At 46.1% G+C, this 93,379-nt stretch carries 69 protein-coding genes, 1 pseudogene and 1 riboswitch; of the genes and pseudogenes, 23 read left to right on the top strand and 47 right to left on the bottom strand.

The genetic code is table 11. The features are described from left to right. Window positions 1–238: 238 nt before the first annotated feature. Window positions 239–991, top strand: a complete 753-nt coding sequence (locus QUA13_RS04545; RefSeq protein WP_333186802.1) for a hypothetical protein — start codon at window positions 239–241, stop codon at window positions 989–991. Window positions 992–1,166: 175 nt separating this feature from the next. Here QUA13_RS04545 and glmU read toward each other — a convergent pair whose 3' ends face one another. Next, window positions 1,167–2,552, bottom strand: a complete 1,386-nt coding sequence (gene glmU, locus QUA13_RS04540) for a bifunctional UDP-N-acetylglucosamine diphosphorylase/glucosamine-1-phosphate N-acetyltransferase GlmU (RefSeq protein ID WP_333196974.1) — start codon at window positions 2,550–2,552, stop codon at window positions 1,167–1,169. 492 nt (window positions 2,553–3,044) lie between these two features. Between glmU and QUA13_RS04535 the strand changes: the two genes are divergently transcribed. Both QUA13_RS04535 and QUA13_RS04530 read left to right on the top strand, forming a co-directional pair. Next, entirely contained in the window at window positions 3,045–4,046 is a 1,002-nt protein-coding gene (locus tag QUA13_RS04535; RefSeq protein WP_333196968.1) for a hypothetical protein, read from the top strand. Window positions 4,047–4,072: 26 nt separating this feature from the next. Continuing rightward, on the top strand, window positions 4,073–4,906 hold the full coding sequence (locus tag QUA13_RS04530; RefSeq protein WP_333196967.1) for a sulfurtransferase: 834 nt from the start codon (window positions 4,073–4,075) through the stop codon (window positions 4,904–4,906). An 83-nt stretch (window positions 4,907–4,989) separates the two neighbouring features. Here QUA13_RS04530 and QUA13_RS04525 read toward each other — a convergent pair whose 3' ends face one another. From QUA13_RS04525 to rfaE2, 8 genes are all read right to left on the bottom strand, one after another. Next, window positions 4,990–6,462: an MBOAT family protein gene (locus tag QUA13_RS04525; protein WP_333196964.1), complete on the bottom strand. Its 1,473-nt coding sequence runs from the start codon at window positions 6,460–6,462 to the stop codon at window positions 4,990–4,992. A 740-nt stretch (window positions 6,463–7,202) separates the two neighbouring features. Next, window positions 7,203–7,361 (bottom strand): hypothetical protein, encoded by a 159-nt coding sequence (locus QUA13_RS04520; RefSeq protein WP_333196963.1) that lies wholly within the window; start codon window positions 7,359–7,361, stop codon window positions 7,203–7,205. Beyond that, window positions 7,355–8,893 carry an ATP-binding protein gene (locus QUA13_RS04515; RefSeq protein WP_333196962.1) on the bottom strand — a complete coding sequence of 513 codons (1,539 nt, stop codon included), beginning with the start codon at window positions 8,891–8,893 and terminating at the stop codon, window positions 7,355–7,357. Before QUA13_RS04515 ends, QUA13_RS04520 begins: the two co-directional genes overlap by 7 nt. Continuing rightward, a complete protein-coding gene (locus tag QUA13_RS04510) occupies window positions 8,890–9,909 on the bottom strand; it encodes an ATP-binding SpoIIE family protein phosphatase (protein WP_333196961.1) in 1,020 nt (339 codons plus the stop codon). The genes QUA13_RS04515 and QUA13_RS04510 overlap by 4 nt, the downstream gene beginning before the upstream one ends. 277 nt (window positions 9,910–10,186) lie before the next feature. Beyond that, entirely contained in the window at window positions 10,187–10,585 is a 399-nt protein-coding gene (locus tag QUA13_RS04505; protein ID WP_333196960.1) for an anti-sigma regulatory factor, read from the bottom strand. 171 nt (window positions 10,586–10,756) lie between these two features. After that, entirely contained in the window at window positions 10,757–11,125 is a 369-nt protein-coding gene (locus tag QUA13_RS04500) for an STAS domain-containing protein (protein WP_333186819.1), read from the bottom strand. Between the two features lie 55 nt (window positions 11,126–11,180). Next, on the bottom strand, window positions 11,181–12,050 hold the full coding sequence (locus tag QUA13_RS04495; RefSeq protein ID WP_333196959.1) for an STAS domain-containing protein: 870 nt from the start codon (window positions 12,048–12,050) through the stop codon (window positions 11,181–11,183). Window positions 12,051–12,166: 116 nt separating this feature from the next. After that, window positions 12,167–12,661 (bottom strand): D-glycero-beta-D-manno-heptose 1-phosphate adenylyltransferase, encoded by a 495-nt coding sequence (rfaE2, locus tag QUA13_RS04490; RefSeq protein WP_333196972.1) that lies wholly within the window; start codon window positions 12,659–12,661, stop codon window positions 12,167–12,169. 793 nt (window positions 12,662–13,454) lie between these two features. Here rfaE2 and hpsJ-B point away from each other — a divergent pair. Both hpsJ-B and QUA13_RS04480 read left to right on the top strand, forming a co-directional pair. Beyond that, window positions 13,455–14,285 carry a hormogonium polysaccharide biosynthesis protein HpsJ gene (gene hpsJ-B, locus QUA13_RS04485; protein ID WP_333196958.1) on the top strand — a complete coding sequence of 277 codons (831 nt, stop codon included), beginning with the start codon at window positions 13,455–13,457 and terminating at the stop codon, window positions 14,283–14,285. A gap of 86 nt (window positions 14,286–14,371) precedes the next feature. Then, entirely contained in the window at window positions 14,372–15,289 is a 918-nt protein-coding gene (locus QUA13_RS04480; RefSeq protein WP_333186829.1) for a glycosyltransferase family 2 protein, read from the top strand. 206 nt (window positions 15,290–15,495) lie between these two features. Here the strand turns inward: QUA13_RS04480 and glgB are convergent, their stop codons facing one another. The 4 genes and pseudogenes from glgB to QUA13_RS04460 all read right to left on the bottom strand — a co-directional run bounded on the left by glgB (window position 15,496) and on the right by QUA13_RS04460 (window position 19,153). Continuing rightward, window positions 15,496–17,787, bottom strand: coding sequence for a 1,4-alpha-glucan branching enzyme (gene glgB, locus QUA13_RS04475; protein ID WP_172185293.1), 2,292 nt, complete (start codon window positions 17,785–17,787; stop codon window positions 15,496–15,498). Between the two features lie 322 nt (window positions 17,788–18,109). Further along, window positions 18,110–18,274: a hypothetical protein gene (locus tag QUA13_RS04470; RefSeq protein WP_333196955.1), complete on the bottom strand. Its 165-nt coding sequence runs from the start codon at window positions 18,272–18,274 to the stop codon at window positions 18,110–18,112. Window positions 18,275–18,530: 256 nt separating this feature from the next. Continuing rightward, window positions 18,531–18,764, bottom strand: a pseudogene (locus QUA13_RS04465) (glutathione S-transferase N-terminal domain-containing protein); the annotation flags it as partial. Window positions 18,765–18,928: 164 nt separating this feature from the next. Further along, window positions 18,929–19,153, bottom strand: a complete 225-nt coding sequence (locus QUA13_RS04460) for a serine protease (protein ID WP_333196953.1) — start codon at window positions 19,151–19,153, stop codon at window positions 18,929–18,931. Between the two features lie 338 nt (window positions 19,154–19,491). On the opposite strand from QUA13_RS04460, the gene QUA13_RS04455 reads away from it, so the two are divergent. Continuing rightward, on the top strand, window positions 19,492–20,070 hold the full coding sequence (locus tag QUA13_RS04455) for a hypothetical protein (protein WP_333196951.1): 579 nt from the start codon (window positions 19,492–19,494) through the stop codon (window positions 20,068–20,070). A gap of 291 nt (window positions 20,071–20,361) precedes the next feature. Further along, the gene (locus tag QUA13_RS04450) at window positions 20,362–22,269 is read left to right on the top strand and encodes a penicillin-binding protein 2 (RefSeq protein WP_333196948.1); all 1,908 of its coding nucleotides are present in this window, start codon (window positions 20,362–20,364) and stop codon (window positions 22,267–22,269) included. A gap of 4 nt (window positions 22,270–22,273) precedes the next feature. Here the strand turns inward: QUA13_RS04450 and QUA13_RS04445 are convergent, their stop codons facing one another. From QUA13_RS04445 to hpsA, 8 genes are all read right to left on the bottom strand, one after another. Further along, complete coding sequence (locus QUA13_RS04445) at window positions 22,274–22,672, bottom strand: hypothetical protein (RefSeq protein ID WP_333196946.1); 399 nt, start codon at window positions 22,670–22,672, stop codon at window positions 22,274–22,276. Further along, window positions 22,647–23,267 (bottom strand): prepilin-type N-terminal cleavage/methylation domain-containing protein, encoded by a 621-nt coding sequence (locus QUA13_RS04440; protein ID WP_333196945.1) that lies wholly within the window; start codon window positions 23,265–23,267, stop codon window positions 22,647–22,649. Before QUA13_RS04440 ends, QUA13_RS04445 begins: the two co-directional genes overlap by 26 nt. 191 nt (window positions 23,268–23,458) lie before the next feature. Next, window positions 23,459–23,698 (bottom strand): hypothetical protein, encoded by a 240-nt coding sequence (locus QUA13_RS04435; RefSeq protein ID WP_333196943.1) that lies wholly within the window; start codon window positions 23,696–23,698, stop codon window positions 23,459–23,461. Continuing rightward, window positions 23,677–24,315 (bottom strand): Uma2 family endonuclease, encoded by a 639-nt coding sequence (locus tag QUA13_RS04430; RefSeq protein WP_333196941.1) that lies wholly within the window; start codon window positions 24,313–24,315, stop codon window positions 23,677–23,679. Before QUA13_RS04430 ends, QUA13_RS04435 begins: the two co-directional genes overlap by 22 nt. Window positions 24,316–24,429: 114 nt before the next feature. Beyond that, entirely contained in the window at window positions 24,430–25,038 is a 609-nt protein-coding gene (locus QUA13_RS04425) for a GspH/FimT family pseudopilin (protein WP_333196939.1), read from the bottom strand. Window positions 25,039–25,095: 57 nt separating this feature from the next. Beyond that, window positions 25,096–26,145 (bottom strand): hormogonium polysaccharide secretion pseudopilin HpsC, encoded by a 1,050-nt coding sequence (hpsC, locus tag QUA13_RS04420; RefSeq protein WP_333196936.1) that lies wholly within the window; start codon window positions 26,143–26,145, stop codon window positions 25,096–25,098. 64 nt (window positions 26,146–26,209) lie between these two features. Beyond that, window positions 26,210–26,824, bottom strand: a complete 615-nt coding sequence (locus QUA13_RS04415) for a prepilin-type N-terminal cleavage/methylation domain-containing protein (protein WP_333196934.1) — start codon at window positions 26,822–26,824, stop codon at window positions 26,210–26,212. 40 nt (window positions 26,825–26,864) lie between these two features. Beyond that, window positions 26,865–32,018: a hormogonium polysaccharide biosynthesis protein HpsA gene (gene hpsA, locus QUA13_RS04410; RefSeq protein ID WP_333196933.1), complete on the bottom strand. Its 5,154-nt coding sequence runs from the start codon at window positions 32,016–32,018 to the stop codon at window positions 26,865–26,867. Between hpsA and QUA13_RS04405 the strand changes: the two genes are divergently transcribed. From QUA13_RS04405 to QUA13_RS04390, 4 genes are all read left to right on the top strand, one after another. Then, window positions 31,996–32,517: a hypothetical protein gene (locus QUA13_RS04405; protein WP_333196930.1), complete on the top strand. Its 522-nt coding sequence runs from the start codon at window positions 31,996–31,998 to the stop codon at window positions 32,515–32,517. The two genes, hpsA and QUA13_RS04405, sit on opposite strands and share 23 nt — an antisense overlap. Continuing rightward, entirely contained in the window at window positions 32,450–33,367 is a 918-nt protein-coding gene (locus QUA13_RS04400; RefSeq protein ID WP_333196928.1) for a sulfotransferase domain-containing protein, read from the top strand. The genes QUA13_RS04405 and QUA13_RS04400 overlap by 68 nt, the downstream gene beginning before the upstream one ends. Before the next feature lie 564 nt (window positions 33,368–33,931). Next, window positions 33,932–34,804 carry a 3-deoxy-7-phosphoheptulonate synthase gene (gene aroF / locus QUA13_RS04395; RefSeq protein WP_333196969.1) on the top strand — a complete coding sequence of 291 codons (873 nt, stop codon included), beginning with the start codon at window positions 33,932–33,934 and terminating at the stop codon, window positions 34,802–34,804. Between the two features lie 133 nt (window positions 34,805–34,937). Next, the gene (locus QUA13_RS04390) at window positions 34,938–35,138 is read left to right on the top strand and encodes a heavy-metal-associated domain-containing protein (RefSeq protein ID WP_333196926.1); all 201 of its coding nucleotides are present in this window, start codon (window positions 34,938–34,940) and stop codon (window positions 35,136–35,138) included. A 2-nt stretch (window positions 35,139–35,140) separates the two neighbouring features. Here QUA13_RS04390 and QUA13_RS04385 read toward each other — a convergent pair whose 3' ends face one another. Further along, window positions 35,141–35,548: a metalloregulator ArsR/SmtB family transcription factor gene (locus QUA13_RS04385; protein ID WP_333196924.1), complete on the bottom strand. Its 408-nt coding sequence runs from the start codon at window positions 35,546–35,548 to the stop codon at window positions 35,141–35,143. A gap of 144 nt (window positions 35,549–35,692) precedes the next feature. Between QUA13_RS04385 and QUA13_RS04380 the strand changes: the two genes are divergently transcribed. After that, window positions 35,693–35,860, top strand: a complete 168-nt coding sequence (locus tag QUA13_RS04380) for a metallothionein (RefSeq protein WP_333196923.1) — start codon at window positions 35,693–35,695, stop codon at window positions 35,858–35,860. Between the two features lie 289 nt (window positions 35,861–36,149). Further along, complete coding sequence (locus QUA13_RS04375) at window positions 36,150–36,410, top strand: DUF7219 family protein (protein WP_333196921.1); 261 nt, start codon at window positions 36,150–36,152, stop codon at window positions 36,408–36,410. Window positions 36,411–36,519: 109 nt separating this feature from the next. Here the strand turns inward: QUA13_RS04375 and QUA13_RS04370 are convergent, their stop codons facing one another. Further along, window positions 36,520–37,569 (bottom strand): metal ABC transporter solute-binding protein, Zn/Mn family, encoded by a 1,050-nt coding sequence (locus QUA13_RS04370; RefSeq protein ID WP_333196917.1) that lies wholly within the window; start codon window positions 37,567–37,569, stop codon window positions 36,520–36,522. Between the two features lie 90 nt (window positions 37,570–37,659). On the opposite strand from QUA13_RS04370, the gene QUA13_RS04365 reads away from it, so the two are divergent. Then, on the top strand, window positions 37,660–38,379 hold the full coding sequence (locus QUA13_RS04365) for a metal ABC transporter ATP-binding protein (protein ID WP_333196915.1): 720 nt from the start codon (window positions 37,660–37,662) through the stop codon (window positions 38,377–38,379). 96 nt (window positions 38,380–38,475) lie between these two features. Beyond that, on the top strand, window positions 38,476–39,312 hold the full coding sequence (locus QUA13_RS04360) for a metal ABC transporter permease (RefSeq protein ID WP_333196914.1): 837 nt from the start codon (window positions 38,476–38,478) through the stop codon (window positions 39,310–39,312). A gap of 268 nt (window positions 39,313–39,580) precedes the next feature. Here the strand turns inward: QUA13_RS04360 and QUA13_RS04355 are convergent, their stop codons facing one another. From QUA13_RS04355 to QUA13_RS04340, 4 genes are all read right to left on the bottom strand, one after another. After that, entirely contained in the window at window positions 39,581–40,669 is a 1,089-nt protein-coding gene (locus tag QUA13_RS04355) for a WD40 repeat domain-containing protein (RefSeq protein ID WP_333196913.1), read from the bottom strand. A gap of 137 nt (window positions 40,670–40,806) precedes the next feature. Continuing rightward, window positions 40,807–41,778: a GTP-binding protein gene (locus QUA13_RS04350; protein WP_333196911.1), complete on the bottom strand. Its 972-nt coding sequence runs from the start codon at window positions 41,776–41,778 to the stop codon at window positions 40,807–40,809. 182 nt (window positions 41,779–41,960) lie between these two features. After that, entirely contained in the window at window positions 41,961–42,995 is a 1,035-nt protein-coding gene (cobW, locus tag QUA13_RS04345; RefSeq protein WP_333196908.1) for a cobalamin biosynthesis protein CobW, read from the bottom strand. Between the two features lie 189 nt (window positions 42,996–43,184). Then, the gene (locus QUA13_RS04340; protein WP_333186900.1) at window positions 43,185–43,595 is read right to left on the bottom strand and encodes a DUF1636 domain-containing protein; all 411 of its coding nucleotides are present in this window, start codon (window positions 43,593–43,595) and stop codon (window positions 43,185–43,187) included. A 22-nt stretch (window positions 43,596–43,617) separates the two neighbouring features. Then, window positions 43,618–43,764, bottom strand: a riboswitch (cobalamin riboswitch). A gap of 134 nt (window positions 43,765–43,898) precedes the next feature. Between QUA13_RS04340 and QUA13_RS04335 the strand changes: the two genes are divergently transcribed. Next, window positions 43,899–45,947 (top strand): protein kinase domain-containing protein, encoded by a 2,049-nt coding sequence (locus QUA13_RS04335; RefSeq protein WP_333196906.1) that lies wholly within the window; start codon window positions 43,899–43,901, stop codon window positions 45,945–45,947. Between the two features lie 70 nt (window positions 45,948–46,017). Then, on the top strand, window positions 46,018–47,292 hold the full coding sequence (locus QUA13_RS04330) for a serine/threonine-protein kinase (RefSeq protein ID WP_333196904.1): 1,275 nt from the start codon (window positions 46,018–46,020) through the stop codon (window positions 47,290–47,292). Here the strand turns inward: QUA13_RS04330 and QUA13_RS04325 are convergent. The 3 genes from QUA13_RS04325 to cynS form a co-directional block, all read right to left on the bottom strand. Continuing rightward, window positions 47,284–47,919 carry a type IV pilin-like G/H family protein gene (locus tag QUA13_RS04325; RefSeq protein WP_333196903.1) on the bottom strand — a complete coding sequence of 212 codons (636 nt, stop codon included), beginning with the start codon at window positions 47,917–47,919 and terminating at the stop codon, window positions 47,284–47,286. The two genes, QUA13_RS04330 and QUA13_RS04325, sit on opposite strands and share 9 nt — an antisense overlap. A 55-nt stretch (window positions 47,920–47,974) precedes the next feature. Further along, entirely contained in the window at window positions 47,975–49,357 is a 1,383-nt protein-coding gene (clpX, locus tag QUA13_RS04320) for an ATP-dependent protease ATP-binding subunit ClpX (protein ID WP_333186910.1), read from the bottom strand. Window positions 49,358–49,732: 375 nt separating this feature from the next. After that, complete coding sequence (gene cynS / locus QUA13_RS04315; RefSeq protein WP_172185231.1) at window positions 49,733–50,176, bottom strand: cyanase; 444 nt, start codon at window positions 50,174–50,176, stop codon at window positions 49,733–49,735. A gap of 442 nt (window positions 50,177–50,618) precedes the next feature. Between cynS and QUA13_RS04310 the strand changes: the two genes are divergently transcribed. The 4 genes from QUA13_RS04310 to QUA13_RS04295 all read left to right on the top strand — a co-directional run bounded on the left by QUA13_RS04310 (window position 50,619) and on the right by QUA13_RS04295 (window position 56,741). Further along, window positions 50,619–50,963, top strand: a complete 345-nt coding sequence (locus tag QUA13_RS04310) for a slr1659 superfamily regulator (RefSeq protein ID WP_333186913.1) — start codon at window positions 50,619–50,621, stop codon at window positions 50,961–50,963. Window positions 50,964–51,113: 150 nt separating this feature from the next. Continuing rightward, window positions 51,114–53,252: an ATP-binding protein gene (locus QUA13_RS04305; protein WP_333196902.1), complete on the top strand. Its 2,139-nt coding sequence runs from the start codon at window positions 51,114–51,116 to the stop codon at window positions 53,250–53,252. Between the two features lie 497 nt (window positions 53,253–53,749). Then, window positions 53,750–54,025 (top strand): hypothetical protein, encoded by a 276-nt coding sequence (locus QUA13_RS04300; RefSeq protein WP_333196900.1) that lies wholly within the window; start codon window positions 53,750–53,752, stop codon window positions 54,023–54,025. A 130-nt stretch (window positions 54,026–54,155) separates the two neighbouring features. Continuing rightward, complete coding sequence (locus QUA13_RS04295) at window positions 54,156–56,741, top strand: PAS domain S-box protein (protein WP_333196898.1); 2,586 nt, start codon at window positions 54,156–54,158, stop codon at window positions 56,739–56,741. 93 nt (window positions 56,742–56,834) lie between these two features. Here the strand turns inward: QUA13_RS04295 and QUA13_RS04290 are convergent, their stop codons facing one another. Beyond that, window positions 56,835–57,296, bottom strand: a complete 462-nt coding sequence (locus tag QUA13_RS04290; protein WP_333196896.1) for a VOC family protein — start codon at window positions 57,294–57,296, stop codon at window positions 56,835–56,837. Window positions 57,297–57,496: 200 nt separating this feature from the next. Between QUA13_RS04290 and QUA13_RS04285 the strand changes: the two genes are divergently transcribed. Continuing rightward, entirely contained in the window at window positions 57,497–57,724 is a 228-nt protein-coding gene (locus QUA13_RS04285) for a hypothetical protein (protein ID WP_333196894.1), read from the top strand. Window positions 57,725–57,778: 54 nt separating this feature from the next. On the opposite strand, the gene QUA13_RS04280 is transcribed toward QUA13_RS04285, so the two are convergent. The 11 genes from QUA13_RS04280 to QUA13_RS04230 all read right to left on the bottom strand — a co-directional run bounded on the left by QUA13_RS04280 (window position 57,779) and on the right by QUA13_RS04230 (window position 78,321). Next, window positions 57,779–58,264 (bottom strand): glutathione peroxidase, encoded by a 486-nt coding sequence (locus QUA13_RS04280; RefSeq protein ID WP_333196892.1) that lies wholly within the window; start codon window positions 58,262–58,264, stop codon window positions 57,779–57,781. Between the two features lie 290 nt (window positions 58,265–58,554). After that, window positions 58,555–59,451: a DUF2382 domain-containing protein gene (locus tag QUA13_RS04275; protein WP_333196891.1), complete on the bottom strand. Its 897-nt coding sequence runs from the start codon at window positions 59,449–59,451 to the stop codon at window positions 58,555–58,557. 213 nt (window positions 59,452–59,664) lie between these two features. After that, a complete protein-coding gene (locus QUA13_RS04270; protein WP_333196889.1) occupies window positions 59,665–60,519 on the bottom strand; it encodes a DUF2382 domain-containing protein in 855 nt (284 codons plus the stop codon). Between the two features lie 467 nt (window positions 60,520–60,986). After that, entirely contained in the window at window positions 60,987–61,502 is a 516-nt protein-coding gene (locus QUA13_RS04265; protein WP_333196887.1) for a DUF1499 domain-containing protein, read from the bottom strand. Between the two features lie 68 nt (window positions 61,503–61,570). Next, window positions 61,571–63,229, bottom strand: a complete 1,659-nt coding sequence (locus tag QUA13_RS04260; RefSeq protein ID WP_333196886.1) for an adenylate/guanylate cyclase domain-containing protein — start codon at window positions 63,227–63,229, stop codon at window positions 61,571–61,573. Further along, window positions 63,204–65,774 (bottom strand): response regulator, encoded by a 2,571-nt coding sequence (locus QUA13_RS04255; RefSeq protein WP_333196884.1) that lies wholly within the window; start codon window positions 65,772–65,774, stop codon window positions 63,204–63,206. Before QUA13_RS04255 ends, QUA13_RS04260 begins: the two co-directional genes overlap by 26 nt. Then, window positions 65,771–66,163 (bottom strand): response regulator, encoded by a 393-nt coding sequence (locus QUA13_RS04250; RefSeq protein WP_333196883.1) that lies wholly within the window; start codon window positions 66,161–66,163, stop codon window positions 65,771–65,773. The genes QUA13_RS04255 and QUA13_RS04250 overlap by 4 nt, the downstream gene beginning before the upstream one ends. A gap of 310 nt (window positions 66,164–66,473) precedes the next feature. Continuing rightward, on the bottom strand, window positions 66,474–67,898 hold the full coding sequence (locus QUA13_RS04245) for a response regulator (protein ID WP_333196880.1): 1,425 nt from the start codon (window positions 67,896–67,898) through the stop codon (window positions 66,474–66,476). Window positions 67,899–67,905: 7 nt separating this feature from the next. Continuing rightward, on the bottom strand, window positions 67,906–71,850 hold the full coding sequence (locus QUA13_RS04240; protein ID WP_445242678.1) for a PAS domain S-box protein: 3,945 nt from the start codon (window positions 71,848–71,850) through the stop codon (window positions 67,906–67,908). A gap of 692 nt (window positions 71,851–72,542) precedes the next feature. Then, the gene (locus tag QUA13_RS04235; RefSeq protein ID WP_445242677.1) at window positions 72,543–75,290 is read right to left on the bottom strand and encodes a family 10 glycosylhydrolase; all 2,748 of its coding nucleotides are present in this window, start codon (window positions 75,288–75,290) and stop codon (window positions 72,543–72,545) included. A 292-nt stretch (window positions 75,291–75,582) separates the two neighbouring features. Further along, the gene (locus QUA13_RS04230; RefSeq protein WP_333196874.1) at window positions 75,583–78,321 is read right to left on the bottom strand and encodes a DEAD/DEAH box helicase; all 2,739 of its coding nucleotides are present in this window, start codon (window positions 78,319–78,321) and stop codon (window positions 75,583–75,585) included. Window positions 78,322–78,571: 250 nt separating this feature from the next. Between QUA13_RS04230 and QUA13_RS04225 the strand changes: the two genes are divergently transcribed. Then, window positions 78,572–79,705, top strand: a complete 1,134-nt coding sequence (locus QUA13_RS04225; protein WP_333196872.1) for a succinylglutamate desuccinylase/aspartoacylase family protein — start codon at window positions 78,572–78,574, stop codon at window positions 79,703–79,705. A 69-nt stretch (window positions 79,706–79,774) separates the two neighbouring features. Here the strand turns inward: QUA13_RS04225 and QUA13_RS04220 are convergent, their stop codons facing one another. The 5 genes from QUA13_RS04220 to QUA13_RS04200 form a co-directional block, all read right to left on the bottom strand. Next, window positions 79,775–79,957 carry a hypothetical protein gene (locus QUA13_RS04220; protein ID WP_333196870.1) on the bottom strand — a complete coding sequence of 61 codons (183 nt, stop codon included), beginning with the start codon at window positions 79,955–79,957 and terminating at the stop codon, window positions 79,775–79,777. A 32-nt stretch (window positions 79,958–79,989) separates the two neighbouring features. After that, the gene (locus QUA13_RS04215; RefSeq protein WP_333196869.1) at window positions 79,990–81,348 is read right to left on the bottom strand and encodes a serine/threonine-protein kinase; all 1,359 of its coding nucleotides are present in this window, start codon (window positions 81,346–81,348) and stop codon (window positions 79,990–79,992) included. 214 nt (window positions 81,349–81,562) lie between these two features. Next, window positions 81,563–83,824, bottom strand: coding sequence for a phosphodiester glycosidase family protein (locus tag QUA13_RS04210; RefSeq protein WP_333196868.1), 2,262 nt, complete (start codon window positions 83,822–83,824; stop codon window positions 81,563–81,565). A gap of 115 nt (window positions 83,825–83,939) precedes the next feature. Continuing rightward, window positions 83,940–89,396 (bottom strand): AAA family ATPase, encoded by a 5,457-nt coding sequence (locus tag QUA13_RS04205; protein ID WP_333196867.1) that lies wholly within the window; start codon window positions 89,394–89,396, stop codon window positions 83,940–83,942. Window positions 89,397–89,717: 321 nt separating this feature from the next. After that, window positions 89,718–93,379: ATP-binding protein (locus QUA13_RS04200; RefSeq protein ID WP_333196865.1), on the bottom strand; the 3,662-nt coding region annotated here is incomplete at its 5' end.

The raw sequence follows: 93,379 nt of genomic DNA, 5'->3' as shown, positions 1-93,379 counted from the left end.
CTCTAGTTCCTCAACCGTTTCCTGGATTTGTACCTGAAGTTTGTTCGCCATATTGGATTTCCTCTACTTTTACCCTAGATTTTAGTGTACCTTCATAGTGAATTGGTATAATCTATTAGCAAAATAAAAGGAATCGTGGCAAAGGACGACTTCAAATAATATATAAGTTAACAATTCGGCGGCTCGGGGTCAGGAAGTCGATCTGTAGCATCATTTTGGGAATCCAAAGGTGAGATAAATGAAAATAATTAAGCAAACAGCAACTGAATTAAGAATTCAGACTCAAAGCATATTTGATTTTTGGCTCCCTAGTTGTTTATTAATGACATTGGGACTGATATCGCTGATTTTTGACTATCATGGAGCAACCCTGAGCTGCCAGCGATTGCAGGCCAAACAAGGAAATTGCCAGATTGTGCGATCGAATTTACTGGGGTCGAACATCAAAGAAATTCAGCTTACTTCTTTGCGGGGAGCTAAAGTTCAAAGATGTGGCTATAAAAGCAGAGTTGTACTTTTGACTTCTGTTGGCAATGTTCCTTTCACTGCTAACTCCACTAACTGGGGGAACCAAGACGCTGTTGCTTCTGACATCAATTTTTTTGTAAAAAATGCAAAGCATCGATTGCTGCGCTTAAGCCAAGACGATCGCTGGTTGGGATGGACAGGAGGCATATTTTTGCTCGCAGCACTCGCAGCGATCGTGTTGAGAAAGAATGAAACCTACAGCTTCGATGGAACTTTAAACACCTTGACTGTTAAACAGCGGGGTTTGTTGGCACGTAAAGTAATTCAATACTCTCTGTGCGAGATTTATGCCGTGGAAGTCGATCGAACAAAAGATCGGGATCATGACATTTGGTACGAAGTCAGACTGTTAGCTTGTGGAGGCTCTCGCATCTCCCTACCCCGCACGATGAACCCATACCAGCAAGCAAAAATCGCTAAAGCGATTAACAACTATCTGCACCAGCAAAATAACCAAAAATAGCCGAAGGCGATCGACCCGATTTCTCAAGGTTGCGGACTTACGCAGAAACCGGGTTTTTCACCAGAATCTCTGGTATAGCGCCATCGCTCCTGTTATAAAAACCCGGTTTCTTTGGTATCGACAGCGCAAGTCCCGATGCGGGTGGAAACTTATCATAGAAAAAGCGAACAATTGTTCACTTTTTTGGTTCTTTCAACTTCCAACCTGGTTTGACAACTTGCCGAGAACGGGCAATTACTAAACAGTCATTCGGCACATCTTCCGTCACCACAGAACCCGCCGCTACAGTAACATCTTGCCCCAAAGTTATCGGTGCAACAAGCACGCTGTTGGAACCTATTTTAGTTTGATTGCCTATTTGAGTTTTGTGCTTATTTTTTCCATCGTAATTTGCCGTAATTGTCCCAGCACCAATGTTGACTTTTTCTCCCAAAGTCGCGTCGCCTAAATAAGACAAGTGAGCGACATTACTTCGATCGCCGATTTGAGTATTTTTCAATTCTACAAAATTGCCGACGCGGCAGTTCGCCCCAATTTCTGCGTGTCCCCGCAAGTGTGCGTAAGGGCCAATTCGCGAATTTTCCGCCACAATACTGTCAGAAACCACCGAATAAAGCACAGTCACATTTTCCCCAATTTGACTGTTTTCGATCAAACTGCCGGGGCCGATGCGACTCCCAGAGGCGATGGAAGTTTTTCCCCGCAAGTGAGTTTGCGGTTCAATTACCACATCCGGCTGCAACTCTACAGTATCGTCGATCGTAATGCTGTTGGGATCGAGCAGCGTCACTCCCGCTGTCATCCACTTGTCCTTTACCCGCGTTTGCAAAATATCGCAAGCTGTGGCTAAATGTTTGCGATCGTTAATTCCCAATATTTCTTGATAATCTTCGACATCCACCGCCATCACCGGACTGAGGAAATTTATCGTATCAGTTAGGTAATATTCTTTTTGGTCATTGTCTGCCTTCAATTCTGGCAAAATTTTCTCTAGATCCGGCCAGTGAAAGCAGTAAACACCTGCATTAATTCGGTGGTTTTGCTTTTGAGCTTGTGTGCAGTCGCGGTCTTCGACAATTTGCTCGACTAAATTTTGACTGTCGGTAAATACTCGCCCGTACCCTTGAGGATTCGGCAAATTAGCTGTCAATAAAGTAGCAGAGTTTTGGTGCTGTTTGTGAACAGCAATCAATTGTTTGATCGTTTCTGCCCTCAGCAAAGGTACATCCCCATTTAAAACCAGCAAATCTCCTTGAAATCCCTCTAAGTGAGGCAGCAATTGTTGGATGGCGTGACCTGTTCCCAATTGTTCGGTTTGTTCGACAAATTCTAAGGGAGGAAGTTGAGGATTCTCCGGTATTTCTTTACCATCTATCAAAGCTTCTTTCACGAGTTCGGCTCGATAACCGACGATGACAATTCGCCGGGAAATTTGAATTTCTTGACAACTTTGGAGGACTCGCTCAACTAGCGTTCGACCGCCCAATTCGTGTAGAACTTTGGGCAAGTCAGATTTCATGCGCGTGCCGCGTCCAGCAGCTAAAATTGCTATTGCTACCATTGTGCGATCGACTTTTTTGCTATAAAAACTTGAATATTGACTAACTGATGATATCACTCGCTGTCCGTCGATGGCACTGCGATCGCACAATTTTTTAATCTCAAATCTCGAATCCGCGCGATCGAGGCTTTTTCTAGCCGGATGTCGGTTTTAGGGGCGATGCTTGCGGTTCGACTTAACGCCGTTGCGCTATCTGGAGTTGCGCCGCCGGTATCAATTACCAGGTTAAAGCAGCGGTATTTGGCGGCAGGGCGGGAGGACTGAAGCCCTCACTACAAACTTGAGTTCGTTTCCTAGTAAGGAATGTAAATCTTTTCCGAAGGGATGGGAGGGGGAGCGAAAGTGATAATTTCCATCTTTGGGCTGGGATTTGCCGCGATACATTATACTATTTGTTGAATTTCAGTTAGGGTGTTTTCAACTTTAAAAAAACTATTTCTGACTTTTTCATTCCTTCTGCCTTCTACCTTCTGCATTATCAGGTGTCCAGCTATGACAGAGCTTAATTTTCAGGAACTTGCCAAGCAGGGAAATCTCGCCACTGCGATCGCATCTTGGCTCAACAGCCAGTTGCAATCTGAAGGCATAACAGCCTCCGCGAATCTCGACGGCGACTGTTTGGATGTAATTCTTGAGGCCGAGCAGGTACCGATAGAAGATACGTTAGTTGATTTTGTCCGCACCGAGCTGACGAATTTGCAGCCGGATTCGATTCGCAAAGTGAAGGTTGAGGGCCGAGAAAGCGGTCAGATAGCTGCTGCTTGGAGTCAAGAGTTTAGTTTGGAAAACAGCAACTTTGAAGGACACAGCTTTGGGGAAGAATCGGCGCCAAATACTGGGGTTGCTAATATAGAGGATCGCATAGAGATGGAAAGCAATATTGAAGAGGAGAAACCGCCGGAACTTGCTGCATTTGAGAACCGGCTGCGATCGACTTTCATTGTAGTTGGGCTGGTGACGGGTATGTTGGCGATCGCCGTGGTGGCGTTTGTCGGTAAAATCTTGAACCAGCCTGCTGCAACTGCGGGGAATAATCTCGATGAAACAGCAGATTTAGCAACTGCACCAGATACTTTTCGAGAAGCCGTTAACAGCGCACTCCAAGCAGCAGAATTGGGGCGATCGGCAAAAACCAAAGAAGATTGGACGACAGTTACCGATCGCTGGCAAGAAGCGGTTTCATTAATGAGAAGAGTACCGGTGTCTAGCCCCAACCATCAACTAGCTCAAGCAAAAGTGATCGAGTATCAGAAATATCTGCTTTACGCTCAAGAAGCAGCAGTAAATCCCCCTCCGCCAACTCCAACTCCGGCACCAGCCGAAAAAGCACCTTCGGATAAAGCAACTCCTAAAAAATCAAATTCGCCAAAAGAAACTTCGGATAAAGCAACTCCTAAAAAATCAAATTCTGAAAAAAGAGCTTCCGAGAAAGCAACTTCTAAGAAATCTCCTCCCGATCAAGCAGAACCCGAGAAAAAAGCTCCTTCCCGATAGATGTTAAAACAGAGATTTGAAGAATTATGACTGACAACACTTTAATCGTTTCTCCGGAATGGTTAGCCACCAATACCGACAATCCGCAAGTTGTAATTATTGACTGTCGGTTTGCCCTCGCCGACCCAGAATTGGGACAAAAACAATATCAAGAAGGTCACCTTCCCGGAGCTTTCTATTTAGATTTAAACCGCGACCTCGCGAGTTCAGTTGGCAAACACGGCGGCAGACATCCGCTGCCAAATATTGAAAAATTAGCTGAGAAATTGAGCACGATCGGCATTAATTCAGCAGAAACTTTAGTCGTCGCTTATGACGATTCGCGGCTGGCTTTTGCGGCTCGTTTGTGGTGGCTGCTGCGATATATGGGACACAGCAAAGTAGCTTTGTTAGACGGCGGTTTCAGCGCCTGGAAAGCGGCGGGCTATCCGGTAACAAATATTTTGCCAGAACCCCGCGAGGGTAACTTTGTTGCCCACTTGCAGCAGGATTTGGCGGTAGATATTGAGGCGGTGAAAGAGCGCAAAGACTTGCCGGGAAAAGTTTTGGTTGATTCGCGAGAAAGCGAGAGATATGAAGGTTTGCGGGAGCCGATCGACCCCATTGCAGGTCACATTCCGGGTGCGGTTAACTATCCTTGGCAAGGGGTGACCGATGAAACTGGAAAAGTGCGATCGACCTCCGAACAAAAACATCGGTGGGCGGAATTAGAAAAAGCGGAAGAAATCATCGTTTATTGCGGTTCCGGGGTGACCGCTTGCGTTAATTTACTGTCTTTAGAAATCGCCGGAATTCCAGATGCTAAACTTTATGTCGGTAGCTGGAGCGACTGGTGTTCTTATATTAATTCTGAAAATTAGCATCTGTAGGGACACGGCAATGCCGTATCCCTACTTTTAATAATTGGTATAAGATTGATGATTATAGGAAATCAAAGAATACCCTAAAAATCAAAATAAATATAAGGCAAACCGCCTTCGGGAGCCAACACCCAAACCGCATACAAACAAAGCGGTACTAACACCAATTTCATCGGCCAATTTAACTCCAATTTCAAACCCCGGCTCAACGCATAATTCCCCAGCATCGCCACAGCCAAAGCCGCCAACATCCAAGTTAAATGCACTCTTTCCAAACCCAAAGCTTCCACATAAACTTTATCTGCAAACTGCACGTCAGCAGTGTGTCCCCACAAATGCGAAATCGCCCATCCAGAATCCTTTAAATCGGGAAGGCGGAAAAATATCCAACTACCAAAAACCATTGCCTGAGTCAACAGCCAACCGATCGCAATCCCGATCGGATTTTCCCACAAAAACTCAATCCGCAACCGCTTAAACAGCACATCAGTCAGCCGGTGAACCGCCAAAGCCAAACCGTGCAAACCTCCCCACACAATAAATCCCCAAGCCGCCCCGTGCCAAATTCCCGCAATTAACATGACGAGGGACAAATTCAGACAAGTGCGCCACAAACCGACTCGCGAACCCCCCAAAGGAAAATACAAATAATTGCGCAACCAATCGCCTAAAGTCATGTGCCAGCGCCGCCAAAAATCAGCTATGCTGGCACTAAAATAAGGGAAATCAAAATTGGGTGGCAAATACCAACCCAGCAGCAAAGCTGTACCGCGCGCCATGTCAACATAGCCGCTAAAATCGAGATAAAGTTGCAGCCCGTAAGCAAAAATCGCCAGCCACAAATCCTCGCTACCCGCCCGCTGCAAATTGGTAAAACTTAAATCGACATAAATTCCCAAGTTATCTGCGAAAAGACCTTTTTTTACTGCACCGAAGGCGATCGTCCAAAGTGCCTCAGAAAGGCGATCGGGCGTCGGAAATTTCTGGGTTTTCAGTTGATTTATCAAGTTGTGATACCGAGTAATCGGGCCGGAAATAAGTTTCGCAAAAAACAACTTGTAAGCAGCAAAGTGCAGCAGGGAAGTAGCAGCCGGTGCGCCTCGGTACACGTCAATCAAATAAGCAATGCACTCAAAACAAAAGAAACTCAATCCCAGGGGTGCGATGACGTGACTTTTTACCCAGTCAGCACCGTCGAGAGCAAAAGGCCAATTTAACAAAGTGCCGATCGAACTCAATAAAAAAGGCACATACTTAAAGCCCAGAAGCAGCAAAACATTCAGGCAAATTCCTATCCACAGCAGCCACAAACGGCGGCGGTTCCAAGATTCATTAGCAATGCGCCAATCCAGAGGTTCTCCAATCGCCATCGCCAAGCAGTAATTAAACAGAATGCCGGCTAACAGCAGAGGAATATACCAAATTTGCAGCGAAGCGTAAAAAATCAGACTACCGACCAGCATGATGAACAGCCGCCCCCACCGTACCGGAACCAACCAGTAAGCTGCAAATAAAACTAGCAGAAACAGGGCATATTGAAGGGAGATGAAAGTCATAGCATTTTAGATTTTAGATTTTAGATTTTAGATTTTAGATTTGGGAATGGCTTACTCTGTAAGGGTTTGGATCTTGCTTAGAGTTGCATTATTTTTTTAAACAGGTGTCATTTTTCACTAATAAATAAGCTCGGATATTCGATCGAGACATGGCCCCGTACCCAATGCGTGTCAACAATCGGGCTAAAACCCTCTGTATCTCTCATTTTTACCCCAGCCTGGATACCCCTCGCCTCCGCCTTAAAAACGGGGATTTTGAAAGTCCTTCCAGTTCAACCCTTAAGAAGGGGATCTCGGTACTCGCTCAACTAGCGATATTTATCCTGGATTTTAGCGGCTGACACAAAAAAAGGCACTGCCTAAGTCCCTACTATATTGTCGGCAACTGAGAACTGCTATATTTTACAGCACGAACGTTAAATGCTGTTGCAATTTAAATAAATATTGCCTGCTGTCAAACACTACCAATTTTTAAAAGTCTTGCTACAATGCTTTATCTTATACTAATTATTAATTTTCCCAGATACCCGTAAGGAATTAGGCTTAGCCTAAGTCCTTACAGAGGCTCGCATACATCATACAATATATATATGCAGCAGTAATTTTCAGAATTATTATAAATTAACTCCTGCATTCATGCGAGCGGATTTAATTGGAGCGATCGCCTGCGGGCGGGAGGTATTCGTTTTAGAAAGCACCGCAACTGTATCGGCAGACAAATTCTCCTATTCCCAAATTTCTCAAGGTTTTGAAGTCATTACGATAGCAGGTATTTGACAAGTAGCCCGATCGCATTTCAACTCTTCCAAAACCTCAAATCCAGTCACATCAGGCATCATAATGTCGATTAAAATTGCGATCGGTTCCTCAAAAAGCAACCGATCGCAATTTTTCAGCACCGTTGGCGGCCTCGATCGCTGTACAATGAATTTGTGACCGCAAGTTTTTCAGCAAATACCGAAATACTATCTTCATCCTCCACCATCAAAACTTTTGCTGCTGAATCCGGCGCTGGCGATCGAGAATCTGCAATCGCCACCGGTATTTCATCTCCCTTACCAGCCGACATTTCCCAAGAGTTTTCTTCATCTCCAGCATAGACGATCGGCAGTTTGACCAAAAAAGTCGAACCCACTCCCGGCGAACTGGTGATTTCAATACTTCCTCCCAGAAATTCTGCCAGTTTTTTGCACAGAGACAATCCCAATCCGGTGCCTTTGACGCGCTTCTGCAAGGGATTTTCGAGTTGGACAAATTCTTCAAAAATCCGCGTTCGATCGGCTGGGGAAATGCCGATCCCCGTATCTGTTACATAAAAAATAATTGTTCCCCCGTCTCCTATTTCTGCAGCAACTTGAACTTCGCCTGCTTCGGTAAATTTGAGGGCGTTAGAAATCAGATTGCGCAAAATCTGAGAAACTTTTCCCTCGTCTGTGGTGAGGGTTGGAAGTTCCAGAGGATCTTCAAAAATCAGAGCAACATCCGAGTTTTGGGGCAGCAGAGGGCGCATCATGCCCCGCAGCGCGCTGAACAAATCTTCGACTTCAAAATCAGCCACGCGAACAGTTAGTTTTCCGGCTTCCACTTTGGCTAAATCTAACGAGTCGTTGACAAGTTCTGCGAGAGACTGGGCGGATTTGTAAATGTAATTTACTTGCTTGTCCTGTTCGGCTGAAAGTTCTCCGTCGAGGCGATGTAACAATATTTCGGAAAGGCTCATAATTGCCGTTAGCGGAGTGCGAAACTCGTGGCTCATATCGGAGAGAAAGCTGGTTTTGAGTTCGCTGGCGCGCCGGAGAGATTCGGCTTTGTCGTTCAATTCGGCGTAAAGTGCGAGGACTCCGCGATTGGTATCTTCTAGTTGTTGATTTAATTGTACGAGTTCTTCTTGACGCTGGCGGAGTTCGTCTAAAGTTCGCAGTAATTCTTGATTTTGCTGCTGAATTTCGGCATAGGGATCTTCTGGGATTTGGCGCGCTAGTTTGTCAACTAATTGATTTAGTTCGATCGTACTCAGCGCAGGCATCTGTTTGGAAAACAGCTTAATTAATTGTACACACGTTCCGCGATCGGGCCCAGAGTCGATTTTCACTTCGTCCATCAACCGTTTCGCTGCTGCTAAACCGAGTCCCGCGCCGGTTTGCGATCGAAAATTGGGGCCCAACACAGTCGCTAAATCCGCAATTCCCGGCCCGGTGTCAGAAATCCGAGTCCGAAAAATTTGGGGCGATTCCCCTTCCACAATGAATTCTACTTTGCCGCCGCCTGCATATTTGAAAGCATTGCGGGCAATTTCGGAAACTGCTGTGGCGATGCGGGTTTGTACTTGGGAATCGAATCCCAGCCCTTTAGCAATTTGGCGAGCTCTTTGGCGTACTTGTACGATGTCTTGTTCAAAGCGGACTTCCGTCGTCAGGATTGGGTAACTCACGCTGCTTCTCTCACCTTGGCTACTATAACTGTCATGTCATCGCGAGTGCGTTTGAAGTCCCGGTAGAGCACGGCTGCGATTAAAGCAGGATGTCTGGAGGCTAAACCCGGGTAGCGGTTTAAATTCCACTGCGCTGCCAAACCGTCGGAGTGCATGATGAGTAGGGACTGCTGCGACCAAGGATAGACAAATTCTGCTACTTTTCGCATCATATGTCCAACTGTGCCGTTGTAGGAAACCATGCTTCGGGTTTGGTTATCTGTGACCACTACACCGCTGATGTTGCCAATTCCGGCAAAACAAATTGTTTCTTGGGTACGATCGATTTGGGCGATCGCCGCAGCCGCTCCTCTGGTATTTTTTAAAGCAGCGTGCGCCTTCTCTAAAATTGCTTTCGGCCCCATTTTAGCGTTTTCCTCAAATACCCGCACTGCCTCCTGAGACGCTTCCTGGGCCAAATCCCCGTAGCCGAGTCCGTCTGCAACTAAAATCAGGTTTTTGTCAAGGTGATTTTCCGCAGCCCAGGAATCCCCGCAAATTTCCTCTCCTGTTTTGGGCAAGTGGACGACCCCAAATTCCAAGTAATTGCTGTTTTGGGAGGCTTCCCGGCTATTTTGGGCCGGTTCCAGCCGCATTAATAAGGCTGTCCCCAGTTTCGGTACAGAATGAATATCAAAAAAAGTAGAGAGGCGTTTAATTGCCCCCAGTCCGGTTCCCGGGGTTCCCGCTGTAGAAAAACCGTCCCGGAGACACAGCGCGACATTTGCCATTCCCTGCCCCCGGTCTAGGGCTATTATTTCAATGCTACATCCTGCCGCTGTTTTTAATGTTCGCAGCAAAAGTTCTCCTTCGCGGCCGTGTTTGACCAGGTTTTTTGCTGCTTCGGTAATAACAATTGCCACTTTACCGCGATCGGTCTCGTTAAATTCTAGTTCGGCCGCGAGGGCGACTGCGATTCGCCGCGCTTCTCCAACTTGACTTTCTTCTGTTACGGGCAGGGCTATCGCATCTCTCATTATTTTGTAGTTCTCATCTTAAGCTGGCGCGCATTGAAAAACGAAAAATTCAGCAGTCATTAGTGACCTCACAAACCCGGTTTCTTCCTAGGTTTCTCCTCACCAAACGCAAAAATCGTAGAACAGGAACCTGATTTCTAGCCCCCCATGCGTCAGTATTCAGCAGTCATTAGCGACCTCACGAACCCAGTTTCTTCCTAGATTTCTCCTCACCAAACGCAAAACTTGTAGAAACCGGGCTTCTAGCCCAATCTCCCCCACTCTCCCCCAATCTTCCTCACCGCCAGCGGACGATCACAATTTTAGTCCCCTTACCCACTTTGGAAACAATCTCAAATTCGTGCATCAAGCGCTTAGAACCACTGAGCCCCAAACCCAAACCCTGATTAGAAGTATAACCGTCAGTCATTGCCAATTCTAGGTCTGGAATTCCCGGGCCCTTGTCTTCAAATGTCAGCCGCAGCCCTTTGCGGGTACCTAATTGGAGGATTTCGAGAGTGACTGTTCCCCCTTTACCGTAGTCTACAGTATTGCGGGCGAGTTCGCTGGCTGCGGTAACGATTTTTGTTTGGTCTACTAAACCGAATCCCATCGCTATCGCCCAAGCTCGCACTTGCTGTCGGACGTGGACTATATCGGATGACGATCGGATTTCTAGTGTCTCACGTTTTGACATGGCGGCTACTGTACCAAAATAGAAGTTCTCCACAAAACATAGGACTTACGCTCATCAACTTAGTTTCTCCTTAGAAATCTTAAGTTTGTCAACAATGTATCTACAAACAAACCAGATTTCATTACTGCATATGCCTAAGTCATGGGACAATTTATCGACTGCTTGCGCTTTCTAGTCAGGAGACAAAGCCAAGGATTTTCTCAACAAAATCATGCCCTTTTCAACGCTTAAAGCTGTGCGAACTCCTGTTAGGGAAAGCCCCAATTCAACAAGGGTTATCGCCACCGCTGGCTGCATTCCGACCACAACTGTTTCAGCATCTAAAATTCGCGACATACTAGCGATATTGTTGATGATGCGACCGATAAAAGAATCTACTATTTCTAGGGAAGAGATTTCTATTAAAACACCTTTAACTCCTGTTTTGACGATGCGGTTTGTCAGGTCGTCTTGCAAAGTCATTGCTAAGCGGTCGTGCATATCTACTTGAATTGTTACTAGCAGAAATTCTCCCATTTGTAAAATCGGTATCCGTTCCATAATTTACCTATATTTGAGCTTTGAATTAAAAATTTATGCCTCCAGACAATATTTTTTATCTTTCCTCTTGAATATTTTTTATAGTTAAACCTTGGCGCTGCAAAGCGACTTTAAAAGCATCGGCTAAAGTAGCTTTTGTCAGAATATCTTGCAAGTCAACTCCCAAATGAACTATGGTTTGAGCTATTTGCGGGCGAATGCCGCTGATGATGCACTCAGTACCCATTAAACGGGCGGCGGCGACAGTTTTTAATAAATGTTGAGCGACTAAAGTGTCAACAGTCGGCACGCCTGTAATGTCTAAAATCGCAAATTCCGAGCCGGTTTCCATGATTTCCTGCAACAGAGTTTCCATGACTATTTGAGTGCGGGCGCTGTCGAGAGTTCCGATCATGGGTAATGCGAGAATTCCTTGCCAAAGTTTGACTACGGGTGTTGACAATTCGAGCATTTCTTGCTGCTGGCGTTCGATGACTTCTTCGCGAGCTTTGAGAAAGATTTCTGTCACCCACAAGCCTAGCTGGTCTAATAAACTGGTGGAAAGCCAAAGTTGTTCGACAAGTGCGTCGCGGTTTTGTGTGAGTTCGTGACAAAGCCGATCGAACAATGGCTTTTTGAAGCATAAAATGAAACTTGCTATCTCTGAGGGAGTAAAGCCTCTCTGAACGCGCGATCGCGAAACTTCTGCTAGCAGCAGCCGCATATTTTCCCATTCGGGTGTCTGGATGTCGCTCAAGTTACCGTGCCCCACTGCAATGTGGAGCAATTGCAGGAACTCTTGACACTCGGAGCGCAATTCTTTGGCTCTCATCAAGTCGTCCCGCCGCAGGCCGGTATTTTGCAGTTCTTTTAGCCAGTCTGCTAGTAGCTCTGATTTGTGTCTTTCTAGGATTTCCGCGATCGTGTTATTGCTTGTGAGTTCCATTAAAATTATCTCCTGCTTAGCAATTGGGATGAAGTTGTACGAACGATCGCACTTTAGTATTTCTTGATGGGGCAATTTCTGAGTTTAGCTCATTGTTTGCTGTTTGCGATCGATGGTTAAGTACCTAATTGCAAAATGCGTTTGACGATCGCACTGGTAGAACTCGGAACTTCTATTTTGATTAAGGAAATCTTACCGCCTCCAGCGATAACAGCCGGTGCTTCCGGCAGAGTTTCGAGTTGATAGTCGCCTCCTTTAACGTATATATCCGGCTTCAGGATATTTATCAGTTTAGTTGCTGTAATCTCGGAAAAAATTACTACGGCATCTACTGGTTTGAGGGCGGCCAAAACTTCGGCTCGCTGATTTTCCGGTACGATCGGGCGAAGTGGCAATCCCTGCTCCTGCGGTTTGATAGCTTGCACGCTGGCGTCGCTATTCAAGCCCACCACGAGCGATCGCCCCAAATTTTTTGCCGCCTGCAAATAGCGGACGTGACCAGCGTGTAGGATATCGAAGCACCCGTTAGTAAACACCATCGGACGCCAGTTGTCCGGATCGGATGCGATCGATCTTTCAAGTTCTCTCAACCTGTAAACACCAGAAATCATTGCATTCATTACCAGCAAATTTGAACAGCCATCAATTATCATACCCAAAAATGTGCTATTTTCACTTTTCCTATTGAACAATTAATCACTAAAGCTGCCAAAAATTAGTAGTTGGCGATTAGTAATTTGCAATTAGTAATTAGTGACTCTTAAGCAAGAAGGAAGAAGTAAAAATTGCCTTCGGCTTCGCGAGTGGCTAAACAGAAGGAAAAAGGAAAAAACACGTACTCGTGTATCTGTGACAGGCGTATCGTGCTGCTGGTAATTGTAGGTTAAAAAGGTTGGGAAACAATTATTTATTCCACCCCTCTCTTATATCAATTAGTATAAGACAGGGGATTTAGTTCCACTGCCTCTCGCAGGCGATCGGGTAGTGGGAGCCCTAGGGGGTGAAACCCTACGAAACGCGCTCCTGCTGTGTCTATTATTTCTGACACCGCCGCGCGAGCGAAAGCTAGTTAAAAGCACCGAACCCAAGCGTGCAGAGCTCATCTTTACGCTGCATTCGTCAGACTATAAAAGAAGCCAGCAGTTGCTTGCAGCAGTTTCTGGGCGCTATCTTGACCAAGCTTTACAGCCACCTCAGAAGCGTGCCGCCTCCTGTGCCCAACTCTGCATACCTGTGCAGAAACTCGACCCTTTGCGGTCGCAACCGCAGCCTGTGAAAACCCAGAGGAAAGTCGAGGTGGGTACCCGAAGCACCTATTTTGGTGGAAAATAGCTTAACTCGTTCAACACAATCCACTCAACTACCCCCTTGAATCTAACGGTGTAGAATTATCTCACAGGAATTATGAAAGCAAGTAATAGCCGTCAATTTTCTTCAGTAGCTGCTCGAACTCTAAAAGTAGTCGGGATTATCTTGATTCTCTCTGCTTTGCTTGACTGCATTGTTCTATCGCTGCCGGGAGAAACTTCGGACCTTCTCAATCGAGCCTGGCAGTTGGCCGCAGCAACTCAGATAGTTGACAGGGGCATTATTCCTTTGATGGGTATCGCCCTGCTGATGACTGGCTTTTGGGTTGACAGCAGCAGTGGAGTCTCTATTGAGCGACGCAAGGTTTGGCTGGACTTGCGATTCTGGGCGCTGTTGATTTCCAGCTTGTTAGGTCTAGTTTACCTATTTCTGGTTCCCGTTCACCTCAACAATACTCGTTTGGAACTCAAAGATGCTCTGGTTCAAGTCGATCGAGAAGCGGGACAAGCGGAAGGTCAACTTGAGGCGCAAATTAAAAGCGATCAGTTTAAAGCTCAGGTAGAACAGCTCAAAAGCCAGCGGCGCACCCAGATAGCCGCGCTGCTGCAAGACGACGGGAAGCTGCAACAAGCCCTCCAGAGCTCAGATGTTCCCCAGGAATTGAAAGCTGTGCTTCGGAATTCCAAAAATGACCCGAAAGCCCTCGACAACTTCCTGGAACAGCAAGCTCAAGAACTGCCCGCTCAAGCTCGCAACGAGATTCGCACCCGCAAGCAACAAAAAGAGAAAGAATTAAGAACTCGATCGAGAAATTCGAGTTTGCAGACTGGAATCAGCAGTTTGTTGTTAGCGATCGGCTACATTACTGTTGGTTGGACGGGATTGAGAAGTATGGGAATTCTGCGGTTTGGCCGCCGCAAAATTTGACTGGCGCTGGCAGGGATCGCGCTGGTCGAGACATCCCTGAGAAATAGTTTGTTTACCCAATAGTTTGCCATTACTGAAAGCTGGGAATGTTCTCAATTTATATTCTGACTTACAACGAAGAGATTGATATCGCCGCTTGCATTGAATCGGCACTGCTTTGTGACGATATCATTGTAGTTGATTCTTTCAGCACCGATCGCACCCTTGAAATTGTTCAGAACTATGCCGTGCAAACAGTGCAGCACCGCTTTGAAACTCACGGACGCCAGCGGACTTGGATGCTCCAAGAAGTCCCGTGCAAGTACGAATGGGTTTACATCCTCGAAGCTGACGAGCGGATGACGCCTGCACTGTTTGCTGAATGCTTAAAGGCGATCGAAAGTCAAGAATATATCGGTTATTACGTAGCTGAAAAAGTAATATTTATGGAGCGCTGGATTCGCCGCAGCACTCAATATCCCCGCTATCAAATGCGCCTGTTTCGCAAAGACCGAGTGTGGTTTACTGACTACGGTCATACTGAACGGGAAGTCTGCAACGGGCCTACTCACTTTTTGAAGGAAACCTACCCTCACTATACTTGCAGCAAAGGCCTTTCCCGCTGGATTGAAAAGCACAACCGCTACTCGACTGACGAGGCGGCTGAAACTCTCCGCCAATTAGAAGCCGGTCAAGTAAATTGGTGGGATTTATTGTTTGGCGCGTCGGAGGTGGAAAGGCGCCGCGCTTTGAAAGATTTTTCTTTGCGCTTGCCTTTGCGGCCTGTGGTGCGCTTTTTCTATATGTATATTTTACTCGGCGGATTTCTTGACGGCCAAGCGGGATTGGCTTGGTGCACGCTGCAAGCTTTTTATGAATATCTAATTTTGCTGAAAGTTTGGGAAATGAAGCATCTACCATTGCCAAAATTAGAGGTCGTGGCAGAACAATCTATTTCGGAAGTAGTAACCGTTGATTCGCCTAAAGTTCCTTATAATCTTGGCGCTTCCGATACTCGAAATTAAAAATTGGTAATGGATAATTGGGAATTGGTATGACATCCGTTAAATCCGAAGCAAGCGAATCCGTTGCCGAACTTCCTTGTTTCGCCACAACAAAACAGAAAAAACCCGGTTTATCCAATAAACCGGGTTTCTGAATACCCTCAAAGTTTTACGATTAAGAAAATTTTGATTGTTAACTCAAAACTCTTACCACTCAAAAATCAAAACTATTGAGAGTTAAGCATCGCCGTTTTTGCCCGATCGATCTTTAAAATCAACACACCCAAAGGCGGCAAACACAAGTCGATCGAATAAGGACTGTTGTGGAACCACCACTCATCAGTCCACTTGCCTCCCAAATTCCCCATATTGCTGCCGCCGTACTCCCGCGCGTCGCTGTTAAACAACTCCGTATAGAAACCCTGTTCCGGCACTCCTACCCGATAGTGAGAGTGGGGCTGCGGCGTAAAATTGCACACCGTCACCACAAACTCGTCCCCATCCTTCTCTCGGCGCACAAAGGCCACGACGCTGTGCCGGTTGTCGGTGCAATCAATCCACTCAAACCCATCCTCAGCAAAATCTTGACTGTAAAGTGCCGTTTCGCTGCGGTACAAATTGTTCAAATCCTTAAAAAACAGCTTCAACTTTTGGTGCGGATCGAATTGCAGCAACTGCCACTGCAAATCCCCCCAAACGTTCCACTCGTGCCACTGGCCGAACTCCATCCCCATAAAGATCGTTTTCTTTCCGGGATGAGCAAACATAAAAGTAAACAAACACCGCACGTTTGCAAACTTTTGCCATTCGTCCCCTGGCATTTTCCCTATTATATGAGCCTTGCCGTGGACTACCTCATCGTGGGACAAAGCCAGCATGAAATTCTCGCTGTGGTTGTACCACATACTGAAAGTTATGTTGTTCTGGTGGAACTGGCGGAACCACGGGTCCATGTGGAAATAGTCGAGCATATCGTGCATCCAACCCATGTTCCACTTCAGGTTGAAGCCCAAACCTCCTACATAGGTCGGCCAAGATACCATCGGCCAAGAGGTAGATTCTTCGGCGATCGACAGCGCACCCGGGAAATAGCTAAAAATGACGTGATTAGCCTGCCGCAGAAAATCTGCGGCCTCGATATTTTCCCTACCTCCGTACTGGTTGGTCAACCATTCCCCGGGTTCGCGACAGTAATCCAAATACAGCATCGAGGCCACCGCATCTACGCGAATCCCGTCGATGTGGTACTTGTCAAACCAGAACAGAGCGTTTGATACTAGGAAATTCCGCACTTCGTTGCGGCCGTAGTTAAATACTAGGGTTCCCCACTCTTTGTGTTCCCCCTTGCGGGGGTCGGCGTGTTCGTACAAGTGAGTTCCGTCAAAGAAAGCCAAACCGTGGCCGTCTTTGGGGAAATGTCCCGGCACCCAGTCCACCAGTACGCCAATGCCGTTGGCGTGGCACTGGTCAACAAAATACATGAAATCTTCAGGTTTGCCGTACCGGGAAGTTGGGGCGAAATAACCGGTTACTTGATAGCCCCAAGAACCGTCGAAAGGATGTTCGGCGATGGGCAGCATTTCGATATGAGTGAATCCCAAATCTTTGACGTAGGGTATCAGCCGATCGGCTAATTCCCGGTAAGTCAGAAAGCGTGCCCCGGGATTGAGTTCCGAAACCTGCACGGCGGGTGCTATTTCCCCATTGGGTAGCACGGCGGGTTCGTCAGTAGCAGCGTGCAGCCAAGAACCGATGTGGCATTCGTAAACCGAAACCGGCTGGGTAAGTTGGTCTGTGTGCCGCCGCTGTTCGATCCAAGCGCTGTCGTGCCAAGTGTAGGTGCTTAAGTCGGTGACAATTGATGCTGTTTTCGGCCGCACTTCTTGCTGGAAACCGTAAGGATCGGACTTTTCGTAGGGATGTCCGTCTTGGTTTTTCACTTCGTATTTGTAAGAAGTTCCCACTTCTAGTCCCGGAATAAATAATTCCCAGATCCCGTTTTGCGATTTCCGCATTTGATGTTTGCGGCCGTCCCAATAGTTGAAATCTCCTAAAACAGAGACATTGCGAGCATTCGGAGCCCAAACGGCAAAATATACTCCTGTGATGCCGCCTACTTCGGTGAGGTGCGCCCCGAGTTTTTCGTAAATTCGGTGGTGGTTGCCTTCTGAGAATAAGTGAAGGTCAAATTCTGTGAGTTTGGGCGATCGAAATGCGTAGGGATCGTAGATAAAGCGATCGTGTTCTCCTTCTTTGACCCGCAGTTGATAGTTTGCTAGTTCTGGGGTTTCGATCGTACATTCAAAAAAGTGAGGGTGATGCTCTGATTTCATCGGGTATTCGGCCCTGGCCTCCGGCAGAACTACCGATACCGCATCCGCATTCGGCAGATAAGCTCGGACGGCCCAGACTTTTTTGCCATTTTCTTCGATCGCGTGCGGGCCTAGCACTTCAAATGGATCGTGGTGCTGATTCCAAACAATCCGGTCAATCTGTTCAAAGGGGACGGTCGCGGGCATAAAACTACTTACCTCTATCTTTTGACTAAATGGCTTTCAAGACCTAGAGCGGCGCTGAACTTTACATTTCGATACATTTTTGATCGCTAATCGTACCACTGATTAGCATGATTTTGCCTGCGGCCCAGCTAGGGTTTTACTGCTAACTTCTAAGTATAGAAATATTAAAACAAATTGAAAAATTTATATTCTCTCCCAAATACCCTTGACTTTTTATAAACTATGTGATAATGAATATTTTTCATACTCTTGTCGATTTGCGACTGCCGGAGGGTCAAGGAGAGTAAGTGTTGGGGAGCAGCTAATCATTTATCTGAAATTTTCAGGCAGGGACGATCGCCCGGTAGACTTTCACATCCCGGAGGCTCGGTTTCCCCACAAAGTGCGTGAATTTGGGGAATGCGAGAAACAGCCAAGGATGCTCAACTCGGTATTGAGGAATCAAAGCTAAAGGACTCAGCAGGGCGGCAGCAGGAATATCTGCCACGCTCAAGGAATCTCCTACCAGATAGACACAATCCTGCCAGCTACGGTCAATCAATCTCAAGCAGAACTCAGGCGCAACGGGAGCGAGTTTTGCCCAGGAAGGCTTAATGCCGAACTGGGGGCGCGCCAATTAAATCACTAACTGGCTCAAAACAGACGGGTCGATTTTCTTGCCCGCACCAGCGCGAAACTCGTAGTAAACAAATCGAGTAGCAATGCCGATGCTTTCATCGAGCCAGTCTTCGATCGTCCCAGCCTCAGCTTGCTTTACTCTCGTCTGCAGGCAACAGTGGCGGGGAAGGAAAGCGAGACTCGATCGAGTGCAAAATTTGCGTCGAATCTGCGATCGCCTCCGGTTGACCCTTGAGTTGAGGCAGCAGCACTGGCACTGTCCTAAAACCTCCCGTTACAGGCTTGAGTTTCCAAACCAGCAGGCCGGGAGTCAAATTTTCAACTTCAAAGGCAATTTCCTTGTAACCCAGCGCTAAGCGGACTTTGCGGCTTTAAGAGGACGTACTGAACTTTAGTAAAAGCCTCAGACTACAACTAACACCCAACTTGAGACCTAGACCTCTGAGATGAAAAAATGCGAGGAGCGAACGATTTTTCACTTGGAGGCTAGGCTCTTTGGGCAAACACTATCGGATCGCCCTAGTTAGGGAGACTTTTTAGGAGAAGGGGCAGGGGTAGTAGTTGCACCAGCCCCTGGAGTGGCTTTTGGAGATGCAGAAGAAGCAGGGGGAGTAGTAGTAGTGCCAGTGCTGCCAGGGCCGCCCGGAGAGGGGCTAGGGCTGGGGCTGGGGCCGGTATCTCCTCCGCAGGCGCCGAGGGTTACTGCCAAGCCCACTACCAAAGTCAAACGAATTAATCCCTTGTTCATAAAAACTCCTTAACATTGAAAACCCATCGCAAGGAAGGGAATAGTTTACTCGAGAAACAATGCTGGCACGAATAGCTCAACGATTCGCTCGTTGATTACAATACTGCATTTATTAATAAATTTCACATAGATTACCGCTATCCGGCAAAGATTTCTTTTTTTTTTGCAAATCCTGAAGTCAAAGAGACCAGTGGTAGGATGGGTTGGTTGGCTTGTGAGGTATCTTTGGTAAGGATAACCGATCGAACGCAGATGGCCACCACTGGCGATCGTCGAGACAAAAAATTCTTAACCTCAATCAAGCTGAAGCTACCCCACTTTACGTATTGGTGAACTCTATGACCGCTGCTATCAGATCCCCTGATTCTCCCCGCTCCCGATCGACCCGCAAGCCCGCTGCTGGCGCAGCCAAAAGCAAAGTTACTTCTATTGCCAAAGCTAGGCGGGCGAAGACAGGACCGGTATTGCCCAACTACTCGCCAGCCGACGAACAGGCTCAGGCTCGGCCGTCCGCATCGGTGCTGAAAGTTCTGCCAACTCGCCAGCAGCAGCCAGTGTGGTTGCGATCGCTCTTGCAGGCACAGCGCCTCTCCTCAGTGGCAGCAGTTATGCTTTTGGGCGGTGCTCTGAGTCTCTACGGCTTGACTGTTTACGGCGAGCAGCGCTGGAGTCAGGATTATCAAAAACTGGAAAGTCTGCGCCTCCAAGAACAGCAGTTGAGTGCTGCTAGCGAAGTCTTGAAACACCAACTTGCTAAAGAAGCCCAAAATCCAGAAACCGGTTTGGCTCCGCAGAGTCCTGGGGACACGATTTTCTTGCAGCCGGCCCCTGAAACCCGATCGCCCCTTGTGGCGGCACCAAACTCTGAGCCTGCTCTCAAGAATCGAGCCGGTGTGGATACACCGCTGGGCTATTAAGCTTGTGTCAAAGCGGATAGTGCCCGAGGGCCTGAGTGTCCGAGGGCCCGAGAATTTAAGGATCTAATTTCCTTTTTGGCTTGTTTTCAAGTTGCGCTCGATTTGGTTTTTCCCACCAGAAGTTAAAAATTAAAAATAATTAACACGACTTCAAAAACAAGAATGCAACTGTAGGTTTGCTCCAAACCCTGATAGCGATCGCTCATTCCCAAGTCTTTCATTCTCTCTTCTAAAACCTAAATAAATTCTAAATTTTCAAATGATTTAACTTGCTATTGAATTTTTAATGCCATGAGCTACGACCCTCGTTTTGACCGCTACAGATCGCCCAACTTCAAACGCCCCAAACCTTCGGGCGATCGCGCAGGGTGGGAAAAACAAGCCAAACCAAAAGCGAACGGCAGTTTCGGCCGATCGCCACAACAGACGGCTCCACCTTGGGGGCTGCCGGTGGAGCGTTTAAAACCCAGGAAGTTCCGTTTGTGGGCTGTGTGGGCGGTGTTGATGCTGGGGGGGCTGGGGCTGGCTGTGAATTTGTTTTATTTGCAGGTGACGCGAGCTCCGGCGCTGCGCAAACAAGCAGAGCAGCAGCAAACTCTCAAAACGAAGCCGTTTGTGCCGAGACGCCCGATAGTTGACCGCGCGGGGAATGTTTTGGCGATCGACAGACAGGTGTACACGCTCTACGCTCACCCGAAGTTATTCAACCACTCGAAGGCGGAAATTGCTGCTAAGTTGGCTCCGATGCTGGCGATCGAACTGAGTCCGGGCACTACGTCGGAAACTGAACTGCTGCGCAGGTTTAATCTAGGTGAAAGCGGTATTACAATTGCGGATTCTCTGGCTCAAGAGGTTGCCGATCGCATCGCTCAGATGCAAATTAAAGACAGTCCGGTGGATGGCCTGGAGTTGCTGCGACAGCAGCAGCGTTTTTACCCGCAGCAGGAGTTGGCGGCGGATATCCTCGGTTATGTGGACGGGGAACGGAAGGGACAAGCCGGGGTGGAATACAGCCAGCAGAATTTGCTGGAACGATCGATGCCGTCGATTCAGTTTAGCAGGTCGAGCAATGGGAATTGGGTTCCCGATCGGCTGACGGCGGGATTTGTGCAGCTTGATGATTTGAAATTGCAACTGACGATCGACAGTCGCTTGCAGCGGGTGGCCCGAGTTGCTCTCAAGGAAAAAATGAAGCAATACGAAGCAAAGCGGGGTACGGTGATTGTGATGGATGCCCGTAACGGGGAATTGCTATCTGTGGTAGCAGAACCTTCTTATGACCCGAATCAATATTTTAATTTCGATTTGTCGCGCTATAAAAATTGGGCTGTAACTGATGTTTATGAGCCTGGTTCGACTTTTAAAGCAATTAATGTGGCGATCGCTCTGGAAGCGGGTGCTGTGAAACCTAATAGTGTGTTTAAGGACGAAGGTCGGATTTACATGGATGGCTGGACTATCCAAAATTCAGATTACAAATTAGCAGGCGCGCGCGGCCCTTCCACTGTTACTGAGATTTTGAAACATTCTAGTAATGTGGGGATGGTTCACGTAATGAGAAGTATGAAAGCTTCTCTTTACTATCAAGCTTTAGAAAAACTCGGACTCGGACAAACTGCAGGAACTGATTTGCCTTTTGAAGTAACCAGCCAGCTTAAAAATCGAGAGCAATTTATTAACTCTCCGGTGGAAGTTGCTACTACGGCTTTCGGGCAGGGTTTTTCGATTACTCCGATGCAGTTGGTGCAGCTTAACGGAGCTTTGGCTAACGGCGGCAAGTTGGTGACTCCTCACGTGGTGCAGGGACTTTTTGATAGGGAAGGTGAAGCTTATTGGAAGCTTCCGAGGGCTGCTACAAAGCAAATTTTTTCGCCTGAAACTACTAAGCAGGTGTTAGAAATGATGGAAACTGTGGTTGATGGCGGTACGGGGAAAGCTGCACAAATTCCCGGGTATCGGATAGCTGGGAAAACGGGGACGGCTCAAAAAGCTAATTCTGGTGGGGGTTATTCTAAGGACGCGATTATTACTAGCTTTGTGGGGATAATGCCAGCGGAGGCTCCTCGGTATGTGGTGCTGGCGGTGATTGATGAGCCTAAGGAGGGTTCTTCGGGGGGTACGGTGGCGGCGCCGATTGTGGAGTCGGTGATGGAGGCGCTGATTTCTATTGAGAAGATTGCGCCGAGTAATAAGAAGTAGTTGATTATATCGTATGCTGCGTCATGAATTGACATCGCATATAAGCATCGACAACACGGCTATTGAGGACACGGCAGTGCCGTTTCCCTACTCCAAAATAATCGATAGGGCGCGATCGCATATAACCATCAACAACAAGGATATTGAGGACACGGCCTTGCCGTTTCCCTACCCCAAAATAATCGATCGGGCGCGATCGCATATAAGCATCGACAACACGGCTATGGAGGACACGGCAGTGCCGTTTCCCTACCCCAAAATAATCGATCGGGCGCGATCGCATATAAGCATCGACAACACGGCTATTGAGGAGACGGCAGTGCCGTTTCCCTACTCCAAAATCATCGTAGCTTGCGGGGCGGCACGCCATCACCCTGTCAGTAACAATATCTTTTGTTTTCATTGGGTTTTGATTGTCTGTGGGAGGTGCGCTTATGTCCTAGGAGAGTGGAGATGATGATGCAGCGCTGGCTGTTTTTTAAGTTGGGATGAGATAGTGTTAGGGTTCCTTTGGCTCTGATACTCGTTAGCGTGCAGTCGTGGTCGCTTCGAGATACGGGGCAACCTCGGTGGTTGAACATGACTCGCCGGATTGTGCCGTTTTCTTTTTGCTCGTTGTTTTCATTTACTTGGAGCACTGTTGTTTCTTCTGGATCTATTTGAATTTGCGGTTCTAGGTTTTTCCATTGACTGGCTGGTACTTGGCCTGGGGGAATGTCGGCTGGGTGAACTGCTATTTGTACATTTTCTCCTACTTGTTTGAAGCTGGCTTGCCATGAAATTTTGTCGCGTTTGGCGTTGCTGTGGGCAAGTTCCATTGCCGAATAAGCTCGATCGAGCGATACCTTTAAACGCTGGTTGTTGATGAACATTAGCCAAGAGGGGGCGACGATCGCACTAAATATTCCTATGATTAAAATAATTATCAATAGCTCTATCATGGTAAAACCTGCGGCAGGTGTAGTGGCTCTGCCTTTGAGCGTTTTATTTATGGACACGTAGATGCACTCCCTGATATTTAGCTGGCAAAAAAACAGCTAGGAGGAGCTATTTTTTATTGGCTATATTTTAACTTTTGGGTTTGGGGAGTGTGTAGATCGGTATTTACTGATAATTTATACCAATTTCAATGCGGGTAAGGAAACGGCAGTCAGGAAATCGCGGTAGGGAAACGGCACTGCCGTGTCCTCTATATCATGTCGCTGGTGCAACCGGAAACGATATCACTACAGCAAATTTGTCGCTCGCCCGATCGGATAAATTGCCCGATCGAATAAATTGCCCGATCGGATAATTCGCGGGTATTGATTCGATCGCATGGTGTGGATGAGAGTCGATCGCCCCATCGGATAAATCGCGGGTATTGATTCGATCGCCCGGTGTGGATGAGAGTCGATCGCCCGATAGCTAAATTTGCGCTTTTACCCAAGATCGAAAGGCTTTCATGGCGACGTTTCTGCCGGCTGTTTTGCTTTGCTGCAAATACTGGGGGATGAGCTCGGTGATGGGGAAGTTGGGAAACTGGAGACTGCGATCGTACTGTATGTATTTTCCATCTTGCAATACGCTGATTTCCAGGTTGCGGCCGTTGTAGCGCCACAATTCGGGAACTCCTAAGGCTTCGTAGTTATTGAACTGAGTCCGGGAGGTGAGGTCGATTTCTATGGCTAAATCGGGAGGTGGGTCTGTTTCTAAGTCGATGCGGTTTTTGCCTCTGACTGCGGCTTCGTTTTGGATGTAGAAACAGGCGTCTGGTTCTACTCCTTGAGCCATTTTTTGATTTTTGAACGTCGTGGAACCCAGAGGTAAAAATTCGATGTCTAATTCTTCAAGGAGAATTTTCACTAAGTCGCCAATATTTTCTTTGCCAACTTGGTGTTCGGGTAGGGGAACCATGATTTCTAATGTTCCCTTGCTGTATGAAAGTCGGGATGCGCGACTTTCTCCCAATTCTGTTAGTAGGGTTTCAAACATCGGCCAGGTTATGTCTTTGAGTAATAGTTGATTTCCTGGCTGGATGATTATTTGTTTTAGTTCTAGCTGCATTTTTTGACTGTTTTAATAGGATTTGAAATATAAAATAATTTAAGTTAATATATTTTAGCAATTCTTCATTTATGCGGAATTGCTGTTAGAGATTAAGATTCAATTTATTGAAAACTAGGGTAGCGTTGGGCAATCATTTCCTTCAGCAGTTCTCATTCCTCCTATGAGAGTTTCTACCCTCGCGCACTGTCTGGCAGAGCTGTTAGGAGCATTAGCTGGAGCAACTGTGACCACAAACGGAGTTGTGGACGGATTACCCTGGTAGTCAAAAGTGATTGAGGGTGCATTAGTTGAAAGTGTAATAGTGCCGGGTTTAATTTCGCCTCCGCTGCTGAAAGTCTCTTTTCGTATCTCTTTTTTTAACAGATCGGGTTCTGCTGGATTGGTATCGATCTCAACTCTTGGCGGATCGACAGATGGGGTAGAAGATGAGGTATAAAATGTAACTCTGACATCCCGCTTAGTTCGCTTTGCTTCGCTTTGTGCAGTTCGTAATGATTGGAAAACTCGATCGTTCACAGTGCGAACTCTTTGCCTGTTGATGAATGCCAGCCAGCTTGGAGCGGCGATCGAGCTTAATATACCTACTATTAACGCTATCACGAGCACTTCTAAAAGCGTGAATCCTCCATCGCCCTTTCTGGATGCAGTTTTGTTGAAATTAGGGCTGGGCTTGGCAGCGGAGTTATGCAAAAGTTTTAATAATATAGGTGGGGTTTTCATGGTATTCTCCTATTGTTTATCGGCTGGCGCCGATTGGAATTGTGTTGCAGGCATCAGTTATTTTCCTACCGCACCGATACCTTGTACTTGCACGGTTGCTGTTGGGAAATATGCCGATTTGTTGGCATCATAATTCGCATCGGCTTGAAGGCGGCGGAGGCTATTTCCTCTGATAGTCACTCTGGCTATGTTTTTAGATGTATCTACACAAGCGTAGAAGCTGTTGGTTGATCTGTCGGCTGTTAATAAATCTGTTTGAGTTAATGCTGGTGCTGGTGCTGGTGGGTCTATGACGCCAAGAGTAGTTTTACAGTCTGGTGGAGCTGGAACGTTAACTGTACTGTTGTCGATGTAGTTCACCAGAACTTCCGGCTTTGTTGCTGTCGATTGGGTATTTAGCAGTTCCCCAACCTCTGTCACATTTTGTGTTGGCTTGCTGGGGTCGAACTTTTCGTTAAAAGCTGGATCTTTTCTTTGACCCGTTGTTGTCTCAGCGACAGGGTAGTAAGCCAAAGTTGACGGGTTTTTTACTCCATCTCTAATTTCATAGCGGGCAATGCGAGTAGGACAAGTGCCTCCTAAAGGCTGACACCAAGTAACGTCGTTGTCTTTAAACTGGTAGTACGCAACTAATGAAAGTACATATGTGTCGTTGCATTGACCAGGGTTAGCATCGCAGGTGTTTGGTTTTGCAGTAACAGTCGGGTTAATAGGAACAGAATTTTTAATCTGTTGCCGCTTCCAAAACACGAGGATCGGAATTCTATTAGGATTTCCATTTTCGGGAAGTTGATTTCTGATAGCAGGATTAGTCGCAGTTCCTACATTAATAGCTTTATTATCGTAAATATAAATAGCTTGACTCAAATCTTGGGCGATGAAATCAACGGCCGCCTGAAGGTCTTGCTCGGTATTTGACTTGACTTGTTCCCTCCTGTCGGTATTTAGCATATCCACTACAAAACCGAGCATCGGTGTAATGATTAAAAACGCCATAATTGCTCCGACTAATAGCTCGACCAGAGTCATGCCCTTTTCGGTTTGAGCTGGCTCGGAGCGTTTTCGCTGGTGCTGACTTTTGAGAAGCAACCTGAGTAAAGTTTTCATTTTGACTGTTTCCTTTGTCAAATGGAGGGAGCAATTTTAAATCTAACAACGCGGACTTTGATTATTACTGACAGCCAGTGGTAGTAGTGGTACGCGTACGCGCGCACAACGATCGATATGCAGACGTACCTCCCTCTGTAGTAGGGGGAATCTCCGTTTTCATTACCACCAAAGGTGCTTGAGGATTCCCAAGAGCCGAATTAGCGACTGATTGCTGTTCAATTTTCATCGAGCCCGAAGAAGCATCGGCCCGGTAAACGCGAACAGTCAAAGCGTAGCCAGTGTCTGTAGGAATAGTTGTTCCTGCATTTGGGGGACGAACACCCTGAATAAGAAAGTCTTTTTGGGTAGTACAACCTGCTATTTCATCCGAGTTAACGCAGTACAAAGCGTTAAGGGATGTAGGAGCCGCAGGAGGATTAGCAGCATCTGCGGCAGGAAACCCTGTATCTGTAGATTTGATCGCCCCCGTCCTCAGAGCGTCGATGTAAGCCCTCGCCGCCTGCGTGGCCAGTTCCATCCGCCGCGCTTGTACGCGAGTTGCTACTGAGAAGGCCATCACCGGGGCGATCGCAATCATCAGCACCGAAACTACAATCATCGCTACCAATGACTCGATAATTGTGTAGCCACCATCTCGTGACTGGGATAAATTTTGCTGTTGTTGTTGCTTAGTCATAAATAGGACTCCAGTAATTGCGCGGCGGAAAGTTAGAGGATTAAGGAAGGCAGTTTGAGGGACGACTAGAAGTGGCGTTGGCGGTTGTGGGGTTTGCCGCCAACTTAGAACACATCAAAGCTTTTACCCAATCGTCATCGCGACTTACTTCGCGGAAATACTCGTCTGGACTCGGCCTTGAGGGAGGAGTCGTGAACTTTTGGGTAAACAAGTCAGGTGGCTGAGATAGCAGGCCCACGTCATAACCCCAGTTCCGAGTCGGAGGGTTAAAGAAGGGAAGGCGACCTCCGAAAGCACCTGGAACGCTAACGGTAGCGTTATCAGTTCTGTATAAAGGGTCTGGAGGTTGCTCCTTATAAGTGACAACAGCTCGGGCAGGTCCGGGTGGCACCGGAGCTGCCGGGGGTACCCGATTATCGAAAAGACTCTGCAAGCGAGTATTTGCATTTGTCTGTTGCGGAGATCCCAGGTCTAGAATCGGAGTATAGGGCGCGGTGCTGTAGGCACTGCGGTTAAACTGGATAAAAGCACCCTGGATGTCGGTGGCGGTGGGAGGAAGAGTATCAGATATCCAGTAGTTTTCCAAGAACCGAGGCAAGTTTTGCAAACCACCGTTAAAGTCACCGATGCTCGGGGTCAGTGTTCGTGAAGGAGTGTCATTCGCTGCCAAAATCATATTGAATGTTGTGGCTATACCCCTGGGGATCCACCCCGTTTTCTTCACAACAATCTGTCCTTGGCCACCTTTAGGTATTGTTGTTGTAGTGTTGGTAGAATCTGGTTCTGGCGCCACAAATTGAATTTGCAAGACTGGCAGGAGCAGGGGCTGCGAACCATTATAAGGCGATGGTGGCGCACCATTTGCCCAGGGTGAGGATGCTGCTGCTAAAACTGGTAGCTCTGCACCGCTGCCATCTACTCTCATCCGATTGAATACATGGAGGAAAGCGCCTCCACCGTAATTTACGGTATTACCGCCCGCTGCTGTCGCCGTCGCAAACCACAAAGAATTAGGTACTCGATCGCCTTGGCCAGGTACAACATTTCCGCCACTAATTCCTAAAGGCGTTGGATTGTTGTTTGCATCTAGCACCAGATTGGCATCTGTAGGGCGGTTTCTTTGAAAAGCAACTCGGCGGGGAAAGCGTTGATATTGAGCCGCTGGGGGACGAGCAGTTGTTCCGGCTAGCCAACTGGCAGATGGCACACCCACATTTGCACGGATGTTATTTTGCGGATCGACGAACCAGTCGTTATCAGTACACGCAGAAACCGGCAGTTTTGTGCAAACTTCCATTAAATACTCCGGGAAATTCGCTGGGGCATTCCCACTCCCCCGTCGCTGGACAGGCGTGACGAAGTTGTTGAAGTAAGAACTGTTCAGAGCGTTATTATTCCTCGCGTAGTTGGCGTCTAGAAGAATGTTTGCCGCGGTCGCAGGTCTGGCACCAGTAGGTGAGAATGCCCCGCTGGTGAGTCCGTTCGTAACAAAGTTGTTGTTGAAAAAGCCTTGCTGTCTGCGGGGCAATACAGCCGCAGCACCCGCATTGTTTCTGAGGTCGAAATCTCCCTCATTGCGGAAGCCAAAACGGTAATTTTGTGAAAGCAGGGTGATGGCATCTGCCAGTACGTTTGCGGGACGCCAATCGTCGCCCGTTGTACAATTACCATTTAGTCTAGGGTCGTTTGGACGACAAGCAAAGTTTTTATTGAGGTCTGCTGCTGCGCGATTGTAGAACGTAGTGAAATCAAAAGGCTGGGTAACATCACCGCCAAACTCTCTTTGAGTGTGAAGGTTGAAATCTCCTTTAATATAAACTGGCAAATTAGATGCCAAAGTCAGCCCTTTTTCCCTAACGACGTTTGCCACAGTGGGAGGGAGGGCTGGAATTCTGGCTAGCTGGGCACCGTTAACAAGGAGAATTCCGTTAGGCTTGCGAGTTGGGTCGAGTAAGGGGTCAGTAGGGCTTTCTGTGGCGCTCCTCCCTTCATCTATGCCTGCTGCACCGCGTATGCGGGCGCTTCGATCGGGCTGCGCGTCATCTCGGCTGGCATAGATAATCCCGCTGTATGGCAGTAAAGGTTCTCCCGCAATTGCGTTGCTCCGCAATACATTGATGTCTAGCTGAGTAGCCCGAATTTCTAAAGGTTGCCTTTCTTCTAAGGGTTGGTTGTAATTACCTGTTAGTTTTGCCGGTTGTGCTGTTCCATTAACTACTAGGGGACTGCTAAGCGTAAAGGTTTCGTTAACGTTGGGGGTAGTCCAATCATCACGATCGATCGCCTTAATTTCTCTAGCATTTAAAAATGCTACTTCTTTGATAGCTCCGTGAGGAAAAATAGCACTAACTGTGTTGGGAGCGGCTAAAATATCCAAGGCACACTGTGTGGAGTCAATCGCTGCTCGGTCAGCCAGCCTACGCTCGCCCGGTGCTTTCATCAGTGCTTTTCTCAACGGTTCGTTGGCAAACCTACCGTCAGGAAAAACGTAATTGGCTTGCCTTTGTAATTCATTTGGGGCGCTGCCGCCTAACAAGCCGTCTGCACCGGGAGTTGTTTGTGCCTCTCCTGTCCGATCGGTCGGTGGGCCATACACCACCCCGTTGTTAGAACCAACTTGATCTCCGGGAGTCCCTAATGCGGTGTCGCCACTTACATCAGTTCCAGCAGGAAGTGTAGATAAATTTCTGGCTGTGGAAGCAGTGCTGGGGTCGTAATAGCTGCTGACGCAGGCAAATGGCTTAACGTTATCAAGGCTCGTTGGTACGGTGGGATCGTAGCCGCCGTTTTGTGCGTAGTGATAAACGGCTGTCGCCCGCATCCGTAAATCGCCCTTTGCATACTTTTTAGTAATCCGGTCGATTGTAGGAAGTGCTGCTTCCGGAAGCCCCGTGGGCGGTAGTCCTCCTGGGGGGATAGCGGCTGCTGCGGCTGGGGCTGTTGCGGGCAGGTTAACCCAAGCGTTAGCATCATTGTCATAAACTTGAGACCCTAGCCCCAGCGGTGACATTGGCATTGTATCGGGCCACACAACCGGGTACTGCTCAGCATCAGCAGTAGTGGGGTCGTCATAAGCATCAGTTGCGACATTTCCCAATAACGTACCATTTGAGGGATTTATCCAAGTGGGGGGTGGCAGGAAAGAATTTCTGCGCTCGTAAACCCCTGCGCTGGTGATCACCCGAAGACCGCCAACGCCATCCAGGGGATTCTTAGGTGTTTCGGCTGCTGCTCCTTCCCAGAAACCGCTGCGTTCTGTGGCTCCTACGTCTGCCAGCTTTACCACCTGGGGTTCGTGGGTACGATCGGGTGCAGCAGTGGCTGCAGAATTCCACTTGCTGCCTGGGATGGTTTCAGGCGTACTGATAAATTTGCTGCCATCCCATCTGAGGGCTGGTAGGTTGTTGCCCGCGACTACGCGATCGCCCAGAAAAGTTTCTTCAGGTGGCGGTGTGCCATCTGCTTCTGGTACTGTTGTTTCTAGCTGATTTGCTCTGAGTTGGATACCCGTTGCAGCAGCATCCGGGAGCATCCATGTGTTGTCTACAGGTCTCAGAGTGTCCTGGGTTCCTGTAAGGGGCGACGTGTTTGGTGGCGTTGGATTCCAAGGAAGACCATAGTTGCCCGTTGGGTTCTGTATAGGTGCTGTAGGTCCTACTTCTGCAAATGGAACCTTGCGGAGCATCTGTTTAAAATATTCTTGCAGCGCTTGTTCCCGGGTTTGGGTGTCTGGTTTCCGCTGGACTGAAAATGGGTCGGTAGGCTGGACGTTCGGATCGGGTAAGCCGGTGGCGGGTAAGGGTTCTCCCATCTGTGCTGCCACTAGCAAAGCGAGGCGAGCGGCATAGGCTTGGTTGTTGTAAAGTACCTGCAAGCTATTATTGTTGGCGGATTCAGCAGTCGGATTTGTGTTTTGAATTTTTTTGGCTGCGCTCAGCATCTCTGCGTTTCTATTTGATGCGAACTTTTTGAAAAGATGCACGCCCACTGCATTTCTCGATAAGTTGCTGCCAGACCAGCCATTAACTACATTACCTCCAACAACAATTTTGCTGTTTTCTTGTTCATAGAAACAAGAATCTTGGCTACTGACTTGATATAGTTGTACGGTATTTGGATTATTTAAGCCTGTCACCAACAAATTACTATTTGTGAATATGCGCCCGTTTAAATTCAAATTAGGTCCGGGCGATATATCCAAGTCGTCTTCATATACAACCGCATTGTTGGCGAGGGGAATTCGGCTTTGGTCTTGCTGGTATTCGAGAGCCGATATGCTGGTAGTTCCTGTGAACGGTTGATATTTGGTGGGGTCTAAGCCGTTCGCTGTTATATCTGTCGATGTAATCGGTACATTAACCGTGTAAACAAAGAAACTTTTTTTAAGTTTGCCGTCTATTTTGTACCAGCCAGAGTCGCCTACCAGACTAGCGACAGTACCTCCACCCTGTACGCAGTTAGGATTGAGGCCTTTTACCGACATCGGTGGCGTTCTAGCGTCCAACGGTTTTCTCGCCCTTGTGAAGTCGCCTACGTTATTGCCTGCGCTACTACGCTTCGGAGTGCGGAAGTAGATTCCGTACAGGGTAAAAGTGTCAAATTTGCTATCATTATTTGTATCGACGGCATATCTCCAAGCAGTGTTTATAGCTTCATTTTCTAGCTCGGCCGGTGCCGGGCCAATAGGAGAGTTTGTAGGATTAGTAGCATCGGCCGTGTTGTCGCTATTGAGGTCTGCTTTGACTATCAGCCGTTCCTCGTCCCCAAAGCTATAAACATCGGGAGTTCCGGGAGTAGCGACCGGGTTGGCTATTCTCGCGTACAATTCGGCATCGGATGGGGTTGCTGTAGGTCTTTGCGGGTCTTCGTACAGCAAAAACTGAATTTTCGCTTTCGCCCGATCGAGCGCGGGAGTCGCGGCCGCCAGCACCTGCTGGTTCACGCGCACGTTGCGAGCAGTATTAGCCCGATCGAACGATCGCAGGGTAATCGCCACAGTCAACAAAATCACTACCAGCAACACCATCGTCACCGTCGGCAGCACAAACCCCGCCATCGGCAGTCTCGCCCTGCGGCCCATAGCCATCAGCGCTTGCAGCATTGCTCTCATCAGCCGCTTCGCCCCGGATCTGGTAACACCAGCAATCCGCCGCAGCAGCGATACGATAACTTTGGATAATTTGCTCTTAAACATTGACGCCTTCCTGAATAATTTCAGAGATGGTATTGCAGGTAGTTACTGCTTGACAGTACAATCCCATCTTTATATTGTTCCCATTTTCCGCAACTTGCATATCAGCCTCTTGCACAAATTTAAAACTGTACCTTGGCTGAAAAATAAAACCCACAAACCCGCAACCAAAATCACCGCCGATAATATATTTTTCAGCGAAAGATTTGCCCTGCAAAGATTTTGGTCTGGGGAACTACACCCTAGCTTATTTCAATCCGATTGTCAGTGTCCAGATCGAGAATCTGTGCGATCGCCCAAAAACTGCGATCGCAATATATGTATTTCCCAGCCCTTGCCTTGCCGACTTTGTTGCTGTGCTGGCGTTGCTAGCGAATTCAATCGCCGGAACCTAGAATGTAGAGTGGGCGATCGAATAGTCGTCAGGCGTATCGGTGCGATCGAATCTAATTTGGGCGATCGAATTTCCGCGATGCGTCAAAGTGCGATCGAATTTCCGTAATGCGTCAAAGTGCGATCGAATTTCCATTTTACCCCCCGGCGCACTGTCAGTACAAGTGCAAAATATCAACCTATCACCCCCACCCATGAAACAAACTCCCAAACCCCCCGACTTCATCATTATCGGCGCCCAAAAAGGCGGCACAACCTCTCTGTACAATTACTTAATCCAACATCCCCAAATCGCCCCCGCCGCCCAAAAAGAAATCCATTACTTCGACTTCAACTTCGACAAAAGCCCAGACTGGTACTATACCCAATTTCCCCAGCCCCAAACAGGCGAAAATCTACTAACCGGAGAAGCCAGCCCCTACTACATCTGTCACCCCCAAGTTCCGCAACGAATCCACGATTTATGCCCGAAAGTTAAAATAATCGCCCTGCTGAGAAACCCAGTAGAACGCGCCATTTCCCACTATTATTACTATATCAAAATAGGCTACGAATCCCTATCATTAGAAAGTGCGATCGCCTCCGAACCCGAAAGACTCAAAGGCGAAATAGAAAAACTCACAGCCAACCCAAACTACTACAGTTACGAACACCAACACCACAGTTATCTAACCCGCGGCATTTACGCCGACCAACTTCCAGCCTGGATGAAACTTTTTCCCAAATCACAACTTTTAATCCTCAAAAGCGAAGACTTGTATACCAATACTTTCGGCACATACAACAGCGTCTTAGAATTTCTAGAATTGCCGCCGCACCAACTACAAACCTACGAAAAATACAACGCCACCCAATATCCGCCCATCAGCGAGACAGTATACGAGCAATTGAGAGCATATTTTCGATCGCACAACCAAAGACTGGCCGAATTGTGCGATCGAGACTTCGGCTGGGACTAACATCACAGTAGGGAAACGGCATTGCCGTGTCCGCCCCCAGAGTAATGCCGAAGCCCCCAATATCCGTAGGGAAACGGCATTGCCGTGTCCGCCCCCGGAGTAATGGCGAAGCCCGCGATATCTGTAGGGAAACGGCATTGCCGTGTCCGCCCCCGGAGGAAACAGCAATTACATTTTGCAAACAATGCTTGACATCCCACTCTCCCTGTGATAGCTTGTCCAATAGTATTGTGTTTAATCCACAAATCGCAGCACTTCACCTATGTTCACAGCCAACAGCTATTTTTATTTTTGGTACAGCCAAGTTCGCCCGGAGTGAATTTGCAATTCACTGTGAACATCCGGGCGAACCGCAGATTAACACCTGCGGTTTTGTTTTTTCTAATTCTTTTCCCAACAACCAATCGAGCACAAGCGAAAACAGCGATGACATTATTCAGTAACTGGTACAACAGCTTTTATTTTTGGCCCAACAAAAGTTCTGGGTAAATTGTCGCGCTGTCTTTTCGCACCAACCCGGAACTCTTAAAAGTTCCGGGTTTTTTGTTTTCAACCACCCACTTAATTTCCCAGGAAAATTCCCTAATGTTAGAAGCCAAACTCGTAACCAAATCTCATCCAGAACACCAAACAATTGTTCAACTCTCAGAAACAGTCTCAGTCGGCGGCACAGAATTATTAATAATCGGCGGCCCCTGTACCGTCGAAAGTTCCGCACAAATGGAAACAGTCGCCCGCCAACTATCCGCCGCCTCCGTGCAAGCTTTGCGGGGCGGAGTTTACAAACCCCGCACTTCTCCCTATTCTTTCCAAGGCATGGGAATTGAGGGACTCGAAATTTTAGCCGATGTCAGCCGGCGTTACGGTTTGCCCGTGGTGACAGAGGTAATGTCGATCGCCCAAATCGAGCCAGTTGTCACCTATGCTGATATGCTGCAAATAGGCAGTCGGAATATGCAAAACTTCGAGTTACTAAAGGCGATCGGTCAAGCCGGAAAACCAGTCCTGCTAAAACGCGGTTTGTCAGCCACAATTGAAGAATTTGTGATGGCCGCCGAATACATTCTCAGTCACGGAAATCCTGATGTAGTTCTGTGCGAAAGAGGCATCCGCAGCTTCGACAATTACACGCGGAATGTATTAGATTTAGGTGCAGTCGCAGCGCTGAAACAGTTAACTCATTTGCCAGTAATTGTAGACCCTTCTCACGCAGTCGGCAAGCGAGAATTAGTCGCACCACTAGCCAAAGCAGCGGTTGCTTGCGGTGCTGACGGATTAATTATTGAGTGTCACCCGCAACCGGAAAAATCGGTTTCTGACGCGCGGCAAGCTCTTTCTTTAGCGGATATGGTAGATTTAGTTGTTACTTTGCGACCTGTAGCCGCCGCCGTTGGGCGGTGCATACCGGATACTAAGTCATTAGTCATCAGTCATTAATCATTAGTCTGCGCCTGAGGAGTTACTTTTTGTAGCGTCAGAATTTATTCGGGCGCACTTTTGCTTGGAAAGCGAAATTAGATTAAAATAAAAGCACAATCAATACTGTCATCTACAATATTTGGCTTTTATTATGGCACTCCTACTCAAAGTTCCGTCGATCGTCTGTACTGGCTGCGGTGATACAATTACCAAAGCCATCCAAACTGTTGAATCCGATGCTTCTATTAAGGTGGATATAGCGGCTAAGACTGTTACTGTGGAAGCCAAAGCTTCTGATGAGTCAATTAAACAAGCTGTTGTCGCTACGGGCCACACCATCCAAGGAGAATAATATTAGGCTTCGTCTAAGTGTTCGGCGACTGCTTGGTAAAGTTCCAAAACGTGGCGATCGAGTAAACTATAAAAAACTTGTCTCCCAACCTTGCGGTAACTTACCAACCGCATCGCCCGCAATGCCCGCAACTGGTGCGATACTGCTGACTCGCTCATACTCAACGCCGCAGCCAAGTCGCACACGCACAGTTCTTGTTTTGCCAATACCGACAGCAGCCGCAGGCGGTTCGCATCTCCCAAAAGACTGAAAAACTCTGCCATCCGCTGCGCTTTTGCGGTGTTGAGAACGTGTTCTTGGATGTCCCCCGCCCGCAAAAAGTCAACTAGGTGCGGTCGATCGCACGTTGGTGTATCGTTTTGTTCGTGAGGCTGACTTATCGCTCCGTTAACAGCAGAGTTGGGTGACATCTTTTCCAGGCTTGTTTTAATTCTCATTTTCATTTTAGTGCGATGGCAAACGTTTTGTTACAAAAGTTTTACATTCCCTTGACCAATATCTGAATATGTGTTCAGATATTGGTATAACAAACAAATCTACCAGGAGAATGTAAAATGACTACCGCCACCCAAATGAAATGTGCCTGTCCTTCTTGCCTCTGCGTGGTCAACCTCAGTGACGCCATTGAAAAAGACGCCAAACAATACTGTTCCACTGCTTGCGCTGACGGCCACCCCAACGGCAGCGGCTGCGGCCACACCGGCTGCGAGTGCAACAAATAAATATTCGGCTTCAGAAAAGGTTAATCAACCGCTCTAAAATCTATCTAAAGGGAGATGCGAACCTCGCATTTCCCAATTTTTTGGCTGTTAGGTTAAAGAAAAGTTAAAATAAAGCTAACTTAAGGTTAAGACTGTATTAATAGACTCAGTAGAGAGCGAAAAAGCACAATTGCTATTTAGGCAATACAATAGAAGCCAGTTAGGGTCGCTATACTGAGTATAAATAGTGCTATTAACAGCAGAGACCCAACCACAAGTTGCATACCAAAAGTTAAATTAGGAGGGGGCAATGAAAGAGCGGGAAGATTTTTTACATCCTCGCAATCGCTACTACGGTGATTTCACGCCAGAAAACTTGGCGTTTAATGCCAATTTGCAGGAGTTTGCTCAAAAAATCACTTATATTTGCTCGCTAGAAACTGGGGGAAAAATTAGCTCTGAGAAAGCCTATAAAGATATTAAGGCGCTTTGGAAAGACTTAAAAACCTCTAAGAAGCAATTGGGAATTGGGCAAAAACCCTCCAGCACCGATGGGGAAAATTCACCTTAAAGTCATCGAAGCAAACGCAGCGATCGCCATCGAAAACCCCTGCGAGGGCGATCGCTGCATTTTGCTGCGTACCCAGTAAATGTAAGATGCTTGCTGCACCCTACGAAGTCTATGGTTTGGGAGTTGGTGTTGCTTGTCCTGAGAAGGGAGTACAATTGCCGCCGAGGCCAGAAGTAATCGCGCAAGTATTAGTTTTCAACATTCCCTCATAGGTATCAGCACCGGTGCCGGGGCCGCCCAACTCGTCGCTGTAAAGTTCCTTGTCCGAAATTTTGACATTTGCCTCCCTCGCCACAGTTTCCATCAACTTATGATTAGTTGTGGTTTCGACAAAAATTGTCGGCACTCCTGCAGTCTTCATTTCTGAGGACAATTCCGCAATTCTGGCGGCTGTGGGCTGTTCCTCTGTTGTCACACCCTGCAAAGCTCCAGCAATCTCCAAACCGTAAGCATCGGCATAGTAACTCAGAGCATCGTGAGTTGTGACTAATTTTCGTTTTTCCGCTGGAATTGTCGCAATTTGAGCTTTTATCCAAGTATCTATTTTTTGCAACTCATCTGTTAAGCTTGCTGCATTTTTGGTATAAAGTTGAGCATTGCTGGGGGAAACTTTGCTCAATTCATCCCGAATTGTTTCTACCATACGGATGCCATTTTGAGGGTTATGCCAAACGTGAGGGTCAGGACTTTTTTCGCCTTCTGCGTGGGGTTGGTTTTCCGCTTTCTCTTCGCCGTGTTCGTCCTCGTGTTCGCCCATCAGCGGTTTGGGAACTGCGAGTTCGTGTACGGCGATTTTGGGCGCGGAATTACTGCTGGATTGAATTAACTTAATGATGCTGGGTTCGTGGTTGTAGCCGCCGTATAAAATCAGATTTGCTGTTTCAATCGCTTTGCGGTCTTCCGGCTTGGTTTGATAGGCGTGGGGGTCGTCTCCCGGCTTGATGAGACAGATGGTGTCGATCGAACTTTGAGCAATTTCTTTAGTTATGTCGCAGATAACGCCAGTCGTGGCGACCACTTTGGGCAAGTTGGCGGCGGAACTCTGTGGCCCCCCATTGCTTGGGTTCTGTCCTCCACTGCACCCAACCACTCCGCAGCCGATAGCCAAAACAGCCGCACCGCAAAATCTCCCGCTTTTTCCAGGCAACTTCTTTAACATTTTTACCTTTGGAACGATAATCGTTATTGCTTTTTCGAGTTATCCTATTCTAGTAGGTACGAACAAGAATCGTTCTCAAAAGCTTGAATTATGTTAGAAGTGCAAGACTTAGCTGTCAATTACCGAGGAATTTCGGCCCTCAACAGCGTGAATTTCCATTTAGAATCGGGACAATTAACTGGTGTGTTCGGCCCCAACGGCGCGGGGAAAAGCACGATGGTGAAAGCGATGCTGGGATTGATCCCGGCCTGTCGGGGTTTGGTGAAATATCAGGGGCGGTTGTTGAAGCAACAGTTGTCGCGGGTGGCTTACGTGCCGCAGCGATCGCAAATTGACTGGGATTATCCGATTACGGTGTGGAATGCGGTGATGATGGCGCGAACTGTCCAGACTGGTTGGTTTCGCAGTCCCTCGAAGCAGTCGCAAGAATTGGTCAAAGCTGCTTTGCTGCGGGTGGGAATGTGGGATTTGCGCGATCGGCAAATTGGCGAACTCTCTGGCGGACAGCAGCAGCGGATTTTCTTAGCAAGGTCGATCGCCCAACAAGCCGATTTATTCTTCTTCGACGAGCCTTTTAACGCGATCGACAAAGCAACAGAAGAGATTATTTTTGATATTTTTGCCGAACTCAAAGCCGAAAATAAAACATTGCTAGTAATCAGCCACGATTTAGGCGAAACTTTAAAACAGTACGACAATTTATTGTTGCTAAATAAGCATTTAATTGCAACTGGTTCCTGCCGGGAAGTGCTCACAGCCGCTAATATTCAAAAAGCCTATGGATACGATTTAAGTTTAGTTTCGGCGTAAGCAAAAAAAGATCTATCTTTAAAGTTGATTGTCGCACGGGCGTCCCGCCTGTGCAGTTGATTGTGCTTTCAAAAATCCTATTATTGATGTAATTAAATGTTAAACCTACTAATTGAGCCACTACAATTCGAGTTCATGCGAAATGCGATCGCCGTCGGAATTTTGCTAGGCATTCTCTGCGCCGTTGTTGGCTCCTATTTAATTGTACAGCAAATGGGAATGATGGTTGACATGATTGCCCATTCAGTATTAGCAGGATTGCCAGTTGCTTTTTCTTTAGGTTTCAATATTTCGATCGGCGCGTTTATCTCGGGAATTATCAGCACGGTAATTATGGCGTGGATTCAATCGCAATCGCGCCTCAAAATTGATGCCGTCATGGCATTAATTTTATCTACATTTTTAGCAATTAGCATCACCTTGATTAGCCTGTTTCGGACAACCAAATTAGACCTAGACGGTTTTCTGTTCGGAAATATCTTGTCAGTTGCACCTGCTGACGTGCAGCAGACTTTTGTCATAACTTTGATAATTTTGGTGGCGGTTAAACTCCTTTACAAAGAACTGCTATTCTATACTTTTGACCCCCTGGGGGCGCAAGCGTCCGGTTTGCCTGTAAACTGGATTTATTTCGGGATGATTTCGGCGATTACGCTGACGATTGTTGCGAGTTTGCAAACTGTGGGGGCGCTGTTAGTAATTTCGCTGTTAATCGGACCCGGAATTACGGCGTATTTGTTGGTAAAAGAGCTGCATTTAATGATGGGATTGGGATCAATTATTGGGATTACAGCTAGCGTGACTGGTATGTATTTCAGCTATTATTTGAATATGCCGTCTGGTGCGGCAATTGTATTAGTTGTTTTTGGGTTATTTTTACTAGCTTTGCTGTTCAGTCCCAGTCAAGGGATTTTGACAAGAAAGAGAGGATAACACTCCTGGACGCACAAGGTTTATCTGTTGTGCGTTTTTTACGCTTACTTACCCAAAAAGTAATTTAACGCCCTACTTATAGTAATCTAGGATTTTGTAAAGAGCAAGTTCAGTCCTGGACGCACTTCTACGCTTAGAAACCGGGTTTTTTACTCGATGCGGTCTGCAACGAAGTAGACGCTCGAAAAACCCGGTTTCTGGGCACCAGTGGGTAAGTCCTAAAGTTTTCAATTGTATATGTTTTAGTCAAACGGGTGCGTATGCGAACTTAGCACCCCGCGAACTCTTTGCCGCCCATAGATTGTGACCAAACCAGCAATTCACCTGCACAGCCGCCCGCGACCAGAAACTGGCCTTCGGGATGCCATGCCAGACAGGAAAAACCGCCCTCTGCACCTTCTAGAATTTGCAGCAATTGTTCTGCTTCGTACCACAAACAAAGTTGACCGTCTGCGGCTGCGGAAGCTAATAAAAATGTGCTAGGTTGAAAGGCGATCGCATTTACAACTTTTTCATGCACCTCTAACCCCCAAGAATCCCAACCGATACTTTCATCAGCGTGTTTTTCCCACACTGAAATGCCTTCCGAACTCGCAGCAGCTAACAAAGGCGCACCCAATGAATTAGTTTTATCCGACCAAGCTAACTCCCGAACTTTCCCCGGAAAACCCTGCATTACCCAGGGTTCAAAATTGCCCCATTCATTAACAATTAGAGTGTTGTCCATATTGCCACAAGCTAAATATTCCCCTTGTGGCGACCAAGCAATTGCACCTGTTGCAGAGGGGACTGATAAAATTTCCGGGTCTTCGTCCCAGTCTTCGCCATGCCAAACTTTGACACCTTGATAGCCGCTAACTGCCAGATATTGAACCATAGGATGCCATGCTAAATCGAGGATAGATGATGAGTCGAAATTCAGCGTTACTTCAACAACATTATCCTCAGCATTCCATACTTGAACGTACCGGCCCATACTGAAAGCTAACTGGTTGCAGTTGGGACTCCAAGCTAACTTGTCAACCCAGACGCGCTGGTTATCCAAACCAGCAATTAATTCCCCAGAATTAACGCGCCAAATTCGCACTTTTCCATCTTGTCCGCCAGCAGCTAGGAATTGACTGTCGCGGGAAAAAGACAAGCAATCGGCTGATTTACCCGTGGCAGTTTGTAGCGTTTGCAAGGACAATTTATTAACTGCCCCTACTGTCGCCAGCATCACTTCGCCCGCAGCAGAACAGACTGCTAAAGTTGTACCATCCGGCGACCAAGTAACAGCAGTTACGTAGTCAGACAGCATTGCTTCGGCATGAATTTCCAGGGTTTGTTCACTTTTATTTGTCTTTTCGTTACCCATATTTATTGAATCTGAGATGTTGCACTATTTTTAAGAACGGGCAAAATGCCCGTTCCACAAGAGATGAAGTTTATTCTTGTGGAACAGGCATCTTGCCTGTTCCTAAAAGGCTGATTAAAAATACTTCAAGATTTCAGTTAAACCAGACATTTACGGAAATCCTCTCGCAATTGATTTTCGTTTAAGTTGCGACCGATGAATACGAGTTCATTTTTCGGAGTTTCGGTGGCTTTCCAAGGTCTATCCGGTCGGCCATCAAACACCATGTGTACTCCTTGGAAAACAAATCGCTTGTTGTCTCCGGCGACATTCAAAATGCCTTTTGTCCGAAAGATATTCGGCCCTTGAGTCCGCAACAATTCCTCAATCCAATCGCTGAATTTGTTGCGGTCAATAGCGCCGGATTCTACTATTGCTACGGAAGTAACTGTTTCGTCGTGTTCGTGAGTGTGTTCGCCCAAAAAGTCTGGTTCGATTTCTAATGCCCGGTTCAAATCAAATGCTTTGACGCCCAACAAAGCCTCCATTGCTAATTCAGCGTTGCGGGTGCGGTAAATTTTTGCCATTGCATTCATCGCACGAATTCGCTTTTCTAATTCTGCCAATTCTTCCTCAGTCACTAAATCAGTTTTGTTGAGCAAAACTACATCAGCGAAGGCAATTTGTTCTTGAGCTTCGTCTGCGTCCCAGTGCTGCCAGATGTGCTTGGCATCGACTACGGTGACAACTGCATCTAGCAGCAATTTTTCCCGCATATCTTCGTCAACAAAAAAGGTTTGAATTACGGGTGCGGGGTCGGCTAAACCTGTGGTTTCGATGACTATGTGGTCGAATTTGTCTCGCCGCTTCATCAAGTTACCGATAATCCGAATTAAATCGCCTCGGACTGTACAGCAAATGCAGCCGTTGTTCATCTCGAAAATTTCTTCGTCGGCATCAATTATCAGTTGGTTGTCGATGCCTACTTCGCCGAATTCGTTGACGATGACTGCAACTTTTTTGCCGTGTTCCTGTGTTAAAATGCGGTTGAGTAGCGTAGTTTTGCCTGCACCCAGATAGCCTGTGAGAACGGTAACAGGAACTGATTCGATCGCCCCAGCAGTCACCATACTTGACCTCGATTATTGTACAATGATAACCATTATCGCTATTCTATACCAGACTTGCTGGCAGCGGTCACAATATTAAATAATGTTAATAAATTGTTCGTGAGAGCTTGGAGGAGCGAGTTTTACCAATAATATTTGCTGCAATTCAAAATATCCCTCAACCCGCCCCTCTGAGATGACAATTAATTGTTAATCATTGCTGCAATTCGATCGCGCTCTAACTCTCGACCGATCAGCACTAATTTAGTTTGACGGAGCTCGGAAGGTTGCCAAGGACGATCGTAAAAATATTCTATCCGCGATCCCACACCTTGCAACACCATCCTCATCGGTTTCTTGGGAACCGCCACAAACCCTTTAATCCGATAGATTTCCTCCTGCTGCATCAAGGACTGCAGTTTTTTCACCAAAGCTTCAGGTTCAAATTCGCGATCGGCAATAAAGAAAGTCGAGTTAATATCATCATCGTGTTCGTGTTCCTCCTCGGCATCGTGGTGACTCGGGCGAGACTCCAAATCATCCTCAACCGCCGCATTAAATCCCAGTAGCACATCGGGGTTAATGTCGCCACCTTTGCAGGGCACAATTTTTACACTCGGACGCAATTCTTGCTGCAACCAGCTTTGGACTTTCTGGTGAGTTTCCGCATCTACGCGATCGACCTTCGTTAAAAGTACCATATCGGCACAGGCTAACTGGTCTTCAAACAATTCCTCGATCGGAGTTTCGTGATCTAAACTAGAATCAGCCTGTCGCTGTGCCATCAAAGCATCGATATCACCGACAAAAGTACCGCTAGCAATAGCTTCGCAATCCACAACAGCAACAACACCGTCCACAGTAGCACCGGTGCGAATTTCCGGCCAGCGAAAAGCTTGAATCAAAGGTTTAGGAAGTGCGAGGCCAGAAGTCTCAATTAAAATACAATCAATTTGCTCTCTACGCTTCAACAATTCCTGCATAGTCGGCAAGAATTCCTCTTGAACAGTGCAGCAAAGACAACCATTTGTTAGTTCAACAATATTGCTGCTGACATTTTCTTCTTCGTCGCAAACTTGGCAATCGCGCAGCAGTTCTCCATCAATTCCGATTTCGCCAAATTCGTTAACTAGAACAGCAATGCGGCGACCTTGATTATTTTGCAATAAGTGGCGAATTAAGGTAGTTTTGCCGCTACCGAGAAAACCAGTGATGACAGTAACAGGAATTTTGTGCATTGATAATTTTGTGCTTATTTGGTGATGGGATATCTCGTTTCCAAGCATAGCCTGGGAATACCGATCTAGAGGCTCTGCCTAGCTGGAATAAAGGAGCGCTTTTAATACGAAGCAGAGCCTATGCGTATGCGTTACCAGGCAAACCCTAGGAACGAGAAGGAAAAACTAAAGTCCCTACTACAAACCTATCTAATTTGGTAGTGGTGGAATCTTTGCTAAAACGCCTTTTTTCAGAGCTTGAGGACGCTCAGACCAAGGCAACAAACCGTCAGGTTTGGCATAGTATTGACCCGCGCATTCGAGTACAGCCTCGACGCTTTCCGACTCATTTGCTGGTAAATCGCCAAACAGATAAGTGTACTTTCCAACAGCAGCAAAAGACACCGCACAAGAGTGACTGCAAGCACTCATGCACTCAACTTCTTGAATCTCAAATTTATCAGAAAACTCCCAATCTTTAGCGAGTTTCGATAAGTCTTCCATAAATTGTTGGCCGCCGCTTTTACCTTCGCGCTTGCCGTTTTTCCAAACACTAGCGCAAGCAGTGCAAACAAACAGACTGTGCTTTGTGCGTACAGCCGTGTTAATTCCATCCATCATCCGTACCTCGCAGATGCGTTCAAAAGTGAGTTAGATATCGGCGGGCATTCTGACTTGAGAAACCACAACGGTTTCATTACAGTTGCGGGACAGCGCCGGACTTGCACCGAACTTTCCCCGTTTCCTCTAACGGCTGCTCCCCGCTAGAACCGATCGCGAAATCAAATCCTATCACACTTGCCGCCTTTTTTCAAAAAAGTTATGTTTGTAGGAGCGATCGTTTCGTTCGTAGTAAGGACTTTAGTCCTTATAAGATAACGGCTTCAGGACTAAAGTCCTTACTACCAACCATAGTAATTACCTATGAACGCTTTTCCAGACTTTTCCAAACATGGCTATCAAATAAGTCGCGAACTCGGATACAACAGTTTGGGCGGCCGCGTCACCTATCTTGCCACAAAAATTAACACAAAAAAATCCGTTGTAATTAAGCAATTTCAATTTGCCCAATTAGGTGCTAGCTGGGAAGAATACGAAGCTTACGAACAAGAAATTAAAGTTTTGCAAAATCTCGATCGTCCTGGCATTCCCCGCTATCTCGATTCTTTTCAAACTGACAGCGGTTTCTGCATGGTGCAGGAATACAAAAATGCCGAATCTGCTGTCGCGCGGACTTTTTCTCCGCCGGATATCAAGCAAATTGCGATCGCCACTTTAGAAATTCTAGCTTACCTGCAATCCCAAAAACCGCCCGTAATCCACCGCGACATCAAACCGGAAAACTTGTTAATCGACGAACAGTTAAATGTTTACTTAGTAGACTTCGGTTTTGCTCGGCTAGGAGGTGGAAATATCGCGGCTAGCAGCGTCGTCAAAGGCACGATGGGATTCATGCCACCGGAACAAATGTTCAACCGAAAATTAACAAAAGCATCCGACCTTTACGGCTTGGGTGCGACGCTGATTTGCTTGTTAACTGGTACAAAATCAGTGGATGTCGGCAACTTGATCGACGATAATTATAGCATTCATTTTCGGCATTTAGTACCGCCGTTGCAGCAGGGTTGGATGAACTGGCTGGACAGGATGGTAGCACCGAGATTGCAAGACCGATACAAATCAGCCACTGAAGCTTTGGCGGTTCTGAAATCTTTGGATGTTAGCCGTTTGCCGAAAGTGAGGCTTGAGCGCGATCGGCTTAAATTTACAGCTACTGAATATGGAGAAATCTTAACACGCGCGATCGCCATTAGCAACCCAATTCCCGATACAATTTTATCAGGAAGATGGGAAGTCGCACCGCATCCGAATGACCCGCCACATACCCCTTACGATCACTCTTGGATTTTTTGTGAACCGCAAGCATTTGAAAACAATAATATTAAGTGTCAAATTCGAGTTTACACTCAAAAGTTGCTAGCAAGTAAAACTTATAAACGCCAAATTATCTTGCGTGCCAATTCTGAGCCAGAAATTCATACAATAGAATTGCAAGTTACAACAGCCCCGCTGCCCGTACCGCAAAAAAATATTTTTTTGTCAGTATGCTGGCTGACTTTTATGTGCTGTTTGATTTTAGCAACTTTTCTGTGCTATTCTAGCTTATCAGGTTTGATACTTTACTTAAAGGATCATGGTAATTTCAATGATCCAGAGCCTTCCAGCTTTTTGAATTCTTGGATTACTACTATCATGCTGACAATCTGCATTACGAGTGGATTATTGGGATTTTTAGTCGCAGAAATTGCCATTACATCCAACTTAAAAAAATATGATTTTAATTGGCTTGGAGCTTTATGTGGAGGGTTGATAGGATTAATGTTCTCTGGTTTTATTAGTATATTAATCAGTATTGCTTTTGATATCCCGAAAGGTATGAGCGATTATCAATTAATAATTTTTGTGTGTGCTGGCTTAGTGCTTGTTTCGATCTCAGTAACTTTACTTGGAGCCTTAATACTAGGAAGTATTATGAATTCTACGATCGTAGCAGTTATTATGCTGCTTTTATTGTTTTCATTGTATGTTTATATGGGAGTGATGGGGCTGATGGTGAGCGTTATAGTAGTCTTGATTCTAGCGCTAGCATCCCTGATTTACAAGATTGTCAATTCGACATTTAACAATCTGATTGACGAGCTGATATCCAGACAAATCCTTGAAGTAGATGCTACAAAAATAACTTTTATTACTACCGGATTCTGTATAAGTTTGGGAGTAGCATTTCAACTATTTTTAAAATTCGTCACTCACTTAAAATCGGTTGAACCAATGGAACTTATAGCTGTAGGAGGAACTACAATGGCATTTTTAGCCGTTACTGCAATTCCGCTAATTAACATGATTTTTTTTAAACCAAAAAGAATTCTTGCCGACTATCGCAAATCCCAACCCAATTTAATTAAACCGTAAAAACTTTTTCATAGTAAGGACTTTAGTCCTTGAGGACTAAAGTCCTTACTACGAACCTTACAAATTACCTATGAATGATTTTCCTGATTTTTCCAACTACGGCTATCAAGTAACTCGCGAACTCGGACACAACCGCGCGGGCGGTAGAGTTACTTATCTCGCTACTGAAATTAATACCGAACGTTCCGTTGTTGTCAAACAATTTCAATTTGCCCAGACTGGTGCTAATTGGGCCCAATATCAAGCTTACGAAAAAGAAATTGAGATTTTGCGCGCACTAGATAACCCCAACATTCCCCGTTATTTAGATTCTTTCCAAACAGCATCGGGTTTCTGCATGGTACAGGAATACAAAGATGCTAATTCCCTCGCTACTTCGCCGCAGCAAACACCGCAAAAGACTAAGCAAATTGCTATCTCTGTGTTAGAAATACTCAAATACTTGCAAAATCGGGTGCCGCCCGTTATCCACAGAGATTTGAAGCCGGAAAATATCTTGGTGGACGATCGCCTCAATGTCAGCCTTGTCGATTTCGGATTTGCTAGAATCGGGGGGGGAGAAGTCGCTGCCAGCAGCGTTGTCAAAGGCACCTTGGGCTTTATGCCGCCCGAACAAATGTTCAACCGCCAGCTAACAGTCGCATCCGATTTATACAGCCTCGGCGCCACGCTAATTTGCTTGCTAATCGGCATCAATTCTACCGAAATTGGCAGCTTGATGGACGACACGGGGCGGATTAATTTTAAACATCGCTTACCGCAGCTAACTCCACAATTTCTTGACTGGCTGCAAAAAATGGTGGAACCGAATTTTAAACACCGCTATTCTTCCGCAGATGCAGCCCTCAATGATTTAATTTCCCTGGAGGTAGTTCGCCAGCCTAAAAAATCAAAACTTCCACTCATATCAATCGGAGTGTTGACAGCAAGTGCTGCTATTTTTATCCCGTTTATCCTGAAATCTCCTAAACCTCAACAACTAGCTAAGTCCCTAACAGAAACCAGCCAACAGAATGTAAAACCTGTGACTCAAGTGATGTTAACTAGCGAGCTAAAATCGGAACAAATTAGAAATTTTGTGTCTTTAAAAAAACCACATAAAGTTTATTTTGCTGTCAGTGTAACTAACTTGTCCAAGGGAGAATATGAAGGTATTTGTAGGGTATTTGACTCTCAAGGAAAATTGGCAGCCCAGGGTATATCTCGTTTAAGAACAACGGCAGAGCGACTAAATACTTGGTGCGGGTACAATTTTACAAAGGATGCCAAGCCTGGGAATTGGAAGTTTGAATTTTATTTAGACAATCAAAGAATGACACAAAATAGTTTAAAGGTATTACCTTAAAATAGTTGTACCGGGCGGGCAGTGAATTTCTGTGCCGTCAAAAGTTGGCTGCGTCGGATTGCTTTGATACCCCTCCTTTTCCGGCTCGCTTTCGCAGATGGCTGAAATAGTTGTTAGTTGATTGCTAACATCTTTTTTGAAAGCAAATACTGCTCCTATATATACTGCGCCGTACTCTTTTTCCTCGGGTACAGAGAAATCCATAGGTATAGAAATTGCGATCGCCCTTTCAAATTGTGCTGGTTCGCGCTTATTCTCCAAGGTTTGAACTGGCTCCATTAATGATGACTGAAATTCAAGCTTATAGTTATCTTTTGTGCCGACACCTTGTACACCCAACCCTTCCAGGGAATCACTAAATTTGTTATTTTTTGCATAGTAATCTTCCTGCGCTTTATTGATCGAAGCCATCTCTGCTTCTGCTGCCCAAGATTGGCCACTATCTGCTGCCGAAGATTTGCCACTACTTGAGATTTTAATAGTGTTGAGTTTGAAATTGTAAAAAGATGCTAGTATGCCAGCAAAAAAGCCGCTGTAAATTAAACTCCGTACCAGCAGACTGGATACTAAAAATCTGATTTTTTTACTTTTTTTATCTATATCTGTTGACATTTTTTTAACTGTCATAAAGTAAATTTGCCAAGCTTGTAGGGTGCGCCACAAGCACCCTACAAACTATAAATTATGCAGTTTCGTGCTGTTTGTGCCATGCGGGATGCCACAGTAATTCAGCAGTCGATCGCTTCTCGACCATTTCAGGAGTAATCATACAGTTAGCCACATCCTTGCGAGAAGGCAACTCGTACATCACATCCAGCATTAACTCTTCTAAAATGCTGCGGAGAGCTCTGGCGCCAGTTTTGCGACGATAGGCCTCCTGGGCGATCGCCCGCAGCGCTTCCGGCTGGAATTCCAATTCCACGCTGTCCATCTTCAACAGCTTTTGATACTGCTTCACCAGCGCATTCCGGGGTTCGGTCAATATCTGCATCAAAGCTGCTTCATCCAGCGGCGAAATCACCGTCACCACCGGAATCCGCCCGACAAACTCAGGAATCAAACCAAACTTGACTAAATCGTCAGGCTGTACCTGCTGCAAAATATCAGCAGCCCGCTTATCCTTAGCCGGCAAAGTTGAGTTGCTGTCGCTTTCTGTTGGCTGAATAAAGCCCAAGGATTTTTTACCCAAACGCTGTTCAACTATTTTTTCCAAACCGACAAAAGCACCGCCGCAAATAAATAGAATTTTGCTCGTGTCAACTTGAATAAAATCTTGGTAAGGATGTTTGCGGCCTCCTTGCGGGGGCACGTTAACCACCGTTCCTTCCAACATTTTTAGCAGCGCTTGCTGCACTCCTTCTCCTGATACATCCCTGGTAATCGAAGTATTTTCGCTTTTGCGAGCAATCTTGTCAATTTCATCAATATAAATAATGCCGCGCTGCGCCGATTCGACATCAAAATCCGACATTTGCAGAAGCCGCAGCAAAATATTTTCTACATCGTCGCCGACATATCCAGCTTCTGTCAGCGTCGTCGCATCCGCTACCGCAAACGGGACTTCCAGCATTTGCGCCAAACTTTGCGCTAACAAAGTTTTGCCACAACCTGTCGGCCCGACTAGCAGGATGTTGGATTTTTGCAGTTCTACATCGCTGTCAGGAGAAGACTTGTCGCTATCTTTAGCTTGGTCAACGCTCAAGCGCTTGTAGTGGTTGTAAACTGCTACAGAAAGGACTTTTTTTGCTGAATGCTGGCCGATGACGTGGTTGTCTAAATGCTGCTTGATTTCTGTCGGTTTCGGAATTTGACCTAAAACAATTTTCGATTTATTCGATCGACCCGGACGCCGCGTTCCTTGTCCCTGAGACTCTCGCACCTCTGATTGGGGAATCTGTTGACCAATTGTTTTACTGGAGTCAAAGAACTCCTCCTCTAAAATTTCATTGCACAGTTCCACGCATTCATCGCAAATGTAGACCCCGGGCCCAGCTATTAACTTGCGGACGTACTCTTGCGACTTGCCGCAAAAGGAGCATCTCAGATGGGAGTCATATTTTGACATATTTGCCTCTTACTTTACGGTTGCGGTTGCTTGTTTCTACTGGGGAAGTTGCCGCGGGATCGACCTTAGCTCTGCCCTAGAAAGGTTTCCCGATCGGACACCCAAGCCAGTCAGTCGATTTTAGATTTTAGATTTTAGATTTTAGATTTACTCCACAGATGAATTTTGGAGCTGAACTATGGTCTAAAATTTGGGGCTCTGCACGACTTAAGTCGGGGGCTTGTCTCCGTTTTTTTGGCGGAGTCAAGCTTCGCGATCTCTATTTCTAAGTTAACACTTTTGAGGCCTTAGTCATTAGTCATTAGTCATTAGTCATTAGTCATTCGACCAAATTTTGATTTTTTAATTTTCACTTGAAGGTAAAGCAAGACTGGCTTACCATTTTTTGTAGGCCAAAAATTTTCCCGACATAATTATTTTCACTCGATCGCCTTTTGGGTCTGCTTCTTTCTCGACATCCAATGTAAAGTCGATCGCGCTCATAATCCCGTCACCAAATTTTTCCTGTATCACTGCTTTGAGCGGCATCCCGTAAACCTGCATAATTTCATAGAAACGATAAATCAGAGGATCGACCGGAACCGAGGCCTCCAAAGAACCTTTTAACGGAGGTTCGCAGAGAACCGCAGCCGTCTCGCCATCTAGTCCCAAAGCCGAGACAATTTTCTCTGCTTCATCTTCAGATGTGGTTGCTTGACGGTAAATAACCGCGGCAATCCAAACTTCGTCGCGCCCCAAAAGTTTTTCCAAATCTGCAAAACTAATTCCCTTAGCTTTTTTAGCAGCCAAAAGCTTTTCTGTAATTTGTGAAATTGCCATTTAATTTTCTCCTACTCACTGCTGGGTTAGATGTGAAATTTGTCTCACATTTTGGTGAATTTGTCAATACTAAATTGAGAAAAAAAACTGAATTGATAACTCGGAACTTCAGCAAAAGCTGGTTTCCTACAGCCCCACAACTCCTACAATTTTCGATTGAATAATTGAATAATTGAATAATTGGCAATGACTAATGACTACCAGGGTAGAGATCTAGTCAACAGTTGCATTCTTTTTTCCAACTGGTATCACAACTGATAAATCCCAAAATAACTCATAACTGCCCTGTGGCAATGCTACAGTTAGCAGTATATGTAATACAAGTTACACCTGCAAAGGCATTCGGCAAACGGCCGAATTTTTATCGTGCTAGCCTGAAGCTCAATCCTCGCTCCCGTACCCAAAGCCCCTTTACCGCTAACAACCCACAACCGAGAAAAGTATGGAGATTAAGACCAAAGATTACACGCTCAGCTACGATGGCGATACCCAAACAGTGACCTGCAGCGGCTCGTTCCGACTCAGCCAGGTGGAAGAATACGCGCCGATCGTCGATCTGCTCAACGAAGTGGCTGAATCCTCGCCAAACACTGTTACTCTAGACTTGCGAAAGCTAGAATTTTTAAATAGTTCGGGAATTAATATTGTCTCAAAATTTATTATCAAAGTGCGCCAGCAAAAAAATATTCAAATCGCCATAAAAGGCTCTAAACAGATCCCCTGGCAGAAAAAATCTCTGAAGAACTTGCAACGGCTGATGCCTTCCTTGCACTTAGAATTGGAATAGTATAGAAAAAGGTAAAAAAAATGAACCCCAAGCTAAGTCCGGGAACCAGGATGAGGGTGGCTGAAGTTAATGGGAATAAGTCATAGTTAAGCTAGCACAAAACCGTAAAAAAATTCAAAATAAACTAAAAATTACCAATTTTCAATTGCTATGCAGGAAGAACCATCGACAGAACAGCTACTTTTTGACGTTCAGCGGCTGAGTGCAGAACTTGAAAACTTGAAGCGCGAAAAGACTGACCTAGAAATTATGCTGGAGACTACCACCGAACATTCGGATACGATGGAAGCTCACTTGCTGAGCAAAGCTGAGTTGGCACTGCGTTCAAGCGAAGAGCAGTTTCGGACGATCGCCTCGGCAACTCCCGTTCCAGTATTGGTTTCTCGCCTCTGTGACGGCTTAATTCTGTATGCGAACCCTCAATTGGCTTCTCTCCTGAACCTACCCCTAGAAAAATTGATCGGCAGCAGGACTCCCGACTTTTACTTCAACCCCAGCGATCGCCCAAAGGTACTTGAGGCAATTGCTAAAGACGGACACCTCCAAAACTACGAACTGCACTGCAAAAAGTCAGACGGCACCCCTTTCTGGGTGATGATCTCGGTTGAGCCGCTGCTGTTTAACGGTCAGCAGACGGCATTGTGCGCCTTGTACGACCTCACCCAGCGCAAGGAAGCAGAACAAACCCTCCAAGAGAGCGAAAAGCGGCTCCGCCGCCAGAGTTTGGCTTTGTTGCAGCTAGGTCGGCAGAGGACTCTCAACAGCGGTGCGCTGAATGTGGGAATTCGCGAAATTACTGAGGCTGCCGCCCGCACTTTGGATGTGGAAAAAGTCAGCGTCTGGCTTTACAACCCTGGAAGATTTGGAACTCGCTACCCGATCGATCCTCAGCTAAATTTTACCGAGAGAGCGCTCGCCCACAACCAAACAGAATCGATCGATACAGAGACGGCCGCCCCAGAGGAACACGAGTCGGTCAATCGTTCTAAATTTACAATACCCAACCTCAAATTAGTTTGTCTGGACTTGTACGATCGCACCCGCGAGAATCATTTGAGCCACCAGTCCATATCGGCAAGCGATTTAAAATTTTCAACTTTAGATGTTGAAGGCGACGCACCGGGCGAAAATGCGCGATCGGACAAACCTTTAGAACCTGTGCCAAAGACTCAAAACTCTCTAAAAAGAAATTTTTCCCACTTACCTTCGGTAGCCGAACATTCCGCTGTGGTGCCAGATGCCAGCAAGCCAAATTCATCCATCTTAAATGTAGCAATTAGGCTCGGCGGTCAGATCGTCGGTATCCTCTCTCTCGAACATATCGGCGCGCCCCGCCAGTGGGCTCTGGAGGAGCGCACATTCGCCGATTCTTTGGCAAATTTGGTAGCGCTGGCGATCGAAGGATTTGAGCGCCAGCGGGCTCAGGAAGCACTCTCCAAAGCCAAAGCGCAGCTAGAAATGACCGTGGATCAGCGTACCGCTCAACTCACCGCCGCCAATAAACTGCTCCGCATCGAAATTGCCGAGCGCAAAAGAACCGAAATAGCTTTGCAAGAAGCCTTACACAAAGCTGAAGCAGCTTCGAGAGCTAAAAGCACTTTTTTAGCCAATATGAGCCACGAGCTACGGACGCCACTCAACGCGATTATCGGTTACAGCGAAATGCTACAAGAAGAAGCACTGGAATCGGGACTCGAAGAGATACTTCCGGACACCCAAAAAATTTATAACGCTGGCAAACACTTGCTGACTTTAATTAACGATATTCTCGACCTTTCTAAGATAGAAGCGGGTCGGATGGAGCTTTATTTAGAAAATTTTGACCTCGGCAATTTAATAGAAGAAGTCGTTGCAACTTTGCACCCTTTGGTCGAAAAAAATCACAATGAATTGCAAGTTTCTTGCTCTCCCAATTTGGGAGTGATGTATGCAGATTTGACTAAAGTCCGGCAAATTCTGTTCAATTTGCTCTCGAATGCCCTGAAGTTTACCGAAGGTGGAACCGTGCTGTTGAGCGCGACTCGCGAATCAGCAGGCGGCAGCGATTCGGTTTATTTGCAGGTATCCGATACGGGGATTGGGATGTCGGCAGAACAGCAGCATGGTTTGTTTCAACCTTTTATTCAAGGGGATGCTTCGACTACTCGCAAGTACGGCGGCACCGGTTTAGGATTAGCCATTAGCCGCTTGTTTTGCCAGATGATGGGTGGCGATATCACTGTTGAGAGCCAGTTTGGTGTTGGCTCTACTTTTACTGTTCAATTAAAGGCAAAAGTTAATATTAGTTAGAATGAAGTTATACAACGGATTGTCTACGGGATTTAACCGATTTAAGGAAAGGAAGAGATGGAATAATTCCCGATTACTAATTCCCTCATTATCAATTCGCCATTACCAATTACCAATTCCCTTTTTAATTGTGACACAGATCGCGATCGACGTCTGTTGCCGATCACACAGTAACATTTTTTCCCAGCCTAGAATACCTGTATTATCCCAAAGTTTTCCCGCAGGCAGGATCTCGCGCCTCGCTGCATTCACAAGTCGCACCTCAACCTGATTAAGGGGGTGAGGGGTTGCTTGCAGAAAGGCATTTTGGTAAAAGTAATGCTATGGTCGGCAACCAGTAGAAGGCAAAAGTTAACAGGAAATCAGGAATTATCAAAAGTCTCTGAGCACAGAAACACAATTCTGCTTTTTGCCTTCATACTGGTGTTTCTACTGGCGAGATAGCACTGCTGCTGAAAGCAGTGCGCAAGTTCTGAGAATCAAAGGAGTGCATCTACATGATTAAACCTTGCAGTCAACCGCTAAAAATAAATCCTTTCACTTGTTATCGCGATCCCGTTACAGGCAGGTGGACTACTGTAGTTACAAATGTTCAGAACGCTTGCGAAACAGACTCTAGTTTGACAGCAAAAGCCGAAGGCGAAAACGAAGGTAAAGCACAAAGGCTCGTTTTTAGTTCTCCTGCTGTCTCGCTGCCGAAAAAAGGCATTTCCTTCTCCTTGTCTCCGTTTAAAAACCGTTCAAAAAAATCTGCTGTTACTCTCAGCAGGTAGGTATAGCAGGGGTCTAATCTAGTTTCCACGGTTAGTCCCCAGCGATCGCCAAACAAAAAAAACGAACTTATCCCTAGCTTAAATTGCCAAAAAACGATATACTGCGAGCAAACTTTCTCCTTCAACATCCGTGAAGTATTTGCTCGATCGCTGCGTCCAATTTGTATGGACAGACCGACCAATTCGCCAGCGGGGAACAGTCATCGTTACTATCCCCGTGATTTGTCTGTTTGCTTCGCTGATAACAATTGCAGGGCTCCGGGATAGCAGCCTACAGATAAGAAAGCGAGCAAATATTAATAAGGAAATACTTGAAGAAACTAACCGCTTGTTAACAATCGTGGTGGATGCAGAAACGGGCATTCGGGGTTACGGGTTGACAAAGCGCCGCGAATTTATATCACCCTACTTAGAAGCAAAGAAGAGTTTGCCCCTGCTGCTGGCTAAACTCGAGGTTATGGTTCGAGACAATCAACTGCAAGCTCAGCGATTTGCAGAAATTAAACAAAGTACCGAACAGCAAATAAATTTCTTGCAAAACACTTTGAATAAGCTCGACAGTTCGGCAACAAGGGTGCAGTCGCCGGAAACAATTCAGGTGTTCGTTCAAGGTAAATTGAAGATGGATCGACTGCGCGAAAAAATTAATGCGTTTGCTGATGCGCGCGAAGCCTACCAGAAATCTTTAGAGGGGCAAATACGGGAGTTGATAGATTGCATTAATTTCGTGCAATTAGCTGGTTTGGTTTTCGGCTGTTTGGGTGCAGGGGCTTCTTGGTATTTATTTGATAGTTTAGAGAAGGAATTGAGGAAGCGGCAAGCTGGCTTGGAAGAAAGTAAAAGTCGCATTCAAGCTGTGGTAGACAATGCGGCTGACGGTATTATTACTTTGGACGCACAGGGAAATATTGAGTCTTTTAATAGGGCAGCAGAAAAAATTTTTGGGGAGAAAGCCGATCGCATAATTGGCTCGAACCTGCGGCGGCTGATAGCTCAACCGGAGCCGGACAGCAGCGCGGGGGATTATTCGATCGAATATTTTGTGTTAAATCCCGATACTAAGCTGAAGACTTACCAGCAAGAAACAGTTGGACTTCGCAGCGACGGAACCAAGTTTCCGATGGAGTTGGCTGTCAGCGAAATGCGTCTGGCAAATCAACAGTTGTTTATTGCGATTTGCCGCGATGCCAGAAGAAGGAAAGAAGCTGAGGAAACTCTGCGCAAGCAAGCGCAAATGCTGGATTTAGCGAACGATACGATCGCGGTGCTCGACTTGAACGGCGCGATTTCTTATTGGAATTTGGGAGCGAAGTGGCTCTACGGGTGGCGGAAGTCGCAAGCAGTAGGAAAAAATATTCACGAGCTTTTGCAAACAGAATGGACGCAACCTTTCGAGGCAATTCAAAAAGTGTTTTTCGAGCGGGGTTCTTGGCAAGGGGAACTGGTACGCACCAAGGCAGACGGGACAAAAATAACCGTGGCCAGCCGGTGGACTTTGCAGCGCGACGATCGAGATAAACCAGTGGCTATTTTGGAAATCAGCAACGATATTAGCGATCGCAAGCGCTCAGAAATTGCTTTAGCCCAAAGCGCGCAGCGGTTTCGCGCTACTTTTGAGCAGGCGGCAGTCGGCATGGCCCAAAAGACTGTCGAAGGCAAATTTCTGTTAGTCAATCAAAAACTTTGCGAGATTTTGGGCTACACCCGCCAAGAATTGATGGAAAAAAGATTTCAGGAGATTACTTGGCCGGAGGATTTGGCAAGCGAACTGGAAATTTTGCGCCAATTGTTAGCAGGAAAAGTTGAACATTATGGTATGGAAAAGCGCTACGTCCGCAAAGATGGAGAGTTGGTGTGGGCAAACTTAACGGTTTCGGTGCTGCGAGAACAAGATGGCAGTCCATTTCTGATGGGTGTGGTAGAAGATATTAGGGAACGCAAACAAGCTGAGGAATCGTTGCGGTTGCGCGCTGAAGAATTGACTTGGACGGCGCAGATGCTGGCTAAAACGACGAATGTTTTGAGAAAGCGGAATCAAGAATTAGACCAGTTTGCTTATGTAGTTTCTCACGATTTGAAAGCGCCGCTCAGGGCGATCGCAAATCTCAGCAGTTGGATAGAAGAAGACCTCAGCGACTCGATGACAGAGGATACTCTGCACCAAATGAACCTGCTGCGCGGCAGAGTTCACCGCATGGAAGGTTTGATTGAGGGACTGCTGCAATATTCCCGCGTCGGACGCATTCAAGTGTCTTCAGAAAATGTAGAAGTTGAAAAGTTATTAGCAGAAATTATTGATTCGTTGGCACCGCCGCCTGGATTTGAGATTAAAATTGAACCGGGAATGCCAACTTTTGTGACCGAAAAATTGCCGTTACAGCAGGTTTTTTCTAATTTAATTAGCAACGCCATCAAGCACAATCGATGTGAATCGGGTAACGTAAAAATATCGGTTAAAGAGTTAGATGATTTTTACGAGTTTTCTGTAGAGGATGACGGGCCGGGGATTGCTCCTGAATATCACGATAAAGTTTTTGTAATTTTTCAGACCTTGGAAGCTCGCGATAAAGTTGAAAATACTGGCATTGGTTTGTCGCTGGTGAAGAAAATTGTCGAAGGTCAAGGGGGTAATATTTCCCTAGAATCTGCCGAAGGTCAAGGAGCAACTTTTCGGTTTACTTGGCCGAAGCAATCTATTAGCAAAGACGGAAAATAAAACAACTCTAAACCTAGGGTGCGCGCGGAACACCCCGCTCAAAATAGTAAATGTATGGTGCGCACGGCTCACCGCCAGCCCGATAGCGACTGTTTAAACTGCATCACAACGGATTTCAATGATAAATCCATCAGGATCGTAAAAGTAAATGCCGCGTCCTGTAGCGCGAGTGACGGGGCCGCTGTCGATCGCAATTTGATTTGACTTTAGCACTTCCAGAGCGCGATCGAACAAATCCGGCTCGATATCGAAGGCTAAGTGGTTGGCGCGAGTAAAAGCCTTCTCCGGGTCAGGGTTGGGCGGTTCCAAGTCTGGCTGCCAAAATAGGTCAATCACAGTGCCGTCTGGGGTGACGAAATTAGCGACTTTACCGGCGGCTACCATTTCTGTTAAAGTTGCGGGGATTTCTGCACCTGTGAGTTCGTGCAAACCGAGAATTGTACCGTAGAAGTAGCGGGAAGCTTTCATGTCGCGCACGTTTAAAGCGATATGGTGAACGCGCCGCAAGTTCCCCGGCGCCAGGACAATTTTGACGGTGTTTTCGGTAGTTTGCATGATAGTCAATTGCGAATGTTAAAATTGAATGCTGTTATATTTATTCAGATCGTGTCCTGAAAAATAACCGTTTTAAGTTGGTAGTTAGGACTTCATTCCTCAGATTTCTATGAGGACTTCACTCCTCAATACAAACACTTTTATTATGTGCGATCGCACATAATATCAATTCTGGTTATTTTTCTTTAGGGAACGATGCCATGCCTACAAATAGCATTGCCAAGCCGCCTGCAAGAATTGCGAAGGCAAGTAAACCTACAACTAAATCTAATCCCGATGTATTTTCCATTAAATTAAACAGTTCTCCAATTCAATCCCATCATGGGTATTTGTTAATTGCTGAGTGCTTCCAAACAATGGGGAAGAGAAGAATAAAAGAAGCTCTCAACTTAGAAAAGAAGCATCTTAAGTTCTTCCCTCTTCCCTAAACATCCATCCGTTAAATCTGTTAAATCGTATAGACTGCTTCGTCACCGAACTTCTTATTTTGCCAATTCTCGATCGATCGCAGCGATCAATTCTGGCGAATCTGGGCCCACGCTGCTGCGGAATCTGGCAACCACTTCACCCTCTTTGCTAACTAAGAATTTCTCAAAATTCCAGGAAACCTCACCCTTGGGTTCGACTGCACTCGTAAGCTTAGCGTAAAGCGGGTGCTGCTGACTGCCGATCGCGCGTACCTTGTCAAATAATTCAAAGCTGACGCCGTATTTTGTAGTACAGAAATTGACTATTTCTGAATTACTTCCGGGTTCTTGAGCTCCGAAGTCGTTGCAGGGAAATCCTAAAACGCGGAGTCCAGCCGCGCCGTACTTCTGGCTCAATTCTTCGAGCCCTTTGTATTGAGGTGTATAGCCACATTGGGAAGCTACGTTAACTATCAAGAGTACCTTGCCAGCGTACTCTCCTAGCTGCTTGTCTGCGCCTGCGATCGTTTTTACTTGAATGTCGGAGATTGTGCTGGGCATTTTCAAATACTTTTAAATTTGACCAGCATAATTTTACCGCAATTGGGTATAATTTTGTCGAGATGCCGATCGCTAAAAATTTAAATATCCCGGCCGGGCAGAGTTTACGGATCTCGGGCTTATATTATAGATATTGGTGAACCCGCCCCTACCAAAATTACGGTTAATTTACCGCACAGGATCTTAGTAGATGCGGGAAAAATTTGTCCGCAGAAACGATCGCCACAATCCGCTATGAGATTTAAGTTTCTCGCTAATAGCTAAAATCCACACCGAAAAGGACGAATAGTTTAACTCTCTGAGTGGTGTTCCGTCATCCATTTTTGGTAAGTATCCTCAAGTTGCTTGTCTTCCAGAACGAGTTCTAGGCGGACTTTGACGCAACCGTGGCGGGGTTGAGAGGCGATCGAATTTAAGATTTTGCTAGCTTTCTGCACAGAGGTAAATTCAGCCTTAACTGTCGGTTCCTGGCGATCGCTCTTAATCTCCGTCAAATCTATACCCGTGATGCTTCCCTCGCCCAAATCTATTTCTGCCAACACCTTCGGATCGTCGCCGACTTGTTCGACAATCAGCTTTTCCCACTGGATAGGCACTTGTACCATCCGAGTTTCAATTTCTTTGCGCACGATGACTTCGCCGACTTTGCGCTTGCTGCGATTGATCACCAATCGTTCTTCTAGCAGGCGAATTACTTCTTGATCGACAATATCCAAGTTTTCCTCATCCTCAGCGGTCTCCAAATTTTCATCTGTGCGATCATCGCCATCTGTTAGATTCGACATAACTGTTGAGGGATTCGTTAACTCGCTGTTGTTAAATTCATTATGCGCTTCTGAGGCATTTTCTAAAGACTCGCGTCCGCCATTTGCCGAAACAGGCGGCAGCAGATCGACTTGATCTGAATTAATACTTACAAACAGAGCTTTTTGGTGATAATCTACTTTTTTTAGCAGCTTAATACTTAGTAAAAAAGTGCGTGTATTTTCGCTGCCTAGCCCTGCCACCACAAAGTTTAACTGACCGTTAGGATCGAAATAGACATCTTTAACTTTGCCTACCAAGTGACCTTGGTTGTCTTTGACTGTAAAACTTTTTAGCTTAGTTCTGACTTTTTCCGGAACCCGGTTGAGACGGGCAATTGATTTGGCAGTTGCTATCTTTTCTGCTGAGGCTTGACCGTTCATTTTTTAAAATTTCCTGAAACTTTTATGCTTGGGGATTTCTCTTAGGAATTGCTCGATGCGGGAAAAGTGCATAAAGTTTGCCAAAACCAGACAATTTTCGTACTCCACCCGCCCCGTTCTATAGGAATTGCGCGATGCCACAAATCTCACCTGCGCAGTGCCAGAATTATGTGATTCATGCGCAATTCCTATGCAATACCTGTTGCGGTTGGTTTAGATATCTTTATTATCTACAACCGCAGTTCCGTCGCTCTTAACGTCTAATTCTTCACGACGCAAGGTTTCTTCGCCCTCAACCGTGCTGCGAACCACTTCTTTTCTGACGTTGACTTCTTCCCGCACGAAAGCTTCCTTGTGAATGTCGGCGGTTTCTTCGTAAACTTCCATGCGTGCAACTTCCCCTGATTGGAAGTCAGCGTCACCGACTGAAACTACTCGACCCGCTTCTACGGGCGTTACTCGCTCGATTACCACTCGTTCTTTTTCAATGGGTACTGAAGCTCGCGCTGTTTCAGTTTCCACGCGCTTGCCAACTGCTACTTCGCCTGTCTTTGCGCGGTGTTTGTTAGCAATCAAGCGTTCTTCATAAAGCTTGAGATTTTGGTGCTGCTGTTCGTTGGTTTCGTAGAGGGGGCGGTCGAGATCGTAGCTGTAGCTGCTGCGATCGTAGCTAGCAGGAGTTGCAGTGCTTGCAGCGGTAGTATCTTGATTGCGGTAAACGCCTCTTACCTGTTCTTCGCGATCGTAATCTACTGCTTCTAATTCATTGTAAGCCGGCAATTGTTCTGCTTGAGCTTTGCTCCGAAGGCCTGTTGCGTACACGCGACGGGCTCCGTAGTCGAAGCGAGCAGAGCCGATTGGCAGCAATACTTTTTTGCCAAAAATCCAAATACCGGTATCAATTACCAGATAGCGGAAACGACCCGTGTCATCAACCAAAGCGTCATAAACGGTGCCTACTTTTTCATCAGAGTCGCCAGCATAAACATCAAATCCCTTGATGTCGTCTCCCGCAAAGATTTCTTCCTGATAATTAGGATAAAATTCTGCTAATCTTTGAAGTGCCATGTTTTTTTTCCTCTTTGCTCTACTTAAATTAATAGTAGAAATTAATTCGTTCAGTTCCCTCTCCCTAAAGTCAGAAGTGTATAATTTAGTGCCTTTAATACTATAGGAATACTACGGCATCTCTTTTTCTGTGCTAGCGCGCTCAGCTATTTTAAAGATTGTAAATTCCTCTAGATGCAAATAGTGGCTGTTGGCAAACTCAGCATTACACGAGTTTACATTAATTTACATTAAACAGGACTGACGCAGAAAACAGGTTTCTTATACCAATTCTGACAAGTAGTGCTACATATAGATGGTGCGCGAGCATCTGTAGGAACATAGCAATGGGGTGTCCTTATCGCGAGCTGCTACTGTTAATAATTGTTAAGTAGATGGTTACAAATGAACATTACATAGTGAGCTACAAAAATCAAAGCCCCTCATCTTGCAGGAGAGGGGCTTCGGGAAAGCTAGAAATTTGAAGTTCAGAGGTGATTTAGTTGAGTTCTGATAGTTTCTATCCTTTTGCGGTTAACTCCTAAATCTGACTCTCCCAGACGCGAAGCCGATCGCACGTGGATGACTTTTGCTGCATCATCTACCAAAAATTCAACGTCATCAACAAAGCCCATCAAAGCACTGGTGAACTCCGCATAGAGGTAATTATCCGTTGCCGTGATAATTTTAGTTTTTCCCAAAGACTCGATCGCCCCTTTGAGCTTAGCCATCGCTTCAGCAGGGGACGAAGTGTATGCCAAAGGCTCAATTTTGTGTTCCGCATCTTGACTGAAGCTGCTGACGCAGTTGGGGGAACTCGGGCACGCTGCAAGTTTTCCTGACACAATCCCGATATTGGCAGGTCTTTTTCCAGCAAACATCGTTTTTTCTCCGGGTATAGCGATAAAAGTAGCGATCGACAGTACCGCTACTCCTAGCAATGACATTAAAATAACTAGGACTCTTTTCAATGCTGTTGGCGATTTTGTTTCAACTGTTTGCAAAGGATTAGCCCTCCTGAAAGTGCAAATTTAATTTAATTTAGATATTAATTGAAATTAACCTCTAAAAATCACAAAAATTTACTTTGTGCTTCAATCAACCAGTAAGTCAGGATTCTTCCTTTACCTTTAACCGGGATATGACCCCGTTCTTCAAAAACAAACTGCTCTTTCAAACGCTCGTAAGTCTGCACCGTCACTTGAATTTTACCCGGCAATCCGTTCGACTCCATCCGCGAAGCAACATTAACAGTATCCCCCCACAAATCATAGCTAAATTTGCTAATCCCAATAATCCCCGCCACCACCGAACCGCTGTGAATTCCGATCCGCAATTGAAAATTTTCTCCCATTTTGACATTAAACCTCCTCAAAGCTGCCTGCATCTCCAAAGCTAAAAGTGCGATCGCCTCAGAGTGATCTTCCCGCGGCGTCGGCAAACCCCCAACCACCATGTAAGCGTCCCCAATAGTCTTAATCTTTTCCAACCCGTGCAACTCCGACAACCGATCGAATTCCGAGAAAATCCCGTTCAAAATTTCTACCAACTGGGTCGGACTTTTGTGAGAAGAAAACTCTGTAAAACCCACCAAATCAGCAAACAATACGCTCACCTCATCAAAATGATCTGCTATCAACTTTCGCTCTTTTTGCAAGCGCTCGGCAATAGGTTTCGGTAAAATATTCAGCAGCAATTTCTCTGTTTGCTCTTGCTGCAATTTCAGCGCTGCCTCAGCTTGTTTCCGCTGAATCAGCGAACCGAGCTGCGTAGCAACCGCGCTCACTAATTCCAACAACCGCGGCTGACCTTTCAGAACTTTCTCGCGATAAAAAATCAAAATAGCTAACACTTGGTTGTCCGCCAAAATCGGCACTCCAAAAGCCGCTTTTAATCCCACCTTCACCGCGATTTCCGATCGCAAAAAAACTTGTTCCGGTGCAGTAGAAACATCCTCGATCCATTCACACTGCTGCGACTGCCAAATCCTCCCCGGGAGTCCCACACCGGGAGCAAAAATTAACTGCCAACTTTTTTCTCGGAATTCGGCAAAACTCAAGTCGCTGATGTACCTGCCTGTAGCGCATTTTAAAAAGCCGTCACTGCAAGGAATCCAAGCTTCGCCCAAATTCCATTCAATAGTTTGGCAAATTAAACCTAAAATCACATCTATAGCAGACTCAAAATCCTCAGATTTGCTAATAGCTTGAGTAGCTTTCAGCAGCAATCTTGTTTCCATTTCAACCTGGCGGCGCTCAGCGATTTCCTGGTGCAACCGGAAGTTTTGATCGGTCAATTTTTGATTTTTTTCTTGCAATTGCATTTGCAATGAACGCACAGTAAGTTGATTGCTCACTCGCGCCAATACTTCTTTTACCTGAAAAGGTTTTGTGATATAATCTGCTCCGCCCACTTCAAAAGCTTTTGCCTTATTTATTCCTTCTTCTAGCGCGCTGAGAAAAATGATCGGAATTTCCCTAAATTGCGGGTCTGATTTCAGTTTTTGACAGAGCTCGTAGCCGTCAATATCCGGCATCATAATATCTAGTAAAATCAAATCTGGTGCGCTAGATTCAATCGCATCTAAGGCAGAAAAACCATTAGTAACAGGTCGAACTTTATAGCCGTTTTTTTGCAGAATTCTAATCAACAAACGCAGATTATCTGGCGTATCGTCAACTACTAAAATATCTGCTTGATAGTTTTCAGTTTGTTCCGCCTCGATCTGCATTATCTGATTCCTCCGTCTCGGTAATTACATTGAAAATTTTCTGGTAATCAAAATTATCGAGATGACCCTGGAGGATTTCGGCAAATTCAGGATGAGCATCCCTTATTCCCTCGATTGTCCTGGAAATTAAGTCAAAATCAGCACTGCGGATTACCTGCTTAATGTTGTTTATCCATTCTGCGGGAAGTTTGGGCAAACAAGCAAGCCCAGCATTAGAGGGGGAAGCAGATAGATTATTTCGATCGCCTGTTGAGATAAAGTCCGTTGAGTTAGAGTAGACATACTTCACCCCCAAATGCTTGTTGAGGGTATCAAATATATCTGTTTTGCAGAAAGGTTTGCTAATAAAATCGTCGCAGCCGACCAATAAAGCAAACGATCGCCTTCCTTCAATTGTACTAGCTGTCAAAGCAATAATCTTGGGAATTGGGGATTCAGGATCGGAAATATTCATTTCCCCATTTTTTTGCTGCTCTTGCTCTCTCTGCTGTATACTCGCCTTAATTTTTTTAGTAGCTTCATAGCCGTCCATCACTGGCATTCGCACATCCATCAAAATTAAGTGCGGGTGCCAATTTTCCCACATTTCTATTGCTTCGCGGCCGTTGGTGGCTTGTTGCAGCCCGAAACCCAAGGGAGAAAGCATTTTGACTAAAAGTTGGCGGTTGTCTTCGCGATCGTCCACAATTAAAATCCGGTAGCACGGTTGATTAGGTTCCAACCCAGTAACTTCGCGGTTGATTTGCAGGGCTGGAATATCAGCATCATAAACCGCATCGACTGGAATTTCAAATTTAAAAGTAGTGCCGAGTTCCAGTTGACTCTCTACGACGATTTCTCCTCCCATCAGGCGGACAAATTGACGGCTTATATTTAATCCTAAACCCGTGCCTTTCTGATTTTTTTGACCGGAAGCTGTTTGCACAAATGCCTTAAAAATATTGTCCAGTTCTTCCGGAGCAATGCCAACTCCTGTATCTTCTATTTTAAACTGAAGGAAAAAACCCGGAACAGTTAAATCCTCAGCCTCTTCCTTCAAATCAACTGTTTCAAAATTACTGCGAGTTCTAGAAAAATCCCGAATACTTATTGTGGTGTCAAAGCAAGCTATGGGAGTTTCTAATAAATTAATAAATTCCGAATTCTCTAACTTTGTAACTTTTAAAATAATTTCGCCTGATTGTGTAAAATGAATCGCATTACTGAGAAGATTAATCAGCACTTGCCGCAGTTTAATATCATCGGTTCGCACGTACTGGGGAACGTCTGGATCGCGCTGGAAAAGCAACTGCAATTCTTGATTTTGTGCCCGCAGTTGAAACATATCTTGCAAATCCTCAAGCAAGCGGTAGAGATCAAAAATTTTCGGGTCGATCGTCATCCGCCCCGCTTCGATTTTTGACAAGTCTAAGACTTCATTAATCAAGGTCAGCAAGTGTTCGCCACTACGGCGAATAATTCTCATATTTTCTCGGTTTTCCAGAGTAAGATTCGGGCTGGGCTCCATGATTTGCGCAAAGCCGAGTATGGAATTGAGAGGGGTGCGCAACTCGTGGCTCATATTGGCAAGAAACGTGCTTTTAGCTGTGTTTGCTGCTTCAGCAGCTAATGCGGCTTGTTGCAGTTGTTCTGTGCGTTCGTCAATTTGAGCTTCTAAGGTGCGCTGGTAATCTGCTAGTATTTTTTCGGCTTGTTTGCGATCGCTAATATCTTGAAAAGCTGCGATCGCATAAGCAACATTTCCGCTAGCGTCAAAAATCGGTGTGGTATTGATCTCGATCGCAATTATTTTGCCATCTTGACGGATTTCTACATCGTCAACCTTGACAAATTCTCCTTTCAGTGCGCGCAAAATTGGCAGATTATCCGGCGGGTAAAGCTCATCAGTATTGGCAACATAAAGTTGATAAGTTGCAGCTAATTGTTCCGCAGTGCTTTCCGAGATAGTGTCTGCACCCAGCAATTCCCCCGCTGTTTGGTTGAAATAGGCGATCGAGCCGTCAGGATTATAAACAGATACCCCCACTGGCAAAGCTTCTAAAAATTGCCTCAGGCGGCTTTCACTCGCAGACAGCGCCTCATTTACTAGCTTTAACTCCTCGTTTACTGCTTGGCGTTTCAGGATTTCATCGGTTAACTTTTGGTCTTGCAAATAACTGTGAACTGCTTCTACTACGGTTAATTTTAAGTCTTCATTTTGCCAAGGTTTAGGGATATAACGGTACAATTTAGCATACTTGATAGCATTGCTCAAAGCTTCCAAATCTGCTTGCCCGGTCAGCATAATCGTCAGCGTCTCCGGCGAGTTTTCGTGAATTTTTCGCAGCAGTTCGTCCCCTTTAATATCCGGCATGATATAATCGGAAAGCACCAAAGCAATCTCGTATTCATCCGCCTGCAAATCGGCCAGCAACTCTAAAGCATCAGCGCCCCCTTCAGCCGTTTCAATAATACACCGATCGCCGATCGCCTTTTTTAGTTCAATCTTTAAACTGTTCAAAACATCAGGTTCATCATCAATACAAACAATCACAGGTTTTTTCATAACTTAGCCAGCCCAGATTTTATAATATTTATTAAGTCTTTGCTTTGCCACGGCTTGTACAAACAACAGTATAAATCGGCTTCTTCTACTGCCCGCTGAAGTGCCGCTGCATCAGCTTGTCCCGTCAACATCACCTTAATAATTTTAGGATATTTTTGGTGAACTTTAATTAAAAGTTCGTCACCTTTGATTCCGGGCATCAGCCAATCAGAAACAACCACAATTACCTGAGCTTCTTCTTGAAAATCCTCAAGTAAATCTAAAGCTTCATCACCGCTTTCCGCTAATTCATAAAAGTAATCATTTTTAAATTCATTTTTTAGCTGCATTTTGAGAGTATTCAAGATATCTGGTTCATCGTCAACGCAAAGAATTACAGGCTTATCCATCTTTTCCTCTCTGCTTTAATTTTAGTGGTTTACCGACATGACTTGCTTCTACATTATTGATTTCGGACGAGGATGCACGAGATCTGTCCCCTATCTTATACCATTTGAGATTTGAGATTTGAGGTTTGAGATGCGGAACGACTAATTTCATAAGGGTTGGGAACTTGCCTACAGTTACATTTTTTTTAAAGTGATATTATTTTAATAGAACTTCCGAACATAAACTGGGTTTATCGCCCTAAATCTTGTCTTTGTCAGGGAGACAGCGACGAGTTTCACCGGGAATCAGCCCCCTACAGATAATTTTTGTTTAATAGATAGGCAGCGAGACTGTAAAAGTTGTCTGCCCCGGTACAGAAGCTACAGCAATTGTACCTTCGTGTTTTTCAACAATTTTTCTCACAATATCCAATCCCAAACCGCTACCTTCGCCCGCAGATTTAGTCGTAAAAAATGGCTGAAAAATTTTGGGAATAACTTCGGGGGGAATGCCTTTGCCGTTATCAGTAAATTTGAGGAAAATATTTGCCTCTTCCTGCTGAGTTTCAATTGTCAAAATACCTTTATAATCCATTGCTTGCAGGGCATTGTGAACGAGATTCGTCCAAACTTGATTTAAGTCATCTGGATAGCACATAATTTTGGGTAAATCTCCATAATTCTTAACTACTTCTATACCGTGTTTCAGTTGATTTTGATAAAGGGTTAACACCGTTTCAATGCCGTCGTGCAAGTTCGCCTGGACTTTTTCTTGTTTGCTATCGAAATGAGCGTAGGTTTTCAAGGCAAACACTACTTTGCCCGACTTCGCTGTCGCTCTTTGGATCAGGCTAATACTTTTTTTAAAGCTCGCAAACTGGTAAGCAGTATTTAAAACTACTTCCCAATCCGGCAATTTAAAAAGTGGCAACAAGTTTTCTATGTTTTCGTAGATTTCCATGTCAACTAAAGTATCGGCAATGTCTTCGGGGTTTTCAACAGATTCTGCCATCAGAACCCCCGTCAACTTCTGTTTGAATTTCCGCTTCTCTTTGCTGGTAAATAAAGTTTCTTGATGGGTAGCTCTATACAGCAAAGTTAAAAAATAAGCTTGGCTTTCTTCAGAAAGTTCTTGAAAAATTTGAGGCATTTTTTCTAAAAACTCGTCTCCAAAATTAGCTATATTATTAATAGACGAACCTATAATGCCCAGTGGGGTATTGATTTCGTGGGCAATGCCGGCAATCAGTTGTCCCAGGGCTGCCATTTTTTCCGATTGAACCAAATGCTCTTGGGTGGCTTGCAGTTGGTGGATCGCAGTTGCTAAATCTTGATTTTTTTCTTGCAAAGTTTGTTGCAGCGAACAAATTTTTAAATGAGTTTCTATTCGCGCTAAAACTTCTTCAACCTGAAACGGTTTAGTAATAAAGTCTACTCCGCCAACGCCAAAAGCTTTAACTTTATCCATCACGTCGTTAATTGCACTGATGAAAATCACCGGAACGTCTTTTGTTACTTCACAATCTTTGAGCTGCTGACAAACTTCATAACCGTCCATCTCCGGCATCATAATATCCAGCAGCACTATATCCGGGGGTATTTTTTGGGCTGCTGACAATGCTAGCTTGCCGTTGGGAACCGGGCGAACTTGATAGCCTTTTTCGCTCAAAATTCCTGTCAGCAGCCGCAGGTTTTCTGGAGTGTCGTCCACTACTAAAATATTAGCTCGATTGGTGTTCGGTAAAGTAGAAGTCATCGGGTATTTACTGGTTATCACTGATATCGATTATGTTCAGAATTCTGTCATATTCAAAATTATTAATGCAATTTTGAAGCGTGCCCGCAAGAGAGGAGTTGACAGTGCGGATTTGTGCGATAGAACTGGCGATCGCGTCCATGTCCACACTCAAAATATTTTGCTTGAATTGGGCTATCCAGTCTGGAGAAAGAGAGGCAAAAGCCTCCGGTGTCAGCACCTCCTGACTTGACTCCCCTATACCTGCCCCACTGACTACGCTTGGATCTTCATAAATATAGCGTACTCCTAAATGTTTTCCCATTGCCACAAAAATATCCTCCTCTCGGAACGGTTTCCGCATAAAATCATCGCAGCCAGCCGAAAGAATCACCGCCCGTTCTTCCTCCAAAACGCTAGCAGTCAGGGCAACAATCGCCGTTGCTTGCCCGCCAGTTGTAGTTTTAATTTGTTTCGTTGCCTCGTAGCCATCCATCACGGGCATTCTCATGTCCATCCAAATCAGATGCGGTTCCCACTCCATAAAAATATCCACCGCTTCTTTACCGTTATTAGCTTCTCTTAACTCAAATCCTAGTGGACTGAGAAGTTTTACCAACAGTTGGCGGTTCAAAGGTTTGTCGTCCACAATTAGCAAGCGATAACTTGGCTGATTCGGTTCGAGGGCAACCACTCGACGTTGAGTTTTTTTGCTTTCAATATCACCAGCTTCAACCAGATGAACTTGGATATCAAACTGAAATACTGCACCCTTTCCGAGGTTGCTGGCAACAGTAATTTCACCTCCCATTAATTGCACGAACTGGCGGCTAATCGCTAAACCTAAACCCGTTCCTTCCTGAGAATCTTTACCTGTTTTTGTCTGCACGAATGCTTCAAACAACTGATGGATTTCATCAGGAGCAATGCCTGCACCGGTATCTTGAACTTCAAAATGTAGCGAGTAGCGATCGGGCAATCGATCGCGGCTATTTTGGTCTACACCCCGCCTTCCTCCTTTGATTTGCACCGAGACTCCGCCTTGTGAAGTGAATTTAATTGCATTGTTGAGCAAATTAATTAAAACTTGGCGCAATTTCACTTCATCGGTACAAATATAATGGGGCACTTCCGCGCCTCGCTCGAACATTAATTGCAAGCATTTTTCCTCAGCTTTGAGAGCAAACATATCTTCTAAATCGTCGAGCAGCCTGTACAAATCGAAGTTTTTTTCATAGAGAGTAGTGCGTCCAGCTTCGATTTTTGACAAATCTAAAACTTGGTTAATTAAAGCCAGCAAATGTTCGCCGCTGCGCAGGATAATTGCGACATCTTCTTGATTTTCAGGAGACAGAGTTTTACTGCGCATCATGACTTGAGCAAAGCCGATGACCGCGTTCAGGGGCGATCGCAATTCGTGGCTCATATTGGCGAGAAACGTACTCTTAGCTTTGTTTGCTGCTTCCGCCGCTTCTTTCGCCTGCTGCATTTTGATTTCCGCTTGTTTGTTATCAGTAATGTCTTTAATAAAACCTTCGTAGTAAAGTAGATTTCCTGCTTCATCGCAGACAGCGCGACAATTTTCAGAAATCCAGATTATGCTGCCATCTTTGCGGTAAATTTCCGATTCAAAGTTTGATAGTATCCCGTACTCGTCGATCAGCGCTGCAAATTCGTCGCGGCGGTTGGGCTTCACGTAAAGCTGGTTCTTGAAATTGGGCTGTGCTGCTATTAATTCTGCGGGCGATTCGTAACCGTAAAGCTGAGCTAAACCGGGGTTAGCGCTGATGTATTTCCCGTCACTAGCAGTTTGAAAAATTCCATTCAAAGCATTTTCATAAATGTTGCGGTACTTTTCTTCTGCTTCCCGGAGGGCAGTTTCTGCTTGTTGGCGATCGGTAATATCGCTAGAAATCGACAAAAAACAAGCTTCTCCGTCAATATCGATGGTTTCGATTGACAGCAGCGCCGTTCTTTCTGCACCATTTTTATTGCGAAACCTGAGTTCGTAATTGTGAAGTGCCGTCTTGTTTTTTAACATTTGAATCATCCGGTCGCGCTCTCCCAAACTCGCCCAAAAATTGAGCTGCACCGCTGTTTTACCAATAATTTCTTCGTGACTGTAGCCGATCATCCGGCAGAAACTGTCATTGACTTCTATGTGAGTTCCGTCACAGATTCTCGTGATCGTAATCGCATTCGGACTCAAACGAAAAGCTTTAGAAAACTTTTCTTTTGCCTTAGCAAGATCGGCGGTGCGTTCTGCAACTTGCACTGCTAAATTTTGGTTGTATTCCGTTAACAGTTTCTCAGCTAGTTTGCGTTCCGTAATATCTTGAAAAGCGCACATCGCGTAGATAATATTTCCTTGGGCGTCGTAAATAGGAGTTCCTGAAATTTGCATGGGAGTAGTTTTGTCATTCGAGGAGATTTCAATGTCATCAACAGTGACACTTTTGCCCTGCAAAGCATTTAACATTGGGTCGCGTTCCGCTGGATAAATTTCCTGAGTTCCAGCTAAATAAACTCGGTAGGATTCGCGCAATTTTTCTGAATCTGTCGCCACAAGTCCTTGACCTAAAAGCTGCTCTCCTGTAGGATTAATGTAATAAGGTTGACCGTTTCCATCGGCAATAAAAATGCCTAGCGGTACTGCATCGAGAAATTGTTTAACTCGGCTTTCGCTTTCCGAGAGCGAAGTAAATGAATGCTGCAATTGCTCTGCCATGCTGTTAAAAGAAGCGGCAAGTTCTCCGAGTTCATCTTCGCGATTCAGAGTCAGCTTTGTATCCCATTCATTTCGCGCCAAAGCTTTCGCCGCCGCATTCAATTTTAAAATCGGCCGCACCACCCATTTAGCAGTAAGAATCCCCAGAATTGTCGCCCCGATCAAAGCTGCAACCGACAGCAAAAAAGTCGTGCGCGTGTTGAGGTTAATTTGCTCCATAAAGTCGGACTCTGGCACAACTACGACAATCAGCCAATCCAACCCCCGATCGTCTTTAAAAGGAGTTACCTCCGTAAAATTTCGCTTGCCCTCAACATCAAAAGTAAGCTGTTGAGAATGATTGATTTTAGCTAAACTGTCGTAGGATTTCTCTAAATGCTGTGCGGTTTGGCGAATTACCGGATTCTCGCTTTCTGAAGCTTTGATGCGTCTTGTTTCTTTACCTTCCACCACGAATTCTGGACTTGCCGTTGAAGTGGCAATTAACATCCCCGATCGCTCTATCACAAAAGTTTGTCCCGACTTGCCAATTTTGAGGCTGACGAGAAATTCTTTGATTCTGGAAAACAGCAAATCGCTGCCAGCTACTCCTAACAGCTTGCCAGCGTTGTCGTAGATAGGCAAAGCAGCAGTAATTGCCAGTTCCCTAGTCAAAAAATCTGTATAAATTGGAGTCCAAATCGGTTTTTTTGCCGCCGCTGCTGCTATGTACCAAGGGCGAATTCGCGGGTCGTAAATATTGGGTGAAATTTCCACTAATTGAACGCGATTTCCCTGAGAGTCAGCAGTATATCGAGCTAATTTATTGCCAGTCGAGCTGTCGGCAGCAGATATCAAAGTCCGGTCTTTAGTGCGGATTGCTCCCGAGTGGTCTCCATTTATTGTGGCTGTGTAAATGATGCTGATCGAATCAAAATATTGAATTTGTTCGAGGAAATGAAGTTCTAGTTTTGGTTTTTCTTCTAGGTTCAACTGCCCCAATTTTATACCTTGAACGTTCAGGTGATTGACAATGTGGGGAATTGACATATAATTTTCCATGCGGTCTTTGATGCGATCGCTAATTTCTCCCCGCAACTGAGCGGCAACATCGTTGACTGCCCGCTGACCGTTTTGGAACGACAGCCAACCTACAACTCCTACGATGCCGACAATTTGCACTAAAAAAGGAACTACGAGCACAATTTGTAATGGAGCTTTGCCGATAATTTTGGTAGCAAAGCGATTGAGGGGTTTAGGAAACATATTCATCCTAAAAGTAATTGAAATTGGCAAGGGAAATTAGTAGATGTTAAAATCTTGGATCGATACACGAGGGAGTGATATGATGTCCGGTTGCACTCAGGAGAGATGATTGTTGACTGTTGACTGTTGACTGTTGACTGTTGACGGTTTGGACATTGGAATACTTGAATAATACCGATGCAACTAAAAACGAGATCGGATAAAATCCGGTTAATTACCTAAGAAGATATGTTTGTAGTGAGGACTTTAGTCATCATAAAATCTAAGGACTAAAGTCCTCACTACAAACCAATTTTATGGTGGTTGTTCGAGGGGACATGATATCAATTCCGGCTGCGCCGGAATGATATAGAGGACACGGCAGTGCCGTGTCCCTACGCCAGATGAATTGTAGGGACACGGCACTGCCGTGTCCTGATTTCGGGTAATATTAATTCCGATGTTACCGGAATTGATATGATACAGCAATTACCCGAAAAGTGCTGTAGATGTCCACCGCCTACTTATTGGAGGCAATAGAGATTACTATGAGTCAAGGGCGGGTATCGCACCTTACTTTTAACAGACAGGGTATGAATTTTAAATAACTATAGCGTATTTTCGCGGAGAGTTTTTGGGCCACTACCGATGCAGGTGATGCGGTACGATCGCCCTATCCACAGCCGCGCACCCCAAAAACCAAAAACCTGCAATTACCTGCGATTCAACTCCACCCTTTCGCCGTAACGCAACAGCATATCCAAACTCTCCAAACGATTTTGCCAAGTTTGCACCTGATAGCTATTCTCCCCAGAATGCAAGCGCATCGAAGATTGAAATTGAGATTGAAAACTCGCCAACAATCTTTTAGCAGTTGCTAAACTTTCCCTAGAAGGATTTGCCGCCAATTTGCTCAAAGCTTGCGCCAATTCGTCCGATCGACTTTGCAAAACTTTCAGTTCAGATTCCGACACCCGCAACTGATTGTTAGCCAACAAAAAACTCCATTCCTGCTTGAGAGCAGTATACCGCGAAGCCGCCGCCGCAAACGGCTGCCGGTAAGGAATCGGTTCCGCAGCAGAAGTGGAACGCACTGGCCGGCCTTGAGTGCGGTTAAAAAAGCCTTGCATCCCGCTGCTGATACTTTCCACCGCAAAAATAGCATAGCCCCCTGTCGGCAAATCGCGCAAAGCTTGAATTTGGTCGATCGCCACAACTTCCGGGAGAGTCAACAATTTAACCGACGGAGAAATCAAAGCCGAACCCAGAATTTGTTCCTTTACCAGCGGTTCGGTGATGCGCTGAAGTCGGTTCGTATCCAAAGCATAAGTCATCGGCACAATCAAATCTACAATTCCCTGACGAGCCCAAACTTCCCAATTTTGCTGAATTTTGTAAATCCGCTGACTTTCCGGGTGAGGAAACACCGCCACCGACAGAATAGTGCGCGGAGAATTCTGCCTCAAAAGCTGAGAAACTTCAGCTACAAAAGTATTAATTTGATTAGTTTTAAACTCAACCCACTGCCGCCACAAATTGCCGGAACTAGGCGAAATATTCACCGGATCTGCACCAGTCAACTGCTTGAATTGCTGCCTCGCCGCAATACCGTAACCGTAGGTAAAACCCGCATTGTCATCTTGAAAAGGATAGCGGATATAGTCTAATTGCACCCCATCTACTTTGTAGTTGTTGGCAATTTCGCTGACAATTCGCAGCAAATAACTGCGCGCTTCCTGGTTCGCCGGATCGAGATAAAATTTACCATCGTTAGGATGTTGCGTGCGTCCTTTATTGTCAATGTTTGCCCAATCTGGATGAGCGGAAAGTACCGGTCCAGGATAAGCACTAGGCTTGCCAATTAAAGTATTGTGGCGCTTATTTCCTGTGGCAAAAATCCAAACCCAAGCGTGCAGTTCCATGCCTCGCTCGTGGGCTAATTTAACCGCAGATTCCAGCGGGTCCCAGCCAACTGTGAGGGGGTTTTGTTGCGGTGCAACTTGACTGGGATAAATTGTATATCCGGCATTCAAAGTTTCAAAGAAAACGGTATTGATACCGGCGGCGGCGAGCCGATCGAACACTGCCGCTAAACCCTGTTCCGATCGCGCTGCGACGATCGTACCCCGATCGAGCCAAACCGCGCGAATTTCCGCCCCAACGCGCTGCCCTTCCTTCGGGTAATTTTGCCACAGCAACTGTCGCGCTGCCACCCACTGCGATCGAGCCTCCGCGTAGTTTTGCTCTTGCAGGAGTTGGTCAAAAGTTTGCAAAACCTGCCGCGCGCTCGCGATCGCCCGCGCCGTTGCCCCTTGCAGAACAGGCGGCCGGCTGGCTGCCGGGCCGCCGGCACTGCTGCTTGCAGCCACCAGTTGAGGGGGGGTAGCAGCATTGAGATTAACAGGCGTATTACCTGAATTAGCTGCTGTCAGGGCGCTTTCAAACCTGCCGAGGAGGTTGGTGAGTTCTTGGCGCATCAAGTACGCTTCAATGCTGACGATCGGCTTATTGGAATTTGCCTGCACGTCCAAACCCGCCGGCGCAGACTGATCCGAAGGGTCTGTAAAAGTTGCAGGTACTGGATCGGGAAGCGCGGGAGAAGGAGAGGGAGAAAGTCGGCTCAGCGGGGTAGTACGCGGCGAACCAGGCGTGTTTCTAGTGACTCTGGAGGGGGGATTTGGTAGTGGGGTCGCGGCAGCAGTGGGCGGCGCTACAGGCTGCGAAGCGATTGTGCCTCCCCAGCGGGCGATCGAGGCTTGCAGCCAAGCCTTATCTACATTTGCCGAACCGTCGCTACCCCAGCGCCAGCCGAGATAGGTAGCGCGATCGGTGGCGATGGCTGCGGAGGAACCGGAACTATCTTTCCAAGTAGCGACAGTTTGACTGTTTGCGTCGGCAGGAATCAAGACACCGCCTAGGACTGAGGCATTTTGTTGTTCAGTCGGCACCCAATTGCTAGAAGTAGTGCAAGCAATATCTCGACAGCGGCTGCGCGCTTGTGGCGTCGCCGGTTGGGTTAACGGAAAAGCCCAATAGGCCCCGAGGAGCGATCGCAAAGATTGGCGCACCAAGGCCGGGGAACTGCGGCCGACGGGGCCTGAAGCAATCAAGCGGCCGCCCTGGGAGGCCCAAGCTTCTAAAACTTTAATTTGTGCCGGAGTCAAAGTTTCAATGTTGGGCAAAAACAGCACGTTAACGCCTGCTAAATCCGCCGCATTTTTGATTTCTTCGAGATTGATTGGTTTGTAAGCAATGCCGCTTTCCCAGAGGCGCGTGGTAATCTTCACCCAGTCGGGAGAATTCTCGGAACTGCGAACAACGCCCAGAACTACTTCTGCGAAACTCGGAGAGGGAAATAGGATGAAGAGATTGAGTAATGTACTCGCTAGAGTTCCAATTAAGACTCTTTGCAAGAAAGTGAAAAAGCGAATTTTTTGAACCTGGGAGCAGGCATCAGGCATTTGATGAGGCTTATTGATTTGTTGCATAAATATGAGAATTACTCACCACACCGCTAAATAAAAATTCAATAACAATTAAGAGCTTTCGATCCGCACCATACAATTTTCTATCCTGTCCTGCAACCTGAATCAGGAAAAAGTGCGATAGATCGATTTTAGATTTTGGATTTTAGATTCTCGATTAAAATCTGCGTCCATTTGGATTGAAAAACCCCAAATACAATTTAGATGCCGGACAGCTTACAGCCAACTGTCAACAGCCAACTGTCAACAGTCAACTGTCAACAATTTTCTAAGTGGCAGCTTCATTCACCGGGAATCGATCGATTAACTGCATCGCCCGACAAGCATTCCTCCGCAAAGAATCCGAAACATGAGGAACATGAGGAATCTGAGACAAGAAATCCAAAGTCCGGCGCAAAATCCGCACGACATCCCCTTCATCCAAACTCGTATGGCTAATCAGTTCCAGCCATTCAACGCCCAGAGCCCACTGCTCGACCAAAGTCACTAAATCCCGTTCCAGCCAAATCGGGATTACAGCTTCATGACGGTACTGAACTTGAAATAATCGGCGGCGCAGGCCTTTTTGCAGATTGTCCAAAGGTGCCAAAACTTCCGGCGACAGCGAGTAGTGAGTCCAACTGTCCGGCCTGGAAACTTCTGTAACTAAGGCCGCGCAAGCAGCAGCGAGGTGGTGGGGGTCGAGTTCGTCAAACTCCGCAGACATCAGCGACAAACCCAGCCACAGTTCGTTATCGCCCCGAATGGCGGCGCAAGCTTGGCCCAAGATTGTGGGCACCAACCTGTCGGAGGATTCATCTCGGTTTCCAGTTGCCGAAACTACTTTTTCCAAGCAGCCGAAATTCAGCAAGATGTCGATTAAGTTGAGAAATTGCTCCCAGTAGCGAGCTCGCTGCTTTTCTAACTCTTGTTCGCTTTTGCGGATTTCTTTTTTCAATTCTTCCCGGCGGCGCTGGCGTTTGAGCAAAGTACCAGGATTGCCCCATTCTAGAACCGGGTGAATTTCTAGCTGAGCTTCTAGGGCTGCGATTTTCTGCTGTTGCTCGATAGCCTCTGGGCTCGGTTCCGGTGTCGGCAATTCTGGGATCGATGCAGCAATTGAAGCAGTTTCTTCATTTGCCAAGCGGCACTGGCCGAGTCTCAGGGGCATTTCCGACGGCGGGTTCAAGGTATCTGCAACGGTCAAGCGGGGTAATTCGGCGTGCAGGGTAGCGACATCGCTAATGGCGACGACATACCAGCGGTTATCTTTGCCCAAGCACACCAAATTTGGTGCTTGGCCGGAACCTGGGATTTTGGCAACCAATACGGCGGGTACAGGATTTGTGTGCGATCGTTTGGCTGTCGGAACGTGCTTGCCTTTGAGACTCATAACAGTGCCGAGCACTGCAAAAGCCACAGCTACGGACATTTCCTTAAATCTGGCTTCTTCAGCTTGCTGCAATAAAGTTTTCAGCAAACGTTTATCTTCTTTGAGTCTTCCCTGCAATTTTTCGTAATGGGCGAGGTGTTTTTCCAGGGTGGAGACATTTCCTCCGGCCGCCAGGGACTCTTCCAGCACCTCCAATTCTGTTTGCAATCGGTCTAATTCTTCTTGCTGCGGCTGCAAGTACAAGGTAGATAGGTATTGACCGAAACTCCGCTCTACCAACTCTTGAGCTTCGTCGAGAGTGTGAGTTTGCAGCAAATTCAGCACCATGCCGTAGCTGGGAGTAAACTGACTGGCGAGGGGGTCGGCTTTGGCTGTTGCCAAATACGAGGCTTCTTTTGCGCCTTCAAAGCGCGTCTGAACTGCGACGACGTGCCCCAGCTTGTCCATGCCCCGCCGACCCGCCCGACCGGCCATTTGCAGGAATTCTGAAGCGTTGAGCAGTCGGTGTCCCTTGTCGGTGCGCTTGGACAGGGTGGAAATGACTGTGGTGCGGGCGGGCATATTAATCCCGGCTGCTAGGGTTTCGGTGGCAAATACGACTTTAATCAAACCTCTGCCAAAGAGTTCTTCTACTAAGCCTTTCCAAGCGGGCAAAATGCCTGCGTGGTGGGCGGCGATGCCTTTTAAAAGTGCTTCTTTTTGACCGAAGCGTTCTGCTTCTGGGTTTCGCTGTAAAAAATCGTCAATGATGCGTTTGAGTTCGGCTGTTTCGGCTTCGTTAACCAGGGAGAAATTGCCGACTTCTGCGACTGCTTGGTCGCACCCGCGACGGCTGAAGATGAAGTAAATTGCTGGTAGCATATCTCGATCGTCCAACCGGGCCAAAACATCGGTCAAACTCGGAGTGGGGATGCTGCCTCTTTCTACTTTTTGCTGCTTCTTTTTGGGGACTAACCGGATATTCGCTCTTTTGCCAGTCTCGTCTAACAGGGGAAATATCCCTTTTTGGTTGGCGAAGTGGAATTGCAGCGGCACTGGCCGAAAGTCTGAGTAGACGAGCTCTGTGGGCCCGTGGACTTTGTTAATCCAGTCTGTGAGTTGCTCGCTATTGGCAACGGTTGCTGAGAGGGCGAGCAGTTGAATTTCGCTCGAACAGTAGATGATGGATTCTTCCCAGACGGTACCGCGCTGGCGATCGTTCATGTAGTGACACTCGTCGAGCACCACGGTTTCGACTCCGGTGAGGGAAGTACCGACTTCTCCGATCGGCGTACCGTAGAGCATATTCCGAAATATTTCGGTAGTCATCACCAAAATCGGCGCATCTCGATTGACAGAGATGTCGCCCGTCAGCAAACCTACGTTGTTGTCTCCAAATTGATTGCGGAAGTCGCGCAGCTTTTGGTTGGAGAGAGCTTTGAGGGGAGTGGTGTAGAAGACGCGCCGCCTCCTGGAGAGTGCTTGATGGATGGCGTATTCCCCGATTAACGTTTTCCCAGAGCCTGTGGGAGCGCACACGACAACGGATTTACCTGCATCGAGGGCGGCGATCGCCTCTCTCTGAAAGTTATCTAGCTCGAAGGGAAATATGGTCTTCAGATCCAGCTCTGGGCGGTTCTGGGCAGTGTCTGGCACAAGGATTATTATAAGGTTTCAGGGTAAGTATGCTTAAATCTTGCTGAAAGCAAGTCAGCAGAAGACTGTATTGATTTTAGACCTTCGTCAGCAAATCGGCTATGAAGGAATAAGTCTGTTGGCAGTTGGCAGTTGGCAGTTGGCATAATCAAGAAAAAATTTTTGCCTTCTTCCCTCTTCCTTCTTCTCTCTTCCTTTTTCCCTCTTCCCTCTTCCCTCTTCCTTCTTCCCTCTTCCCTCTTCCTTCTCTATGATTCCAGTTATTTCGACTATTCCTGTGGTGCAGCTTGCTTCGGGCGATCGGCTTTCATTGCAAGTCTATCAGTTCCAAGGTGCGATTCCCGGCAAAAAAGCTTATCTCCAATCTAACCTCCACGGTGCTGAGATTAGCGGTAATGCGGTGATTTACCAATTAATTGAGTTTTTAAGGTCTTTGGACAGCAGCCAGTTAAGCGGCGAAATTTGGCTAGTTCCTCTTTGCAATCCTGTGGGTGTCAGTCAGCGATCGCACCATTTTTCCCCTGGTCGGTACAATCTTTATGATGGGGTAAATTGGAACCGAATTTTCTGGGATTTTGAAAAACAAGGGGAAGATATTCTGGGTTTTGCTAATTCTCACATTCATCTCGATGCCGATAGTGTTAAAGTTAATTACAGAAAAGCGATTGCTTTGAGTTTTGCCAAAGAGTTGGCAAAAATTAACGCCCCTAGTTGCCGTCCCTACAGCGAACTTTACCGATATCAGCTACAATCTTTGTGTTTGGATGCTGACTATGTGCTGGACTTGCACAGTTCTACGAATCAAAGTTTAGATTACCTTTACTGTTTTAATTCCCGCCAGGACAGTGCAAAAGCTTTTTTGCTCGATCGCACAATCTTGTTTGACGAGTACGATGGCGATGCTTTTGACGAGGCGTTTATCAAGCCTTGGCTGGCTTTGGAGAAGGTTTTGGCAGAATTGGGAAGTGCACTCAAATTTGACGTGGAAGCTTGGACTTTAGAATTAGGTTCGGGGATGGAAATGAATCCCCAGTCGGTGGCGAATGGCTTGCGGGGCATCAAAAATTACTTAGCAAGTAAGGGTTTATTGAAAATCGATGGATTTCCTCTCCCGGAAACTGCGAATCATCAAGTTATTTTCACCCCCAAAAATTCGGTGAACAAATACTACGCGCCGGCGGGCGGAATGATTCAAAATCGAGTGCAATTGGGGAGTTATGTCAAAAAGGGCGATCGGCTTTATCAAATTCTCAGCTTTAATAAGAATGGGGAATTTCCGAGTTTGGTTGATGTTTGTGCTGAGTCGGATGTTTTCATTTTTGATGTTTCGACAAATCAGTCAGTAAATCAAGGAGAGTATGTGTTGTCTGTGATGGCAGATTGAGAATACCAAGAAACCCGGTTTCTTGAATAAACCGGGTTTCTGAAAACCTATTGCTAGTCGAACCATAATTTACGATATAATATTGAATAGGGCTTGTTTAAATTCCGCTGCACTTTTATAATAAATTTCATGATTGTCAATTAAAGCGCGATCGATAACTGTGGCTAGCTGCTTGGGAATGGCAGAAGTGCGATCGTCCACAGGAACCCCATCATTTTGTAAAACCGCCAAAAACTGGTCTTGACCGGGCATGGTTTCGTGGTTTTGGACTCGGCTATAAATCTTTATGAAACCGTGAAACCTTTAGATGTTACAGTCCACAAGTCTCGGTGCGAGAGAAGAGGCACAACACCACACAAAAGCCCACCCCTTCCCCTCACGGGGAGATGAGCTTCTGGTGCTTTCTCGGAAAAAGTGAGGTCGTTGTAGTCACACAATTTCTTGTTTTGTCTCCAACCGACACGATCGCCAAATTCTTCCACAATTCTAGGAACAGATTCCTGGGTTCCCCCCATACTTTGATAGATGCGCTTCTGCACCGAAAAGCCGAAGCGTCCATTACTGTATTTTACCCAAAGTTGGTCAATGGTTCGCAAGTCATCGCAGGGGAATTTTTCAATACTTTCTCTATCCAGCGATCTTTCATTCTCCCTACCAGACACCTTCAACATCACTCTCGCTGTTTCCTCATCCGCCTCTTTCCATCTTCCTGCTGCTAATAAATAACGCAACCTTACATAATCCATTCCCACCGCAGAAACCAATTGTACCTCATTAGCAGCCTTTGTAGGCATCACTAAATTAGCAGCATTTTTAGGCATCACTAAATCCAACCATTCCTGCACCGACTGCGGGCGATTTTGCGGTTCTAACTCCATCCCTTTCATAATCGCCGCATTCACCCTGTCGCTAATCTCAGAATTGAATTGCTTTGGCGGAGTTAAACCGTCAATTGGCTTTCTGTATATGGACGGACAAGGTAACTCACCTGTCAGCATCACGTAAAGAGTCACAGCCAAGGAATAAACATCTGTATAAGGGCCTTTTGCTGCCCGTCTTTCATACTGTTCGATGGGGGCAAAACACTCAGTGCCAAAAACGCTACTACTTCTCAACTTTCCCGGTACTGTCAATTCCCGCGCCAACCCAAAATCAATCAAAACTGCTTCTAAACCCCGCCGTCTCAGCATAATATTTAGCGGTTTAACATCGCGGTGAATCAGGTTTTGCTGGTGCACAAAACTCAGGGCGTTTCCGACTGACTGAATAATTGGCAAAGCTTTCGCTTCCGACAAAATGCCGTTATCTTCGAGATATTCTGCTAAATTAGTGCCGTCGATTAATTCCATCACCATGCACCACAATTCGATATTGCCCACCATTTGGGAAAACACTTCGTAAACTTGGACGACGTGGGGATGGCTGCACTTGGCTAAAGATAAAGCTTCGTTGAGAAATTTGGTTTGTAATTCCTGAAAGTTTGGCTTACCTTGAACGTTGGCATTTAGAGTTTTGATGGCGACTAATTTGCCTTCTTTGCGGTTTTGAGCGCGGTAGGTGACACCGAATCCGCCGTTGCCGAGGATGGCTTCTATTAGGTATTTGCCTTGGTGCAGTTGTTGTCCGGGCGACCAGTGCCTCATGATGGGTATGTGAGGATGTGGAGAGGATGGTTTTGATTATAGCTGAGATGGGGGAATTTTGTTGAGTATTGTCTTCTTTCTACAGTCTTCTCGATCGCCCCTAGCCTCCCTTAATAAGGGGAGGACAAGAGTTTGTAAGGTGCGTCAGTGCGGAGATTTTCTATTTTTGAGAAGATAACGCACACTGACGCACCTTACAATTTAACGTGACGGTTTATGGTTGAATGAAAATACCGATCGCATTATGAACTCTCGCAGCCGTTGACGGAGGTCGATCGAGCAAACTACCTCCCAAATACAAACTTGTCGAACTTCCCCCATCCAAATTTAAAGCTTCTACAGCACCCATTTGCTGCAATATCTGCGCCAGTTCAGCGAAATTTGACCCCGCCCCGCCCGCGCGATTGTGAACCGCTACAATCAGCAAATTCCCTGCCGCAGTTCGCCCGATCGCACTTCTAATTGCTGTCTGTCTAACATACGCATCGCTAAACCCTTCCGCCTTAGCATCCAGCACAACTTGACTGTTTTGTACCAGCACCGGTCCGCCGCCGAGAATGTACGGAAAACGGTTGAAATCAGCAGGAAAAGTGTTAGTTTCTAAACGCAATAAAGTGCCGGTGGATAGTTCAGATGCAGGGAAAAAGTCGGAACGTAAAACCAAAATATAACCGTTAGCTGGAATGGGAAAAGTTGTTGTTCCCGCCGCACCTCCGGGGGATTGGCTGACAACTCTATCGCCCGCAACTGTCACAACTATTTCATTGCCAGACAACGGAGTATAAGTTGTTCCCCAATCAGAATTGTAGCGACCGATTCCCGGTTGTACGTAGGCACTATTGAGATGAGAAACAGGCAAAGGTAGATTTGCCGGAGTTATTACAGTTTCTTGCAAAGTTAAACGATCGATCGCAAATTCTCCCCGATCGTTCCAGGCGATCGCCCCCCGGTTCAAAATCGGCCCGGAAAGCCATTTATTGTCCCGCCGAATTGCCCCTAAAGCTAATCGATTTATCCGATTGAAAAACCCTGCGTTAATCGCCGCAGCCGCACCCGACACTTCTGCTGTTTGCAATAAAGGTGCAGTCCCTTGAACGGCAGGCGGATTGCTGAGAATTGGTCTAATTTTCACACCAGCTTGACGGGGATTAACTTCTAACCAAACTACCGGAAAACGAGCCGTTCCTAAATTTTGATACTGCTGCCGCCACTGCACACCCGGCGCCCAAAGAATGTTTTTTTCTACTAAGGAATCTGGTCGAATATCGATAACTAATCGATTCGGATTTCCCAGGCTGAAAACTTGCGGCCGCCAACCTAAAGGAATCGTCACTTTGACTCGGGTTTGATCGCCTGCAGGTTCGACTTTTAGTGATAGCAATTGTTTGCTGGTTTGAAAAGTGTTCTGAAGTAAGGCGGGTGCGACTTTGGCATCGATCGCGATCGACCATTCTTGACCGGCGATCGGCGCTGCGGGCGTTATTTGCAGCGGCAGGGCGGGTTTGGTCGGGTCGTCTGGTGTTTCGAGGTTTGGCCCTGTGCGGATGTTTGGCAGTGGGATAGCGGGCTTTGTGGGGTCGTCGGGGGGGTTGGGCGCGGGTGTCGGCGACGGGCTTGGTTTATCGACAAAGTTGACTTGCCACGGAGTCGGTCGATCGAGATCTACAACAATGCGATCGCCCCATTCTTTTTCTGCTTGCTCAATTCCGGTAACACTTGCAGTTTGAGATGTAATTTTTAGAATATTCCCATCAACAGATATCTGCCAGCCCGCAAGTCTAGCAAAATCGGTAACATCTAAGTAACGATACGACCCCGTTGCCCGCGCTGCTAAGCTTTGAGCGTCAGTTAAAGATACCGAAAACCACTGCACCGGTTGTTTGGCACTGTCGGCGCTGCTGAGCAAATCCACTCCCGCACTTTGCATCAATCCAACATCAGCAATCCAAGTTCGGAAATCCGCAGAAGTGCTGTTTTCCGCCTGCTGAGTCCAAGCTAGGGGAAAAATGCGGCCGTTTAGAGACACTTGGCTGCCTTGTCTAATTATCGAAGAGGGCGGTACAGATTGAGCCAAAAGCCTATAGTCCGACAGGGGTTGAAACCCCTGTCTCATAGCTGAAGTTTTCTCAACAGAAGTATCGCTCAATATTTCAGTCGGTTTTAACTGAGATGTTGCACCATTCTCAAGAACAGGCAAGATGCCTGTGAAGCGAAGAGTAGATTTTCTTGTGGAACGGGCATCTTGCCCGTTCATAAAAGGCTTATTGACAATGCTGCAACATCTCAGTTTTAACCGACTTTCGCTATCAGCCAGGGAATTCATTTCCTGGCTGGCTCTCGAAGCATCAATCAACCCAGCCCTCTCCCCCTCTTGTGCTATTCCGGGTTGATTCCAGAGCAAAGACGGGGCGATCGCCAGTACGGGTAAAATCGAGGCTGACAATATTGGACGCCAATAGGAAAAATTACGTTTCACAGCTTACAACTCACAATTTCATTCCTAAACGCATGGGGATATAGAAACCCGGAATATCCGTATGTTTCTTTTTACTAAGCGGCGCTAATTGCCCTAAAGACCTACTAGCAACTGCTCACCCCGGAATACAAATCACAAACTCCGAACCCTGTCTGAGGGAGGAATTCACGAGTAACGTACCTCCATGTTTTTCCACCACAATTTGGCGGGCTATAGACAATCCTAATCCGGTTCCTTGACCCACCGACTTGGTTGTGAATAAGTGGTTAAAGATGTTTTCCTTGATTTCGTTCGACATCCCCACTCCATTATCCTTAATCCGAATCAAAACCTGATTGTTGGATTCGCTCAAAGCAGTTTGAACCGTAATTTGGTTGGGTAGGGCTTTAATTTCACTAAAACTCCGCTCCTTATTTGACTCCTCCAAAGCGTCAATGGCATTGGCCAGTACGTTCATAAATACCTGGTTCAACTGTCCGGCAAAGCATTTCACTAGGGGCAAGTTACCATAGTCTTTCACAACTTCAATGGCAGGGCGGAACTCGCTGGCTTTTAAACGGTGCTTGAGAATCAGCAAAGTGCTTTCGAGTCCGTCGTGAATATTGAAAGCAATTGGTCGATCGCTATCTGCCCTCGAAAACGTTCTCAAACTCGTACTGATATTGCGGATGCGATCGACTCCCTCCTGCATCGAGCCAATCAATTTCGGCAAATCTTCTCGCAAATACTCCAAGTCTATATCCTCAATTTTTTCTTCAACTTTAGCTCCTGGCTTGGGAAAACTATCTTGATATACATCGATTAGCTCGAACAAATCTTGTACATATTCTTGAGCTGGCTGTAAGTTGCCGGCAATAAAACCTACGGGATTGTTAATTTCGTGGGCTACCCCTGCGACTAAATTTCCGAGTGCAGACATCTTCTCGCCCTGCACCAATTGCAACTGCATCTGTTTGAGATCGTGAAGATAAAGCTCTAGTTTTTGGGCATATTCCTGGGATTGCTGATACAGTCGGGCGTTCTGTAGGGAAATTGCAGCTTGCGAGCACAGGATGTTGAGGATGGTGACGCGATCGCTCGTGAATGCTCCCGTTGTTAAATTATTTTCTAGATATAAAATGCCTATTAACTTACCTTGATGCAAAATCGGGTTACACAAAATACTCTTGGGTTGCTGATTAATGATATATGGATCGTTAGCTAAAGTCGGCTCGGCACTCAAATCAATTAGCACAGTAGTCTGCTGGTTATGCTTGACTTTGTAGATTAGCTTTAAGGGAATATCCTGACTGTTTTCAATGGGAAGCTGTTGCAACACGACGGGATCTGTCCCCAGAGTAATCGACCCTTTAATTAACAGTCGATCGTCTTGCAAGAGCATTAACACGCACTTATCGGCTCCTGCATTTTCGATCGCGATCGAAAGCAACGATGTCAGTAGTTTTTTGAGGTCTATTTCACGGGATATTGCTTGGGAAGCTTTGAGAATAGTAGCTAAATCTAAAGCCACAGAAACACTACTACTGGATGTGGCCGAACTGGTGGAGGTGACACTACCCAATGTCAAGAGAAGTTCGTGAGCGGAGAGATGAGAACGGGTTGGCTCTAATATAGGTGTAAGTAGTTGAGGATAGCGAGCTTCTAAGTCAGCGACTTTGGCTTTTGCACCCCAACGAGCGTAAGCATAGTAGGCTTGGGTCATGTATTCCCCAGCTATGCGCTCTTTGCCCCAATCTAGGTAGAACTTTGCTGCCAGTTCGTTAGCAAGTGCTTCTTCTTGCATATATTCGTTGGCTTTGGCAAGAGAAATCGCCTTGTCGTAAAACTCAGTTGCTTTGACTTTTTGTCCTAACACTCGACATTTTTCCGCCTCTACCAAATCAACCTTATGTTGATAATTCATGGGTGCATGATACGCCCATTGCTGTAACTTTGTTTGGTTTTCTATGACACCCTGCAATGCTTCTGATGCTTCATCTAACTGTGGATTTAATTGTGCCAAAGTTAACAGAGAATCATAAAGATAAAATACTGGTTCGGTGACTAATCCCGCACCAGCCATAAAATAGCGCCTGACTTCAATAGCATGATTTTTCGCTAGCTCTATTTCTCCAAACAAGAAACAAAGCATTAGTTTATACAAATGGAAAATATACAATCCATATCCATCTTTGGCAGACTGTAGCTGCTGGAGAAATTCTGTTTCTTCAAGGGCTTTTCCAGACAAAAGGGTGGTATGTTCTGCAAGACCTAGCAGATTTAAAACAGGTTGCCAATAGATCCGGCAATAATTTGCGGTTGTCAATTGATTTAATTGCATCAAACTATGGCAGTAGGCGCAAATATCCTGCTCTAAGGTAGCCAGGGGTTGACTGCACCAAAAAGAATTGAGACAAAAAGTGTGCCCATTATATCCAGCAAGTACCAGATTTCCAAATTCTAGGGCGCTGGTGTAACCCTCTTGCAAGAGGGGTAGTGTTTCTTTAATGTGAGATTTGCGGTGTACAATAAATATCCCCAAAATCATCAAAACATCTGTTTTACTTGCTTTGGCATCGAGTTTTGAAATAACCTGGAGTGCCAGGGAACCAAACTGCGATCCTGTATCTATTTGTAAGAAATTGCAGAGAATATTGCCATAGGTTGCATAGCCTAAAGCAGAAGTCGATGTGTTACCGTACTGAATTGATAGTTTAACGGACAAACTATTCAGCAATGGGTACAGCGCAGAGCCAGTGAGGTAAGCGGCTGGGATAATGATATTGATAATTTTAAGAGTACCGAGTTTTTCTGCATCTGTCATTTCAGGCAAGTGAACCAAATCAGCGATTTCCCGATCTCCAATTAGTTCCTCAATCTCTTGGATTTCCTGTTGAATATCTGATGGTGTCGGTGTTTCAGGAAAGGTTATGCCAAGCTGTTGTAAGACTGGTTGGGCGATCGCGATCGCTGATGTCAGTTTACTTTGGGAAATATGAGATTGAATTCTAATGCAGTAAACATTGACTTTTTCAGGTAACGAGCGTGCCTGTTGAATGACAATATCAATGAACTGTTCCATCGCCTCAAAGTTACCGTTTAGCATTGCTACTTCCGCAGCTAATTCATATAAGGCGAGGGTCATTTCATACTGCTGCTGCCAAGTGTTTTTTCCCAAAAGAGACAATCCCACTGTCGCATATTCATGCGCTGCTTGATAGGCGGTTGAAGTTTTAGCTTTGCGACAGGCAATTAAATTGAGTTGGGCTAATTCTTCTCGTTGAGTTGGTTGGGTAATTAAAGCAGTTCCGTGATTTAATTGATTGACGATTTCAAAAATACGGTCTTCTCTTGCTTCTGCGGAAATCTGTTGCAGCAGCAGTTGTCCGATTTGGTAATGAGTCGCCTGTTTTTGGTCATCGGGAATTAGGGAATAGGCAGCTTGTTGAACGCGATCGTGTAAAAACTTGTATTTGGGTAATTGGTCGTGGGTAATTGATAAGTGGTCAAATTCCTGACCATTCCCGATTACAGATTCGCTATTCCCCTCTGCTTGATAAAACTTATAAATTTCACTAATGGGTAAAATTAGCCCTTCTTGCAGCGCCTTCCATAAAGCGGATGCGGTTTCTACTGGCGAATTTTCATCAACAATTGCTAAGGTCGCCAAATCGAACTGATTGCCAATACAAGCAGCTAACTTTAAAACGGACTGTGTTTGAAGTGGCAACTTTCGCAACTGAAGTGCCATGAATTCTACTACATCATCCGTTAGTGCCAAGGTGCGCACTCTAGAAATATCGCACTGCCAATACCGAGCTTCACAATTAAATTCAATTAGCCCATCTTCATGCAAAGATTTGAGGAATTGTGTGCTGAAAAATGGATTGCCTAGAGTTTTCTGATAAACGAGTTCGGTCAAAGGCAGAGCCAAGGCTGTAGAACAAGCTAGAGTATCGGCAACTAAACTATTTACGTCGGCTCGATCGAGAGGAGCTAAGGTAATAGTATTTACCTTAGCTTCAGTTTTTTGAATCTCTGATAAAGTCAGCATCAATGGATGCGCTGGAAATACTTCGTTATCCCGATAAGCTCCAATTAATAAGAGATAGCGGTGTTCTGTAGCACTCATCAGCAGTTGAATTAATTTTAACGATGCTGAGTCTGCCCATTGCAAATCGTCCAAGAAAATTACTAAGGGATGTTCTTTTGTTGTGAAGACTTTAATAAACTTTTCAAACAACAAATTAAAGCGATTTTGAGCGGCACTGCCAGAAAGTTCTGGGACTGGCGGTTGCGGCCCGATAATACGTTCGAGTTCGGGAATGACTTCAATTATCGCCCCAGCGCTATCGCCCAAAGCTGCCAATATTTCTAACCTGCATTGTTCAACTTTAGCATCGGTTTCCGATAGCAATTGTACCATTAAATCGCGAAAAGCTTGGACAAACGCACTAAAGGGAAGGTTGCGTTGGAATTGGTCAAATTTGCCTTTAATAAAGTAGCCGCGCTGCCGAACTATGGGTTTGTGAACTTCGTTAACAACAGCGGTTTTACCAATGCCGGAAAAACCTGCAACGAGCATCATTTCGGCGCTACCTGCACTCACGCGGTCAAACGCCGCTAGCAGGGAGAATACTTCGCTTTCCCGACCGTATAATTTTTCGGGGATGATGAAGCGATCGCACAAATCTCGCTGCCCTATTTTAAAGTTAGCCAGCGCCCCTGTCTCTTGCCACTGGGATAAGCAAGTTTCTAAGTCGTACTTGAGTCCCAGCGCGCTTTGATAGCGACCTTCAGCATTCTTCGCCATCAGTTTGCTGACAATCTCAGACAGCACCAATGGAACGCTATTGTTAACTCTTGAGGCTGCCACTGGCTGTTTGGCAAGGTGGCAGTGTACCAAATCCATTGGATCGTCTGTTTGGAACGGTAACTTTCCTGTTAGTAATTCGTAGAATGTTACTCCTAGCGAGTAGAAATCTGTGCGGTAATCAATGCCTCGGTTCATTCGCCCAGTTTGTTCGGGAGATATGTAAGGTAAGGTGCCTTCGAGGACGTTAGGATTTTGAATTTCTTGGGTTTCGCGAGGCAGCAGCGAAGCGATGCTGAAGTCAATCAGCTTGACTTCTTTGCTGACTGGGTTAATCAGAATGTTGGCGGGTTTGAGGTCTTTATGAATGACTCGGTGGCGATAAAGTCCGTCAAGGGCGTTGGCAATTTGAATCGCCACGGGCAGAAATTCGTTAACGGGCAAGCCTTCTAGAGGTTCGTTGCTAGCGGATGCTAAATTAGCCAGGTAGCTACTTAAGGAAATTCCCCCAAAGTCTTCCATCACCAGAGCATAGTGGTTCTGGTACGTCTCCAAGCTGTATGCCTTCACACTTCCGGGGATCTCTAAGTTTTTAGCAATGATGTACTGGTTGCGGAAATGAACCAGTTCGTTGAAGCGGGGAAAGTCATTTCGCAGCAGTTTGATCGCGACGGGCTGGCCATTTTCCGTGCGAATGCCGCGATAAACTAAAGTTCGATTGCCTGCGTATATTTGCTCGTTAATGTGATATCCTAGGAAAAGTTTTGCGATCTTAGTCATATCTACGTATTCCTACTACTTCTGTCAAGCCTGAAGCTTCTGAGAGTTGATATCTACTATTTTCGCTCTATCTGTCATGCTATTCATAAATTACATTTTTCTTAACATTGGAGAGCAAATTATGAAACAGCGATTTGAAAAACCAGACTTAATGTTTTAGGTAAGAGCTGTTGATACTTCAGTTGAAACTAAGTAGAAAATGACGACGCGAACCCTGATTGAACGACAGCAGTTCATAGCAGAGGAACTTAATCAGCTAATCTCGTAGTTGCGAGGCGGCGCTAATTGCGCTAATTGCCATAAAGACCTACTAGCAACTGCTCACCCCGGAATAGAAATCACAAACTCCGAACCCTCTCCGATGGAGGAATTCACAAGTAACGTACCTCCATGTTTTTCCACCACAATTTGGTGGGCTATAGACAATCCTAATCCGGTTCCTTGACCCACAGACTTGGTTGTGAATAAGTGGTTAAAGATGTTTTCCTTGACTTCGTTCGACATCCCCACTCCATTATCCTTAATGCGAATCAAAACCTGATTGTTGGATTCGCTCAGAGCAGTTTGAATCGTAATTTGATTGGGTCGGGCTTTAATTTCACTAAAACTGCGCCCCTTATTTGACTCCTCCAAAGCGTCAATGGCATTGGCCAGTACATTCATAAATACCTGGTTCAACTGTCCGGGAAAGCATTTTACTAGGGGCAAGTTGCCATAATCTTTCACCACTTCAATGGCAGGGCGGAACTCGCTGGCTTTTAAACGGTGCTTGAGAATCAGCAGAGTGCTTTCGAGTCCGTCGTGAATATTGAAAGAAACGGGTCGATCGCTATCTGCCCTCGAAAACGTTCTCAAACTCGTACTGATATTGCGGATGCGATCGACTCCCTCGTTCATTGAGCTAATCAATTTCGGCAAATCTTCTCGCACATACTCCAAGTCCATCTCCTCAATTTCTGCTTCAATTTCTACTCCCGGATTGGGAAATTTTTCTTGATAGAGCTCGATCAAGTTGAACAAATCCCCCACGTAGTCTTGAGCCGGTTGCAAGTTACCGGCGATAAAGCCTACGGGATTGTTAATTTCGTGGGCTACCCCTGCGACTAAATTTCCCAGAGCAGACATCTTCTCATTCTGTACCAGTTGCAGTTGCATCTGTTTGAGATCGTTGAGATAAAACTCTAGTTTTTGCGCATACTCCTGGGATTGCTGATACAGTCGGGCGTTCTGTAAGGAAATTGCTGCTTGGGTACAGAGGAGATTGAGGATTTCAACGCGATCGCTGGTAAAAGCACCCATAGCAAGGTTGTTCTCCAGATAGAGTACGCCTAGCAGTTTTCCCTGATGGAGAATCGGCGCACACAGCAGGCTCTTGGGCTGCTGGCGGATGATGTAAGGATCTGCCATCAGCGAAGAATGAGTGATTGCATGACTAATCACTAACGGTTGTAAGGTACGTTTAACCCTCTGGATTAGCGTAATGGGAAGCTCCTGACTTTCCTCAAGCGGAATTGATAGCAGCACAGTTGAGCAGCAAACGACTGTGCTAGTTGCTTCAACGATTAATCTGTTCCCTTTGAGCAATAACAAGGCAGATTTGTCCGCGCCGGCATTTTCAATGACCACTTGCAACAGCGTCGAGAGTAATCGCTCTAGATGAATTTCGCTAGAGAGGGTTTGGGAAGCTTTGAGAACAGTTTTTATATCTAATACAGCAGATATGTTACGGCTGCTAGAAGTGGACGATCTGTTACTCGTATGGGATGTAAAGGTATTCGTTTCATGGAGCGTTATTTCTGATGTGAGTTGTAATTCATCCGATTGCAAAATTAATGCTAAGAGTTCAGGATAAGATTGCTCTAGCTCCCTCACCTTAGCGGCGGCTCCCCAACGAGCGTAGCTATAGTAAGCATCGTGCAGGTAGTCTCTAGCAACGCGGGGTTTTCCCCACTCTAAACAGAATTTGGCTGCTAATTCATTTGCCAGGGCAACTTCTTGGAGATATTCGTTTTCTGTCGCTCCAGCGATCGCGCGATCGTAGAATTCCAATGCTTCTGATTTGTACCCTAATACTCGGTACCGTTCGGCTTCTACTAAATAAAATTTGTGCAGGTAATTGGCTGGATCGTGGTCAGCCCAAGTTTTCATTTTTTCTTGGTTTTTAGCCACCCGATCCATAATGCATTGCTGTTGTGTCTCCGAAACCCGAACATAAATTGCTAGATGGGCTAGAGAATCATAAGTGTAGCAGAGCGGAACGATGAATAAGCCTGTAGCCCCACCTATATAATTTTCGGCGGCAATTGCTGCTTCCACCGCCAACTCAAACTTGCCAAACAGGTAACACAGATTCAGTTCGGTGGCATAGAAATAGTACAGCGCAGTTAGATGGTCCGATCGCTCCAGGACTGGCAGGATTTCCTGGCGCACGAAGGCATCTCCAGTCAGTTGCCAAGGTTCGGCACCATTGCCTACCAGATTCAAAATTGCTTGCTGAAAAACCGTCAAATGACTGGTAAGCCCTTCTTGGTTGAGGAGTCTGAGTTGCTCTCGGAAAGCAGCGCTCTCTTGGCTGAGATCGCTTAGTTCTCTACCGATAAACCAACAGTATGAGATGTAAATAAATCCGCAAATGGCAGCCGATTCTAAATCTCCCGTTTCCAATCCAACTTCGTAGCCTTCCCGGAGAAACGCTAAGGAGTTCTTGAGCGGCTCTTTCCAATGCCACACGCTGCAGTAAATTCCGACATAGACTCTCGATTTCAGTTCTTTGGCATTGAAATGTTCGAGCAACTTCAGTGCTAGTTTTGCACACTGATACCCAAATTCAATCTCTCCTGTCATGCCACAAAGTATCAGTCCATAGTAGGCATAACCAATTGCAGAAAATGAACTATTGCCATATAGAACAGATAAATTGACCTGTTCGAGGACAATAAACGGTAACAGCGCTGGAGTAACAACAAAGGCAGCAGCAGAAACAGCGGCAAGAATCCGTACAACTGCTAACTTGTTAGGATCTCTCATCTGTGGCAGAGTCATTAAGTCCAGAGGTTTTCTTCCAGCCAAGATGGATTTAGTCGCCCCGAATGCCTTTACAATATCTAATTGACTGGGTTGCTCTGGAAGACTGGTTCCTAGACCCTCCACAATCTTGAGGGCAATCTGTACGGCCTCTAGAAATTGATGTTGGGCTTGAGCAGCTTGAATTTGAATTTCATAGACCTTAATCGTATCCAACAGAGTTCTAGAGCGTTCTGCAATGACTGCCGCCAATTGTTTCATCTGCTCGAAATTGCCGCTGAGGTAAGCTGCTTCAGTGGCAGCTTCGTAGAGGGCTAGGGTTATTTCGTACTGGGTTTGCCAGCTATCTTCAGCTAACAAGGCGATGCCTGTCGTGCAATACTCAAATGCGGCTGTATAGGCCGTTGCTGCTCTGGCTTTTTGTCCGGCTTTGAGATTGAGTTGTGCGAGTTCTATTTGCTGCGATGGCTCGACAATCAGGGATTTGCCGATATTTAGTTGGTTGACGATCTCAAACAGTTTTTCTTCTGTTTCGGCAGCGGACGTATGAGTTAGTAATAGTTGCCCGATTTTTAAGTGAGCAATTTGTTTTTGCTCGTCGGGAATCAGGGAATAAGCTGCTTGCTGGACGCGATCGTGCAAGAATTTGTAAGAACACGAGTCAGATTCGAGAAGCTCCGAGCTAGAAGGATTTTGTACCCTCAATTGAGACTTTTCCTGAAAAAACTTATAAACCTCACTGGTGGGTAAAACCAATCCCTCTTGTAATGCTTTCCATAAGTTTGAAGCAGTCTCTGCTTGTGATTTTTCGTCAACGATCGCCAGGGTTGCTAAGTCAAACTCGTTGCCAATGCAGGCGGCAAGTTTCAGCACTGTTTGAGCCGGTGCGGGCAACTTCTGCAACTGAAGCGCCATAAATTCAACTACATCATCAGTCAGCGCCAGCGAGCGAATTTGAG

Origin of the sequence: Microcoleus sp. S28C3 (assembly GCF_036700785.1) — a bacterium.
In the GTDB taxonomy this organism is placed as follows: domain Bacteria; phylum Cyanobacteriota; class Cyanobacteriia; order Cyanobacteriales; family Microcoleaceae; genus Microcoleus; species Microcoleus asticus.
This window is presented reverse-complemented; position numbering and strand designations above follow the sequence as displayed.

Excerpts from the sequence above, each read along its gene's own strand:
- QUA13_RS04545 (WP_333186802.1), top strand. The coding sequence starts at position 239 with ATGAAAATAATTAAGCAAACAGCAACTGAATTAAGAATTCAGACTCAA.
- glmU (WP_333196974.1), bottom strand. The coding sequence starts at position 2,552 with ATGGTAGCAATAGCAATTTTAGCTGCTGGACGCGGCACGCGCATGAAA.
- QUA13_RS04535 (WP_333196968.1), top strand. The coding sequence starts at position 3,045 with ATGACAGAGCTTAATTTTCAGGAACTTGCCAAGCAGGGAAATCTCGCC.
- QUA13_RS04530 (WP_333196967.1), top strand. The coding sequence starts at position 4,073 with ATGACTGACAACACTTTAATCGTTTCTCCGGAATGGTTAGCCACCAAT.
- QUA13_RS04525 (WP_333196964.1), bottom strand. The coding sequence starts at position 6,462 with ATGACTTTCATCTCCCTTCAATATGCCCTGTTTCTGCTAGTTTTATTT.
- QUA13_RS04510 (WP_333196961.1), bottom strand. The coding sequence starts at position 9,909 with ATGAGAGATGCGATAGCCCTGCCCGTAACAGAAGAAAGTCAAGTTGGA.
- QUA13_RS04505 (WP_333196960.1), bottom strand. The coding sequence starts at position 10,585 with ATGTCAAAACGTGAGACACTAGAAATCCGATCGTCATCCGATATAGTC.
- QUA13_RS04500 (WP_333186819.1), bottom strand. The coding sequence starts at position 11,125 with ATGGAACGGATACCGATTTTACAAATGGGAGAATTTCTGCTAGTAACA.
- QUA13_RS04495 (WP_333196959.1), bottom strand. The coding sequence starts at position 12,050 with ATGGAACTCACAAGCAATAACACGATCGCGGAAATCCTAGAAAGACAC.
- rfaE2 (WP_333196972.1), bottom strand. The coding sequence starts at position 12,661 with ATGATTTCTGGTGTTTACAGGTTGAGAGAACTTGAAAGATCGATCGCA.
- hpsJ-B (WP_333196958.1), top strand. The coding sequence starts at position 13,455 with ATGAAAGCAAGTAATAGCCGTCAATTTTCTTCAGTAGCTGCTCGAACT.
- QUA13_RS04480 (WP_333186829.1), top strand. The coding sequence starts at position 14,372 with ATGTTCTCAATTTATATTCTGACTTACAACGAAGAGATTGATATCGCC.
- glgB (WP_172185293.1), bottom strand. The coding sequence starts at position 17,787 with ATGCCCGCGACCGTCCCCTTTGAACAGATTGACCGGATTGTTTGGAAT.
- QUA13_RS04460 (WP_333196953.1), bottom strand. The coding sequence starts at position 19,153 with ATGAACAAGGGATTAATTCGTTTGACTTTGGTAGTGGGCTTGGCAGTA.
- QUA13_RS04455 (WP_333196951.1), top strand. The coding sequence starts at position 19,492 with ATGACCGCTGCTATCAGATCCCCTGATTCTCCCCGCTCCCGATCGACC.
- QUA13_RS04450 (WP_333196948.1), top strand. The coding sequence starts at position 20,362 with ATGAGCTACGACCCTCGTTTTGACCGCTACAGATCGCCCAACTTCAAA.
- QUA13_RS04445 (WP_333196946.1), bottom strand. The coding sequence starts at position 22,672 with ATGAAAACAAAAGATATTGTTACTGACAGGGTGATGGCGTGCCGCCCC.
- QUA13_RS04430 (WP_333196941.1), bottom strand. The coding sequence starts at position 24,315 with ATGCAGCTAGAACTAAAACAAATAATCATCCAGCCAGGAAATCAACTA.
- QUA13_RS04425 (WP_333196939.1), bottom strand. The coding sequence starts at position 25,038 with ATGAAAACCCCACCTATATTATTAAAACTTTTGCATAACTCCGCTGCC.
- hpsC (WP_333196936.1), bottom strand. The coding sequence starts at position 26,145 with ATGAAAACTTTACTCAGGTTGCTTCTCAAAAGTCAGCACCAGCGAAAA.
- QUA13_RS04415 (WP_333196934.1), bottom strand. The coding sequence starts at position 26,824 with ATGACTAAGCAACAACAACAGCAAAATTTATCCCAGTCACGAGATGGT.
- hpsA (WP_333196933.1), bottom strand. The coding sequence starts at position 32,018 with ATGTTTAAGAGCAAATTATCCAAAGTTATCGTATCGCTGCTGCGGCGG.
- QUA13_RS04390 (WP_333196926.1), top strand. The coding sequence starts at position 34,938 with ATGGCACTCCTACTCAAAGTTCCGTCGATCGTCTGTACTGGCTGCGGT.
- QUA13_RS04385 (WP_333196924.1), bottom strand. The coding sequence starts at position 35,548 with ATGTCACCCAACTCTGCTGTTAACGGAGCGATAAGTCAGCCTCACGAA.
- QUA13_RS04380 (WP_333196923.1), top strand. The coding sequence starts at position 35,693 with ATGACTACCGCCACCCAAATGAAATGTGCCTGTCCTTCTTGCCTCTGC.
- QUA13_RS04375 (WP_333196921.1), top strand. The coding sequence starts at position 36,150 with ATGAAAGAGCGGGAAGATTTTTTACATCCTCGCAATCGCTACTACGGT.
- QUA13_RS04370 (WP_333196917.1), bottom strand. The coding sequence starts at position 37,569 with ATGTTAAAGAAGTTGCCTGGAAAAAGCGGGAGATTTTGCGGTGCGGCT.
- QUA13_RS04365 (WP_333196915.1), top strand. The coding sequence starts at position 37,660 with ATGTTAGAAGTGCAAGACTTAGCTGTCAATTACCGAGGAATTTCGGCC.
- QUA13_RS04360 (WP_333196914.1), top strand. The coding sequence starts at position 38,476 with ATGTTAAACCTACTAATTGAGCCACTACAATTCGAGTTCATGCGAAAT.
- QUA13_RS04355 (WP_333196913.1), bottom strand. The coding sequence starts at position 40,669 with ATGGGTAACGAAAAGACAAATAAAAGTGAACAAACCCTGGAAATTCAT.
- QUA13_RS04350 (WP_333196911.1), bottom strand. The coding sequence starts at position 41,778 with ATGGTGACTGCTGGGGCGATCGAATCAGTTCCTGTTACCGTTCTCACA.
- cobW (WP_333196908.1), bottom strand. The coding sequence starts at position 42,995 with ATGCACAAAATTCCTGTTACTGTCATCACTGGTTTTCTCGGTAGCGGC.
- QUA13_RS04340 (WP_333186900.1), bottom strand. The coding sequence starts at position 43,595 with ATGATGGATGGAATTAACACGGCTGTACGCACAAAGCACAGTCTGTTT.
- QUA13_RS04335 (WP_333196906.1), top strand. The coding sequence starts at position 43,899 with ATGAACGCTTTTCCAGACTTTTCCAAACATGGCTATCAAATAAGTCGC.
- QUA13_RS04330 (WP_333196904.1), top strand. The coding sequence starts at position 46,018 with ATGAATGATTTTCCTGATTTTTCCAACTACGGCTATCAAGTAACTCGC.
- QUA13_RS04325 (WP_333196903.1), bottom strand. The coding sequence starts at position 47,919 with ATGACAGTTAAAAAAATGTCAACAGATATAGATAAAAAAAGTAAAAAA.
- clpX (WP_333186910.1), bottom strand. The coding sequence starts at position 49,357 with ATGTCAAAATATGACTCCCATCTGAGATGCTCCTTTTGCGGCAAGTCG.
- cynS (WP_172185231.1), bottom strand. The coding sequence starts at position 50,176 with ATGGCAATTTCACAAATTACAGAAAAGCTTTTGGCTGCTAAAAAAGCT.
- QUA13_RS04310 (WP_333186913.1), top strand. The coding sequence starts at position 50,619 with ATGGAGATTAAGACCAAAGATTACACGCTCAGCTACGATGGCGATACC.
- QUA13_RS04305 (WP_333196902.1), top strand. The coding sequence starts at position 51,114 with ATGCAGGAAGAACCATCGACAGAACAGCTACTTTTTGACGTTCAGCGG.
- QUA13_RS04300 (WP_333196900.1), top strand. The coding sequence starts at position 53,750 with ATGATTAAACCTTGCAGTCAACCGCTAAAAATAAATCCTTTCACTTGT.
- QUA13_RS04290 (WP_333196896.1), bottom strand. The coding sequence starts at position 57,296 with ATGCAAACTACCGAAAACACCGTCAAAATTGTCCTGGCGCCGGGGAAC.
- QUA13_RS04285 (WP_333196894.1), top strand. The coding sequence starts at position 57,497 with ATGCCTACAAATAGCATTGCCAAGCCGCCTGCAAGAATTGCGAAGGCA.
- QUA13_RS04280 (WP_333196892.1), bottom strand. The coding sequence starts at position 58,264 with ATGCCCAGCACAATCTCCGACATTCAAGTAAAAACGATCGCAGGCGCA.
- QUA13_RS04275 (WP_333196891.1), bottom strand. The coding sequence starts at position 59,451 with ATGAACGGTCAAGCCTCAGCAGAAAAGATAGCAACTGCCAAATCAATT.
- QUA13_RS04270 (WP_333196889.1), bottom strand. The coding sequence starts at position 60,519 with ATGGCACTTCAAAGATTAGCAGAATTTTATCCTAATTATCAGGAAGAA.
- QUA13_RS04260 (WP_333196886.1), bottom strand. The coding sequence starts at position 63,229 with ATGCAGATCGAGGCGGAACAAACTGAAAACTATCAAGCAGATATTTTA.
- QUA13_RS04255 (WP_333196884.1), bottom strand. The coding sequence starts at position 65,774 with ATGAAAAAACCTGTGATTGTTTGTATTGATGATGAACCTGATGTTTTG.
- QUA13_RS04250 (WP_333196883.1), bottom strand. The coding sequence starts at position 66,163 with ATGGATAAGCCTGTAATTCTTTGCGTTGACGATGAACCAGATATCTTG.
- QUA13_RS04245 (WP_333196880.1), bottom strand. The coding sequence starts at position 67,898 with ATGACTTCTACTTTACCGAACACCAATCGAGCTAATATTTTAGTAGTG.
- QUA13_RS04240 (WP_445242678.1), bottom strand. The coding sequence starts at position 71,850 with ATGTTTCCTAAACCCCTCAATCGCTTTGCTACCAAAATTATCGGCAAA.
- QUA13_RS04235 (WP_445242677.1), bottom strand. The coding sequence starts at position 75,290 with ATGCCTGATGCCTGCTCCCAGGTTCAAAAAATTCGCTTTTTCACTTTC.
- QUA13_RS04225 (WP_333196872.1), top strand. The coding sequence starts at position 78,572 with ATGATTCCAGTTATTTCGACTATTCCTGTGGTGCAGCTTGCTTCGGGC.
- QUA13_RS04220 (WP_333196870.1), bottom strand. The coding sequence starts at position 79,957 with ATGCCCGGTCAAGACCAGTTTTTGGCGGTTTTACAAAATGATGGGGTT.
- QUA13_RS04215 (WP_333196869.1), bottom strand. The coding sequence starts at position 81,348 with ATGAGGCACTGGTCGCCCGGACAACAACTGCACCAAGGCAAATACCTA.
- QUA13_RS04205 (WP_333196867.1), bottom strand. The coding sequence starts at position 89,396 with ATGACTAAGATCGCAAAACTTTTCCTAGGATATCACATTAACGAGCAA.